Annotated in this window: 91 protein-coding genes, 3 pseudogenes, 2 riboswitches and 1 other annotated feature (2 of these 97 cut by a window edge); of the genes and pseudogenes, 77 read left to right on the top strand and 17 right to left on the bottom strand. The window is 52.6% G+C overall.

Annotated elements, in window-relative coordinates:
- The 8 genes from DQG23_RS07335 to DQG23_RS07300 form a co-directional block, all read left to right on the top strand.
- Positions 1-2,136, top strand: the 3' portion of a protein-coding gene (locus tag DQG23_RS07335) for an S-layer homology domain-containing protein (RefSeq protein ID WP_113030174.1). It extends 1,914 nt beyond the left edge of the window; only the last 2,136 of its 4,050 coding nucleotides appear in the window; its start codon lies beyond the left edge, outside the window; it ends in the stop codon at positions 2,134-2,136.
- Positions 2,137-2,530: 394 nt separating this feature from the next.
- Positions 2,531-3,307: an amidohydrolase family protein gene (locus tag DQG23_RS07330; protein WP_158560341.1), complete on the top strand. Its 777-nt coding sequence runs from the start codon at positions 2,531-2,533 to the stop codon at positions 3,305-3,307.
- Entirely contained in the window at positions 3,304-4,074 is a 771-nt protein-coding gene (locus tag DQG23_RS07325; RefSeq protein ID WP_113030172.1) for an amidohydrolase family protein, read from the top strand. The genes DQG23_RS07330 and DQG23_RS07325 overlap by 4 nt, the downstream gene beginning before the upstream one ends.
- A 127-nt stretch (positions 4,075-4,201) precedes the next feature.
- The gene (locus DQG23_RS07320) at positions 4,202-5,869 is read left to right on the top strand and encodes an extracellular solute-binding protein (protein ID WP_113030171.1); all 1,668 of its coding nucleotides are present in this window, start codon (positions 4,202-4,204) and stop codon (positions 5,867-5,869) included.
- 154 nt (positions 5,870-6,023) lie between these two features.
- Entirely contained in the window at positions 6,024-7,817 is a 1,794-nt protein-coding gene (locus tag DQG23_RS07315) for a hypothetical protein (RefSeq protein WP_113030170.1), read from the top strand.
- 18 nt (positions 7,818-7,835) lie between these two features.
- Positions 7,836-8,780 carry an ABC transporter permease gene (locus DQG23_RS07310; protein WP_113030169.1) on the top strand — a complete coding sequence of 315 codons (945 nt, stop codon included), beginning with the start codon at positions 7,836-7,838 and terminating at the stop codon, positions 8,778-8,780.
- Between the two features lie 18 nt (positions 8,781-8,798).
- On the top strand, positions 8,799-9,680 hold the full coding sequence (locus tag DQG23_RS07305; RefSeq protein WP_113030168.1) for a carbohydrate ABC transporter permease: 882 nt from the start codon (positions 8,799-8,801) through the stop codon (positions 9,678-9,680).
- A 128-nt stretch (positions 9,681-9,808) separates the two neighbouring features.
- Entirely contained in the window at positions 9,809-13,531 is a 3,723-nt protein-coding gene (locus tag DQG23_RS07300) for a carbohydrate binding domain-containing protein (protein WP_158560340.1), read from the top strand.
- Positions 13,532-13,629: 98 nt separating this feature from the next.
- On the opposite strand, the gene DQG23_RS07295 is transcribed toward DQG23_RS07300, so the two are convergent.
- Positions 13,630-14,514, bottom strand: coding sequence for an AraC family transcriptional regulator (locus DQG23_RS07295; RefSeq protein WP_113030166.1), 885 nt, complete (start codon positions 14,512-14,514; stop codon positions 13,630-13,632).
- 286 nt (positions 14,515-14,800) lie between these two features.
- Here DQG23_RS07295 and DQG23_RS07290 point away from each other — a divergent pair, with 286 nt between their 5' ends.
- From DQG23_RS07290 to DQG23_RS07235, 11 genes are all read left to right on the top strand, one after another.
- Entirely contained in the window at positions 14,801-15,916 is a 1,116-nt protein-coding gene (locus DQG23_RS07290; protein ID WP_113030165.1) for an aminotransferase class V-fold PLP-dependent enzyme, read from the top strand.
- A gap of 135 nt (positions 15,917-16,051) precedes the next feature.
- Positions 16,052-17,164 (top strand): hypothetical protein, encoded by a 1,113-nt coding sequence (locus DQG23_RS07285; RefSeq protein ID WP_113030164.1) that lies wholly within the window; start codon positions 16,052-16,054, stop codon positions 17,162-17,164.
- Positions 17,165-17,494: 330 nt separating this feature from the next.
- Positions 17,495-18,538, top strand: coding sequence for a copper amine oxidase N-terminal domain-containing protein (locus DQG23_RS07275; protein ID WP_113030162.1), 1,044 nt, complete (start codon positions 17,495-17,497; stop codon positions 18,536-18,538).
- Between the two features lie 208 nt (positions 18,539-18,746).
- Positions 18,747-19,037: a DUF3817 domain-containing protein gene (locus tag DQG23_RS07270; protein ID WP_113030161.1), complete on the top strand. Its 291-nt coding sequence runs from the start codon at positions 18,747-18,749 to the stop codon at positions 19,035-19,037.
- A gap of 323 nt (positions 19,038-19,360) precedes the next feature.
- A complete protein-coding gene (locus DQG23_RS07265) occupies positions 19,361-21,598 on the top strand; it encodes an LTA synthase family protein (protein WP_113030160.1) in 2,238 nt (745 codons plus the stop codon).
- A 328-nt stretch (positions 21,599-21,926) separates the two neighbouring features.
- The gene (gene rlmN / locus DQG23_RS07260; RefSeq protein ID WP_113030159.1) at positions 21,927-23,015 is read left to right on the top strand and encodes a dual-specificity RNA methyltransferase RlmN; all 1,089 of its coding nucleotides are present in this window, start codon (positions 21,927-21,929) and stop codon (positions 23,013-23,015) included.
- A gap of 139 nt (positions 23,016-23,154) precedes the next feature.
- Positions 23,155-23,625: a GyrI-like domain-containing protein gene (locus DQG23_RS07255; protein ID WP_113030158.1), complete on the top strand. Its 471-nt coding sequence runs from the start codon at positions 23,155-23,157 to the stop codon at positions 23,623-23,625.
- A 430-nt stretch (positions 23,626-24,055) separates the two neighbouring features.
- Positions 24,056-24,248: riboswitch (cyclic di-AMP (ydaO/yuaA leader) on the top strand.
- A gap of 7 nt (positions 24,249-24,255) precedes the next feature.
- Positions 24,256-25,083 carry a 3D domain-containing protein gene (locus DQG23_RS43395; protein ID WP_272949033.1) on the top strand — a complete coding sequence of 276 codons (828 nt, stop codon included), beginning with the start codon at positions 24,256-24,258 and terminating at the stop codon, positions 25,081-25,083.
- 270 nt (positions 25,084-25,353) lie between these two features.
- Positions 25,354-26,568 (top strand): GTP-binding protein, encoded by a 1,215-nt coding sequence (locus DQG23_RS07245; RefSeq protein ID WP_113030157.1) that lies wholly within the window; start codon positions 25,354-25,356, stop codon positions 26,566-26,568.
- A 26-nt stretch (positions 26,569-26,594) separates the two neighbouring features.
- Positions 26,595-26,744 (top strand): 50S ribosomal protein L33, encoded by a 150-nt coding sequence (rpmG, locus tag DQG23_RS07240; RefSeq protein WP_113030156.1) that lies wholly within the window; start codon positions 26,595-26,597, stop codon positions 26,742-26,744.
- A gap of 316 nt (positions 26,745-27,060) precedes the next feature.
- Positions 27,061-29,136 (top strand): N-6 DNA methylase, encoded by a 2,076-nt coding sequence (locus tag DQG23_RS07235; RefSeq protein ID WP_113030155.1) that lies wholly within the window; start codon positions 27,061-27,063, stop codon positions 29,134-29,136.
- 172 nt (positions 29,137-29,308) lie between these two features.
- Here DQG23_RS07235 and DQG23_RS07230 read toward each other — a convergent pair whose 3' ends face one another.
- Positions 29,309-30,577: a glucuronate isomerase gene (locus tag DQG23_RS07230; RefSeq protein WP_113030154.1), complete on the bottom strand. Its 1,269-nt coding sequence runs from the start codon at positions 30,575-30,577 to the stop codon at positions 29,309-29,311.
- A gap of 340 nt (positions 30,578-30,917) precedes the next feature.
- Positions 30,918-31,124, bottom strand: coding sequence for a DUF1657 domain-containing protein (locus tag DQG23_RS07225; RefSeq protein ID WP_113030153.1), 207 nt, complete (start codon positions 31,122-31,124; stop codon positions 30,918-30,920).
- Between the two features lie 371 nt (positions 31,125-31,495).
- On the opposite strand from DQG23_RS07225, the gene DQG23_RS07220 reads away from it, so the two are divergent.
- Genes DQG23_RS07220 through spoVAE form a run of 4 tightly spaced genes read left to right on the top strand, consistent with a single transcriptional unit; the run spans position 31,496 to position 34,273 of the window.
- Complete coding sequence (locus DQG23_RS07220) at positions 31,496-32,356, top strand: DUF421 domain-containing protein (protein ID WP_113030152.1); 861 nt, start codon at positions 31,496-31,498, stop codon at positions 32,354-32,356.
- A 51-nt stretch (positions 32,357-32,407) separates the two neighbouring features.
- A complete protein-coding gene (spoVAC, locus tag DQG23_RS07215; RefSeq protein WP_113030151.1) occupies positions 32,408-32,884 on the top strand; it encodes a stage V sporulation protein AC in 477 nt (158 codons plus the stop codon).
- A 1-nt stretch (position 32,885) separates the two neighbouring features.
- A complete protein-coding gene (spoVAD, locus tag DQG23_RS07210; protein ID WP_113030150.1) occupies positions 32,886-33,905 on the top strand; it encodes a stage V sporulation protein AD in 1,020 nt (339 codons plus the stop codon).
- A gap of 2 nt (positions 33,906-33,907) precedes the next feature.
- On the top strand, positions 33,908-34,273 hold the full coding sequence (spoVAE, locus tag DQG23_RS07205) for a stage V sporulation protein AE (protein ID WP_113030462.1): 366 nt from the start codon (positions 33,908-33,910) through the stop codon (positions 34,271-34,273).
- Between the two features lie 63 nt (positions 34,274-34,336).
- Here spoVAE and DQG23_RS07200 read toward each other — a convergent pair whose 3' ends face one another.
- Positions 34,337-35,245 carry a C40 family peptidase gene (locus DQG23_RS07200; protein ID WP_113030149.1) on the bottom strand — a complete coding sequence of 303 codons (909 nt, stop codon included), beginning with the start codon at positions 35,243-35,245 and terminating at the stop codon, positions 34,337-34,339.
- A gap of 3 nt (positions 35,246-35,248) precedes the next feature.
- Positions 35,249-35,457: riboswitch (cyclic di-AMP (ydaO/yuaA leader) on the bottom strand.
- 479 nt (positions 35,458-35,936) lie between these two features.
- Here DQG23_RS07200 and DQG23_RS07190 point away from each other — a divergent pair.
- Genes DQG23_RS07190 through DQG23_RS07180 form a run of 3 tightly spaced genes read left to right on the top strand, consistent with a single transcriptional unit; the run spans position 35,937 to position 40,421 of the window.
- Positions 35,937-36,896: an AAA family ATPase gene (locus DQG23_RS07190; protein ID WP_113030147.1), complete on the top strand. Its 960-nt coding sequence runs from the start codon at positions 35,937-35,939 to the stop codon at positions 36,894-36,896.
- A 4-nt stretch (positions 36,897-36,900) separates the two neighbouring features.
- Positions 36,901-38,145, top strand: a complete 1,245-nt coding sequence (locus tag DQG23_RS07185) for a DUF58 domain-containing protein (protein ID WP_113030146.1) — start codon at positions 36,901-36,903, stop codon at positions 38,143-38,145.
- Positions 38,145-40,421: a DUF4129 domain-containing transglutaminase family protein gene (locus tag DQG23_RS07180; RefSeq protein ID WP_113030145.1), complete on the top strand. Its 2,277-nt coding sequence runs from the start codon at positions 38,145-38,147 to the stop codon at positions 40,419-40,421. The genes DQG23_RS07185 and DQG23_RS07180 overlap by 1 nt, the downstream gene beginning before the upstream one ends.
- Before the next feature lie 1,187 nt (positions 40,422-41,608).
- Here the strand turns inward: DQG23_RS07180 and DQG23_RS42870 are convergent.
- Positions 41,609-42,997, bottom strand: a pseudogene (locus DQG23_RS42870) (FMN-binding glutamate synthase family protein); the annotation flags it as partial.
- A gap of 299 nt (positions 42,998-43,296) precedes the next feature.
- Between DQG23_RS42870 and DQG23_RS07170 the strand changes: the two are divergent.
- The 10 genes from DQG23_RS07170 to leuS all read left to right on the top strand — a co-directional run bounded on the left by DQG23_RS07170 (position 43,297) and on the right by leuS (position 52,611).
- A complete protein-coding gene (locus tag DQG23_RS07170) occupies positions 43,297-43,791 on the top strand; it encodes a YqeG family HAD IIIA-type phosphatase (RefSeq protein ID WP_192894557.1) in 495 nt (164 codons plus the stop codon).
- A 51-nt stretch (positions 43,792-43,842) separates the two neighbouring features.
- Complete coding sequence (gene yqeH / locus DQG23_RS07165; protein WP_113030144.1) at positions 43,843-44,964, top strand: ribosome biogenesis GTPase YqeH; 1,122 nt, start codon at positions 43,843-43,845, stop codon at positions 44,962-44,964.
- A 74-nt stretch (positions 44,965-45,038) separates the two neighbouring features.
- Positions 45,039-45,884 carry a shikimate dehydrogenase gene (gene aroE, locus DQG23_RS07160; protein WP_113030143.1) on the top strand — a complete coding sequence of 282 codons (846 nt, stop codon included), beginning with the start codon at positions 45,039-45,041 and terminating at the stop codon, positions 45,882-45,884.
- 28 nt (positions 45,885-45,912) lie between these two features.
- Complete coding sequence (gene yhbY / locus DQG23_RS07155; protein WP_113030142.1) at positions 45,913-46,203, top strand: ribosome assembly RNA-binding protein YhbY; 291 nt, start codon at positions 45,913-45,915, stop codon at positions 46,201-46,203.
- A 97-nt stretch (positions 46,204-46,300) separates the two neighbouring features.
- Entirely contained in the window at positions 46,301-46,888 is a 588-nt protein-coding gene (locus DQG23_RS07150; RefSeq protein ID WP_113030141.1) for a nicotinate-nucleotide adenylyltransferase, read from the top strand.
- Positions 46,878-47,447: a bis(5'-nucleosyl)-tetraphosphatase (symmetrical) YqeK gene (yqeK, locus tag DQG23_RS07145; protein WP_113030140.1), complete on the top strand. Its 570-nt coding sequence runs from the start codon at positions 46,878-46,880 to the stop codon at positions 47,445-47,447. Before DQG23_RS07150 ends, yqeK begins: the two co-directional genes overlap by 11 nt.
- Positions 47,448-47,601: 154 nt before the next feature.
- Positions 47,602-47,943: a ribosome silencing factor gene (gene rsfS / locus DQG23_RS07140; RefSeq protein WP_420330217.1), complete on the top strand. Its 342-nt coding sequence runs from the start codon at positions 47,602-47,604 to the stop codon at positions 47,941-47,943.
- Complete coding sequence (locus tag DQG23_RS07135) at positions 47,940-48,824, top strand: CvfB family protein (protein ID WP_113030138.1); 885 nt, start codon at positions 47,940-47,942, stop codon at positions 48,822-48,824. The genes rsfS and DQG23_RS07135 overlap by 4 nt, the downstream gene beginning before the upstream one ends.
- A gap of 38 nt (positions 48,825-48,862) precedes the next feature.
- Complete coding sequence (locus DQG23_RS07130) at positions 48,863-49,672, top strand: class I SAM-dependent DNA methyltransferase (protein ID WP_113030137.1); 810 nt, start codon at positions 48,863-48,865, stop codon at positions 49,670-49,672.
- Between the two features lie 113 nt (positions 49,673-49,785).
- Positions 49,786-50,029, top strand: a binding site (T-box leader).
- Between the two features lie 131 nt (positions 50,030-50,160).
- Entirely contained in the window at positions 50,161-52,611 is a 2,451-nt protein-coding gene (gene leuS, locus DQG23_RS07125) for a leucine--tRNA ligase (protein WP_113030136.1), read from the top strand.
- A gap of 182 nt (positions 52,612-52,793) precedes the next feature.
- On the opposite strand, the gene comER is transcribed toward leuS, so the two are convergent.
- Positions 52,794-53,612 (bottom strand): late competence protein ComER, encoded by an 819-nt coding sequence (comER, locus tag DQG23_RS07120; protein WP_113030135.1) that lies wholly within the window; start codon positions 53,610-53,612, stop codon positions 52,794-52,796.
- Positions 53,613-54,107: 495 nt separating this feature from the next.
- Here comER and DQG23_RS07115 point away from each other — a divergent pair, with 495 nt between their 5' ends.
- The 5 genes from DQG23_RS07115 to DQG23_RS07095 all read left to right on the top strand — a co-directional run bounded on the left by DQG23_RS07115 (position 54,108) and on the right by DQG23_RS07095 (position 60,080).
- The gene (locus DQG23_RS07115) at positions 54,108-54,713 is read left to right on the top strand and encodes a ComEA family DNA-binding protein (RefSeq protein ID WP_158560339.1); all 606 of its coding nucleotides are present in this window, start codon (positions 54,108-54,110) and stop codon (positions 54,711-54,713) included.
- A gap of 110 nt (positions 54,714-54,823) precedes the next feature.
- Positions 54,824-56,116 carry a homocysteine synthase gene (locus DQG23_RS07110; RefSeq protein ID WP_113030133.1) on the top strand — a complete coding sequence of 431 codons (1,293 nt, stop codon included), beginning with the start codon at positions 54,824-54,826 and terminating at the stop codon, positions 56,114-56,116.
- 12 nt (positions 56,117-56,128) lie between these two features.
- Positions 56,129-56,641, top strand: coding sequence for a deoxycytidylate deaminase (locus DQG23_RS07105; RefSeq protein WP_113030132.1), 513 nt, complete (start codon positions 56,129-56,131; stop codon positions 56,639-56,641).
- 194 nt (positions 56,642-56,835) lie between these two features.
- On the top strand, positions 56,836-59,388 hold the full coding sequence (locus tag DQG23_RS07100) for a DNA internalization-related competence protein ComEC/Rec2 (protein ID WP_113030131.1): 2,553 nt from the start codon (positions 56,836-56,838) through the stop codon (positions 59,386-59,388).
- A gap of 50 nt (positions 59,389-59,438) precedes the next feature.
- Complete coding sequence (locus DQG23_RS07095; RefSeq protein ID WP_113030130.1) at positions 59,439-60,080, top strand: RpnC/YadD family protein; 642 nt, start codon at positions 59,439-59,441, stop codon at positions 60,078-60,080.
- A 68-nt stretch (positions 60,081-60,148) separates the two neighbouring features.
- Here DQG23_RS07095 and DQG23_RS07090 read toward each other — a convergent pair whose 3' ends face one another.
- From DQG23_RS07090 to DQG23_RS07075, 4 genes are all read right to left on the bottom strand, one after another.
- Positions 60,149-62,107 carry a terpene cyclase/mutase family protein gene (locus DQG23_RS07090; protein WP_113030129.1) on the bottom strand — a complete coding sequence of 653 codons (1,959 nt, stop codon included), beginning with the start codon at positions 62,105-62,107 and terminating at the stop codon, positions 60,149-60,151.
- Positions 62,108-62,252: 145 nt separating this feature from the next.
- Positions 62,253-63,152, bottom strand: a complete 900-nt coding sequence (locus DQG23_RS07085) for a fumarylacetoacetate hydrolase family protein (RefSeq protein WP_113030128.1) — start codon at positions 63,150-63,152, stop codon at positions 62,253-62,255.
- Between the two features lie 174 nt (positions 63,153-63,326).
- Positions 63,327-64,100, bottom strand: coding sequence for an SDR family NAD(P)-dependent oxidoreductase (locus tag DQG23_RS07080; protein WP_113030460.1), 774 nt, complete (start codon positions 64,098-64,100; stop codon positions 63,327-63,329).
- A gap of 76 nt (positions 64,101-64,176) precedes the next feature.
- Complete coding sequence (locus tag DQG23_RS07075; RefSeq protein ID WP_113030127.1) at positions 64,177-64,938, bottom strand: IclR family transcriptional regulator; 762 nt, start codon at positions 64,936-64,938, stop codon at positions 64,177-64,179.
- A 344-nt stretch (positions 64,939-65,282) separates the two neighbouring features.
- On the opposite strand from DQG23_RS07075, the gene DQG23_RS07070 reads away from it, so the two are divergent.
- The 3 genes from DQG23_RS07070 (at position 65,283) to holA (ending at position 68,914) form a co-directional block, all read left to right on the top strand.
- Positions 65,283-65,831, top strand: a complete 549-nt coding sequence (locus tag DQG23_RS07070) for an RNA polymerase sigma factor (protein ID WP_113030126.1) — start codon at positions 65,283-65,285, stop codon at positions 65,829-65,831.
- Positions 65,828-67,162, top strand: a complete 1,335-nt coding sequence (locus DQG23_RS07065) for a zf-HC2 domain-containing protein (protein ID WP_113030125.1) — start codon at positions 65,828-65,830, stop codon at positions 67,160-67,162. The genes DQG23_RS07070 and DQG23_RS07065 overlap by 4 nt, the downstream gene beginning before the upstream one ends.
- A gap of 732 nt (positions 67,163-67,894) precedes the next feature.
- The gene (holA, locus tag DQG23_RS07060) at positions 67,895-68,914 is read left to right on the top strand and encodes a DNA polymerase III subunit delta (RefSeq protein WP_113030124.1); all 1,020 of its coding nucleotides are present in this window, start codon (positions 67,895-67,897) and stop codon (positions 68,912-68,914) included.
- Between the two features lie 176 nt (positions 68,915-69,090).
- Here the strand turns inward: holA and rpsT are convergent, their stop codons facing one another.
- Complete coding sequence (gene rpsT, locus DQG23_RS07055; RefSeq protein ID WP_113030123.1) at positions 69,091-69,357, bottom strand: 30S ribosomal protein S20; 267 nt, start codon at positions 69,355-69,357, stop codon at positions 69,091-69,093.
- 189 nt (positions 69,358-69,546) lie between these two features.
- Here rpsT and gpr point away from each other — a divergent pair, with 189 nt between their 5' ends.
- The 16 genes from gpr to DQG23_RS06970 all read left to right on the top strand — a co-directional run bounded on the left by gpr (position 69,547) and on the right by DQG23_RS06970 (position 88,079).
- A complete protein-coding gene (gpr, locus tag DQG23_RS07050) occupies positions 69,547-70,542 on the top strand; it encodes a GPR endopeptidase (RefSeq protein ID WP_113030122.1) in 996 nt (331 codons plus the stop codon).
- A 266-nt stretch (positions 70,543-70,808) separates the two neighbouring features.
- A complete protein-coding gene (locus DQG23_RS07040) occupies positions 70,809-71,546 on the top strand; it encodes an HAD family hydrolase (RefSeq protein ID WP_113030120.1) in 738 nt (245 codons plus the stop codon).
- A 762-nt stretch (positions 71,547-72,308) separates the two neighbouring features.
- A complete protein-coding gene (gene spoIIP / locus DQG23_RS07035) occupies positions 72,309-73,580 on the top strand; it encodes a stage II sporulation protein P (RefSeq protein ID WP_113030119.1) in 1,272 nt (423 codons plus the stop codon).
- 22 nt (positions 73,581-73,602) lie between these two features.
- A complete protein-coding gene (locus DQG23_RS07030; protein ID WP_113030118.1) occupies positions 73,603-73,998 on the top strand; it encodes a hypothetical protein in 396 nt (131 codons plus the stop codon).
- Between the two features lie 591 nt (positions 73,999-74,589).
- The gene (gene lepA / locus DQG23_RS07025; protein WP_113030117.1) at positions 74,590-76,404 is read left to right on the top strand and encodes a translation elongation factor 4; all 1,815 of its coding nucleotides are present in this window, start codon (positions 74,590-74,592) and stop codon (positions 76,402-76,404) included.
- Positions 76,405-76,553: 149 nt separating this feature from the next.
- Positions 76,554-77,720, top strand: coding sequence for a radical SAM family heme chaperone HemW (gene hemW / locus DQG23_RS07020; protein WP_113030116.1), 1,167 nt, complete (start codon positions 76,554-76,556; stop codon positions 77,718-77,720).
- Positions 77,721-77,930: 210 nt separating this feature from the next.
- Positions 77,931-78,437: an N-acetyltransferase gene (locus DQG23_RS07015; protein WP_113030115.1), complete on the top strand. Its 507-nt coding sequence runs from the start codon at positions 77,931-77,933 to the stop codon at positions 78,435-78,437.
- A 318-nt stretch (positions 78,438-78,755) separates the two neighbouring features.
- Positions 78,756-79,787, top strand: a complete 1,032-nt coding sequence (gene hrcA, locus DQG23_RS07010) for a heat-inducible transcriptional repressor HrcA (protein WP_113030114.1) — start codon at positions 78,756-78,758, stop codon at positions 79,785-79,787.
- Positions 79,788-79,883: 96 nt separating this feature from the next.
- Positions 79,884-81,419 (top strand): TCP-1/cpn60 chaperonin family protein, encoded by a 1,536-nt coding sequence (locus tag DQG23_RS07005; protein ID WP_113030113.1) that lies wholly within the window; start codon positions 79,884-79,886, stop codon positions 81,417-81,419.
- 27 nt (positions 81,420-81,446) lie between these two features.
- Positions 81,447-82,055: a nucleotide exchange factor GrpE gene (gene grpE / locus DQG23_RS07000; protein ID WP_420330213.1), complete on the top strand. Its 609-nt coding sequence runs from the start codon at positions 81,447-81,449 to the stop codon at positions 82,053-82,055.
- Between the two features lie 67 nt (positions 82,056-82,122).
- Positions 82,123-83,970: a molecular chaperone DnaK gene (gene dnaK, locus DQG23_RS06995; protein WP_113030111.1), complete on the top strand. Its 1,848-nt coding sequence runs from the start codon at positions 82,123-82,125 to the stop codon at positions 83,968-83,970.
- Positions 83,971-84,192: 222 nt separating this feature from the next.
- Positions 84,193-85,320, top strand: coding sequence for a molecular chaperone DnaJ (gene dnaJ, locus DQG23_RS06990; RefSeq protein WP_113030110.1), 1,128 nt, complete (start codon positions 84,193-84,195; stop codon positions 85,318-85,320).
- Between the two features lie 146 nt (positions 85,321-85,466).
- Positions 85,467-85,649, top strand: a complete 183-nt coding sequence (locus DQG23_RS06985) for a YfhD family protein (RefSeq protein WP_113030109.1) — start codon at positions 85,467-85,469, stop codon at positions 85,647-85,649.
- 99 nt (positions 85,650-85,748) lie between these two features.
- Complete coding sequence (locus DQG23_RS06980; protein WP_113030108.1) at positions 85,749-86,153, top strand: hypothetical protein; 405 nt, start codon at positions 85,749-85,751, stop codon at positions 86,151-86,153.
- 222 nt (positions 86,154-86,375) lie between these two features.
- On the top strand, positions 86,376-87,380 hold the full coding sequence (prmA, locus tag DQG23_RS06975) for a 50S ribosomal protein L11 methyltransferase (RefSeq protein ID WP_113030459.1): 1,005 nt from the start codon (positions 86,376-86,378) through the stop codon (positions 87,378-87,380).
- On the top strand, positions 87,381-88,079 hold the full coding sequence (locus DQG23_RS06970; protein WP_337589387.1) for a site-2 protease family protein: 699 nt from the start codon (positions 87,381-87,383) through the stop codon (positions 88,077-88,079).
- A 75-nt stretch (positions 88,080-88,154) separates the two neighbouring features.
- Here the strand turns inward: DQG23_RS06970 and DQG23_RS06965 are convergent, their stop codons facing one another.
- Positions 88,155-88,532, bottom strand: a complete 378-nt coding sequence (locus DQG23_RS06965) for a hypothetical protein (protein ID WP_146762259.1) — start codon at positions 88,530-88,532, stop codon at positions 88,155-88,157.
- A gap of 222 nt (positions 88,533-88,754) precedes the next feature.
- On the opposite strand from DQG23_RS06965, the gene DQG23_RS06960 reads away from it, so the two are divergent.
- The 4 genes from DQG23_RS06960 (at position 88,755) to deoC (ending at position 92,121) form a co-directional block, all read left to right on the top strand.
- Positions 88,755-89,522: a 16S rRNA (uracil(1498)-N(3))-methyltransferase gene (locus DQG23_RS06960; RefSeq protein WP_113030106.1), complete on the top strand. Its 768-nt coding sequence runs from the start codon at positions 88,755-88,757 to the stop codon at positions 89,520-89,522.
- 3 nt (positions 89,523-89,525) lie between these two features.
- Positions 89,526-90,878, top strand: a complete 1,353-nt coding sequence (gene mtaB, locus DQG23_RS06955) for a tRNA (N(6)-L-threonylcarbamoyladenosine(37)-C(2))-methylthiotransferase MtaB (RefSeq protein WP_113030105.1) — start codon at positions 89,526-89,528, stop codon at positions 90,876-90,878.
- 129 nt (positions 90,879-91,007) lie between these two features.
- On the top strand, positions 91,008-91,436 hold the full coding sequence (locus tag DQG23_RS06950) for an NUDIX hydrolase (RefSeq protein ID WP_113030104.1): 429 nt from the start codon (positions 91,008-91,010) through the stop codon (positions 91,434-91,436).
- Position 91,437: 1 nt separating this feature from the next.
- A complete protein-coding gene (gene deoC, locus DQG23_RS06945) occupies positions 91,438-92,121 on the top strand; it encodes a deoxyribose-phosphate aldolase (RefSeq protein WP_113030103.1) in 684 nt (227 codons plus the stop codon).
- A 21-nt stretch (positions 92,122-92,142) separates the two neighbouring features.
- Here deoC and DQG23_RS06940 read toward each other — a convergent pair whose 3' ends face one another.
- Entirely contained in the window at positions 92,143-93,111 is a 969-nt protein-coding gene (locus DQG23_RS06940) for a Na/Pi cotransporter family protein (RefSeq protein WP_113030102.1), read from the bottom strand.
- Positions 93,112-93,219: 108 nt separating this feature from the next.
- Between DQG23_RS06940 and DQG23_RS06935 the strand changes: the two genes are divergently transcribed.
- Both DQG23_RS06935 and DQG23_RS06930 read left to right on the top strand, forming a co-directional pair.
- The gene (locus DQG23_RS06935; protein WP_113030101.1) at positions 93,220-94,572 is read left to right on the top strand and encodes a class I SAM-dependent rRNA methyltransferase; all 1,353 of its coding nucleotides are present in this window, start codon (positions 93,220-93,222) and stop codon (positions 94,570-94,572) included.
- A gap of 139 nt (positions 94,573-94,711) precedes the next feature.
- Positions 94,712-95,200, top strand: a complete 489-nt coding sequence (locus DQG23_RS06930; RefSeq protein ID WP_113030457.1) for a CcdC family protein — start codon at positions 94,712-94,714, stop codon at positions 95,198-95,200.
- Between the two features lie 252 nt (positions 95,201-95,452).
- On the opposite strand, the gene DQG23_RS06925 is transcribed toward DQG23_RS06930, so the two are convergent.
- Complete coding sequence (locus DQG23_RS06925; protein ID WP_113030100.1) at positions 95,453-96,139, bottom strand: metal-dependent hydrolase; 687 nt, start codon at positions 96,137-96,139, stop codon at positions 95,453-95,455.
- A 244-nt stretch (positions 96,140-96,383) separates the two neighbouring features.
- Here DQG23_RS06925 and fni point away from each other — a divergent pair, with 244 nt between their 5' ends.
- The 6 genes and pseudogenes from fni to DQG23_RS06900 all read left to right on the top strand — a co-directional run bounded on the left by fni (position 96,384) and on the right by DQG23_RS06900 (position 106,681).
- Entirely contained in the window at positions 96,384-97,484 is a 1,101-nt protein-coding gene (gene fni, locus DQG23_RS06920; protein ID WP_113030099.1) for a type 2 isopentenyl-diphosphate Delta-isomerase, read from the top strand.
- Positions 97,485-97,731: 247 nt separating this feature from the next.
- Positions 97,732-97,980: a hypothetical protein gene (locus DQG23_RS06915; RefSeq protein ID WP_113030098.1), complete on the top strand. Its 249-nt coding sequence runs from the start codon at positions 97,732-97,734 to the stop codon at positions 97,978-97,980.
- 184 nt (positions 97,981-98,164) lie between these two features.
- A complete protein-coding gene (addB, locus tag DQG23_RS06910) occupies positions 98,165-101,923 on the top strand; it encodes a helicase-exonuclease AddAB subunit AddB (RefSeq protein ID WP_113030097.1) in 3,759 nt (1,252 codons plus the stop codon).
- Positions 101,923-105,828, top strand: a complete 3,906-nt coding sequence (gene addA, locus DQG23_RS06905; protein ID WP_113030096.1) for a helicase-exonuclease AddAB subunit AddA — start codon at positions 101,923-101,925, stop codon at positions 105,826-105,828. Before addB ends, addA begins: the two co-directional genes overlap by 1 nt.
- Positions 105,829-105,988: 160 nt before the next feature.
- Positions 105,989-106,051, top strand: a pseudogene (locus tag DQG23_RS43390) (SEC-C metal-binding domain-containing protein); the annotation flags it as partial.
- Between the two features lie 42 nt (positions 106,052-106,093).
- On the top strand, positions 106,094-106,681 hold the full coding sequence (locus DQG23_RS06900; protein WP_238177788.1) for a hypothetical protein: 588 nt from the start codon (positions 106,094-106,096) through the stop codon (positions 106,679-106,681).
- A gap of 93 nt (positions 106,682-106,774) precedes the next feature.
- Here DQG23_RS06900 and DQG23_RS06895 read toward each other — a convergent pair whose 3' ends face one another.
- Both DQG23_RS06895 and DQG23_RS42050 read right to left on the bottom strand, forming a co-directional pair.
- Positions 106,775-107,695 (bottom strand): polyprenyl synthetase family protein, encoded by a 921-nt coding sequence (locus DQG23_RS06895; protein ID WP_158560338.1) that lies wholly within the window; start codon positions 107,693-107,695, stop codon positions 106,775-106,777.
- Positions 107,696-107,717: 22 nt separating this feature from the next.
- Positions 107,718-108,995: a sensor histidine kinase gene (locus DQG23_RS42050; protein ID WP_158560337.1), complete on the bottom strand. Its 1,278-nt coding sequence runs from the start codon at positions 108,993-108,995 to the stop codon at positions 107,718-107,720.
- Between the two features lie 31 nt (positions 108,996-109,026).
- Here DQG23_RS42050 and DQG23_RS42045 point away from each other — a divergent pair, with 31 nt between their 5' ends.
- Both DQG23_RS42045 and DQG23_RS42040 read left to right on the top strand, forming a co-directional pair.
- Positions 109,027-109,173 carry a hypothetical protein gene (locus DQG23_RS42045; RefSeq protein ID WP_158560336.1) on the top strand — a complete coding sequence of 49 codons (147 nt, stop codon included), beginning with the start codon at positions 109,027-109,029 and terminating at the stop codon, positions 109,171-109,173.
- 980 nt (positions 109,174-110,153) lie between these two features.
- Positions 110,154-110,360 (top strand): hypothetical protein, encoded by a 207-nt coding sequence (locus tag DQG23_RS42040; RefSeq protein ID WP_158560335.1) that lies wholly within the window; start codon positions 110,154-110,156, stop codon positions 110,358-110,360.
- Positions 110,361-110,563: 203 nt separating this feature from the next.
- Here the strand turns inward: DQG23_RS42040 and DQG23_RS06885 are convergent, their stop codons facing one another.
- Positions 110,564-111,937, bottom strand: coding sequence for an extracellular solute-binding protein (locus DQG23_RS06885; protein ID WP_158560334.1), 1,374 nt, complete (start codon positions 111,935-111,937; stop codon positions 110,564-110,566).
- A gap of 294 nt (positions 111,938-112,231) precedes the next feature.
- Between DQG23_RS06885 and DQG23_RS06880 the strand changes: the two genes are divergently transcribed.
- The 3 genes and pseudogenes from DQG23_RS06880 to DQG23_RS43705 form a co-directional block, all read left to right on the top strand.
- On the top strand, positions 112,232-113,539 hold the full coding sequence (locus tag DQG23_RS06880; RefSeq protein WP_113030092.1) for a neutral/alkaline non-lysosomal ceramidase N-terminal domain-containing protein: 1,308 nt from the start codon (positions 112,232-112,234) through the stop codon (positions 113,537-113,539).
- A gap of 146 nt (positions 113,540-113,685) precedes the next feature.
- Positions 113,686-115,149 carry a sigma-54 interaction domain-containing protein gene (locus tag DQG23_RS06875; protein ID WP_113030091.1) on the top strand — a complete coding sequence of 488 codons (1,464 nt, stop codon included), beginning with the start codon at positions 113,686-113,688 and terminating at the stop codon, positions 115,147-115,149.
- 142 nt (positions 115,150-115,291) lie between these two features.
- Positions 115,292-115,343: pseudogene (locus tag DQG23_RS43705) on the top strand (hypothetical protein); its annotated part runs 44 nt beyond the window's last position; the annotation flags it as partial.

Genomic DNA, 115,343 nt, shown 5'->3' with positions numbered 1-115,343 from the left:
GATCTTGGCAATTTCTCAATTAACGAATCGACCAGGCTGCGCAGCGCTATTTTTACTATCGAAGAGGGCTTTATGTCCGGAGCCTTATATAATATAAGGATGGAATTTGCGGATTCCGGTAAGCAGTTGTTTGTCAGCGAAAAGTTGTTCGGCGGCCATAACGGAGTATATCCCTTCTTGCTTGAAAGAGCGAGGGTTATAACGAATACGAATATTGAACTTCTTTTTAATGATTCGATCGATCTTTCCACCGTTCAAAAAAGCTCTTTTCGTTTGATCAAAAAACAAACGGAACAATCCGTTCCGATTGCTGATATTGCCTTTAAAGGGAAAATAGTCAGCCTTACGGTCCCGCCATTAGAAGAGCTTGCATCGTATCTAATCGAAGTGAACGACGTTAAAAACAAGGCGGGCTATACGATATATTCCGTGAACGATCGGAACAAATCAGACGTTCAAGGAGTGCCGGAGGGTGAGCCGATTACAAGCGTAACGGCATTCGTCCATAGACTGAATGAGCTTACAGTTACATTTGACCAGCCTGTCGGGGCAAGTGCGACAGATTTGAGCCATTATACGATTACAGAGATTGGCAGGCCTTTGGAGGCGAGAAGGGGAGAAGATCCGAATCAGGTCGTGCTGACGCTCCCTCCATTAACATTAGGATTTATTTATATGCTTCAAGTTTCAGATCTTGAAACCGATCAGGGGCTCATGATGTCATTTGACGGCGTTAGAGCTACTTTTACAAGTTTTAGCGACCCTATGGATTCGAGACCTATGCTGAATAGCATTGTCACTTTGGATAATCAAACGCTCATGGTCCTGTTTGATCGTCCTGTCGGTTTCGGAGGGGGTTGGAGCTCGATTTGGAACGGAGATAGCGAAACGGGGATAGGGACTCTTCTTCCGGGCGTCTTCGGTTATTCCGACGCCGCAGGCGAGCATGATTTTGCCGGAGGAAAAGCAGGCATCGATTCTTCCAATAAATATGTGCTTAAAGTAAGAATGCCAGAGAAAGGCGCTTTCTCTGCAGGAAAAGCAAATAATGGATCCTTTGTCGGTACGGTGGACACCTCGGTGCTGCAATCGTCTTCTTCCGCGGGAATCGTTTTTCAGCCGTCCGATCGGCAACTGCTCGATATCGGGGTATCAAGCGTCCTAGCTCTCGATGCAAACACAATCCGAGTATTTTTTAATCAACCGGTGATCGCCCTGCCTTCGTTTGCGCACCTATCTACCGATTCGGACGGACAGCAAGGAAGAATCGAACTGGTTTCCGCATCCCGGGTCGCCGAGGGCACATACGATTTCAAGCTGGCTTCAAGGTTGGACGGATCGAAGCTGCTTTATTATCTTTATATCGATGGCGGACCCGATTCGGTTATATCGCCATTGGGGTTCGTTTCCCTTAATGCGGAAGGAACTAACCGGTATAAAAATTTCTCCGTTTCCCTCCTAAATACTAATATTACTGCCACTCCGATTGCTTTGGACCAGCGTTCGATCAAAGTTTTTTATTCCGAAGCGATGAAACCGGAGGAAGTAATTAGTGCGGATGCCTATACGTTTTTCGATTACAACGATAATCCTGTCAACTTGGATGTAAGAGATGTTGCGTATGACGAAAAGAAGTATACCGCCATCATTACGATCGGCAGCAGCCTGGAAGCAGGAAAAATATACAAATTAGGGATTGCCCGAATCCCTAACGCAGCGGGCAACAAATTCATCGAAGAAAACTACATGAGAATGTTTGCAGGCATAAGCATGCCCGCTCCTCGCTTATCGGTGACTGATGTCACTTATCAAAGGGATACCGGTATTTGGTCCCTATCGTTAAATATGAAGACAGATTCGGTTTTCTTTGCGGACTCGAATGCTCTGGCACGGAATCTTCAGCTCGACTTCGTATTGGCTGACGGTTCCGCTTATACGGCGTCATCTTCCGATGTGCAAGTTGTGCCGCCTGCGGCGACAGATTATACGCAAACCGTTCAATTTCGGTTAAATCCGAGTCTTATACTCAAACCGGGAGAATCGGCTGAAATTCGTTTCAAAGCCGGATCGCAAATAACCGGCATCAACGGAATGCCGGCCGATACAAACGCAAGTGTCCGGTTTGTTCAACCTTAAAGAAATCACAATGAAAAACAACAAACCAAAGAGCGAGAAGCAGGGGATAAGTTTCCTAGCTTCCCGCTCTTTTTTTCATTGCGTAAACCAGCGATTGCCAATATCCAAGTTCATCAACCCTAGCGATGAAGTAATAATTAGTAAAATTTTGACCGAAGCGAACGCATTTTTGTCGCGCTGCGTTTAAATCCAAAACCTATTATATATTCTATAGAAAACACGGAAGCGTTCTTCCTGTTTCTTAAGTAATGATCCAAAGGGAAGGGGATGGAGTAAAAGGTAAAAATAAATGAATGTACAGGGGGATGTATGTACGCGAGGCTATGTTTCACAGACGCAGCCCGAATACCGCTTCGAAAAAACGAGGGATTGACCCGAGATAGGAGTGAGCAGCTTGATCATCGACAGCCACCTGCACGTGTTTTTCTCTAAAAAACAGCCGTGGCGACCGCTTGTAGAAGAAACGCTGCACCATATGGATATGGCGGGCATTACGCAGACATGTCTCTTGCCCGATCCGCAGTGGACGGGTACTTTTTACCCGAGCAAGGACGAAATGATGTTTCAAGCGGAAACGCTTTCGGAAATTGCTTCCGCCTTTCCCGGCCGTTTTCTGCCTATGTTATTCATTTGTCCGCTTTTGCCGCATGACTTTACGCTTGATCTGATGGAGAGGTACATGATGAAAGGGCCTCTTGTCGGAGCAAAATTTCATGTTTCGCTGTATGCCGATGATGACAAATATGAGCCGATTTACAGCTTTTTGGAGAGACACGATCTGCCGCTGTTGTTTCACGCCTGGTATAAAACGGTTGAGCACTACGCTTATGAATCGAATCCTTCCCATATCGCTGTAGCGGCGCGGAAGCATCCGAATTTGCGAATTTTGATGGCGCATCTTACGGGAAGCAAACTTCGCGGAATTATGGATATTAAAAAATATCCGAACGTATCGATAGATACTTCGGGCTCGCAGCCGGAAGAAGGATATGTGCAGCGGGCGCTGGAAGAGCTTGGGCCGGATCGCGTGCTGTATGGCTCCGACTATCCGATTCGCGCTTTCTCCACACAACGCGCGCGTATCGAATCGGTTGAGATGAGTAAGGAAGCGCGCGAGAAAGTGCTCTACGGCAACGCGCAAAGATTTTTCCGAAAGGGGACGGAGCAATGAGAAACGCTGCTTCTCTGATCGATCTGTCCGTTTGGACGGGACATTGGCCGTTTACCAAGCAGCGGTTTACGAAACTGACCGAACTTAGGGTTCGGCTGCAAGCCTTACATGTTGCAAAAGCTTTCGTGGCGCCCACGGAAGCCATTCTGGAACAGGATCCGTTACGGGCAAACAAGGAGCTGCTGTCAGCCGTCAAGGACGATTTTTTCTCTCCCGTACCGATTATCGACCTGTCCTATGCGAATTGGGAAGAGAATGCGGCTATGGCAGTTGCCGATGAACGGGTAAAAATGGTGAAGCTGCTGCCCAATTATCACATGTATGAGGTTCACGAGAAGCAGCTCGAGAAGCTCGTCAAGCTTACCGAAAGGCATAAGCTGATTATTTCAATCCAGATGCGTGTGGAGGATATGCGCGGTCAGCACCCGCTGATGCTGGTGAAGGATAACGACATTGTTCAAGCGGTGAAAACCATGTCCTATTTTCCGGAGCAGCGTTTCGTCGTAAGCAATCTGTACATACATGAGGTTCCCGAAGCGCTTCAATCGCTTGACAACGTGTGGATTGATCTTTCGAGTCTGGAGGATCCCGATATCGTCAAGAAGTTGAAGGAAAATAAAAAGTTCGAGAAAGTGCTGTTTGCTACGCACAGCCCGTTTTACATCCCGGAGGCTTCTGTCGGTAAGCTGAAATTAACCGATGCCGCGCAGGAAGACGTCGATGCTGTCGCATTCGGGAATGCTGCAAAGCTTCTTGATTGGCGGTAGACACTCCATAAGTTGAGGAATGAAAACGATCGCCGATTTGATCGGATGATGCGTAATTTGTTATAGGTACAAACAATCTTATCATTGTTTGCTATTGATAATAACTATTTCGAAAGGGTGTTATGAAATGTCAGGAGGAAAAACGAAACGGTTCCGTTCCATGCCGTTGACTTTTACATTGCTTATGGGAACGGTCATTGCGGCTTGCTCGAACAGCGGGGGAGCCGACGATTCTAAGAAAAACACGGAAACGGTTGCGCCGGGGGCGACCCCGACAGCTGACGCTTCGGCGAAGGCCAATCAGCCGCGTACCAAGCTGAAGATGTTTATGGGCGATTCGGGCATTCCGCATCCGGATGGTACGGATCCAAGCGATAACCCGTTTATACGGATCGTCGAAGATTATGCGAACGTCGATCTCGATATGGATGTGCCCAGTTATCAGGATTTTCAGACCAAATTCAATCTGCTCCTCTCCTCGGGACAATTGCCCGACATTGTGCATACCTGGTTCATTGAGGAGACGGACCAACGAGCCAGAGAAGGCGCTTTTATCGACTTGAAGAAGTATTACGACAATTCGCCGCAGGTGCAGAAATACGTGACTCCGGAAATGATGGAGCTTGCGAAAGACAAGGTGTCGGGCAATTACTGGCGTATTCCGATGGCATCGCAAAACACGCCGCAAGGCGCAGGCATTGTCGCCCGCTACGATCTGGTTATGAAATACAACAACAACAAATGGCCTGAAACGATTGAGGAATGGGTCAATATGATGCGCACAATGAAAAAAGCCGAGCCCGACTCGATTATTTTGTCCAACCGCGTCAGCGGCGACTACACCCTCTCTTATGGCGGAACTCCGATTTTTAACATGTTCGGTGCGGCTCCCTATACGTACCGTGTAGACGGAGGCAAAGCGGTCAGCACATTTACATTGCCGGAGTACCGCGCCGCAGTCGAGCTGTATAAGCAGCTTTACGACGAAGGTATTGTGGATAAAGAGTTCGCCGTCAACGATAATGCCAAGTACTACGAGAAGGTCAAAAATAAAAACGTGCTGTGGGAATACAATTCGGCGGATCAATACGTCCCTAGCGGCGTAGCGAAAAAGCCGGAGGATCAAACGAAGGAATGGCTGTGGGCGCCGCCGCTTAAGACATATCCTTCCGTCGTAAAAGATGCGAAATATACGCGTCCATACCGCTGGATGCCGATCGCAGGCCACGGCGTTTATATTTCCGCAAAATCGAAAGATCCCGAACGTGCCTGGAAGGTGATAGAAGGCTTTGCCTCCGACGAGCTTCACGAAGCGATTTTTTGGGGCAAAGAAGGCGAGACGTACAACGTAAAGGACGGCAAAAGAGTACCGATCGCGGAGAAGCTTTCAGATAAAAGCAGGTCATGGTCGCTGCACCTCGCTTTCGTTTATGGATTCGCAGACGGTATGGAAGTGACGAAGGCGCAAGCCGAGATGGTAAGGGATCCGAAAGAGCTGGAGCGCATGTCCGGCGCCATGAAAATGCTGAACGATCAAGCCCTGGAAACGGGCATCGGGCTGGACAATTTCATCGTCCTTTCGGATGAAGCCGCCAAAAAGCGTCCTGACGAGGTAAAGTTTATATCCAAAGCGACGGTGGAAGCGATTATGGGCAAGATTACGATGCAGGAGTTCGACCAGCGGGTACAGGAGTTCCAGAAGAAATTCGGTTTTATTTATGACGAATACACCAAATATTTGACGGAGCATAAAAACGAGCTGCTGAAGGCCGGCGTGAAGGAAGCAGGCTGGTAGGAAACCGGCACGTATCGGAAAAAGCATGGCTAATCAGGAACCGATTACCGGCTGTGTTGATTTGAAGACAGCCGGTAAGGCTCCGATGCCGCTGTAAGCGGGCCGTTTGTTTGAACCGAAACATTTTTGTGCCAAGAAAGGGAGCGGATTAAGAATGGGTTCTTATGTTGAGCCTTATACAGCCATAGCGGAGCCATGCCGCAATTTCAATATTTTGGGGATGACCGCATTTTTCGATCCGAAAGACGGGCGTGAAAAGCTCGTATTATCCAATTACGTCGAAGGCTCGACCGGGAGTCTTATATTCATCGATACGGAAACCGGGAAGGGAGAGGCTCTCCAGTTCCCGGGAGATACCGGGGCATGGGCATTATTATTTATGCCCGAGTACGGGCGGCTGCTCGTCGGCACTTGCGAGAGCTTCGGTTATCTGCACAGCCTCGATCTGAAGACGCGAACGTGGGCAAAGCCGCTTCGGCATGAAAACGAGCTTTACATATGGAATTTGGAGCTCGGCTCGGACGGAATGGTGTACGGGGGCACTTATCCGGGATGTTTGCTGCTGCGTTACGATCCCGGGAGGCATGTGCTTGAATCTATTGGGCGCGTCTCGGACAATCCGCGTGATTTATATAGCAGAACCGTTTATGGCGGGGTTCCGGGACACATCATCATAGCGGGAGGGTACGACACTTCCTTTCTTCGCGCTTACGATATCGAAAAGCAAACGTTTTTTGATTTCGGCACGCCCGGGGCGGAAGTGAGAGAAATCAAGGACCGATTTATATGTACGGAATATAACGGCAGCTTCGAGTTTTTCGATCCGGTTACGTTTGCTCCGATATCAAGCGAAGGGTTGAACGAAGAATTGGAGATTCGTAAGCTGACTCTTCCGGACGGCAGCGATCGGCATGTGATCAGGCTCGCCAATGGAAAATGGGCAGGCATCTGCGGGCAAAGCTACTTTCTTGCCGAGGCGGATGGAGGAGCTCCGGAGCTGCGCAGCATACCCGTCCCTGCGCCTCCGACAGCCATTCACACGATCGTCGCGGACGATAACGGAACGATCTGGGGGGCGACGGAGTTCGGTCAGACGATATTCAGCTGCAATCCGCAAAACGGCACCTACTGGAATTCATCAAACGTTTGCAGCAGCGGCGGCGAAGTATACGGCATGCAGTTTGCGCAAGGCAAGCTGTTTTTGACCGCTTATGCCGGAGGCGATCATATCGTTTACGATCCTCGGCAGCCTTGGGATCAGCTGAATAACATCAATCCGAAGACGCTCCGCTCCGTCGCTCCGGACCTGATCAGACCTACCGGACGAACGGTTCTTGGGCCGGATAGCGGAATATGGACGGGATGGTCGGCAAAATACGGCACGTATGGAGGCGGTTTATCGCGCATCGATCCTAAAACGTTTGAGGTGCAATCGTGGTACGATCCGATCCCCGGCCAGCAGGTGTGCGGTCTTGCAGCGGATAATCGGCATATCTACTTTGCGACGAACGGCTATGCAAGCGGGCTGCCGTATAACGACGAGGTGAACTGCCATTTTGCCGTCTGGTCGCCGGCTGGCGAAATCGTCTTCAAGCATGCTTTCCCGCGAGGTGTGAAGCTTGGTTCCGTATTGGCGGTAGGCGGCAAAGTGCTTGTACCGGTTGGAAGCAGCATCCATGTGTTCGACACGTTGTCGATGGCTTTTGGCGGCAGCATCGATGTGTCGCAATCGAGCGGCGCGCTCGTCGCCTTGGACGTCGAACGCGCGGCCGTTTTCGGAAAAGAGCTGCTTGTGCTGAATGTCCGAACCGGTCAGCTTGAGCAATGCGGTGCGCTGCCCGGACCTGTCCATACGGCGGTATTAACGAAGAGCGGCGATCTGATCTTTGCCCATAAAACCGTACTCTATAAAATTAACCAAAACCGGCGTATTGTCGATTATCGGTAACTTGGGAGGCTGTATGGTATGAAAGTCGCGCTCGAACCTTCTGTCAAACCGACGAAGAAGAAGAGCAAGAGGGTTTACAGGAAGACATTGTTCTCCCTATATTTGCTGCTGGCACCTGTATTCGTGCTGACCTTTATTTTTAAATATATTCCCATTTACGGCATCATTATCGCCTTTGAAGATTACTCGCCCTTTAAAGGATTTTTCAACAGTCCCTGGGTCGGTTTGAAGCATGTGAAATACTTTTTGAGCGACGAGTCTTTTTGGACCGTTATGAATAACACGCTGATCTTGAACTTCTACGATATGATATTCGGCTTTTCGGCCCCGATTCTTTTCGCCATTCTGGCAAACGAAATCATGAACAAATCGTTCAAACGGGTTGCACAGACGATTTCCTATTTGCCGCATTTTCTGTCATGGGTTGTCGTATCCGGAATTTTCTATCAGATGCTTTCTCCGACAACCGGATTAGTAAATGAAATGATCGGGTGGTTCGGGGGCACGGAAATTTTTTTTATGACGGAAAAGGAATATTTTCGGGGCATTCTCGTTTCTGCAGGGATATGGAAGGAAATCGGCTGGTCGGCGATTCTGTATTTTGCCGTTATCGCCGGCATCGACTCCAGCTTATATGAAGCTGCGAGTATCGACGGCGCGAGCCGTTTGCGCCAAATTTGGCATATTACGCTGCCGGGTATGGTGCCGATGATCGTACTGCTGCTGCTTCTTCGTTTGGGAAGTATGTTTGACGTCGGCTTCGAACGGGTATTTACGATGCAAAACTCGCTCGTGCTTGACGAATCGGATGTTATTAGCACGTACATCTATCGGTTAGGTCTCGAAAGAGCCCAGTACAGCTTGACGACGGCCATCGGCTTCGTGCAAAGCATGTTAGGTTTTTTGATGCTGGTTACGGCTAACTGGCTGTCGAAGAAAACGACGGGGATGGGACTTTACTAGGAAGCGGGAGGAACGGCGATGATACACAGGTCAACGTCGAGAAAAATATTCGAAATTGTAAACTACTTGCTTTTTATACTTTTCTGCATTTCGATTATTTTTCCTTTTATTAATGCGATCGCCATATCGCTCAGCAGCTATGACGCACTCGAACAGGGGAAAGTAGGTTTGTGGCCCAAACAATTTACGCTGGAATCTTATAAAAACCTGGCTCTGAGCAAGCAATTTTTGCGCACGTTACTGAACACCGTTTTTTTGACTGTCGTCAACACGGCGCTCGTTATCGTTCTATCGCTGGCGGCAGGCTACGCCATGTCTCATAAACATTTGCTCGGACGCGGATACCTGTTCATCTATTTGATCATTCCGATGTATTTTAGCGGCGGTTTGATTCCGACTTATTTACTGATCAATGGGCTGGGCATGAACAACACCTATTGGGCGCTTATTTTGCCTGCGGTCGTCAACATTTTTTACATTATCGTGTTCCGCAACCAGATCAACCAGCTGCCCCGGGAGCTTATGGAATCGGCCGAGATCGACGGCGCCGGCGAAGCGCGTATTTTATTCCATATTATCGTCCCGCTTGTGCTGCCTATGGCTATGGCATTCGTTGTATTCAGCGCGGTTTCTTATTGGAACGAATGGTTCGGGGTGCTGATCTACATTCGCGATCGTTCGATGTGGACGCTTCAGTTCCAAGTGCGGGACATTTTAATTAACTCGGCGCTTGTCGATTCCACCACGCAGAAGGCGCTAGCCGGCCAGGAGCCGAAAGTGCACCCGGAAAATTTGAAAATGGCTGCGCTTTTACTGACGATTTTGCCGATTATTGCCGTTTACCCGTTCGTCCAAAAATATTTCATTCACGGTCAGCTGGTCGGCGCAGTGAAGGGATAGAAGCGGCGGATACGTGCGGAAAGGAGGCGATTCGCAAACTGCAGCATTCAGATCGGATGATTGCCGTCAAAGCATGGAAAACGCTCAGTTAGTTCCTGGTGCGTAACATGAAAGGAGAAGAGGCATCGATGAAAAAGAAGCTGATCAGCCAACTTTTGATAGTCGTGCTAATCTGCTATTCGCTCGTTTTCCCGGCCGGGTCCGCCAAAGTGCAGGCGGCTGCCGAGCTTCTGCCAAACGGAGATTTCGAGGAGATTGCGAGCGGCAAGCCTGCACAATGGGTGCAGGGAGCATCAGGTACCGTTACGTCCAATTCCAATAGCGCCTATGTGCATAACGGCGCGTACAGCGTCAAGCTGGAGGATCAAAGCGGTATCACCTCGACGGATCTGGAGAGCGTCCATATTCCGGTTACGCCGGGCATGACGTATCGGGCGAGCGCTTATGCCTACGATACGGCGGGGACGTCGCAATTTTATTTGCAGTTCTTTAACGGTTCGGGTGAACGCATAGGCGTACAATATGCAAGCAATCCGTCGCAAAACCAGTGGAATAAGCTCGAAGTCGTTCTGGAGGCGCCGGCCGGCACCGAGTATGCGACCGTTTTGCTATACTTGCATATGGCGAATATCGGGACTTCTTATTTTGACAGCGCTTCATTGCAGGCTGTTCCGTTGGAGGAGGCCGCCAATTTCGGCTTTGAGATAATATCCGGCGGAAAACCGGTTCATTGGAGCGATTTTGAAGGGAATGCGCTTCATGAATCCGTCACGGACATCGTTTATTCCGGTACGTACAGCGTTAAGCTGAATGATCCCTCCAATATTCATGCTACCGGTCTTCGCAGCGTTCCTTTGCCGGTCACGCCCGGGGAAACGTATCGCGCCACTGTCATGAACTATAATGTGTCCGGGGTTTCGCAGCTTTACCTCGAATATTGGAACAGCTCCGATGTGCGCATTGACGTGGTTGTCGGCACGAATTCGGCATCGGGCGGTTGGGAGAAGCTTGTCCTGAACCGGGCGGCGCCTCTCGATGCGGCGTATGCGACGGTTCTGGTGTATTTGAACGGCCCTAATATCGGAAGCGCTTATTTTGACGAAGTCGCGTTTGAGCCGGCTTTGAACGAGACGATTCGCGAGTTTCCGCTGGTCGTGAACAGCCATCCGCGGTTATTTTTCACGGGCAGCGATATTCCGGCCCTACGTGCAAAAGCGAACGATGACGTCAATAAGGCTTTCGGTCTGACGGGCAAACAAATATGGTCGTCGCTCGAAAGCAAAGCGCGGACTTTTTTGGAGGAAACGGACTTTACGATCTTGTATTACGACGATTTTAGCGTAACCTTCCCGCTGCCGCCGGAGCAGCCCGGTCCGATTCAGAATCCCCCGGGTTTCGAAACGATCGGTTACCCGTATTGGACGGCGATGAGCAAAGCGATCGAGGAGCGGCTGGAAACGCTTAGTTTGGCTTATGTGATTACGCAGGAGCAGGATTTTGCCGATCTGGCCAAGGAGTACCTGCTCGCCATGACTGCTTGGAATTCCTGGACGGACGTCGGCTCCCAGTGCGACGGCATAACTTGTCTCGATACGGCGCATATCACGCTGGGCGTCAGTACGGCTTATGATATTTTGTACGATTCGTTAACTGCGGCCGAGCGTACCCAAGTGGAAACCGCGCTTGAAAATAAGGGGTTAATTCCGCTTTATACCGATTCGACCAGCAGGGCGGACAACAATATTGAAGCTTTGCGCGCTATAGCGCTCGGTGTGGGGGCGACGGCCGTTCTCGGCAAGCTGCTGAATGCCAACAAATTTTTGACCAGAGCGACGAACTATTACACGTGGTATATGGATTCTCGCATGACTTCCGGCAATCAGGAAGGATTAATGTATTCGGCTTATACCATCGATAATATGATGAAAGCGATCGACAGCATTTCACGGGCGACAGGACTTTCGGAATTCATCAATCATCCGTATTTGAACGATTTTATCGTCCGTTGGCTGACTTATTTTCTGGCGCCGGGAGGCAACGACTGGGCGAAATTTTCCGATTCCGAATACGGCTACAATTCCGTTCCGGCGCTGAGCGTTATCAACAATAGGCTGCAGGATGGCCACGCCGGCTGGTATTTGGATAAGACGAGGCTGGAAACCGATATGTTTCAGCGCTTCCTGTATTTCAATTCGGAGCCGGCCATCACGGAGCCCGAAGATATGCCCGCTTCCGCAGTGCTCGATGAAATCGGGTGGGCGGCGCTTCGTTCAGGCTGGGATAAGGACGATACGCTGTTCGCATTCGTCAGCAACAATTCGCGGCTCGGTCACAATCACTACGATCAGAACAGCTTCCAGATCGGACTAAACCGTTCGTGGATTGCGACAGACCCAGGTTATCAGGATTACACGCCTGGACCTGTGAATGCATTTACCGTAAGAATGGGACATAGCACGATTCTTGTCGACGGCCAAGGGCAATCGGAATTAGGCGGAGGCAGCCTGACGAAGGGAATGCTGTCACCGACCTACGATTATATTAAAGGTTCGGCGGCGGGCGCTTATGGAAGTCCCAAGCTGGACAAATTCGACCGACATGTCGTTTATATGAAGCCCGGTTATTTCGTCATGTTCGACGATTTGAAAGCGGATATGCCGCGAACATTCGATTGGGTGTTGTACAGCGGCGATTTGTCCGAAATAGCCGTGGACGGCCAGAGCGTGCCTTTTGGCCAAACCGCGCAAGGGAACAATCTGTTTTTGAGCAACGGCCGAGCGGCTTTAACGGCAAAATTCCTGAGCTCCGGTACACTTCCGATTACGACTCAGCTTTATGCCGGCGCGGAAAGCTACGGCTATCACACGAAAGTTTCGAGCGGAACGGCGGCGGCGGATTACCGATACTTGACCGTACTGAAGACCGCGCCTATTAACTTGCAAGGGCAGTACCGCGCAGCGGACCTGCTGCCGCCGGCCGATACATCCGGCAAGCTCGTTAAACTCGTGAATGCTGCGAACACGGAGCTTGTGTTTTACCGTGCGGAAGCAGTCGGCGATTACATGACGTTAGCCTTTGATGTCGAGCAGGCGGGAACGTATTCGCTTGATACGTTGTTCATTCAATCGCCGTTGTACGGCAAAGTGCAGGCCTATTTGGACGGACAATCGATTGGCGGCGTGTACGACGGCTACGACGAAGACGTGAAGGCGGCGGAAGCCTTCCATCATGGCGATGTAACGCTCCAGGCGGGAACGCATACGATCCGTTATGAAATCGCCGGCAAAAATGCCGCTTCCGGCAATTATTTTATGGGCATCGACGCTGTCAAGCTGACGCCTGCCGGTTCCGGCGGCGCTCCCGAGCCGCAAATCGCTAAAGAAATAAGCGCCGAGCGGGTGCAGGCTTCAGGCGTTGTCGGGGCGAAAGTAGAACGGGAAGATGACGATTCCACGATAGATTACGTGTTGTTCAAGACAGGAAACTCCGCTTATTTAGTCGAGGATATTCAAAGCGATGCCGAGCAGTCTGTCGTTAGCCGCAATGGAAGCGGTCATGTTACCGGGTATAAAATGAGCGGCGGCAAGAGCCTTCAAAACGGCGGCGATGTGCTGCTGCAAGGTGCTGAGACGTTTCATGCCGCTTTCGATTTCATGACGGATACGGAGGATTGGAAAGGTACGGTAGAGCTTAAACAAGCGCAATCCGTTCAACTGTACGTTCCTTTCGCCGGTCAAGTCAGACTGGACGGGAATGCGCTTGGCGGAAGCGAATTTAGCTACGATGCGGTTAATCATATTTTAACGTTGAGTCTTACAGCCGGCGTTCATGAAATTATCGTATCCGAGTAAGCGCTAAACGAGACAGGAGCCGGCTCGATAGTTCTTTCCGGGCAAAATGAAAAAGTGACGGCTAACCTGCGCCGTCACTTTTTGCTGCTTCGCCTTCCTTATTTATCCCGATTTCTAAGCATCGTACTGCGGAAATCGCTCGGTGTAGCTCCCTTTACGCTTTGAAAAACGCGGGTAAACGTACGAACCGATTCGAAGCCGGACTGGGCGGCAATGTCGATGATCGACATTTGGGTCGAGGTCAGCAGATTGGCCGCAGATTCAATACGCAGCTGATGCAAATAATCGAGAAAGGTGATGCCCATGTGCTGTTTGAATAAACGGCTAATATATGAAACGCTTACATTGAAATGGCGAGACAACTCTTCAAGCGAAACGCTATCCCTGTAATGGGCGTGCAAATATTGCAGGACCCGCCAGATCGGCTGCTTCGAGGCAATCGTTGCAGGATGTGCCTCGGAAGTCTGCAAATTGCTGGCAGCGCGGATGAACCGCAGCATCCCTTCCAATAACATCGCGCAGATGATGCTGTCACGGCCGGGGCTGAGAGACGGGCTGCTTTCCAACATCAGCTTCTGGAAGATGTCGTAAAGCCATTTGGCCTCATCCGGCGAGAGCTCGACAGAAGAAGGAAGCCGGGACCCTATTTGATAAAGCGGCTCGCACCAGTCGGAAGCGTAGGCCGTGTTCAACAAAATGTTGATATCGAAGGTGCAGCAATATTTTAAAATGCGTCGGCCGCTATCGCTGCGAATGCAATGCATTTGATTAGGCAGCATGAAGGAGGCGACACCCGGCCGGAGCCGATGCGTTTTGCCGTTTACGGTCTCTGTCCCGCTTCCTTCGATAACCAGCGAAAACTCCACGTGATCATGAAAATGCAGAGGGGTCGAATCGAGCTCATACATCCCGACATACAAGGGAAGCGGGCCCTGCTTCGGGTTTTCCATGGATAAATCCATATGCTCGGGGATGAGAGTCATGGAATAAGCCTCCAATCAAGTAGTGGCTGTAAGAATCCCATTAAATATGTCATTTTACAACTTCAGTTTATCATATCGGACATGCATGATGGAGGAAATAATCGCGAATCGAGCGGGCTAAATGATGTCTCATAAATAAGAGGATTCATATACGTGAAAAAATATTCGTTTTTTCAATATTTTTAGTGTGACAAATATTCTATATAGTATATAATCGAGGTGAATACGAAGAAGTGAAAACGAAGCAGGGGGTTCCTGCAAAATATTGGCTGGGCGAGGTGCTGCCATGACGGATTTTTATGCGAAGCTTGGCGTGAAGACGGTCATTAACGCGGCCGATTCGTATACGATGATCGGCGGCTCGCGTATGCCGGCCGAGGTCGTAGAGGCGATGGCTCAAGCGAGCCGGCATTTCGTGCCGCTAGACGAGCTTCAGCTTCGCGTAAGCGCTCGCATTGCCGAGCTGACACGAAATGAAGCCGCTGTCGTGACGAACGGAGCGGCGGCAGGTTTGGCGGTAGCGACCGCGGCGTGCATGACCGGAACGGACGAGTCGCTTGTACGAAGCTTGCCGTTCCCGGGCTGCCTGAAGAACGAGGTCGTCATTCACCGATGTCAGCGAAACGGCTTCGATATGGCGATTACGCAAACAGGCGCCAAGCTTGTCGAAATCGGCGACGTCGAATCGACGTTCGCCTGGCAGCTGGAATCGGCGATCGGCGAGCGGACGGCATGCGTGATGTATTTCACGTCGACGCAATACAGCCGCGGCGCTTTGCCGCTGGAGGAAGTCATCCGCATCGCGGATGCGCGCGGCGTCCCGGTCGTCGTCGATGCGGCTGCACAGCTCCCGCCTGTTGACAATCTGTGGCGCCTCACGCAGGCAGGCGCAAGCCTCGTCATTTTCTCCGGCGGCAAAACGCTTTGCGGTCCGCAAAGCTCCGGTTTCATCGTCGGCCGGGAGGCGCTTATTGCGGCGTGCCGGCTTCATGTCGGCGCCCGAATCTCGATCGGGCGGCCGATGAAGGTCGGCAAGGAGGAAATGACCGGACTGCTGGCTGCCGTCGAGCGATATGTCGGCCTTGATCATGCTGCGGTGAAGAACCGCCATGAGGCGCTTGTAAGCTCGATCTGCAGCGGCTTGCAGTCGGCGGGCTACGACGCGGAACGGGCCTACCCGGGGCCGACCGGGCAAGACTATCCGCTCGTCAAGGTCGATTTGAGCCGCACGCGGTTCAGTCCCGAGAAGCTTGCGACTATTTTGCGTTCGGGGGATCCGAGCATCCTCGTTGCGCTGCCGTGGGATAAGCGATATGTCGTGATCAATCCGTTGCATTTGCGCGAAGACGAGGCGGCGATAGTGGTTAGCCGAATGCAGGAAATACTCGCAAGCGAAGCGTAGTGGCGAAAGCGAAAAATGCAGCTGCATCAGTCGATTCGTGAACGACATCGAAAGCTTGTGTTCGACCGCTGCATGTTCATCTGTTTGACCTGATCAGATCCTGCTGAACGATAATCGGAAGGGAGCATTTATCCTATGAAAAAAAGAGTAGCTGCCATTATTTCGGAGTATTGGGACATTTCGCACGCAGACGTTATTATTACGAAAATGCTGGAAGGATTCGGGCTGGACGGCCGCCAGTACAGCTCGACGCTCGATATCGTTTCGATGTATCTCGATCATTTCCCTGAAACCGACATGAGCCGCGACTTGTCTGCCAAGCACGGATTCCCGATATACGGTTCGATTCGCGAAGCGCTGCTGGAAGGCGGAGATACTTTTGCGCTGGACGGAATCATTCTGATCGGCGAACACGGCGTTTACCCGTTCAACGAAATCGGACAGGAGCTTTATCCGCGCCGCATCTTTTTCGAGGAATGCCTGAATGTGATGCTCGAATTCGACCGGATCGTTCCCGTATATACGGATAAAGGGTTTGCCGTCGTGCAAGAGGACATCGAATGGATGTACGAGCAAATCAAAAAGCATAATATCCCGTTCATGTCCAGCTCGGTCGTGCCTTTTGGCCGGAAGCAGCCGGTCGAGCGGCCGTTCCCGAATGGGGCGCCGCTGCACAAAATGTTCGGTTTTTCGTACGGCTCGCTGGAACGCTATGTGTACCATACGCTGGAAATGCTCCAATCGGTAGCCGAACAGCGCGCTTGCGGAGAAAGCGGCATTCGCTCGGTCCGCGTCTACAAGAACGAGGAAGCGATTACGCGCCTGTTCTCTGAAGACTGGGGATACATGTACCGCGCATGCGGCCTCTTCGTTAATCTTTGCAATGTAGAAACGTTCCCGTACGAGCTGAAGGAACCGGTGTTTATCGAGCTCGAGTATGTCGACGGCTTGCAATCCGGCATTCTTTACTGCGATTGGGCCAATAACAAAGAAATGCAAACGTTCGCTTCTTGCTACCAGGTACTGGAGAATGAGGAACCGATCTGCGTGGAGTTTTTCCTGCAAGGCGGAAAGCCGTACAGCCATTTCGGCAGGCTTAATCTCGAGATCGAAAAATTCATTCACACCGGCCGTCCGCCGTTTCCTGTCGAGCGCTCGCTGCTAACAACCGGAGGACTCGATGCGTTCATGCGTGCCTACCACAGCGGCGAGACGATTGAAACGCCGCATTTGCACGTGCGGTATTAAGCGGGAGCGGCGATATCCATAGTCATTAGGATTGGAATATTTTACTGGCAAGAAGGAGAGCCTATTCGTCGAGCTGTTTGCTCGCGGGCAGGCTCTTTTTTTACGTATCTCTCCGCTGTTTGTTCGATTTCCCGGTAAACGCGGCGGTCCTTTAACACATGCTTACGAAGTCGATTTCTTCGAAAGCGTAGACGGCGAAACCTATTATCTTTGCTGAACGCTAACCGGCGAGGAAAGATTTTTGCAACAAAAAAGGAACAAGCCTCGTCTAACTATTTGTAAGCGGCAATAAACAATACATCACGACAAGACATGAAAGGAAGGATTGCAATGAACAGCGGAATGAAAAAAAGCTTGGCGGTATTGGTAGCGACGATGACGATGACGAGCGGAGCGGCTTACGCTTCGACGGACAGTCCGCCGGCTAAGGATGGGTACGTGCAAACGACGGCCGCATCCGTCAAACAGAAGATGGAGATTAAGGTAAACGGCGTTCCGATTGCGGAGAGCGGCTATCAGAACGGGGACGAGAAGGAAATGATGCTTCCGCTCCGCGCCGTTACGGAAGCGCTCGGCTTTACGCTTACTTGGAAGCAAGAGGATTTGTCCGTCGAGCTGAACAAAGGCAATTTGTTTACAACGGTCAAAACCGGCGTAGACCGGTATGCTGTCAATAAAATGGAGAAATCGCTCGGCATCGCCCCGGTTTTGCTGGACAATAAAATGTATGTGCCCGTTTCCTTCATCGGAGAAGTGCTGCACGGTACGATTTTGACCGCAGGCAATTCGGTATCGATCACAATGTCGGAGCAGGTAAAAACGATGACGACCAAAGGTGTCGTTACTTCGGTTTACAGCTCGGACAAATTTAGCTCCGTACATATTAACGGCATCAATACGGACGGTCTTGTTCTTAATGTAGGCAAGGATACCGTCATCGAGACGGCCGACGGCAAGAAGCTGAAGTTGTCGGATTTGAAGCCGGGGATGGCTGTCCAAGCCGAGCATTCGCTGGCCATGACGATGAGCCTGCCGCCGCAAACGCCGACCTATAAAATTACGGTATTGGACGGCACGGATCAGAAAGAGCTGATCGGCACAGCCGGAGCAATCGAAGACGTTCGCACCGGAACGAACGGAGAAATCAGCCTTGTCATTAAAGGCGAAGGTTTAACCGAGACGTCGCCGGACGAAGTTGTGCTGCGCCTTGCAGACACCACTCTGATCACGCATGAGAACGGCGAGCCGGCAGATAAAAGCAAGCTCGTTAAAGGCGCGAAAGTGATCGGCTTTTATAATACTATGCTGACGAAGAGCCTGCCTCCGATCGGAACGGCATGGAAGATCGTCCTCGAAGACGTACCTGCCGAATAAAGTGGAATGAAGCCGCAAGCCCCCGCTATGCCTAAACGCAGAGCGGGGGCTTCGTCCGTTTGTTGTGTTTTCAGACAAACGGGGAAGGGGGCCGCACAACAAGAGAAATTACAAATTGGTGAACAGTGGCCGTCTCTCTATGATTCGCAGCGAATCTCGTTATAATAGAAATAGTTACGTATGACTATATAGCGAGGAGACAGCAGGCATGTTGAAATCGAGCGTAGGTTGGTTTCGCGGTATTGCATTTATTGAAGGTATATCTTTTTTGGTGCTTCTGTTTATCGCAATGCCTCTTAAATATTGGGCCGATATGCCTGTTTATGTCCAATTAGTCGGCATGGCGCACGGCGTTTTGTTCACGCTGTATATCGCGGCGCTCCTTGTCGTGTGGATAACGCGGCGCTGGTCTTTACTGAAAGTGCTGGTTGCGTTCGTAGCGGCATTTATCCCGTTTGCATCTTTCGTCCTGGAAGTAAGATTGCGCAGAGAGCAGTAGAGCTTCTCTGCTAAGCCGCATGGCCACTAACTAACGCGCGGAGTTTTCAGGTCACCAGCCGAATGAGGGCAATTACCTCGTTCGGCTTTTCTTTTTGCATACCGAACCCTCAGTTTGGAAGCCGCTTCAGGCATGAGGCATCACCGCTTTAAAAGAAGCCGTCAGACAATTGCTCTAGCTTTGGAATAAAGAATGTGAGTTTTACTAGAAAAAATGTAAATATATGTGTAAAAATGCCGTTTTCTAAGCTGAAATTAAGCTTTGCTTTTTATAATTTTATTAAATATTTGTAAATTGGTTGGATTGGAGGATGAAAAACAAATATGCTGAGTAGAAAAGCGATACAAGGCCGGTTGTCCGCTTTGCTCTCGAATAGCCGGCCCAGAACGTATTTGGCAGCATTCGGGATTTTGAGCGCAGCAGCGTTCGCTCTTGCAGTCGGCGTAGAGTTCATACAAAGAGGCTCGTTCACGAATGTGTTCAACTGGGCTTCGGCAAACCCGTCGTCTTTTTATTTGAATGTCATCTTGGATTTCTTTATTCTGCTCCTGATCTATTGTCTGCTGGGTTCCCTGATGATCAGCGTTTCCGTGGCCTCCTTGCTGCTGCTTGTCGCATCGCTGGTCAGTTATTATAAGATCAAGCTGATCGGCGAACCGTTTATGCCGTGGGACATCCTCCTCAAAAAAGAGGGGATGAACATCATACCGCTCGTCGCGCAAACGTCGGCTTACATGCGGCTTGGCGCAGTCGTTCTGGTCTCGTTAGCTTGTCTTGCCGCACGGCTCATTTTACCGAAGCTTTCGCTGCCGCTTTCGCATAGGGCGCTGATTGGATTATTCGCTTGTTTTATGCTGTTCTCGCTTTCCTATAAGCCGGCGTTGACCGGGAACCTGCAAGCGCGTATGGGTATTCAGGATATCAACTGGAACCAATCGCAAAATTACGAGCTGAACGGGGTTACGCTTGCATTCGCCATGAACGTCAAAAATGCGATCGTGCCGAAGCCGGAAGGCTATAGCCAAACCCGCATGGAAGAAATCGCGGCCGATTTGATCGCCAAGCCGGAAGTCGAAGCTTTGGCGGCAGTGACTTCTTATCCGAGCGGAGAGAAGCCGAACGTCATTTTCGTCATGAACGAGTCGTTCTGGGATCCTACTTTATTGCCCGGAGTCACGTTCAGCGAAGATCCATTGCCGACCGTACACGCGCTTCAGAAAACCGCCACGGCAGGTTACATGTTGTCGCCACAGTTCGGAGGAGGCACCAGCAATGTGGAATTCGAGGTGCTGACGGGAAACTCCATGAGCAATCTGCCTTCCGGCTCGATGCCGTACCAGCAATATATAAGCCGGCCGACGCCGAGCCTCGCGGGTTTTTTCGGTACGCAAGGCTATAAGAGCATGGCGATCCATTCCTATGAAGGATGGTTCTGGAACCGGAATACCGTGTACAAACAGCTCGGGTTCCAAAGCTTTATGAGCAAAGAGTTTTTCACGAGTCCGGAATACAAAGGCGGTTTTATTGCGGATGACGAGGTTTCTCGCGCGATCATCAGTCAGGTGCAGCAATCGGAGCAGCCGATGTTCATTTATGCCGTAACGATGCAAAACCACGGTCCTTACGAGACGTGGCGCTATAGCGGAAAGCCGATTAAAGTAGAGGGTAACTTGACGGATGCGGCCCGCGATGAATTGGAGACGTATGTCCAAGGCGCCCGCGACGCGGATGCGAGTCTGAAGATGCTGATCGATCACTATTCGGCTTCGGAGGAGCCGACGATGATCGTCTTTTACGGGGATCATCTGCCGATGCTTGGCTATGATTATGACGTATACCGGCAAGCGGGCTTCGTCAGCTCAGGGAATTCCGCGGAGTGGTCGCTTGAAGAAACCAAAAAGATGCACAGCACGCCGCTGGTCGTCTGGTCAAACTTCGGGCAGGAAAAGAAAAACGTTCCTCTTATAAGCAGCTCGTTCCTCGGCTCTTACGTTCTAAACGAGCTGAAGATGGAGATGCCGCCTATTTTCGCATTCGATTATCAGCTGTACGGGAAATTGCCCGGGCTGCTCAAAGGTTTGGTCGTGGATGCCGATCAGCAGCTGTCCGCTTCCCCGCCGGATTCCTTGCTGCAGGATCTGCAGCATTATCAGGAGCTGCAGTACGATACGCTGTTCGGCAAGCAATATGTCCAGCAGCTTACGGGGCTCGATTTGATCGCGGCGTACCCGCTCTCGGACTTCAACAGCGAGTTCACGGACGTTCGGATCGAGACTGTGGAAATGTACGAAGCCGATTCCGAACAGCTTGTGCTGAAAATCAAAGGCAAAAACTTTTTCGACGGCGTTTACGCGATCGTAAACGGAGTACAGCTTGCGCCGTCGAACATAAGCTCTGACACTTTGGAAATTCAAGTGCCCTTGGAGTTGACGAACAAGAAGTCCAGCTTGACCTTCCAGGTTCGTCAAATCAATACGAAAAATATACCGCTTTCGGAGTCCAACGTGCTCGAAATTCCGCTTGACGAGTTGACGGGACCGTCTTCGGAGGAACGATATTAGATGATTACGAAGCCTCGGGTTCGGTAATGACCGCGAGGCTTTTTCAAATTGTTCGATTTCCCGGTAAACGCGCCGGTCCTTTTGCGTATGATTACGAAGTCGTTTTCTTCATAAGCGTTTAGAACGGCGAAGCCGGTTAACCTTGAATCCCGGCAGCATGCATATTCGCAGCATCTTGATCGATTTCTCGTAACCGAGTCTCGTTCATGGCCGACATCGGAATGTGGCTGGCTTCTCCACTTGTATTCATAATAAATTTTTGCAACAATAGGAAGCAGTCGGAACAAGCGTTAAACAGAACAGGACAGTATCGAAATGAGGATAAAGCATGAATAAGGAATCCATCTACGGATTGACTTTTGAACAACTGACGGATTGGCTAATGGAACGCGGCCATAAAAAATTTCGCGCCTCCCAAGTGTGGGATTGGCTTTATCGAAAACGGGTAACGGCATTCTCGGAGATGATCGACGTTAATCCGGAGTGCGTGCAAGTATTGACGGATCATTTTGATATGGAGACGTTAAACGAGCATTTGAAGCAGGAATCCGCGGACGGGACGATCAAGTTTTTGTTCAGGCTGCATGACGGCAATCTGATTGAAACCGTTCTGATGAGACATAAATACGGTTTATCGGTTTGCGTCACGACGCAAGTAGGCTGCAACATCGGGTGCAGCTTCTGCGCGAGCGGTCTCTTGGCCAAGAGCCGCGATTTGTCCGCAAGCGAGATCGTGGAACAGATCATGAAGGTCCAGTTTCATTTGGACGGGGCGGGGAAAGAGGAACGCGTCAGTCACATTGTGGTGATGGGGATCGGCGAGCCTTTCGATAATTATGCGAATATGGCGAACTTTATACGGGTTGTAAAGGATCATAAAGGGCTTGCCATCGGCGCCAGGCATATTACCGTATCGACAAGCGGTCTCGCCAGCAAAATCGTCGATTTCGCCGATTCGGATCTCCAGGTAAATCTGGCGATTTCCTTGCATGCGCCGAACGACGAGCTGAGGACGCGCATCATGAAAATAAACAAGGCGATTCCGATCGCCAAACTGATGCAGGCCATCGATTATTATCTGGAACGGACGAACCGGAGAATTACGATCGAATATATTTTGCTGAAGGATGTAAACGACCGCAGGGAACATGCGCTGGAGCTTATCGAACTGCTCGGCGAACGGCGGCAGCTCGCAACCGTCAATTTGATCCCGTACAATCCGGTGGATGAACACAGCCAATATCAGAGAAGCGAGAAGGAGTCCGTTCTGGCCTTTTACGATACCCTCAAAAAGCATGGCTTCAACTGCAGCGTTCGCCTCGAGCATGGAACCGATATCGATGCCGCCTGCGGTCAGTTAAGAAGCAAGCAAATCAAAAAAGATGACGCCGGCCGCAGCAGTCTCGCACTCGGATAAAAAAATGGAAGAAGAAGCGCATCCCTTTACAGGGGGTGCGTTTTTTCTTTGGTTCTCACCGGCCAATATTATCTGTTTACAGAAGGGAATGTACTTTCTATAATGGGGTTGTCGATGTAAAATATTGGGAGGTGATTTCATGAATGATCGTGATAACGTGAATATTCGGGAAGTCTTGCAGGTTCGGAGTACATATATCGAAACTATCCGTCTCATCGGTTTTCTGGGGAAGAGATTGGAAGATCAGAACGAATTATTTCCTATGCTGAAGTCCAGAATGCACGAGATTCCCGAAAAACTTAGCGATAAGCCTTGCTTAACGATACTTCCTGCCGGTTTGGCCCCATTCGTAGGAGTTGAGGTTACGGAGAACGATGATGTTCCCGAAGGGATGACCAGCTGCACCATTCCGGCAGACGAATATATGGTTTTCAGGTTCGAAACGAAGCATATCGGAAGCTTCTGGGAACGTATTTGCAGCGAGGAAAATCAAGCGTATTACGGTATCGATCTGGCTAAGCCGAGATTTGAAATGTTTACTTCCGAGCTCGAAGCCGAAGGTGTAGTGGAATGGTATATTCCGCGGCGGGAGGATCGGAAATCTGTCTGACACCGAATTTTGCCTTTGGCAATAATCGTCGACGGCAAAATCGTGCATAAAATTTTTATAAAAACCGGGTTTCAATCGGCAGCGGCTGGAAAACAGCTATCGGGCTTAGCTCCTGCAAAGGTGTTTCATGCTGTGCTTTAGGCTGACGGAACGCTTTATGTTCGATGGATAAGCAATGAAAGACCGCATCCGGCGTGAGATTTATGCTGCGATTTTGACAACGGCGGGTGCATATCGACTTAGGGATGATACTTAATTATTGGAAATAGTCTTCCTGCCTATACCAATTTATTTTCCAGAAAAGTATAAAAAATATGTAAAATTGCGGGATTTTATGCAGGTTATGCGTTCGTGTTTCGCACCGCTTTTCCAGTGAATCTTGCAAAACTGTAAGAAAATGAGGGTTTTCGTATCGGGTAAACTTATGATAGTCTTACAGGAGCCGAAACTTCCTAGGAAGTGCGGGGGACGATATATTATGAACGCAAAATGTCCGGAGGTCAATCTTTTTTTTCAAGCCGGCCGTCTATCGTTCGTTTGGGGTGAATCTCGCAGCCGCGAGTAGGGACTAACCTTTGGTCCGAACCCGACAACTAACCTCGTAGGCAATAGACACCAAAGGAGACTCTCATGACGTTTAATCCTGTAAAGAAGACGCTGGTTGGGCTTGCAATCAGCCTGTCCATCGCCGCGTTTGCCATACCTGCTCATGCTATGGAAGTAGATGAGACGTATAACGTAGAGGAAAACGACACATTCTGGAGCGTTTCACAAAAGCTCCACATCCCGCTGCAAGATCTTTTGGCAGCCAATGAATCCATCGATCCGATGAATGTGTATAAAGGATTGGTATTCAAGCTTCCGCCAATGCTGGAAAAAACGGTTTTTGCTTATAAGGCGGAATCCGATAAAGAGATCGCAATGGAAGCGGCGCCGACACTTGCTGCAACTCCGGCACCTGCAGCGGCAGCGCCGGCAGCAGCGCCTGTGGAAGCGACGCCTGCAGCAACACCCGTGAAGGCGAAAGCGACGCCGAAGGCGACCGCCAAGCCTGCCCAGGCAACAACGAAGCCGGTTGCTGCAGTTGCAGCTGCAGCTGCAGCGGGTACGATTCAAACCGCAAACGGCAGCGAGACAGCCTACAGTAAAATGATTCCCGTCGTCGCTACGGCATATTCGGATGCGCCGGAAGAGAACGGCGGCTGGGGCGCCGTCGATTATTTCGGCAATCCGCTGAAGGTCGGAACGATCGCCGTCGATCCTAAAGTAATTCCAATGGGATCGAAGGTTTATGTTACCGGTATTTCGTATAACGGCTTGCCTTCCGGTATGATTGCAACGGCGACCGATCAAGGCGGCGCCATTAAAGGCAGCCGTATCGACATCTTTATTCCGAGATCGATGGGCGATGTTTCAAAATTCGGCATGCAAAATGTTAAAGTATACGTCTTGAAATAATCGTATCGTTATGGATTCTCCCTGAGACAAGCCGGCACCGTTCATATGACGGTGCCGGCTTGCTTTCTTTTTACACAAAGGAAGGTTGACATCAAAGAGCGATTGGCGTTATGATTAAATAGTAAAAATTACGTTTAAACACTTTGTTATTATTTAGCGTTAATCATGAAAGCAAGCTGCGGCCGATTTTGGGAACGATGCGATGCTTAAGTGAACGATGATTTGTTTTTGGGTTTTAATCGTAATAATTACATAAAAGGAGAGATGGACATGCAAGCAGCAAGAATACCCGTAACGGTCCTAAGCGGCTATTTGGGTGCCGGAAAGACGACGATCCTCAATCATGTGCTTAACAATAGGAACGGATTACGGGTTGCCGTAATCGTCAACGATCTTAGCGAGATCAATATCGATGCGGAGCTGATTAAGGACGGCGGCGGACTCTCGCGTACGAACGAAAAGCTTGTGGAAATGTCGAACGGCTGCATCTGCTGCACATTGCGCGACGATTTATTGAAGGAAGTCGAGAGGCTGGCGCTCGAAAACCGTTTCGATTACATCCTGATCGAATCTACCGGCGTAGGGGAGCCGGTTCCCGTAGCACAAACGTTTACTTATATCGACCAAGAGCATGGCATCGATTTATCGAAGTACTGCAGACTGGATTGCATGGTAACCGTAGTAGACGCGTACCGGTTTTGGCATGACTTTTCATCCGGCGATACGCTGCTGGAGCGAAGCCAAGCGGTGGGCGAAGGCGATACGCGCGAGGTTGTCGATCTTCTCATCGATCAAATCGAGTTTTGCGATGTGCTGGTCATCAATAAATGCGATATGGTTGACGAAGAACAGCTAACGGAGCTGGAGGGGGTACTCGGCAAACTTCAGCCTAGGGCGAAACGCATCCGGGCGGGCAACGGAATCGTGGATCCGGAGGCCATTTTGAATACGGGGCTGTTTAGCTTCGAGGAAGCAAGCGTGTCGGCGGGATGGATAAAAGAAATGGAGAAGCCGGTGCATGTGCCCGAAACGGAGGAATACGGGATTTCCTCTTTCGTGTACGAGCGGGTAAAGCCCTTCCATCCCGGCAGGCTGATGAGCTGGATGGAGAAATGGCCGCCTGAAATCGTACGCGCCAAAGGGATTGTATGGCTTTCGACGCGCAACCGTCTCGCACAAAACATAAGTCAGGCAGGTCCTTCGATCCAGTTCGGTCCTGCCGGCTATTGGGTAGCGGCGCTGCCCGAGCAAGAACGGTTGCCGATACTTGGGGAAGAGCCCGAGCTTGCCAAGAAATGGGATCCGTTATACGGGGATCGCGTGAACAAGGTCGTTTTCATCGGGATCGGAATGGATCGCGAGCATATGATATCGGAGCTGGATAGCTGTTTGTTGACGGAAGAGGAGATGAAGCAGGATTGGAACTCGTTTCCCGATTCGTTTCCGAACCTGCCCAAAGAGCAGTGGGAGACGGCGAAGCATTAGATAGTCGAACAGGGAGGTGATCGAACATGAGAGTGACCGTTACGCTTGCTTGTACGGAAACGGGCGACCGCAATTACACGACGACGAAGAACAAAAAAACGCAGCCGGGACGTATGGAACTTCGCAAATATTGTCCGCGGTTAAAACGGTATACGCTGCATCGTGAAACTAGATAAAGGCATATGGCTAATCGGAAGGGTTATTCGGGAATTGGAGCTGCTCTCTAATCCCGGGTAACCCTTTTCGCTTTACCATAACGGTTATAGGAAAACAATGATTTTGAAGAAAAAAACGCTTCGATACGTTATACTATTGGAATGATCAAAGATGCGTCTTGAACCTGCGCCGGCGACGTTCGAACACCGAATGTAAATACCCAAATGCGAGATAAGAGCCGGCGCGCTGGAGCGACGGAAGGAAAAAAGAGACGGGCGACGAAGCCTATATAGAAATTGCATCGATTGGACAGTCATAGGGGGTCGGGCTTAGGAAATGAAACAATTAATCCGAATTGAAGAAGCCGCGCAGCTGCTCGGCGTTTCGGGTGCAACGGTACGGAATTGGCTGAAAGCGGGAAGGCTGTCTGCCCAATATGAAGGAAGATCTCCGCTTCTCGACAAGCAGCTGGTCGCTGATCTTAGATCGGAGCTGTTTGCGGCGAATTCGCAAAGACTTAAACAACGAAGAAATAAAGCTGCGGCGGAAGGTAGACTGATACCGGCCGAGTACGTGAAGGCTATCGGGCTGGTAGAGCTCGCCAGAGCGGTTCTGCAGCTGGTTGGGGATTCTGCCGAGCCCATCCGTTCCGAGGCCGTACTGGTGGAAATCGCGCTGAGGCTTCTTGCAGACAGGGGCCATATCGCAGTCAAAGAGACGGACATGCGTGCCGGAGGTATGCTGGAAGCGGTACACGCTGGGAAAATAAAGCTTGGCGTTTATACCGAAGCTGTTACCGACTTATTCGATTTTCACAAGAACGGTCCAAGTGCGGCGGAGCAGTCCGTTATGCGCAGATTGTTGAAGTACCCGGTAAGGTTCATGGAAGGCGAGGATTTGCTCGGACTGTTATATATGTCGCTTTCCAATTTACGGACCCGGAAGCCGCAAGGAAGTTATTATACATCATCTTCTTTGGCGGAAGCTTTAGTGGAGTCAAGTCTGGAATTGCTTCAGGGACAACCTCGTCCGGCTGTAGTCGATCCTTGCTGCGGTTCGGGCAATTTCCTTATTCATATGTATGTAACGTTAAAGAGACGAATGATTCTCGCCGGTACGCCTTCCGATGAAGCGGAGCGGCTGCTGCTCGAGCGCTGCATCGCAGGCTACGATATCGACCCCGTAGCCGTCAGCTTGGCCAAGCTGAACCTTGCTTTGCTCGCCGGAAAAGCGGAAGCGGAGGATACGCTGAAATTCCGCGTCGCCGTGCGGAACTCGCTTGAGCTTGCAGATTCGCCTGCGCACAAGTTCGATCTCGTGATCGGCAATCCGCCTTGGGGTTATAAATTTTCGCAAGCGGAGAGAATCGCAGCCAGGCAGACGTTCCGATCGGCAGGAACGTCGGTGGAATCCTTCGCACTATTTATGGAAAGCGGCGTCAGCATGCTTGAGGAAGGCGGACTGCTTGCTTTTCTGCTACCGGAAGCGGTGCTGCATGTTCATATGCATAAGCCGATTCGCCGTTTGCTGCTGGAGCAGACGAAAATCGAGCGAATCGAGCTGCTGGGTACGCCGTTTAGCCGCGTATACGTGCCTACCGTCACGCTGACGGTTCGCAAAGGCGCCGCTGATGCCTCACATACGATTGCGGTCAAGACGGGCGGAGAAACCTATAAGGTCGATCAGCTTCGATTCTCGGAGAATGAGCAAAGCATTTTTAACGTGCAGGCGAATGACCGCGAGCATGATTTGCTGGAACGGATGCGGACGCTTCCAGGTGCAATGTTTCTGGGCGGCCACGCCGAGTTTGCGCTCGGGATCGTAACGGGCAACAACGGCAAATATGTCATGTCGGACAAGCCGGAGGGCGGAGAGGTCGTATTGAAGGGCAGTCGTCTCTTTAAATACAATTGTTTCCCGGATAACAGCTATCTCGTATTTGCCCCCGATAAATTTCAGCAGGTCGCGCCGGAGCAAACGTATCGCGCCAAAGAAAAGCTGTTGTACCGGTTCGTCAGCGAGCAGCTCGTCTTCGCGTATGATAATACCCAATTGCTGTCGCTGAACAGCGCGAATCTGCTCATTCCCGAGCTGCCCGGTTATTCGGTCAAATATGTAATGGCCGTACTCAATTCGCGGCCGATTCAATACTTTTATTCACATTCGTACCAGTCGGTCAAAGTGCTTCGCGGTTATATCGAATCGCTTCCGATTCCGGCATGCGATCCGGAACTGCAGGAGGAGATCGTCCGCATGACCGATGCGCTCATGCGGCAAAAGCGTCTCCCGGGCAGGCTGGGATTATATGAGAAGATCGATGAGATCATGATGGATTTGTTCGAACTGCTGCCGGAGCATAAAGCGCTTATTCGCGAAAAGCTGCCCGCCGTTAAATTTTTATGCGAAAGATAGGGGCTGTCTCAAAAGTCATTTTTGTCATTTTCCCGTCCCACTTCGAGCACTAAATTAACAGGAAAAGAAGCTTCCATTCCCACTTTATCAGTGGTTTTGGAAGCTTCTTTGTTTACAATTTGGGATTAGTTCATTTCCCGGTAAACGCCCTCGTCTAAGACGGTTAAGCCGTTTATCCTTGTGCGGGGTCCTGGCGCCCGATAAATGTCCAGAAAGCGCCGCCTAGCAAATCAGCCACGTCGCGGCGAATTTCCTCCTCCTCCAGCCGCCAGCCCGAGTCGAATAAATCGCCGTATTTATCGCATAACACTTTTGCAATGATGGAGCGAGAATGATCCCATTTGTAAATGAGCTGATCGAGAATCCGGCAGTCGGAATGCTGCGGAATAACGCTGCCGCCTAACAGCTCAAGACGCATACGCGTAATTTCTTCGATCAGACTCGGGTTGTTCAGAAACCACCAGCACCCGAATACGAGCAAATTCCGGTTTTTGCGTGCGGTTACCGCAAGCTCGTGCTGGTTTTCACGCGAAAGCATCGTAACCAGGAACTTGTTGTCCTGATAACGGCTCACAATGGTTTCGACTGCGCCGATATCGCTCTTGCCAACGCTGTCTCCGGCGGAGCGGAGCGAAGGATTCACTTGCCGTTTGACTCCGATCATCATGGCGAACGGGATGTCGGCTTCGCGGGTAACCGGTATGATGCACTCGTCGATAATACGTCCGCGGGCGGAGTTCTCCGGGTAGGCGAAATCGTTCGGCAGCGAGACGGCCAAGTACAGCGGGTTCATACGGGAAATCCAGGATTGCAGAAATCGGCGGATTTCGTCCATCGTACGTCCCGACATATCGGCTGACACGTCGAAGCCTTGCTCCTTTAAGCGAGGCCAAGTCGCGTCCCATGCATTGAGGAGCGGATCGATTCGCAGCGCAGCTTGAAAGCGCGGATCGTCAAGGCCGTGACCGGCTTCCCAGGTCGGCAATTCGGACGCATCAAAAGGATCGTTCGTCATGACGACCGTTTTGATTTTGGCGGTATCGAGCACCCGGTCGATATAATCGCCTGCGCTGACGCGGCTGAAATATTCGCGGTATTTGCCTAAATCGCGTTCGGATAGATCGAAGCCCAGCCGGTTCAATACGGTAACGACGCCGCGGCAAGCTTCGCTGTACGGCGAATGCTCGATAAACAGCGTCTGCCAGATCAGATCGGCCTGCTCCCGCTTCGTCATGCTCCAGAACGTATCGTAAGTCAAATCCGGCTTATACCGGAACATTTCCGCAATAAGGTAATGATAGGTAAGAAGCTCGTCGACTCCCCAAAGAAGAAGCTCGCCGAAGGACTCGGCAAACAGATGGGTATGAATGTCGGTTACGGGCGTTTCCCGCACCGTTCGCTCGACGAATTCCAGTAACGCTTGCTTTGATTGAAGGCTCATATTGGTGTTTATCCCCGTTTCTTTTCGAAAATGTTAACGTGAACATTTTTGATTATATCATTTTTCTTCTTATAGGCATATACCCAACCTAATCGGCTGCACGTGACATACGCTGAGTTATATGGATAAACGCCCTGCTCATGAGATGCTGCGATCGAAGAGACTTGAACGGAAGGAGCGTATGCGGATGCGGATGGGCGCGGCTGAAGGAATCGTCCTGCTCGTTTTGGTGTTGTTTCTGCTGCTTGTTTTTTTGCTGATGAGCTTGGTCGACCTTATAAAATGACAAAACAGCCTGAATGCATTTTGTGCATCAGGCTGTTTTACGTTCAACGGATGGTTAGAAGCCTTTATATTGCGGTTCTTCCTGTTCAAGCTGTTGTACGCGCGTGCTGACCTGATCGCAAATTGTTTGCGTCGATTGAGCCGCTTGCTCGAACATCTTTTTGGCTTCCTGGTTTTGCGTGTTCAGCGCAAACGATTCAAGGCTAGCTTGCGCGCTTTTTAAGGAAGCCAGGCATGTTTTTACTTGTGATGCTACCGTCATACGATCAACTCCTTTCTTTTGTCCCGAAAACTAATATGTCCATCAATGTAAATTATCATGTATGGCGAAATAACGCGGCGCAGCGATATTTTCTTCTTCGGCTGCTTCTTTTTGCTAACGCTCATAAGCGGGTGACATTTAGCGAATAATTTACATCGACAACCAGTTTTCTTTGTTTATCGAAAGATACCGCAGAAACGGCTGTAAACCTGCGCCAAACGCCGGCGTTAAAGACGCTGTGTAGACGTGTTTTACGAAAAATGTGCGCGATACTGCGCCGAGTTTTCATCATAGCCTGTGGCCCGAAGGGTCATGAACGTTTATCCTTGTGCGTTTTCTTGAAAAACACGCATATAGAAAGGGGTGTGAGAGTGGAAGGTTGGATGGTCATCGCCTTGCGCTCGATCGGCGCCGTCGCCATTTTGTTTACAATGACCCGTATTTTGGGGAAAAAACAAATATCCCAGCTTACGACTTTCGAGTATATTACGGGGATCGCACTCGGGGAATTGGCCGGTTTTTTATCCACGGATATAGAAGCCCACTACATGCACGGCATCGTCGCGATTGCGGTCTGGTTCACGATTCCGTTCGGTCTGGAGCTGCTGACGCTGAAGAGCAAGCGGCTGCGCGAATGGTTTGAAGGCAAGGCGACGGTGGTCGTCAAGGACGGCAAAATTCTTGAGGACAATTTGAAGAAGGAGCGATTTACGGGAGACGAGCTGATGGAATCGCTGCGGACCAAAAACGTTTTTCGCGTTGCCGACGTGGAATTTGCCATGCTGGAAACAAGCGGCGCTTTGAGCGTCCTGCTCAAGAATAACCACCAGCCGTTGACACCCGCCCATCTGGGCATAGACGTGTCGCCGGAGAAAGAGCCGCAAACGGTCATTATCGACGGGAACATCATGGACGAGCCGCTGTCGACGATCGGCTTCAGCCGCGAATGGCTAAGTACCGAGTTGGAGAAAATAGGCGTTACATATGAAAATGTGTTTATCGCGCAAGTCGATGCTTACGGACAGCTTTACGTCGATTTATTCGACGACCAGCTTCAAGTGCCCGCACCTCAGACCAGAGCCTTGTTATTGTCCACCCTCAAAAAATGCGAGGCGGATCTCGAGCTGTTCGGAATGGCCACGGATAATGTGACGGCTAAGCTTATGTATGAGGATTGCGCAACGAGGATGAAGCGAGTCATTGAAACCACTACGCCGCTCTTGAAAAGATAAGACCGCGCTAACGCCACAGTTTCGCCAAAAAGCAAATGGAGGGTATCGGAGATGGCCAACAACAAGAAAAAAAATATGACCCCGACGCAGCAGGAATACCAGGCTCTTGCCAAAGAGAAGGAACCTCCCAGGCCGATTGGCAAAAACTGCTTTCGCGCTTTTCTCGTAGGGGGCTTCATCTGTTTGATCGGACAAGGGCTGATGGAAATGTTCAAGGCCTGGTTCGACTTTAACGACAAAACGGCAGGCAACCCGACGGTCGCCGTGCTTATCCTTATTTCCGTCATCCTGACGACCTTCGGCGTTTATGACAAAATCGCCCAGTGGGCGGGAGCCGGTTCGTCGGTACCGGTCACGGGCTTCGCCAACTCGCTGTGCTCGGCTGCCCTGGAGCATAAGAGCGAAGGGCTTGTTCTAGGCGTAGGCGGCAATATGTTCAAGCTGGCGGGTTCCGTTATCGTATACGGGGTCGTTTCCGCCTTCGTTATCGGCATTTTGCACCTCATATTCGGAACGGGAGGGCAATAATATGCTGCAAGGGCATCAAAGCTGGCGTTTCAAAAATAACCCCGTTATTTTATCCGCTGCGACAATCGTCGGCCCGGATGAGGGGGAAGGGCCCCTTGTGAACGATTTCGATATCGTGCATGGCGACATGAGCCTTGAACAGAAAAGTTGGGAAAAAGCGGAGAAAATGCTGATGGAGGAGGCGGCCAAGCTAGCCGTCAAAAAAGCGGGCATTACGAAGGAGCAGGTTCAGTTTTACGTGGGCGGCGATTTGATGAATCAAATCATCAGCAACAGCTTCGCCGCACGTACGCTTTCGATCCCGTATCTCGGCGTATTCGGGGCATGCTCGACTTCGATGGAAAGCTTGGCGCTCGCATCGCTGATCGTCGATTCCGGCTCGGCCCGTTACGCGATGGCCGGCACCTGCAGCCATAACTGCACGGCCGAGAAGCAGTTCCGCTATCCGACCGAGTACGGCTCGCAGAAGCCGCCTACCGCCCAATATACGGTTACGGGAGCAGGTGCGGCTATCGTTGCTGCCAAGGGGGACGGACCGGTTATCACAAGGGCGACGATCGGGCGCATCGTCGATATGGGGATTAAGGATCCGTTCAATATGGGCGCGGCAATGGCTCCTGCAGCGGTGGATACGATACAAGCCCATTTCCGCGATTTCGGAACGAAGCCGAGCGAGTACGATCTGATCGTTACCGGCGATTTGGCAACGGTCGGCTACAACATCGCGAACGAATTGTTCGATAAACACGGCTTTCCGATAAACCAGACGACGTTCAAGGATTGCGGACTGATGGTATATGACGTGGACAAACAAAGCGTACAGTCAGGGGGCAGCGGCTGCGGCTGTTCGGCTGTCGTCACTTACGGGCATCTGCTGAAGCAGCTGGCCAAAGGCGAATACAATAAAATACTGGTCGTCGCGACCGGCGCGCTGCTCTCCCCGCTGTCGTTCCAGCAAGGAGAAAGCATCCCGTGCATCGCGCATGCGGTTGCCATCGAGAATAAGGGGGCATCAGCATGATTATGCACTTTGTTTGGGCGTTCGTGATCGGCGGGGCGATATGCATTTTCGGGCAGCTGCTCATGGATATCGGGAAGCTGACGCCTGCTCACACGATGAGTACGCTCGTCGTCCTCGGAGCGATCGTCGACGGCATTCAATTCGGCGATAAAAGCTTGTATGACCGGTTTATCGAATTTGCCGGCGCAGGAGCGACGGTCCCGATTACAAGCTTCGGCAATTCGCTTGTTCACGGCGCTTTGATGGAGCTGAGGCTTCACGGCTGGATCGGCGTCGTTTCGGGGATGTTCGAGGTAACGAGCGCGGGCATCTCGTCGGCGATCATTTTCTCGTTTCTGGCGGCGCTGTTCTTCAAGCCGAAAGGATGATTTATTTGGGAATCAAAAAAAGGCATCTTCCATCGATTAGGATGAAGATGCCTTTTTGGCGTTTTATAAAATGCGCTTTGCGCCGACGTAATATTTCTGGCTCCAGGTGCTGTATAAGCTTGTTACCGTTACGCCGCTCGTTTTGCCCGAGGAAGCGTTGAGGTACTCGCCGTCGCCCGTATACAAACCGACGTGGAACACTCTTCCGCGATCGGCGAAAAATACAAGATCGCCGGGCTGCGGTTCGGATACGCTCGTACCTGCATTCGCGTACATATCGGCGGAAGTGCGCGGAAGCTCGATGTTGAATTTATCGAACACGTATTTGACGAAACCGGAGCAGTCGAAGCCGCTTGGCGTCGATCCGCCCGTTACATAAGGAACGCCCATGAATTTGCCGGCTGAGGCAATGATATCGGCTGCCGGATTCGGCTGCGGTTTATACCAGGCAGGCGAGTGGAACTTCCCGTCTGCGCCGAGTATTGCGATCCAATTGTCGTTATCCCACTGCATAATGCTTCCGAACGAATCCGCAATCCAGCGGATCGGAACATAAATCGCACCGTTTACGAGCTGCGGAGCCTGCTCAAGCGTCCTTGGCGTTCCGTTGACCGTCGCGTTGACGTCGTTCGTCGTGATTACGGCCGAATGCGCGCCGCCTCCGATCGTGACTTGAATCGAAGTATCCGTGCCTTTCCATTCGAGCTTGTAGCCCATCGATTCCATAACGGTGCGAAGCGGTGCCATAAGTACGCCGGATTGGTCGATAAACGGCTGCGCCTCGGGGAAGTTTACGATCGCGTCGTTTACTTGAATTTTTACGCTGTAATCTGCCGCGCTTGCGTGCGTTTCATTGTCTGCCAGCATGACAGCTGCCAGCAGGCCGAATGAAAGCGCTGCCGCTTTCAAACCTGCATGTTTTCTTTTGCGGGGCAGGGTTACCCGGTCTTTGTCGGTATTCCAAAACTTCACTGCTGATTTCCTCCTTGTCGTCTCCGAGGTTAGTTGTCGGGTTCGGGAAAGAGGTTCTCCCTAGAATGCGGACAAGCCGCGAACATTCACCCCTGAACACATGATCGAAGCAGCCGCATGTTGAGACACGCCAAAAGCTGTTAAGACCGCGCTCTAATAAATCGTCCCCCGTACCGGCACTTTTGCTGAGCCGGATTCGACTTTCTTATTGTCAGAGCCGTTGCTTCAGATTGTTCCGTTTAGATACGCCTCGTGCGATCGCCAAAGACGGGAAGGCGCTGAAACGGAACGGCCTTCGGCATGGCGGTGTGTTGGCATACGCTTATTATGCGTAAGCTTCTTCCTTATGTACAAATAGCGATCACTAAAAAAGCCTACCATAATCAAGTAAAAAAGTGCAATACGCCGGAGGCGCACAATTTGTGGGAATTGCTGGAGGGGAATTCCAAGTGTCGGCCGGACCCGTTTCAATATTCTGAAATGTACGAATTTACAAACATTTTTATCGAGATTGCACGTATACTTCCAATTTGAAATTTTGTAGAATGAAGAAGAGCCTAGAAAAACAGTGTGAATTTACTTGATTTTGGGAATTGTTTCGATTGCCTTTTACAAGCGTGTTTTCAGGCTTTCCGCAAGCGTTTTCGCCAGGAAGGCATACCTATATAGCCCGTTGGAGGAGGAGCAGAAGATGGACGCAATTTGGAAAGAGCAGACGCAAGTCATCAAACAACTGAATGCGAACTTGGAAGCTTGTATTTTAGGGAAAAGCAAAGAAATCGAACTGCTGCTCACCGCCTTTCTAGCCGGCGGCCATGTTCTGCTGGAGGATGTCCCAGGCACAGGCAAGACTGTGCTGATCAAGGCTTTAGCCAAATCGATCGACGGCCAGTTCCGCCGTATTCAATGCAACCCCGATCTGCTTCCTACGGATATAACCGGCGTATCCATCTACCACCCGAAGAACGAAACGTTTCTGTTTCGGCCGGGCCCGATTATAACGAATATCCTGCTTATCGATGAAATAAATAGAGCGACGACCAAAACGCAATCCGCGCTCCTCGAGGCGATGGAGGAGGGGCATGTGACGGTAGACGGGGAATGCTACGAGCTTCCTGCGCCGTTCTTGCTGCTCGCAACGCAAAATCCGATCGATTTTGAAGGAACGTACATTTTACCGGAAGCCCAGCTCGACCGTTTTATGATGAAATTCAGCCTCGGCTATCCCGACGAACAGACGGAAAACCGGATGATCGTCGCGCAAAGCAGAAGCCATCCGCTCGATTCGCTCCAGCCGGTTATGACCGCACATGAAGTAACGCTGCTGCAGGCGAAGGCTAGAGACGTCCATATGGATGAAGCGGTCGGCCAATATGCCGTTGCGCTTGCCCGGACGACCCGGGAGCATCCATCCGTCTTCCTCGGTGCAAGCCCGCGAGCCACGCTTGCGCTTGTACAGGCGGCCAAAGCGTATGCCATGCTCCAAGAGAGGGAATATGTCATTCCGGATGATTTGAAGGCGCTGGCGCCTTACGTTTTCGGACATCGCCTCATCTTGAATGCGGAAGCGCGAATGGAGGGAGCGACTGCCGAGTCGGTGCTGGAGTCGGTGTTTCAACAGGTAAGAACGCCTGTTCGATTGGAGAAGTGATCCGATGAGCGAATTCACCGGATGGCTGGAACGGAAAGCATACGGGTTATCGCAGCGCTTTTGGCTGATTGTAGCCTGTTTTGCGGGCAGTTTGCTGTTTTTATTGTTTCAGGGCGGCAAGCTCGCCTCCATGCTGTTTGCCGTCGTATGCGTCATCAGCATTTATTTGCTGCTCGGCCGCTGGAGCGGAGTGGCGAAGGCACAGGGAACGCGTATGTTGTCGGCTGACGGCAATCAGCAGGAGATTGAGGCGGGCAGATCGCTGACTGTAAAGCTTAACGTGCATGTACCGGGCTTCTGGCCCGTGCCTTACGTGATGATCAAAGACAAGCTGCAGCGCAAAGGCGGACGAGAGCAATCGTTCGAAACGTCGCTGGTGCTCGACTGGCACCGTCGGGGCTGGGTTGAATATAATACGCCTCCGCTGCGCCGGGGCTTTTATAATTTCGTAAAGACGGAATGTTTGACGGAGGATATTTTCGGCATTTTCGAGCACAAGGGACAGATGCAGCTGCCGACAAATTTCCGCGTGCTGCCGCAGCGCGTGCCGATCAAGGAATGGAAGCAGCTGCACCAAATGCTGAGAGGTATGCATCATCATTCGCAAACGACAAGAGCCGTTAGAGAAACGACGCAAATTAACGGCGTGCGCGAATACATTTACGGGGATAAGCTGTCTCGTATTCACTGGAACGCAACGGCCAAGACGGGAACTTGGAAATCGAAGGAGTTCGAACGCGAATCGCTGCCGAAGACGATGATTATCCTTGACCGCAGAACGAAACATTACGCTTCGCCCGAGCAGTTCGAGAGGGCGGTTTCCGTTGCCGCTTCGCTGATCGAATACGGCATGAAACGGGATTTGGCGCTTGGTCTTTTATCTGTCGGAACGGATTCCACCTATATGGAGCCGCGCAACAGCAACGCCCATCTGAAGTCGATTCTGAATCATTTGACCGATGTGGAAGCGGACAGCAATTACAGCCTGGGGCGGGTATTGGCCGACAGATCCCGGCATTTCGTTCCGGGGACGTTCATGGTGATCGTTTCTCCTGCCAAAGGCGAAGAGCTTCTGCACACGCTCGGTTGGCTGGAGCAGCGGCAGTTAACCGCTTGTCACATGTGGATTAGCGGAGATCAGCCGGAAGGGCGGGACAATTGGGCGAAACAGCTGAAGGCGCTCGGTTATCTCGGCTACGCCATCCCGTCTTTGCAGGAGCTTTCGAATGTGCTGGGAGGTCGGGGCTGATGGGCGAAAAATCATGGTTATGGAGGGCCGTTTTCGGCAATTGGCAAGACAGGCTTACGAAGCTTTTTGCCGGCGTTTTGCTGCTTCAATACGTTTCTTGGATCGTCGAAGAGGATTATGTGTGGCTGCCTGAAACGGCAAGGCTCGTAACGGCGACGCTACTATTCGTTTTTGTCGTAGAGCTGTTTTACGGGATAAACCGCTGGATCAGGCTTCCGATACAGCTTGCGGGCGTGATCGTCGCAACGGGATTAACATCGGGTTATTCGCCCGTCTCGGGCAGTATGCGCACGCTGCCGAAAGCGGGTCAGCTTTTGGTTGATAATGCCGGTCAGCTGCACCCGTTTATTTGGTTCAGCTTGGGCGCGTGGCTGGTTTATTTGCTTACGATGTGGTGCGTCAAGGAAAAGAAGCGCATTTATTTCGTGATGCTGTTCAGCGTACTTGCTATGGGGATCCGCGATTCGTTCAGCCTGATTATTTTGTGGGACGAATTGGCGTTAGTTATCTGCAGCGGACTTTGTCTGCTTGTCATCCGTCATATCGTCCAGCTCAAAAGCAAAAGCCCGACGGGATGGTCCCATATTGCCGATTACCCGGCGACTTTCGCGGTTACGATCGTTCTCCTGCTTGTCTTGACAATGGGCTTTGGAGCGCTTGCGCCGGAAACGGGCAGCGTGCTTACCGATCCCTATACGCTTTATAAAAATTGGCAAGGGGAGGCCGTGCCGGTTTCCGGCAAAGGCAAAGTCAGTTCATCGACGCCGCTTTCCGCTCCGGGCAACGCCACTTCGGGCTACAGCCGCAATGATGAAAGCTTGGGCGGCGGCTTCGATTTCGATTATACGGTCGTCATGACCGTCGAATCGACGAACCGCAGCTATTGGCGCGGCGAGTCGCGGTCGTTGTACAACGGCAGCGGATGGGAGTCAAGCGAAGAGGAGAGACAGCCGGGCATGACCGGGATAGCGGCAGGAAATACGCTGGCTTCCGATCCGCTCATGCAAAACGTGAAATCGAAAACGATCGAGGTACGTCAAACGGTTACGATCGAGAAGGATGAGCAGTTCCCCGTACTGTTCGGCGCCTTTGCCGTATCGAAGGTGGAGAGCATTAACGGCGGGACCGGCGGCTTCGAAAGGCTGCAATGGTCCCCGACGCAAGCTTCCCTCAAGTGGCCCGAAGCGACCCGGACGAGCCGAATCCCTTACCCGAATACGTACACGCTCGTATCCGAGGTTCCGTATATCGATGAAGCGGGATTGCGGACGGCACAGCTCGAGCAGTCCGACCGGAGAGCGGTGGAACAATATCTGCAGCTGCCTCCTTCCTTGCCGCCCCGCGTGAGGCAGTTGGCCCAGGAAATCACGCAGGGAGCGGCCAATCCTTACGATAAGGCCAAAAAAATCGAACAGTACTTGCAAATGAACTACAAGTACAACAATAAACCGCCTGACACCGGCAAGAGCAAAGACTTCGTCGACAGATTTTTATTCGAGGTGAAGGAAGGTTATTGCGATTATTACTCAACCGCGATGGCGGTGTTAGGAAGATCCGTCGGACTTCCGACCCGATGGGTGAAAGGATATGCCCCCGGCGATACGGTCCTGCAAGATCTAGCATTGGACGGCGCGCTGCCGCAGGGGGTTATCGACCCTAACGGTGCCGCGGTTTATACGGTGCGCAATTCGAACGCCCATTCCTGGGTGGAAGTGTACTTTGCCGGCTGGGGATGGATACCGTTCGAGCCTACAAGCGGGTTCGCAATGCCTGTTTTGCAGCCTGCCGAGGAGCCTGCTGCGGTGCCCGAAACGGAACCCGTCATCGAGACGCCTGTCGCACCTGTTGAGGAGAACAGCGATTGGGGCAAGCCGGCATCGGTTGCGGTAACGGCCGGCAGTGTGGTTATTGCTGCTGCAGTCGTTTTGCTTGCTTGGTTATACCGGAGACCGATCTTAAGACTTCTCGAACGTATCGGCTGGATCGAGAAGCTGGGTCTAGGACGGAAACGGGAGCCGGCAACTTTGAATCAGCAGGTGATCGTCGCTTTCGGAAAGCTGCTGCGCCGCTCCAAGCGCAAGGGCTACGGGGCGTACGAGCATGAAACGGCACGCGAAACGATGCGGCGCTGGAGTCGCAAGGATGCTTGGCTTGCCAAAGATCTTGAAGCGCTGCTTGCCATTTTCGAGAAGGCCAAGTACAGCAACAATCCGATTACGCCGGAGGAATGGTCGAAGGCGTCGGCGATTACCAATAAACTGCGTAAGGAATTATAAACGAGCAATGCGCCGAACCGGGATGGTTGCGGCGCATTGCTGCGTTTATCGACATGATTTTGCTTGTTGAAACCGTAGCGTTTGTTTTATTGCTGGTTTTCCGGTTCATACAATTCATGCAGCTTAATAGGCTTGCGAAGCACGCGTTTCCGCCTCTTATGCGGTTCATGATCTCGCTCGGCATGACCTTCGCCGCTGCCGCTGTGCGAGCCACCGCCGCCCTGCGAGTCGCCGCCGCTGCGCTGCGAGTCGCCGCTGCTCTGCGAGTCGCTGCCGCTGTGCGATCCGCCGCCGCGCTGTGAGTCGCTGCCGTGCTGCGAGTCGCCGCCGCTCTGCGAGTTGCTGCCGCGCTGCGAGTCGCTGCCGCGCTGCGATCCGCCGCTGCCCTGCGAGTCGCCGCCGCTGTGCGAGTCGCTGCCGCGCTGCGATCCGCCGCCGCCCTGCGAGTCGCCGCTGCCCTGCGATCCGCCGCCGCGCTGCGAGTCGCCGCTGCTCTGCGATCCGTCGCTGCTCTGCGATCCGCCGCCGCTGTGCGAGTCGCTGCCGCTCTGCGATCCGCCGCCGCTCTGCGATCCACCGCCGCTGCTCTGTGAGTCGCCGCCGCTCTGCGATCCGCCGCTGCGCTGCGAGTCGCTGCCGCTATGCGAGTATCCGCTGCTCAGCGAGTCGCCGCCGCCCTGCGATCCGCCGCTGCTCTGCGAATCGCCGCCGCTGTGCGAGTCGCTGCCGCTCTGCGATCCGCCGCTGCCCTGCGAGTCGCCGCCGCTCTGCGAGTCGCTGCCGCTGTGCGATCCGCCGCCGCGCTGCGAGTCGCTGCCGCTCTGCGATCCGCCGCTGCTCTGCGATCCACCGCTGCCCTGCGAGTCGCCGCCGCTCTGTGATCCGTCGCCGCCGTGCTGCGATCCGCTGCTGCCTTGCGATCCGCCCCCGCGCTGCGAGTCGCTGCCGTGCTGCGATCCGCTGCTGCCTTGCGATCCGCCCCCGCGCTGCGAGTCGCTGCCGCTCTGCGATCCGTTTTCTTGGCCGGTACTATTCCCTTTATCTTTAGCCGCTTTACCGCTGGCAAACAGCAAATCTTTTCCGACGTTTTGTCCGGCTCCGGCATTTGCCGCTTCGGATTGGGGCGGGTTCCTCATACCGATCTTCGCTTCGGGGCAGCCGTCTTTGCCGGGCGTGTATGGCTCTGTAGCAAGCCTGACTTGCGTTACCTTTCCCGTCCACTCGTCCAGAGCGACAAGATCTCCCGAGTTTACCTGGGACAGCTTGTTTTTGCCCAACGCGCGAATCGCAAGCTTCATTTCTTCGACCATAGATATGAAGAAATTTTCCAAGTAAGTCGCCGCGTCGTCCTCATTGAACTGGTCCGTGCTTTTGCCGGGGTAAAAGGTCAGCTCCGTCGGCGGCTCCCATGGAATCGTTTTGGTCACCTGGTCATGCGTCATCGCCCAAAGCAGGGCCGTTCCCATAAATACCGCATCCGCGCCTAGGGCCAGAGCTTTCAGGCATTGGCCGGGCGTCGTATATCCGCCTCCGGTCAGGATCGAAATTTTATCCCTGACGCCTCGTTCCTTCAAATAACGAATCGCGCGCGACAAGGCAAAAACGGTAGGCAGTCCGAAGTCGTCCTCGAGAATGGGGGCGCCGCCTTTTGTTCCGGCTTGTCCGCCGTCGATGCTAATAAAGTCGACTCCTGCTTGAATGACGATTTCAAGGTCTTCCTCAAATTGTGCGCTGGCGCATACCTTGACGCCTATCGGAACTCCGCCGGTTACTTGACGCAAGCTGTCCACGAGCTTTCGCAAATCGTCGCCTTGATTGATTTCCTCATGCCTTGCGGGGATAACGACGAAATCTTCATTTTGCACGCCCAAAATCTCGCTTGCGCGGCCTTGAATAAACTCCGAAGGGATGATGCTAGCCGTTCCAGCCGTTGCGCCTTGACCCAAATGAATTTCGATCGCATCGGCCTGCTTGAGCACCTCGGGCTTCCGGGACCATGGTCCGGAGCTGTACTGCCATATGTAGTGCTTGGCGAGCGCCCGATCCTCAGGCAGGAAGCCGCCTTCGCCGGAATTGGTTGAGGTTCCTACCGCAGCGGTCGCGCGCGCTATCGCTTTTTTGACCGTTTCAGAAACGCCTATTCCGTAGCCCATAGCCCCGGCCATAAGCGGGATGTCCAGCTTTAGCGGTTTTTTGGCCATAGGACCGATCGTAATCGACATATCGATTTCCTCACCCTCATGCGTCGGCAGTGCAGCCAGCTGCGCGGCGGAAAAGATCAAGCCGTCGAAATTCAAAAACTTTCTAGGGCTGCCGAAAGGCCTTTCGATAATGCCGCCTGTCGCCGCACGCAAGCTGTTTTCCACGACGACGATCGGATTAATGCGCGTTATGGCGGTAACCATTTCCCATATATTTTCGGAATAGCGGTCCGACATCAATCTTTTGATGAATTTCCCGAGCACATACTGAAGCAAAGGCCTGGCGAACATCATGCCGATCAAACCGGCTATCATGACGGCGACGAACGCTGCGGTAAATGAGCCTATCAAAAACCAGATCCAATTATTTCCCATGCTAAGCTCCTCGAATCGTTTTATCTGCAGCCTTGCTGCTTGTGCCTGCAATTTGAGGACGTAAAAGGTCAACCGCTAGCCCCGGATCGTCCCTGTCCGATTGCAGGTTATTTTTCAAATCATTAGACTTATATCGATTCCATGCATGTGCAGCCGTTTATCCTTGCGTATCATTTCCTTATTGTGCCGCTTACGGCAATTGATATACGAAAACGCCCCCGCAGGTATTGCTTTGCAAGAAAAAGGATTTGTGTGGTATAGTTTGTCTAATATTATTGGCAAATGCCGGGGTGAAACGGTTGATCAATAAGCTAGTGCCGCGCATGCAGGCGAAAACGGTATATGATATAGATTTGAACGCGCTGCGGAAGGCGGGAATCCGGGGAGTCATTACCGATTTGGACAATACGCTAGTCGGAGCCAAAGAGCCCGTCGCCACGCCCGAGCTGATCAAATGGCTGAGCGGTGTGAGGGAAGCGGGATTTCAGGTTGTTATCGTATCGAACAACAGCAAGGAGCGCGTTAGCAAATTTGCCGAGCCGCTTACGATTCCGTTCATCTATAGCGCCAGAAAGCCGATGAATATCGCATTCCGCAAAGCGATGGGCATGATGGGGTTAGCGCCGAATCAGACGGCGGTGGTCGGAGACCAGATGCTGACGGATGTGCTCGGCGGCAACAGGATGGGGCTCTTTACGATTATGGTTCAGCCGATCGCTTTGAAGGACGAAGGTTTCTTTACGAAAATAAACCGTACGATCGAAAAAGCCGCACTAACGTTCATGAAAAAATGAACGCGCGGTTTTTCGACGTTGCATGTAAATGAAACGTAACTAGGAGGAGCTATGCCTTTACTCGAAGAAGAAATATTGCATTGCGAAGGCTGCGGCGTCAAGCTGCAAATGGAGGATCCGCTAAAGCTCGGCTATGTGCCGGAGCAAGCGCTGCAGAAAATTCCGGTTATTTGCCAGCGTTGTTTTCGCATCAAGCATTACAATGAAATGTCTAGCGCGACGCTTAATCAGGATGATTTTCTGCGTATGCTGGGCTCGATCGGCCATACGAAAAGCCTTGTGATCCATATCGTCGACCTGTTCGATTTCGAAGGGAGTCTGATCGGCGGCCTGCAGCGTTTTATCGGGAATAATCCGGTACTGCTCGTGGTCAATAAAATCGATTTGCTTCCGAAAGTAACGAATTGGAACAAGCTCCATAACTGGGTGCAGAAGCAGGCCAAGGAAAACGGCTTGAAAACGGAAGGCATCGTCCTCGTCAGCGCGAAAAAAAATATCGGCTTCGACAGGCTGCTCCGCATGGTCGAAGAACAGCGCAAAGGCCGCGACATCTACGTCGTAGGCGCGACGAATGTAGGCAAATCGACGCTCATCAACAATCTGATCCGCGATTTCAGCGATCTGGAGGGCGAGCTGACGACCTCGTCGTATCCCGGAACGACGCTGGATCTGATCAAAATTCCGCTCGACGACGGCAAATCGATCATCGATACGCCGGGCATCGTTTACAAGCATCGTCTAACCGAGCTGGTGGATAAGGCGGATTTGCGCTATGTGCTTCCGGATAAGCCACTAAAGCCGATGGTTTATCAATTGAACGAAAAACAAACGCTCTTCTTCGGAGCGCTGGCGCGTTTCGATTTTGTAAAGGGCGAGCGCCAGTCGTTCACCTGCTACATGTCGAATGCGATCGCGATTCATCGGACAAAGCTGGACAATGCGGACAAGCTGTACGAGGAACACCGAGGGGAGCTCCTGCAGCCTCCTTCATCGGATAAAATAGACGCGCTGCCGCCGTTTACGCGTTATCCGGTTCGCGTGGCCAAGGGAAGCCGCACCGACATTTTGATTTCGGGACTGGGCTGGATCAAAGTTAACGGGGAAGCGGGAGCCGACATTGAAGTGCATGTGCCCAAAGGCGTCAAAATTGCGGTGCGCACTTCATTGATCTAAAAATCATTTCCTGCACCCTGAAAAAAGAATAAATTTCACTACAAATTGAGGGCAATGTCATAGGGGGAAACGACATGCAAATAAACAGCCATACGATTTTGTACGGCGTTTTCGGCGATCCGGTACGCCATTCCAAATCGCCGCTCATGCTGAACCGGGCGTTTGCGGAAGCGGGGATAAATGCGGCATACGCGGCTTTTCACATTCAGCCGGGTACGCTCAAGGACGCGATAAACGGCATTCGCGCCCTGCAGTTTCGCGGCGTGAACGTAACGATTCCGCATAAAGAAGAAGTGATGTCTTATATGGACGAAATCGACGAAGGCGCGCGCAGCATCGGTGCGGTCAACACGGTAGTGAACGACGGAGGCAGACTGATCGGCTACAATACCGACGGAATCGGCTATATCCGTTCCTTGAAGGAAGAAACCGGCTTGTCTTTGTCCGGCAAAAAGGTGCTTATGCTGGGTGCGGGCGGAGCGTCCCGCGGCGTAGCGTATGCGCTGGCCAAGGACGGCGCTTCCATGATTTGGTTCGCGAATCGTACCGTCGAACGGGCGAAGGATTTGGCTTCCTACACGTCGGCTTATACGGAATCGGCAGGAATCGGTTTTGACGGCATCGAAGCGATCAAGGAGCAGGTCGATATCGTCGTCAACAATACGCCTGTCGGGATGCATCCGAACATAAACGAGGTGCCCATCGATACGTCATGGTTTCATGAAGGACTGGTCGTGAGCGATATTATTTATACGCCGATGGAAACGAGGCTGCTGCGGGAAGCGAAGCAAAAAGGCGCCGTTACGCACAGCGGGCTCGGGATGTTTATTTATCAGGGCGCTTACGCGTTCGAATATTGGACGGGAAAGTCCGCTCCCGTCGAAGCTATGAGGGAAGCCGTTTTGAATTCGATGGCCTAATCACAACACGAAGAATAGAGGAATGCTAATGCTTACAGGTAAACAAAAGCGGTATCTCCGCTCGCAAGCTCATCATTTGACGCCGATTTTTCAGGTAGGAAAAGGCGGGGTCAACGATCATTTGATCAAGCATATTGAAGATGCGATTGAAGTTCGCGAGCTTATTAAAATTTCGGTATTGAATAATAATGACGACGACCGCAACGAAATCGCAGAGGAGCTGGCGGACCGTTCCGGAGCGGAGCTCGTGCAAGTTATCGGAAAAACGATCGTGCTTTATAAAGAATCCAAGGACAATAAAAAAATAGAATTGCCCTAAAGCCGTTATAAGCGGCAATGTATGATATTTCCGGATGTTGTGAAGCTCCAGCCTTATTGCGGCGAGCTACCGTCGGAGTCGAAAGGGGAGGGTGCGTATGAAGGTCGGCATCATGGGCGGCACGTTCGATCCGATCCATCTTGGTCATTTGATAGCGGCGGAAGAAGCGCGTGCGGGGGCGGGACTGGATGAGGTTTGGTTTATGCCCTCGAATGTGCCGCCTCATAAAACGAATGCGCCTAAAGCGTCGCCATCCGATCGGCTCGCAATGGTTCGATTGGCAATTGAAGGGCATCCTTCTTTTCGGACGACCGATATCGAGCTGACGCTCGGCGGCACCTCGTATACGTCGGAGACGATGGCGGCGCTTGGCGGCATGCATCCCGACGTGTCCTTTTCTTATATTATCGGAGCGGACATGGTCATGTTTTTGCCGAATTGGCATCATATCGATGCGCTTGCCAGGCAAATCGGCTTTATCGGCCTGCAGCGGCCCGGTTACGATCTGCAGCCGGAGCTTCTGCCCGACAATTTGCGAAAGCGTGTAACGCTGGTGTCGATGACTCCGGTCGATATTTCGTCGACGGAAATCCGGAAGCGCAAGCGGGAAGGGCGGACGATCAGGTATTTGGTTCCCGAGCCGGTAAGGGCGTATATAGAGAGGAATGGGCTATATGGATCGTAAGGCGATGATGGAAGAAGTACGTTCACAAATGCCGGCAAAACGCTGGGAGCACACGGTAGGCGTGATGGAGAGCTCGGTTTTGCTTGCTCGGCAATACGGAGCGGATGCGGATAAGGCGGAGCTTGCCGCTTTGCTGCACGACTATTGCAAGTATTGGCCGGTCGACAAGCAAAAGGAAGTGTTGATCGAGCACGGCGAGCTCGGCGATCTGCTCGATTACGATAAAGCCCTGTTGCATGCGCCCGCGGCCGCCATACTCGTCCGTAAAAAATTCGGCATCGACGATGCCGAAATACTTGACGCGATCCGTTACCATACATCGGGGCGCGTAGGGATGACGCTGCTGGACAAAATCGTTTGCCTTGCCGATTATATCGAGCCCGGCAGAGATTTTCCGGAGGTCGGGCTGCTTCGCCGTCTGGCCGAAACGAGCATAGAGAAGGCGCTTGTCGCCGGATTCGATTCGACGATTTCATATTTGCTCGGAAAAGGGCAAAAAGTATATCCAATGACGTTACTGGCGCGAAACGCGCTGCTGGACGAGCTAAAAGGGAAATGAATGCGAAGACCCGCAAAGCGGCAGGACTAAGCTGCGAAGCTTCTCTTCGCGATGTGGGTAAAATTATTTGGGGCTCCCCGCAAATTACTCGGATTAAGCTTCGAAGGTTAACATCACTTTGTGGGGAAATAGAGGGAGGAAGCTGTTTTTGAATATGACACCTGAAAAATTGATGAAAATGGTTTTCGGCGCTGCCGAAGACAAAAAAGGCATGAACCCGGTCGCGCTTGATTTGCAAGGGATCTCACTGATCGCCGATTATTTCGTAATCGTACACGGTAATTCGGAAACGCAAGTGCAAGCGATCGCAACCGAAATCCGTAAAAAAGCGGAGGAACACGGCGTTCGCGTCCGCGGGCTGGAAGGGATGGACACGGCGCGCTGGGTGCTGGTCGATTTGGGCGACGTTATCGCTCACGTATTTCATCGCGACGAGCGTGAATATTACAACCTCGAACGGCTTTGGTCCGACGCGAAAGTGGTCGAAACCGTATGACGATGACGGCGGGAACGACCGTGTCGCTTGAGATCGCAAGAGAAGTTTCGCCCTACGGGTACTTTGTGACCGACGGCAGCCAGGATGTTCTGCTGCATTATACGGAAATCGTGGGCAGCGTGAAAGTGGGCGATAAGCCGAATGTTTTCCTGTATTACGATACGGAAGACAGACTTGCCGCAACGATGCGCAAGCCGCTTCTCGAGCTCGGTCAGACAGCGCTGCTGCGCGTCGCCGATCTTCATCCGCGTTTCGGCGCCTTTCTCGATATGGGTCTCGGGCGCGAGCTGCTTTTGCCCTACAAAGAACAGCCGGAGCTTAAACAATTGCGGCCCCAGGTCGGCGACTCCGTATACGCGGTAATGACGCATGACAAACAGGGCAGACTGATTGCGAGACTGGCGGGAGAGCCGGAGCTTGCTCCTCTGGTGTTTCATGCGCCGACAGCATGGCAGAACGAATGGCGCTCCGCCCGCGTTTACAAATCGCTTCAGGTCGGAACGTTTGTCGTGGTCGACGGGGGCGTGCTCGGTTTTGGCGCGCTTGGCATGGTTCATGCGACGGAGCGGGTCGGATTGCCGCGGGTAGGTGAGGAAATCAAGGTCCGTGTCGCTTTCGTACGCGAGGACGGAAGAGTCAATTTATCGATGCGCGCGCCTAAGCATGTCAGCCAGGGAGAAGATGCGGACGTCATCATGGCTTACTTGCGGGAAAGACCGAACGGCTCGATGCCGTATTCCGACGCAACTCCGTCCGATATCGTGACGGCCAAGTTCAATATGAGTAAAGGAGCCTTTAAAAGGGCGCTAGGGAAGCTCATGAAGGACGGCCTGATCGAGCAAAAAGAAAACTGGACGTATTTGAAGAAGCAAGATGAGTAGTCCGGCATGAATGCGACAAGGAAAGGACGCTGCGAACGATGGCTTACCGGCAATTTGCATCCATCTACGACAGGCTGATGGCGGATATGCCTTATGCCGAATGGCTTCGTTTTGCGGACGAATGCTGGCGGAGATTCGGCAAGCCTGTGACAATTGTCGATCTCGGCTGCGGGACGGGCACGATCGCCATCCCGCTGGCGAGGCAAGGCTATCAGGTAACCGGCATCGACATATCGGAAGATATGCTTTCCGTAGCCCGGCAAAAAAGCGAAGCCGAAAGCCTTACCGGCAAGAATGCTCCGGCTTGGCTCAAGCAGGATATGAGATACTGGAAGCTGCCGTCTCCTGTGGACGCTGTCGTCTCGTTCTGCGATTGCTTGAACTATTTGCTGGAAGAGCGCGATTTGATCCGTACCTTCCGTCAAACGTTCGAGTCGCTGAACCCGAAGGGCATATTTGTTTTTGATATGCATACGCCTTACCAGCTTCACGCTTACGCGGAATCCCAACCCTTTATTCTCGACGAAGAAGAGATCGCATACATATGGACAAGCGAATGGGATGATCTCAGATCTGAAATCGAGCATCAAATCACATTTTTCGTAAGCGAGACTTTGATGGAATCTGCAGGAGAGAAAGCGAACGCTTCACATCCGGATCGGGCTTCGGCGGGCCGTTTTCGCCGATTTGAGGAATGCCACATCCAACGGGCATACTCGGAGGAGTGGGTGAAGGGGAAGCTGCTTGAAGCGGGATTTACAGCCGTTTCCTGTTATGCCGATTTCGGCTGGGACGAGCCAAACGGGCAGACGCAGCGCATTTTTTTTGCAGCCGTCAAGGATGTTTAGAAGATCATAACCGGCAATAAAATGATAAAAATGCCCGAGTAAGGCATGGAACGCGCTGCCTGCTTGACAGCAAACGCTATTTTTCCCTATAATCAAAGGAAATGTTTGAATATTGAAAGGCAGTGACGAGGAGTAGTAGCTTCGAACTCATTTTGCAGAGAGCCGGTGCGGTCGGTGCAAGCCGGTAGATGAGCGTTGCGAACTCGCCTTCGAGCCAGACGGTGAACGGGAATCGCTTCTTGCGGCCGTAACCTGATCGTTATGCCTGCGTTAAGGGCGTACAAGTGGGCAAGAGCGTGGATTTTCGTTCCTGTCAACTAGGGTGGTACCACGGGAATTTAACCTCTCGTCCCTAGCCTTTGCGCTAGTGGACGGAGGTTTTTTTGATTAACTTAATTTTATTTTCAGCATTCCCCTTAAAGGCGTTTTGGTTTTGCAAGCCAAAGGAAGTAAAAGCAGCTTCGGGGGTCAATTTAGGAGGAAGTAATATGGCGCAGGAAAGCAAAGAGCAGCAAGGGTATCAACCGGCCGCGATCGAGCCCAAATGGCAGCGGCACTGGGACGAGAATAAATCGTTCAAGGTAAGAGAGGATGCCGGAAAACCGAAGTTTTACGCTTTGGATATGTTTCCGTATCCTTCGGGAGCAGGGCTTCACGTCGGTCATCCGGAGGGCTATACGGCGACGGACATCGTTTCGCGGTTCAAAAGGATGCGCGGCTTCAACGTGCTTCATCCGATGGGCTGGGATGCGTTCGGTCTGCCCGCCGAGCAGTACGCCTTGCAAACCGGTCGTCATCCGAGAGATATCACGGTTGAAAATATCGATAATTTCCGCCGTCAAATCAAATCGCTCGGCTTCTCGTACGATTGGGACCGCGAATTCAGCACGACCGACCCGGATTACTACAAATGGACGCAGTGGATTTTTATCCAGCTGTACAATAAAGGACTGGCTTATGTCGACGAAGTGCCGGTCAACTGGTGTCCGGCTCTGGGGACGGTACTTGCGAACGAGGAAGTCATTGACGGCTTGAGCGAGCGGGGCGGACATCCGGTCATCCGCAAGCCGATGCGGCAGTGGATGCTGAAGATTACGGCGTATGCGGAACGGCTGCTGGAAGATCTCGAAGAGCTGGACTGGTCGGAAAGCATTAAAGATATGCAGCGCAACTGGATCGGCAAATCCAAAGGCGCAGAGGTGAAGTTCGCGATCGACGGCCACGAGGACGCTTCGTTAACCGTATTTACAACGCGTCCGGACACGTTGTTCGGCGCGACCTACTGCGTTTTGGCGCCGGAGCATGATTTGGTGAAGGTGATTACGACTGCGGACCGGAAGGCTGCTGTCGACGACTATCAAGACAAAGCTGCACGAAAAAGCGATCTCGAGCGCACCGATCTCGCGAAGGATAAAACAGGCGTCTTTACGGGCGCTTATGCGATAAATCCGGTGAATGGCGCGAAGACGCCGATCTGGATTGCGGACTATGTTCTGGCCGGCTACGGCACCGGCGCCATTATGGCCGTTCCGGGTCATGACGAGCGCGATTATGCTTTCGCCAAGCAGTTCGATCTTCCGATCATCGAAGTCGTAAGCGGCGGAAATTTGGCGGAAGCCGCTTACGCAGGCGACGGGGAACACGTCAATTCGGATTTCTTGAACGGGCTTACCAATGAACAGGCGATTGCCGCGATGATCGAATGGCTGGAAAGCGGCGGCAAAGGTCAAGGCAAGGTGACGTATCGTCTCCGGGATTGGCTGTTCAGCCGTCAGCGCTACTGGGGCGAGCCGATTCCGATTCTCCATCTTGAGGACGGCACCATGAAAACCGTTCCGGAAAGCGAGCTCCCGCTGCTGCTTCCGGATGTGGAGCACATCACGCCTTCCGGCACCGGCGAATCGCCGCTGGCAACCGTTGAGGATTGGGTCAATACGATCGATCCGGAAACAGGGATGAAAGCCCGCCGCGAAACGAATACGATGCCGCAATGGGCTGGAAGCTGCTGGTACTATTTGCGCTTCATCGATCCGCACAACGACGAGCAGCTGTGTTCGCCGGAGAAGCAAAAGGAATGGCTGCCGGTCGATTTGTACATCGGGGGAGCCGAGCATGCGGTGCTTCACTTGCTGTATGCAAGGTTCTGGCATAAAGTGTTGTACGATTTGGGTGTCGTTGCGACGAAGGAGCCGTTCTACAAGCTCGTCAACCAAGGCATGATACTCGGCGAAAACAATGAGAAAATGAGCAAATCGCGCGGAAACGTCATTAACCCCGACGAAATCGTGAACGAGTACGGAGCCGATACGCTGCGCATGTACGAAATGTTCATGGGGCCGCTTGAAGCGACCAAGCCTTGGAATGTAAACGGCGTAGAAGGCGCATTCCGGTTTTTGAGCCGGGTGTGGCGGTTGTTCGTCAACGAAGACGGCGCTTTGAGCGCTAAAATTGTAGACGACGAATCGCAAACTAGCGACGCCTTCAAAAAAACTTTGCATAAAACGATCAAGAAAGTGACCGAGGACTACGAGGCGCTGCGTTTCAATACGGCGATCAGTCAGATGATGATTTTCGTCAACGAAGCGTACAAAACCGAGAAGCTGCCGCGTTCGGCCATGAAGCAATTCGTGCAGATGCTGTCGCCTACCGCTCCGCATATCGCGGAAGAGCTGTGGGAGCGTCTCGGCGAAACGGAAGGCGTAAGCTATGAGCCGTGGCCGTTGTTCGACGAAGCTTGGACGGTCGATAACGAAGTTGAAATCGTCGTACAGGTGAACGGAAAAATTATCGAACGGGTATCGATCCCGGCGGACATGGACGAAGCGTCCATGCAGGAGATGGCGCAATCGCTCGACAAGGTGAAGGATGCGATGGCGGGCAAATCGGTCCGCAAGGTGATCGCCGTCAAGGGCAAGCTCGTTAATTTAGTTGTCGGATAATCGGCATAAAAGAGAGCCGGCGGGAGTTCCCGCCGGCTTTAGCCTGTCCAAAGATTAAGCATCCGGCAACTTGCGTTGTTTCGACTTCACCCGATCGAAACGTTGCCAGGAAAATAAGGTGCCGATTCATCCGATGCCTCGATATAAATGTTTTCGGCCGGTCTGCAGCTGCTGCTCTGAAATCAGCTCAAGGATGAAGAGGCCTTGTCGACATCCTCCTCGTATTTGGCATGCGTAATGCGAAAAAGCCGGTTGAAAATGCCGTGAAGCTCTTCATCCATCAATTTCAAGCCCTCGGCCGTAATGCCTCCGGGGACGGCTACGCGCTGCTGGAGCGATTCCGGATTGAATCCGCCGGTAGTTAACAGCTTGCCCGTGCCAAGCAGCATTTCACATGCGAGAATCGTCGCCTGGTCCTCCGGTATACCGGTCTCCTGAACGGCTGCGGCAATGAAGCTTTGCAGAAGATTGGCAAAAAAAGCGGGTCCGCAGCTGGAGATGTCCGAGGTAATCCGCGTATATTGCTCGGAAACCCTGATCGGCCGGCTAAAGCGGGCCAGCAGCGATTCGAGCTGCTCGATTTCGTCATCGGAGAGTCTGCTGCCATACATGCAAATCGTAGGTCCGCACTTCACAAAGTTGGTGATGCTCGGGATGATCTTGGCGATTTTGCAAGGGAGCCGATCCTCCAAATGGCGGATCAGAACGGGACTAGTTATGGAGACGGCTATTTGGGAAGCGGTTGTGTGATCCTTGATTTCGTCGATAACGTTCTTAAATTCGGCCGGCTTGATGCATAAAAAAATGACGCTGCATTGCCGGGCAACATCTACGTTCGTGTTAGCGGCTTGAAGACCGGGATGGAGCTGCGCCAGCCGTTCCGCTTTGCTTGCCGTCCGGTTGCTCGCCACGATTTGCTGCGGAAGCAGCGCTCCCGAGCGAATCAGCGATTCTATGAGGATACTTCCCATACTGCCGGTACCTATAAACCCAAATTTCATGTGAATCCCTCCCCGAAATCGAACAAACAACCGGCCAAGGCGGCAGCGGCGTGCCTCGCTTCATAATGTATATTCGCTATGCTTCGCCTTCATGCGTTTTCATGCTAGAAGGGGCGGTGAATTGTGCACGGTTTGCAAATAATTTCATGATGCGGCTTGCAAGGTTCGTGCAGACAAGGTATAGTAGAAACCAGCCAATACAATATCGATAGCGGAAGCACCGCCTTTACTCGCGAATACTATCGCGGGTAAAGGCGTTTTTTTGTTTAGTATATCGGAATGCGTATTCTTGGAAACGGCGATAATCCTACGATAAATGCCATCGTTTCAGATGCCGGCTGGCAATTATCCTTGGTTTATCGGAAAGGATTTTCGTGAAAGCGGCTAGTAAGCTCGGGCAAACGCCAGCGTCAAAGATACCGGTATTTGTCCGGCTGCAAATGTAAACGTGTCGGAATTGCTTGCGAAATGTCTGGAATCGAAGGAGGCACCGGAATGATATCAGCAAAGGTAAAGTGGTTGGTCATCGGCTTAATCGGCATATTGGCAGGCGCGGGGGTCTTTTTTGCGCGGATGAGTGACGAGGATTCCGTTGCTGTCGGGATGCAGCGGGCGAATGGTCAGTTAGAGGCGGTGCTTAAGCTGCAGGAGCCGGTAAGCTCTCCCGCGAAGACGCCGGAGACGCAGGCTGCAGCGCCTCCAGGTGCAGCAGGCGGTTCGGAGCCGAAGGAAAAGCGGCCGGTAGACGAAACGGAGGGGAATGTTCCGGACGTGATGCAGGGCGGGGCGAATAGCGAGGAGGATGCAAGCAGGCAGAACGAAACGGCGGACATTCCTGCCGGCGGCGCTCCAGAAGCGTCATCATCGCCGACGTCGTCAAAAGGTGCACCAAACGGGAGCCGGCAAATCGATTTGAATTCGGCAACCATACAGCAACTTGTAAAGCTGCCCGGAATAGGGGAGAGTAAGGCGAAAGCAATTATCGCATACCGGGAACAAACGGGAGGGTTCCGGACGGCCAAAGAAATTACGAAGGTGAAAGGAATCGGCGATAAAACATATGAGGCGCTGAAGGATTTGATCGCCGTTTCGTCTCCATGACGGGGCTTGTCGAATCAGCACTTTTAATTCGAATGGAAATATGAGAAAATATACCCAGTCTGCGAAAACAAAGACGTTATGTTCATGAAAACTGAGGAGGCCTAATCTATATGTCCGAACAACGGAAACTATCCCTTGATACGCTTGCCGTACATGCCGGTCAAGAAATCGATCCAACGACGCTCTCGAGAGCCGTGCCGCTTTACCAAACGACTTCCTACGGGTTCCGCGATACGGAACACGCAGCCAATTTGTTTGCGCTTAAGGAATTCGGAAATATTTATACCCGTTTGATGAATCCGACTACGGACGTGTTCGAGAAGCGGGTTGCCGCACTCGAAGGCGGAGCGGCGGCTCTTGCGACAGCTTCGGGGCAAGCCGCCATTACATATTCGATTCTAAACATCGCAGGAGCAGGTGACGATATCGTTTCCGCTGCAAGCCTTTACGGCGGTACGTACAACCTGTTTTCGACGACGCTGCCGAAAATCGGCATCAACGTTCATTTCGTCGATCCGAGCGACCCGGAAAATTTCCGCAAAGCGATTACGCCCAACACCAAAGCCCTGTATGCAGAGTCGATCGGCAATCCGAGAGGCGATGTGCTCGACGTCGAAGCGGTTGCAAAGATCGCTCACGAGAACGGAATTCCGCTTATCGTCGACAATACGTTTCCTAGCCCTTACCTGCTCCGTCCGATCGAACACGGCGCGGATATCGTCGTACACTCGGCAACGAAATTTATCGGCGGACACGGAACGTCGATCGGCGGCGTCATTGTGGACGGCGGTACGTTCGACTGGAAGGGAAGCGGCAAATTCCCCGGCTTGACCGAGCCGGACCCTAGCTATCACGGCGTCGTATATGCCGATGCGGTAGGACCGATCGCTTACATTATTAAAGCTCGCGTTCAGCTTCTTCGCGATATGGGAGCGGCCATCTCGCCGTTTAACTCGTTCCAGCTTTTGCAAGGTCTGGAGACGCTGCACTTGCGGATGGAACGCCACAGCTCCAATGCGCTTAAGGTTGCGCAGTACCTTGAAGGCCATCAAGCCGTCGAATGGGTCAGCTACTGCGGATTGCCTAGCCATCCGTCGCATAAGCTGGCGCAGAAATATATGCCGAAAGGCCAAGGCGCGATTATGACGTTCGGCATTAAAGGCGGTATCGAAGCCGGCCGCAAGCTGATCGAAGCGGTGACTCTTTTCTCACACTTGGCTAACGTAGGCGACTCGAAGTCGCTGATCATCCACCCAGCAAGCACGACGCATCAACAGTTAAACGAGCAGGAGCAGGCGGCAGCCGGCGTATCGCCAGGCATGATCCGTTTGTCTATCGGCACGGAAGGCATCGAAGATATTATCGCGGATCTCGATCAAGCGATTGCGGCGAGCCAACAGTAAGCAGGTGCGAAAATGACGGGACGTAAAGATTGGGATACGTATTTCATGGACATCGCCTACATGGCTTCGACCCGTTCGCAATGCTCGCGAAGGCGCGTCGGAGCGGTTCTCGTGCAGGGCAAGAAGCTGCTTGGCACGGCCTACAACGGTGCGCCCATGGGCGTTCAGGATTGCTCCGAAGCCGGATGTATGCTGGTGGAGGAGTTCGAAGTGAAGCTTGTGGACGGAAACGAACAAATGGTTCGCAAGCAGCGCTGCATCCGAACCATTCATGCCGAGCAGAATCTGCTGCTGTTTACCGACCGCAGCGACCGCGAAGGCTCCTCGGTATACGTGACCGATCAGCCGTGCTGGACTTGCGCCAATATGCTGGCCAACAGCGGTATTAAAGAAATCGTTTATCATCGCGCTTACCCTAAGGACAGCGATAAAGTAAACGCGCTGATGACCGATTGCGGCATCGTGCTAAGAAGGCTTGAGGCGTACGTGCCTCCAGCCGGTATTTTGACCGACGTCATGAATTAACGACCGCACAGATTCGAGGAAGAACCTCTTCATTCCGAAAGGAAGGAAGAGGTTCTTTTTCGTTTTTACGGCAAGCATGTATTCGAAAAAGCGTTTCGCAAGACCAAATTTTCCTTAGAGTCTACGAGCTGAAGGGGAATGGATCTTTATCCTTGATTTCAGGAAAATCGGTTTAGTGTGCTAAAGGGGATGAGATGTTGATCGGATCGGAGCGTTTTATGCTGCTAAAGCCGATCGTCGTTTATTGCTGGGCTTGGGTATTCGGGTATGCGGTTGCAGTGCGACTGCCCCTCGAATCCGTCCAAACGGTGCGCGTATTTATTGCCGTTCTTGTGACGGCGGCGGTGTTCGTTATTTTTCGCCTGCCTTGGCGGCATGCCGCGTATGTCGTTCCGGTCGCGCTGGCGGCATTTTGCTACTATCAATGGACGGAGCAGCATAATGTTAGCGAGCTGTTATCCGGGCATGAGGCGCAAAGCGCAGCGGAAGGAACGGCGGTTCGCTTGAACGGACGAATAACTTCCGCCGTTTCCGTTGACGGCGACAAGGTGTCGTTTGTATTGAAGGTATCGAGCGCGCAATTCGACGGGGAGCAAAAGGAAAGGAACATCAATGAAAACGTCCAGGTTACCGTCAGACTGCTGGAACAAGACGAACAACTCATCGCAAACGGCTGGCAAAGAGGCGACGAGGTTTCGATGTCGGGGGAGCTGAAGCTGCCTTCTTCGGCGCGCAATTTCGGCGGCTTTGACTATCGCAAGTATTTGCATACTCAACGCATACACGCAGTCGTTTCAGCCAAAGGTACGGAGCAGATCGGCGTCTCGGAAAGAAAAGGCTGGGACTGGGTAACGCTTTTGCGGGAAAATGACCGGTTGCGGAATCGTTTAGGGAATACCGCGGACCGATTATTTCCGGGCGAGCAGGGCGGTTACATGAAAAGTTTGCTAATCGGCTTGCGGGTCGATATGGATCCATACGAATTTCAACAGTTTTCCAGACTCGGCTTGACGCATTTGCTGGCGATTTCCGGCCTTCATGTAGCGGTGTTCGTCTCCGTTATTCTTTGGATTGCCCGAACGGCGGGGGCGACGAAAGAAACCGGGCTGCTCGTCGCCCTATGGCTGATCCCGTTTTACGTGCTGATTACCGGAGGTTCGCCTTCCGTCATTCGGGCCGGGATAATGGCCATGCTGGCTTTGTATGCCGCCCGCAGGCAATGGCTCAAGGACGGACTTCATCTCGTCTGCATCGTCGGTTTAGGGATGCTGATTTTTAACCCTTACTATTTGGTGGATGTCGGTTTTCAACTATCCTTTCTCGTAACGCTTGGTTTGATCGTAGCCGTTCCGGTTGTCTCCGAATTGCTGCCGATCCGCAGCAGCATGCTGAAAAGCACCGTAGCTGTTACAATCGTTTCGCAGGCGGTATCGTTTCCGCTTTCGGTGTATTACTTCAATCAGTTCTCGCTGATTTCCTGGATTGCGAACATGGTGTTGGTGCCCGTTGTCAGCTTCGTCGTAACCCCGCTTGGCTCCGGCGCGCTTCTGGCAGGCGAGCTTTCGATCACTCTTGGCAAATGGCTGGCGTGGCCGGTCGTTTGGTTAAACCGTATAAATGCTTCGATGGTCGACATGCTTGACCGCCTGAGCCGCTTTCACCTAATTTGGCCGACTCCTTCGATATGGTGGATAATTGGCTGGTACTTGGCGATTTGGCTGCTTATTGCCGCGATTGTTCGCAGACGGCGCTCGCAAAAGCTTATTGAAGCGAAACTTATGCTGGAAAACAGCGGCGGCTGGCTTCCGAAGCTTGCCATTCCTCTTTATGGAATGACTGCAGCAGCCTTGCTTGTTTACGGCTATAGTCCGGACCGCTGGGACCGATCCGGTATCGTCAGCTTCATCGATGTCGGTCAAGGAGACGCGATATGGGTCCGCACGCCGGATGATCGCAACGTGCTGATAGACGGAGGAGGTACGGTATGGTTTCGCAAACAAGGCGACGAGTGGAAGGAGCGCGGCAATCCTTTTGAAGTGGGAGATAAGCTGCTGGTTCCGCTTCTAAAAAAGAGGGGCGTTCATCAAATCGATACGTTGATCATGACGCATCAGGATGCCGATCATATCGGCGGCTTGCAGGCGGTGCTCGAACAAATCCCCGTCAAGCAAATTGTGTTTAACGGCACTTATAAACGCAATGCCGGAACGGTCAAGCTGCTTCAAACCGCCATGAATAAACGGATTCCGCTGTTGGCCGCAAATCGCGGCGACAGGCTTCGACTGGGCGGAGATACGGAACTACAATTTCTGTATCCGACTGATGGCGGCGAGGAAGAGATAAGGGAACAAAGCAATCAAAACAATGCATCGCTTGTTTTTATGCTCTCGATGAGCGGCTTCCGCTTTTTAATGACCGGCGATATGGAGAAGCAGGAGGAGGAAGATCTTCTGACTTTAATGCGTGAAGACGATTCGGGGAATGCGCTTCAAGATGTGGACGTGCTAAAAGTGGCCCATCATGGCAGCAAAACGTCAACGACAGAGGAATGGCTGTCCGTTTGGCGTCCCAAGCTGGCCGTCATCTCCGTCGGGGTATCCAACATTTATCGCCACCCCGCAGCGGAGGTAGTCGACAGAATTATTGCGCAAAACTCGCAGCTGCTGAGAACGGACAAACACGGCGAGGTGCAAATGATTGTTAAGAACGATACCTTGCGCGTACTGACCAAGCTGAACGGCAATTAGAACGATGGCGAAGCATGAGGGATGCTTAGCGAAGGAAAGGAAAGTTCGTTATGCGGGAAAAGCGAGGCAGGAACAAATCGGCCGAAAAAACGGCAACGAATCATGACGAAGCATTTAAAAAGCTGCTGCAGACGTTTTTCAAAGAATTTATCTTTACATCGGACGATTTAAAAGAAGAAACGGATACGTTGACAATGGTTATTCCGGAACATGACATACTCCGCTTTCAATTTTTAACGGTCGAGCTTCGCTCGAAGCATTGGCGTGCGTTTATCGGCTCGGATAATCCGGTGGCTGCTGCGCTGCTCGTCAAAATGGACTATAATAAGAAGGAGAGACGAGAAGTTCGGATTGCTTACTTGCGCATGCTGTTACGTTTGCAGGCAACCTTGGATAATGCGCGAATGGCGCTCATCATGTCAGTAGCGGATTTGTATTTTAAGCCCAGTGAAGGGGAAGAAGAAGCCGTAATGAAGCTGCTTCGAGAACAATATCCTGAGGAGGGGGAGAGGTTAATGGAGCTTATGCCGGCTTGGCAGCGTTGGGGATATGAAAAAGGAATAGAAGAAGGAATAGAAAAAGGCAGGGAAGAGATTATCAGAAAGCTGCTTGATAAAGGATTTTCGCCTGAGGATGTGGCGAAGACGGTTGACATGCCGATCGTCGATGTCCGCAAGCTTGCCAATCCATAACCTACGGACAGGAAGAATCGTCATCGCGGCGATTCTTCCTGTTTTTCTTTCAACAGCCGTATCTCCGCTTATCGAACTTGATCTGCCCCGTACCGCTCCTTGTAATGGCTTAAAGCAAGTAAAGGCCAAATTAACCCGTAGCTATGGTAACGAATGTAATAGCCTCCGGGCAAAGCCGCTCCGGTCGGATACGTTTCGGCCCAATCCTTTCCATTTCCCTCCTGCGTTAAAAAATATGCAGCCTTATCGATTTCCGGTATGCGCTTCATGTTCAGGGCTACCAGCGCATCCAGCGCCCATGCCGTTTGCGACGGCGTGCCGGCATCAAGCGGGATGTAATGCCTGTGCAGATCGCTAGCGCAAGATTCGCCGAAGCCGCCATCCGGCCGCTGGATGCCGAGCAGCCACTTGGCAGCTTTTCGCATGGCGGGGTGGTCGGAAGGGAGGCCGGCCGCTGCCAGTCCCGTAACGGCAGCCCATGTGCCATATATATAGCAAACACCCCAGCGGCCGTACCACGAGCCGTCCTGCTCTTGATTGTCCAGGAGCCATTTTACGCCTTTGCGAACGAGCGATACGTTTTTCTTCAGGCCGGCCGTGTTTCCCAAAAACTCGAGCGTCCTCCCAGTTAAGTCCGCTGTAGAAGGCTCGACTAAGATTTCACGCGCATGCGGAACCGAAAGAAAAGCGAGCAGCTTGCTGTCGGTGTTTTTCTCGAATGCGGCCCAGCCCCCGTCGTCATTTTGCATGGAAAGAAGCCAATTCAGCCCTTTGTTCCATGCCTCCTTGTACTCGGTATGCCGCTGCATGCGCAAACGGGATATCGCCCGCAAAGCGGCGGTCGTATCATCGACGTCGGGTATACGGGTGTTGTTTTCGGAAAAACCCCATCCTCCCGGCTCAGTCGGGTTATGAATGCGCCAGTCGCCGTATCTTGTCTGCTGCTCTCTTAGCAAATATTGGCCGGTTGTCTGGACGGACGGATGCGAGGGAGTTAAGCCGGCTTCCTGCAAAGCGTGACTGGAAAGCGCCGTATCCCATATTTCGGATGTGAAGATTTGAGCGTGCGTACCGACCGCTGCGTCCGTAGCGTTGCACTCCATTCGCTTCATCGAAGATACCGCCTTAACGATGATCGGATGCCGCTTATCGTAGCCGAGCGCAAGCAGGGCAAAAATCATTAGGAAAGTTGATGAGGCGTAGCTGAATAGGGAGCCGTCCGGCTCGATCCGTTCCAGCATGAATCGTTCGGCTTGCTTCAAAGCTTCCGCTTTCAAGTTCGCCGGCCAATGGTAAATCTGTTTCAGCAGCCGAAATATGATGTCTTGTAATCCGCGATAATCGGTTCTGGCTGTATCATTCAACGAATAGGCCCAAATATCCGACCACGAAGTCGTCTCGCCGGGCGCCTTTCCTGCAGCCGGATCGGCGTATAGGTCGGACAAATCCGGCGTATAGGGAAGCTTATGCGTGTAACGGAGCGTTTGGGCGACAAGAATGGGGATCATATGCACGCGGGCCGCGGCGAAAAGGTCGAATAAATTAACCGGGAACGAAACGGGCAGCAGCACGATTTCCAGAGGGAGACCGATCAGATTCGTCCATGGTTTTTGACCGGTTAAGTAAAGCGTGACATTGGTAAACAAGTTGACCCTTTCCAGTCCGCCTGCCGATAAAATGAATCGTTTGGCAGCTTCCATGCGCGGATCCGTTTTCTCTATGCGCTTGGAAAATAACAGCCCGTTGTACGCCTCGACGGTAGAGGATAGGCTGCCCGCCGCTTTGCGTTCATCCTCATAGAGCCGCCAAGAGCCGTCGGGACGCTGGATAGCAAGCAGTCTGTCGGCTAGCCTTGCAATGAGCGCTTCCTCTTCAAGCTCTAACGAGCGAAGAAGAATAATAAGATTCGCATCGGTCATAGGCCCGCCTTCCAAACAAAAACGAAAAGCGCCGTCCGGCGATTGCGCCTCCAGCAGCTTTTCGGACAAATTCGCGATTGCGCGATCGACGTGAGGTAATGGATTCATCGCTTACATTCCCTTGCCATTTAGTAATGCCGCCTATCTATGTTGTATTCGTGAGCATGGGGAAAGGTTAATGCTGCGGATTTCAGGTACAAAAAAACAGCTGAGAAGGAGTTGACCTTCTCAGCCGTTTTTTGCAAGTATACGTTTACGCTTCGTTTACGAAACGGTTCGTGCAAGCACCAAGCTTTTCCACTTCTACGGTAACGATATCGCCGTCTTTCAAGTACACGCGCTGATCTTTCGGGTATCCGAGAATTACGCCGAAAGGTGTCCCCGTCAAAATGATATCGCCCGGCTCCAGCGTCATATGCTGCGAAATGTAGCTGACGATCTCGTCACAGTGGAAAATCATGTCCGATGTGTTCGAGTTTTGGCGTTCTTCGCCGTTCACGATACAAGTAAGCTGAAGATCGTTCGGGTTGCCGACTTCATCGGCGGAAACAAGATAAGGTCCGAGCGGGCTGAAGCTGTCGCAGCTTTTGCCGAGCAGCCATTGCTGCGTGCGCAGCTGCAGATCGCGTGCGGAAACGTCGTTTACCGTGCTGTAGCCGAAAACGTGCGAAAGCGCGTCTTCGCGCGATACGTATTTCGCTTTTTTGCCCATGACGATCGTCAGCTCGACTTCATAGTCGACTTGCTGGGAAGTCCGCGGCAGCGGGATATCGTGGCCGTGACCGGTCAGCGTGTTGCTGAATTTATTGAATAAAATCGGAGTCGTAGGGATCTCCGCTTTCGTTTCTTCGGCGTGCTTGCGGTAGTTCAAGCCGACGCAAATGATTTTGCTCGGCTTCGTAACGCTTGGTCCGAACGTAATGTTCGATTCGTCGAGAATCAGCTCTTGCTTGTCGGAAGCGATCGCTTGATCGACGGTCTGCTGCAAGGCGGCAACAGCGGATTGTCCTCCGCTGATAACGTCCATAACGTCAGTAGGCGTGCCTTGCGGTCCAAAACCCGCGGATACGGCTGCGGCGATGTCAACGACGCCTTGCTCGGTTTTGACGCCGAGAGCGTTCTGGCCGTCGCGAATAAAAGTTAAAAGTTTCATAGTAAGATTCCTCCCGATTAAGAATAAAATGATAGTTGAAGTTTTGGAGCTCTGAAAAGAGCAGGATCAACGCCGTTCGGTTCGGCAACGCCGGCGAGACCGCTTAATCCCTTATTCGATTGTTGCGAAAATGGATATCGATGTCAAGCCATACAACCTGCGGATTGAAGAAGTCTATGCGTTTTTACCGAACGTTACGCCGCCGTCGATATAAAGCGGCGAGCCCATCATGAATTTCGAATCGTCGGAAGCGAGGAACAGCGCAGCTTTCGCTACATCCTCCGGACGGCCGAGATCGCCGCTCAGCTGACGGGTTTTGATCGAAGCGATCGCTTTCTCGGGATCGTCGTAACCCGTACGCAAATAGTTCTCTACGAAAGGTGTCAAAATCGTTCCCGGCAGCAGCGCATTGACGCGGATGCCATATTCGGCGTAATCGACCTGCATCGATTTCGTCAACGACAAGACGGCGCCTTTCGTTGCAGCGTACAAGGCGCGGCGCGCCAAGCCGATTTCAGCGACGCATGACGACATATTGATGATCGAGCCTTGGCGGGCTTCCATCATATGCGGCAACACGTATTTGGAAGGCACATATACGCCGCGGATATTGACGTTTACGACTTTGTCCCACTGCTCGGGCTCAATCTCATGCAGAGCCCCGACGCCGCTGATTCCGGCATTGTTGAACAAGACGTCGATCCGTCCGTATTCGGCAATAATGCGGTCGACCATCGGTTTGACGGAGTCGGGCTTCGTAACGTCCGCCGGAAGGAACAGCGCTTTTCCTCCTGCGGAGCGAATTTCCTCGGCGGTTTCCTCGCCTTTATCCAGCTGCAAATCGTTGACGATAACGGTCGCGCCTTCTTTGGCGAACAGCAGCGCCGTGCTTTTGCCGATACCGGATCCGGAGCCGGTAATCAAAATCACTTTATCTTGAAGTCTCATGGGCGTTTCGCTCCTCTTGGCTTCCTTGCGGAAGCGTTTTTTTAAAAGCATGGATTACCTTTTCCCCAAACGATTTCTAGCTCCGGTTGTTCGATAAAGAAAGCTTGGCTGCGAGAGCGCAAATTTCCGTTCGCGCCGCATCTTTCTTAAATTCCCATAAATGCTGCGGCATCGAAAAGCTGACAGCCGCTTTCGCTTTGCCGTCGCTATCGAGGATAGGGGCGGCTACGCAGCAGAAACCGATGACCGATTCCTGCAAATCGTAAGCGTAGCCATTGCGGCGAACTTCATCGAGCTCCGTAAGCAGCGACGGATAGTCCGGCAGACTGTACGGAGTAATTTGCCGAAACGGCTCGTCTCCGCCGTAAAGGGCGTCAAGCTCGGCGTTACTCAAGCAAGCGAGAAGCGCTTTGCCGAGGCCTGTCGCATGGGCGGGAAAACGCATCCCCGGATCGGAGGCGATCCGAACGGGGGACGGAGCGTCCATCTTGGCCAAATAAAAGACGTCTCGTCCGTCAAGTCGGCCCATCTGAATCGTTTCGCCGATTTCGCGCATGGAAGAGGCTGCTTCCTTCTGGAAGTGTTCGACCAGGCTGTACTGCTGAAAATAAGAGCTGCCGAACCTGGCGAATACCGGGCCTAAGCTGTACGTATCCGCCTTGTCGCGCACGACCCAGTGCAGCGTTTCGAGCGTATGCAGCAAGCTGAACATCGTGCTTTTGTTTATGTTTAATTTTTTGGAAAGCTCGATCAATCTCAGCCGCGACGGTTCGTCGGCAATGGCCTGCAGCACCGCATCGGCTCGCTCCAGGGCGGGGACCCAGTATTTTCTATCCATGTAACCCTCCTTTCGCAATTGTTGGTTTATTATAATAAACTCGGTTTAATAAATGCTAAGCTTATGGTAGCATGAAAGAATCGTTTCGGTCAATAATGCGGCTTTGCAAAAAATATGCGTTGAAATATTACCCATTATAGATGCCTGATATGGTCGAAAGCCCCTTTTTTTGCTACCATAGGAGATGGTGGAATCGAATGAAACTATCTACATAAAGCCGCACATAAAGCATGTCCTTTCATTAGGCAAAAAAACATATGGTCCATAAATCGAATCCATTCGAATACACTGCAACATTTACGGAGCAAGCTCCGTCTAATAGGTTGCAAGAGAGGGGGTACCCCGTGGTAGCGCCAGAAATGATAAAGGCTGCCCAGGCTGGAGACCGCGAAGCTTTGGTATCTCTTTTGCGCGAAATAGAAACGCATGTATATCGCACCGCGTTTTATATGCTCGGCAACGAGCAGGATGCGATGGACGCATCGCAGGAGGCGCTGATCCGCATTTATACCAAAATCGGTTCATACGAAGAGAAAGCGCTGTTCAAAACGTGGGTGCAGCGGATCGTCACGAATATTTGTATCGATAAGTTTCGCCGAGCGAAGCCTGCGGTATCGATCGAGGAGCACGAAATGATATTTGCTTCCCGGGAAAATGTTGAAGAAGAAATCATGTTTCGGGATACCATTAATGAAGTGCATTTAGCGATCGAAAAGCTGCCCGAGCATCACCGAAGCGTCGTTGTTCTGCGTTACGTTCAGGACTTCTCTTACAATGAAATTGCAGAATCGCTGGGGCTGCCGATCAATACGGTCAAATCGTATTTATTTCGAGCGAGGCAGCAACTGCAAACTCTGCTTAAAGACTATCAGAAAGGTGGTGTTCGGGGATGAAATGTCCAGAGGTGATGGAATTAATGCAGCGATATGTCGACCGCGATCTGGATCAGGCGGAAGAAGCGCTTCTTCTCGCTCATGTGATGCAATGCCCCGAATGCGCCGATATGCTCGAGAAACTGCAGCTTCTTTCCGACGAGCTGGAAAGCTTGCCGGAAGTCATGCCGCCGTTCAGCATTGTCGATTCGATTTTGCCGCAGCTCGAACGGATGGCGGACGAACAAAGCGCCGCCAAATCGATCGAGCCGGAGAAGGAAACGATTTTAACGGCAGGCGAAAGGAATGCGCTGCTGGGAGCGCCTCCCGACCCAAAGGAGATTGCAGCTGAGAAAGCGATCGGCAACAATACGTATCCAGAGGCAATATCGCGCGAGAAGCGTGCGGAAAAGCTGCCCAAGGTACGCTGGTTTCCCTGGAAATGGGCCGGAGGCGCCGCTGCAGCGGCTGTCATCATAGGCGTGTTCCTGTTCCAGCAAAAACCATTGTCGCATCAAACCGCCGATTCCTTGGTCGAGAAGTCGGATAAGGTTCGGGCGATGGAATCAAGCGGCGGTGCAGCCAACAAAAGCGAAGCGGCGGATGCCGGTTCGATCAAGAGCAAAGAGCAAAGCACCGCGGGCGGAGCTCTTTCCAAAGAACTTGGAAGTGCCCAGCTCAAAGAAGTGACGGAGTCTCCGCGCACGCCGTCGGCCAGTCAGAAGCCTAGCGAAGAGGCCGCCGCAAGAAGCCAGGCGCCTGCTTCCGCAAAGCCAAGTGCGGGGGTTAAGACGTTGTCGCCTTCGCCGCCTACTACGGCGAAAGGCATTCAGCCGAATCCGACGCCAAAGCCGACTACCGGAACGGAAGCGCCGAAGCCTTCGGATTCGCAATCCGGTGCCGTGAGTACTGTACAGCCTTCCGGTAATCCGGATAAAAATGCCGAGCTGCCGGAAAAAAACGAGAATTCGAACAAGACGCCTTCGTTCGTCGCACAGCCGCCTCTTTCCGGCGCGGATCCGGAAACGGCGCCGACTACAAATGTCGATGCTGAGGATAACGAAAAGATGGACGTTTTGGGTGACAACCACAAGACGAACGGAATTACGGCCGGCTCGTCAGACGAGTTGGAGTCTCCCAACAAAACGTACAAGGCTAAAATCAACGGACAGCATGTGATTGTGCTGGATAAGGACGGCAATACGGTTGCCGAATCGCCGGAATGGATCGACGTGAAGTCCATTCGATTGACAGCCTGGGAAGGAACGGCTCTTAAGTATGTCGTAGTGATGCCGGATGGCTCTGAAAGATTACAGGTAATCGACTTCGGGGGAAGAAAGATCGTTCCGTAATCGCTTTGCGGTATGCACGTTTATAACGGTGTCGGCGTATAGTATAGCAAACGGCACTTAGCAACCGAGCCCAATAAGTGCGCGTTCAGAGAGTCTGCTTGCCGTAAGCGGCAGCTGTTGCGGCTGTTTGAATGCTTCTGATGGGTAATCATCCGGCGAAAGTTTCTAGAGCTTATCGTCCGGCTGTTTATATAAACGTGCGTGAACCGGTTCATCTTTCTTCGAAGGCGCGATTTTCGCTTAGCTCCTGTAGGAGCGGCGCCGCTCCGGATCCTTCCGGCAGGGCTGCCGTCTACGCTTATCTCGGGAAGAAGCTGAAAATCCGGTTTGCGTCAGTCGATGGCGAACGCTCCCGTTCCCATTGAGCTTGCTGTGCTGGGACAAAGCGATCACATTCGGAATCCGATTCCGGCGTGGTCGCTTTGTCTTTTTCAAAATATCAGATATATGTTTCAAAATTCATTAAGCCTGATATTTCACCGGTAAACGCGCCTGTCCTTAAAGGAAGGCGAAGCCGTTTATCCTTGAATAAGAGTAGCCGGAAGGACGAGGAAATTCCAGTAAGCGTGGTGCACGATTATATGCGATGGACGATGGGGATCCGGAAGACCGCCGTAGCAATGCACCGTCCTTGATTTCCGGATGTTTTTCTTGGTAGAGCCTTACGCGGGTAGCCGATTGTTCTCCCGTATGATATGATGAAATCAATTTTTGTAGGATGGCGGTGGCGGAATGGCAGAAATCGGCACGCGTAAAGGACAAGGGAATCGTTCGCCGCTTCCCGTTACGGTCTGCTATGGAGCTGAAACGTATTTATTGCAGCGCTGGGTTGCCGCATTGATCGAGAGAAACGTCGATGAGGAGCACCGCGAGCTCGCGGTTACCAAATATGATTTAGCGGAAACGCCGCTTGATGTCGTGCTGGACGATGCGGAGACGCTGCCGTTTTTTGTGCCGCGCAAAGTGATCGTGGCCAGCAGAGCAACCTTTTTCACTGCTGCCAAAGAGAGCGGCAAAATCGAGCATAGACTCGATCGGCTGCAAGAATATGCGAAAGCTCCCGCGGAGCATACGATTATCGTTTTTACCGTCGAAGCGGAAAAACTGGACGAACGTAAAAAGCTTGTCAAAACGTTCAAGGAGCTTGGAGCGGTACAGGCATTCGCTGCGCTTTCGGCGGAAGAATTAAACCGGTGGGCGGTACGTCAAGCGGAAGAGCTGGGCTTTTCGTTCGGTCCGGGCGCGGCGGAGCTCCTAGTGTTGTATACGGGCGGTCAACTGCAGCCTATGGCTTCGGAGATGGACAAGCTGTCTCTCTTTGCCGGCAGAGGCGGCACCGTTACTAAAGCGACGGTGGACGAGCTGGTGGCGAGAAGCACCGAACAGAACGTCTTTTTGCTTATTGAAGAAATCGTTCAGCGGCGAATCGAGAAAGCCTTTGCCATTTTGTACGAATTGTTGAAGCAGCGGGAGGAGCCGATTAAGATCGCCGTCTTGATGGCCCGGCAGTTTCGGCTTATTTGGCAAGTGAAGGATTTGGAGCGGCAAGGTTATTCCCAGCAGCAAATCGCCGGACATCTGGGCAGTCATCCTTTTCCGATCAAGCTCGCATCCGAGCAAGGCCGCAAATACGATAACGAACGGCTTCAGCGGATCATGACGCTGCTTGCCGAACTCGACTTCAATATTAAGAGCGGTCGGATCGAGAAGGTGCTCGGTTTGGAAATGTTTATTTTACATATAGCGGCATAAATGAAAGGCGGCCGCTTTATGCTGGCATGCAAAAATCCCGTGCCGCTCATGCGAGCTTCACGGGATTTCGTCACTTCGAAAGGAACGGTCGGAACGTCCGGCGGATAAACATGAAAACATGTTCGGCAGCTTAGAACGTCGGTACAACCAAATCCTTTAGTATGTTCGTATGTGTCTTACGCTTTAGCGGCGTTAAGAAGTTTCGCCAAGCGGGACTTTTTACGGTTAGCCGTATTTTTATGGATTAATCCTTTCGTCGCTGCTTTATCGAGCTTCTTGATTGCATTGACGAGAGCCGCTTTTGCAGTATCTTCGTTTTGCGAACCAACAGCAGTTTCGAACGATTTTACAGCCGTACGAAGTGCGGATTTTTGGGATGCGTTGCGAAGACGACGCTTATCGTTCGTTTTCGTGCGCTTGATGGCAGATTTAATGTTTGGCATTACAGTCACCTCCTACCTAAACCAGCTTAAAAGTGAAACATGTCTTTATTGACAACTCCTGATATTCTACCACGGTAATTTTCAAAAAGCAATAGCGTCTCCAAGCGGTTCCTTTCGCTTTTCAATTCTGCATAAGAAGCGGCTTTTCGTCGAACAATAACTCCGAAACACGGCCACAGGAGGGAACCTATGGACATTTATGATTTTTCGGCGCATACCGACTTGGCGGTAGAAGCGAATGAGCTTGCCTCCCGCAAGAACGGCTCCGCCATACCGGGCGTACATATGGACACGGAGGAAGAAGAAGGCGTCAAAGTAACCGTTATCGATGTGACATCCGAGCAAGCGGCCAGATCGATAGGCAAGCTGCCGGGACACTATATTACGATCGAGGTGCCGAGCCTCAGGCAGAAGGACTCCGATTTGCAAGACCGGGTCGCCACCAAATTCGCCCAGGTTTTCGAGGAGTTTCTAATTAAAGTGGGCGTAAACAAAAATTCCAAAGCGCTGATCATCGGACTCGGGAACTGGAACGTGACGCCTGACTCCCTCGGTCCGCTAGTCGTTGAGAATGTGATGGTAACGCGCCATTTTTTTGAGCTGATGCCGGATCAGGTCAGTCCCGGGTATAGACAAGTAAGCGCGATCGCCCCCGGCGTGCTGGGAACGACCGGTATTGAGAGCAGCGAGATCGTACAGGGGATTGTCGAAAAGTCGAAGCCGGATCTCGTCATCGCGATCGATGCGCTGGCATCGAAATCGCTGGAGCGGGTAAACACAACGATTCAGATCGCCGATACGGGTATTCATCCCGGCTCAGGCATCGGAAACAAACGCCGCGGATTGACGCAGGAAATTCTCGGCGTACCCGTGATCGCTATCGGCGTGCCGACCGTCGTTTATGCATCGACGATCGTTGACAGCAGCATCGACCTCATGATCAAGCATTTTAAGCAGGAAACCCAGAATACCGGGCAAATTATGGGGATGCTGGACGGCATGCCGGAAAATGAACGCCTGCAGCTCGTGAGGGAAGTGTTGAATCCCGTCGGACATGATTTGCTTGTAACGCCCAAGGAAATCGATCAGTTTATCGAAGATATCGCCAACATTATCGCCAGCGGTCTCAATGCGGCGCTGCATGATGCGGTAGACACGGATAATGTAGCGGCGTATACGCACTAACGAAGCTTCGGTAAGGAAGCCTGTCCCAGCCCCGCAAAACGGGATTGAGACAGGCTTTTCATGATTTGCTTGAATAGGAAGACCTCAAGCAGGAACATCGCGGTACGGAAGTCCGCAGCGAATTGGGCGATCGACAAATTGCTCGATCCGTCGAAATGCGATATAGTAAGCCTGCAGACAGGAATATGCTTCGATACTATCTTTTTCCGATTCGGATACAGTTGCAACATGATAGTTTTCGCGCAGGTGAATGGAGGTTGCTGCATATGCGGCCGCAAACGGTTTTATTTGATCTCGACGATACGCTCGTTCATTGCAATATCTATTTTGAAATGGTTATCGAGCAGTTCGCGGATGAACTCGTTACTTGGTTTGCATCGGACAAACTTACGGCAGACGAGGTGAAGAAAAAGCAGCTGGAAATCGATACGGCCCGGGTGGCTGTTCAAGGGTTTATGCCCGATCATTTTCCGCAGTCGCTCATCGATACGTACCATTATTTCTCCTCGCTGACGGGCAGGAAAACTTCCAAGCTTGAAGAGAAAAGTCTTCGGGAGCTGGGCAAATCGGTTTACGAAAAACAGGTGGAGCCTTATCCGCATATGGTGGAAACGCTCGATCTGCTGAAGGGCGAAGGACATTCCTTATTTCTATACACCGGCGGAGTGGCGACGGTCCAGGAGCGTAAAATAAAAGCGCTCGGCTTGGAATCGTATTTCGGGGACCGGGTGTTCATACGCCGGCATAAAACGACGGATGCCCTCGAGGATATTTTAAAATCGCACAGGTTTGAAAGAGAGCTTACATGGATGGTCGGCAATTCGATCCGTACGGATATCGTTCCTGCGCTCGAAACGGGCATTCATGCGATCCACGTTCCGGCCATACTGGAATGGCAGTACAATATCGTGGATATTCACGTGCAGCCGAAAGGCGCGTTCCTGAAGGTGCCGACTTTGCGCGAAGTGCCCAGCGCGATCGCAGGATACGGCGGAAGTTTTTAAATGGGTTATAAAAGAAACTTAGCGGTGTTTTTTGCCGCTAGGTTTTTTGGCGTTTATTAGCTGAAGCATCTCGTTATAAGCTGCTTTAAACCTAGGTAAATTTGTCGTTTCTTTAAGGACGGCGCAGCTGCTTGTCCCTACGTTGCCGATAACGCCGCTCGATATGCTGCAGTCCGAAAACGCCCGCTTGGAGCAAGGAATCGAGGTTCGCCTAACGCTGGAGTCCGATTTAGCCGGCTTGGAGAACGGATCCACCGGTGTGCCGAGCAAAATACCCGCAGTAAGCAGGCGTTTTCGGACTACAGGCGGGGAAAGGAAGCCGTACTCGATTTCAAGTGGTCAAAATCGGACTGCAGCGCATCAAGGGACGAATGAGGGGGGGGCAGGCATGAATACCGGTTGGGAGACCGGTAAATCTCAAAGACGTGACAGAAAGCACCGAAGGCGAACAAGATGTAATGGGTATGGGCGCCGGCGAAGGAGCTTAACTATGTGCCGCCTTTGAAATCGTGTTTCTCCCTTGTAATAAGTTCAAAGAAACACGATTTCAATAGCGCCTGAAAGCCATACCCACTGCCTCGCCAACGAACAAACGTATATCGAACACCCAAGCCGCCGCAAGGCGGTTTTCTCTGTTATTTGCCGCTTATATCTCGATTCTATGAAAGTTGCTCTTTCGAGGTGGTTCTAATTCTTCCAAACCGTTCATAGATTCTAGTAAACGGAAAGCCAAGCCAAACGCTTGAGGAGGAATCATAACCGATGAAATGGTCCGCTTTTACTATCGACGTTGGTAAAATCCGCAAAACGATCCGAACCGCCGGCTACGCAACCAAGCTGTTCGGCATCATATTTTTCACTACTTTTATGTTCTTCGTAGGGATCGGCATTATCGGATATGTGCAGGCGAAGGTGAACGCGTCGCCGATCTCGTCGATGAGAGGGGTTGCCGCTTCCGTTTCGAGCGATTTTTTCATGGATATGCTGAGCCTAGAGGTGCCGCACCTGCGCAATGAGCGATCGGAGACCGCCTTCTCCCAGCAAAATGTGATCGGATTCGTCTTTCGGATGCTGACGGACATCAATCTTCGCGATCCCAAGACGATGCTCGCTCGCGAGGTGCCCGGACTCGGCAGAGACAATGCCGTTTTACTTCGCAAAGGTCCTAATGGAAATTCGGCTTACTCGCCCGAAGATTATCCGCCTGCTAAAGCCGCGGAGGGCATGGGAGGAAAAGATCCGTCCGGCGGGGGGACGACCCCAGCGCCAGCCGTAGATTCGCCTGCTCCGAGTACGCCTCCTCCCTCGGCTTCGCCCCAGCCTTCGCCGTCCTCTACGCCGGATACGCAGGCTAAGCCGACAACCGGCAACAGGAAGGTCGTGCTTATCTATCATTCCCATAATCGGGAATCGTTCCTGCCGCATCTGAAGCCGGGGCTGGAGCCGAGCGAGGCTTACGATCCCGAAACGAACGTGACGCTTGTCGGCAAAAGGCTGCAGAAAAAGCTGAACGAGCTCGGGATCGGCTCAGTCAATTACAGTCCCGATTATGCCGCTACCGAAAAAGGATACAATTTTAACTACTCCTACAAATATTCGCAAAAAACGGTCAAGGAAGCTTTTGCCGCGAATCCCGACATTCAGTTCGTGTTCGATCTGCATCGGGACTCGGGCTCGCGCAAGGCGACCACCGTAACGATCGACGGCAAAGATTATGCAAGGACATTTTTCATCATCGGCCAGAAAAACCCGAACTGGAAGCAAAACGAGAAGTTTGCCGCAGCGATTCACGAGAAGTTGGAGCAGAAGCTTCCGGGCATATCCAACGGCATATGGGGAAAAACGCTGCATGACGGGCAAGCGGAATATAATCAGTCGCTGTCTCCGAACAGCGTGCTCATAGAAATAGGCGGCCCTTACAACACCTTGGAGGAATGTTACCGTACGGCGGATGAGCTGGGCCAGATCATTTCGGAATTGTATTGGGACGCTCAGAAGACGAATGCCGCGCCGCAAACGGCGATGGCAAAGTAATTGGCGGAAGGAGCCGATATCCGTGAGACATCGTTCAGTTAAGCCGGTTTCGATCAAATTGCTGCTTGCATTGTTCGCCGCAGGCTTCGGCATCTTCTTCGGCGTCGATGTTGCGACAAGAGGCATCGAGCGGATAAACGGTCCGATCGACGCGGCGGCGTCCGTGGCGCAAATGGAAGCCAAAACGGCGCAGCCCCTTCCGGCCTCCGGCGCTCAAGCCGGCCAGCCGAAGACCAAGCCTGACACGGCGGCGGTTAAGACGGCGCAGGGACAAGAACAGCCGGCGGGGAAGCAGCAGGCCGTTATCGAGGAATCGGCGGTGAATCGCGTCAGCAACGGAATCGGTGAAGTGCTGCGGCGGGCGGCGAACGTTTGTTTAAAGGTGATCGTGTCGGTTTTCGAGGCTATATTCGGCTGAAGCAAGCGGCTAATGACAAAACAAAGGACAACCGTTCTGATGAAAATCGGAGCGGTTGTCCTTTGCCGTGCGCCATATATGTTTGGGTTTATTATCCCGGAATCTCGTAAATGCGTACTCCTGAAAACTAAAACGACGGAAGCCCTACCTCTCAACCGTTCTTGCGGCTCCTAGACCGCGCCAGATGAATTAGCCGACATGCCTGAACTTGCGTTTGGAATGTAAATAAGGAATCGAGGGGATGAGAATCTTGCAACAACGAAAATGTGTCTTGCCGAGGGACAAAGAAGGGTCAAATCCTTTGATGCCGAGGGTGTTGTTTACACTATTCAATAAACCTAATATGCTATATTACATTACTCTTGTCCTTGTGTCAAGCGTATCGCGAAATTCAAAGCGAACAAGACTGCCGGGCGGCTTAAATTAGTCGCGATTTGCCTTTATTTTTGGGGAGGTAAAAGCGGTAAACGGTTGTCCATTGCTGCATCGATCGTCAACTGTTATAATTAAAGGTATTGCAAATTGTGAGAGATCGGTGAATCGTTCACCGGCTGAGCGTTCGACGCTTGAGAAACATTAGGGGGAACATTGATGGCGGACATGAGAGCCAGGCAAAAGAAAATACGAAATTTTTCGATTATCGCCCATATCGACCATGGCAAGTCGACGCTGGCGGATCGGATTTTGGAATATACGGGCGCGCTCTCCTCGCGTGAAATGCAGGATCAGGTGCTCGATAAAATGGATCTGGAACGGGAACGCGGCATTACGATCAAGCTGCAGGCCGTCCGTTTAGGCTATCGCGCGGAAGACGGCGAAGAATATATTTTCAACCTGATCGATACGCCGGGACACGTCGACTTTACGTACGAGGTATCGCGAAGCCTGGCTGCCTGCGAAGGCGCGCTGCTTGTCGTAGACGCCGCTCAAGGCATCGAGGCGCAAACGCTTGCCAACGTTTACTTGGCGCTGGACAATAATCTCGAAATATTACCGGTCATTAACAAAATCGACCTGCCGAGCGCGGAGCCGGATCGGGTGAAGCAGGAAATCGAGGACGTCATCGGACTCGACGCCAGCGAAGCCGTACATGCTTCCGCCAAAGCGGGAATCGGTATCAAGGAGATCCTGGAGCAGGTGGCAAGCAAGGTGCCGGCCCCTGAGGGCGATCCGGATCAGCCGCTTAAAGCGCTTATTTTCGACTCGCATTACGATCCGTACAGAGGGGTTATCGTATACGTTCGCGTCGTTGACGGCTCGATTCGTCCGGGGTCGAAAATTACGTTCATGGCGACGAACAAAACGTTCGAGGTCATCGAGGTCGGGGCGTTCATGCCGCGTATGACGATGGTTGACGAACTCGCCGTCGGAGACGTAGGCTTTGTGGTGGCGGGCATCAAAAACGTTAAGGATACGCGCGTCGGCGATACGATCACGGATGCGAAAAACCCCGCTTCGGAGCCGCTGCCCGGTTACCGCAAAATCAATCCGATGGTATACTGCGGGCTTTACCCGATCGAAACGCAGGACTATAACGATTTGCGCGATGCGCTGGAGAAGCTTGAATTAAACGACGCGTCGCTAAAATATGAGCCGGAAACGTCGACAGCGCTCGGCTTCGGTTTCCGCTGCGGGTTCCTTGGACTTCTGCATATGGAGATCATTCAGGAGCGCATTGAGCGGGAGTTCGACATTCCGCTTATAACGACGGCGCCTAGCGTTATTTATAAAGTAACGATGACGAACGGGGACGTGATTAGCATTGACAACCCGTCGAATTACCCCGATCCCCAAAAGATCGATTTTGTGGAAGAGCCGTACGTGAAAGCGGCCATAATCGTGCCTAACGACTATGTCGGGACGATTATGGAGCTGTGCCAAGGCAAACGCGGCGATTTTATCAATATGGAATATTTGGACACAAACCGCGTAACGTTGACGTATGACATGCCGTTGTCCGAAATCGTATACGACTTTTTCGATCAGCTGAAATCCAGCACCAAAGGCTATGCTTCTTTCGACTACGAGCTGTCCGGCTACAAACGTTCGACCCTGGTGAAGATGGACATTATGCTGAACGGCGAACAAGTCGACGCCTTATCCGTTATCGTGCACCGTGACCGCGCTTATCAACGCGGAAAAGTCGTTTGCGAGAAGATGAAGGATTTGATTCCGCGTCAAATGTTCGAGGTTCCGATACAAGCTTCGATCGGCCAGAAAATTATCGCGCGCGAAACCGTCAAAGCAATGCGGAAGAACGTTCTCGCCAAATGTTACGGCGGCGATATCAGCCGGAAGCGGAAGCTGCTTGAGAAGCAGAAGGAAGGCAAGAAGCGGATGAAGCAGGTCGGCAGCGTTGAGGTGCCGCAAGAAGCGTTCATGGCCGTGCTTAAAATTGACGAATAGCAGCCAAATGCAGCTTTGAAAGCAAAATGCCGCCACGGCTGATTGTTGGCGGCGGCGCATCGATTTGCCGAATCAGGAACCGGATAAGCGACCCTGTCAGCAATAAGGTCGCCTGTCCGGTTTTCTACAACTATGAAGGAGGGCATCCCATGTCCGAACGGCCGTGGTGGAAAAAGCCCCGCGCGGTATATATTCATATCCCGTTCTGTACCAACAAGTGCCACTATTGCGACTTTAACTCGTTCGTTCTGAAAGGCCAGCCCGTCATGGATTATTTGGATGCGCTGGAGCGGGAAATGGAGCAAACGGTAAAACGGCTTGAGCCTGAACGGGTAGACACGATATTCGTGGGCGGAGGCACGCCGACCGTTCTTACCCCGGAGCAGATGGACGTTTTTCTTCGTATGGTGCGAACATATTTCCCTCAACGCTCTGCGGGAGCGGAGATGACGATGGAAGCCAATCCGGGAACGACCGATATGGAGAAGCTCGCGGTAATGAAGGAAGGCGGCGTCAATCGGCTCAGCTTCGGCGTTCAGTCGTTCGATACGGAGCTGTTGGCGCGGATCGGTCGCATTCATAGCGTGGACGACGTTTATGCCAGCTTGGAGAACGCTCGCAAACTGGGCTTCGGCAACGTGTCGATCGATCTCATGTTCGGGCTGCCCAACCAGACGCTTGAGCAGCTCGACCGGTCGATCCAAGCGGCTTTGGCCCTGGATTTGCAGCATTACTCGATCTACGGGCTGAAGGTCGAAGAGAATACGTTATTCCATACGCTTTTTCAGCGAAACGAGCTGCCCCTTCCCGAAGAGGAAGTCGAGCTTGATATGTATAGGCTGATCATGGACCGTTTGAAGGCGGCGGGTTATGTCCAGTACGAAATCAGCAATTTTTCGAAGCCCGGCTTCGAAAGCCGGCATAACAGCGCTTATTGGCGGAATGAAAGCTATTATGGGCTCGGAGCGGGTGCTCACGGATATTTGGAAGGCGTCCGGCATGTAAATATAAAAGGCGTTCAACCGTACATTGACGCGACTCGTAAAGGTCTTCCGGTATTGGAGAAAACATCCGTTTCCCGCCAAGAAGCGATGGAGGATTTTATGATGGTCGGTTTGCGCTTGCTGGATGGCGTCAATCGGCAAGCTTTTCGGGAGCAGTTCGGTTTGGAGCTCGAGGAAGCGTTCGGTCCGCTGCTATCGCGGCTGACCCGGAAGGGATTGCTGGAAGAGACGTTGCAAGGATACCGGTTGTCCGAGGCGGCTATCATGTACGCGAATGATGTTTTCGGCGAATTCGTCGGATTTTTCTCTTGAAGATTTATACGTTTTGATGTATATTTATTCGTAATTACATTTATTCGAGTTCAAATAGGCCGCTTCCAGATCCGAGAAAGTTGGAGAAGCCGGGCAGCATCGATACGCAGTTGCCGGGCGAGCCAAAATTCAATGCGGAGTTTTCCGCTTGAAAGACATCGTTATCAAAAAGGGACATTTTGAACTACCTTTATGAAGGTGGGATGACAGATGGGTGTCACTTGCAGAAAAGCAACCGGCAGCGATATCGATTCGCTATACCATATTATACAAGGGTACGCCGAGAAAGGGATTATGCTGCCAAGATCGCGGGAGACGCTTGCGGCAATCATCGATACGTTTGTCGTAGCGGAGCTGGACGGACAATTGGTCGGCTGCGGCTCTTTATGCCAGCTAGGCAAAGACTTGGTGGAAATTCGCTCCCTCGGCATTACCGAAGGACACAAGGGGCAAGGAATCGGACGTAAAATCGTCGACAAGCTCATTGAGGAAGCCTACGAGCTAAACATTCCGAAAGTAATGGCGCTGACGTACGAGGTTACGTTTTTCGAGAAGAACGGATTCACCGTCGTGCCGAAGGAAATTTTTCCGGAGAAGGTGTGGAAAGACTGCGTCCATTGCAAAAAACAGCATTGCTGTGATGAAATCGCCGTGGTCCGTATGCTTGATTTGTCCGCCAAAGCGGAGACGGCGGCTGGGAAAGCGGCTGCTCTGTAAGAGCTTTGTCGAGATAAACGGAAGGGGGCTGTTCCTTTTCGCCTGACGGTGGAAGAGGAACGGTTCTCTTTTTTGCGGTTAAGCACAAATCCATAATGAAATCGCCTAAATTGCGCCAAATCATCGGCTTCGGCTTGACACAAACGCCGCAGTTTGGTATTTTTGAAATATCGATTAGCACTCATCGACAACGAGTGCTAACGACAAGCGGCTGTAAGACGAATCAGTGATGAAGAATGATCTTACCTTCAGCAATTATATAATAATACGATACGATGTCGAGTTGTGCTTTTACTAAAGGAAGAAGGGGTGAACCGCATGTTGACCGAACGCCAAAAAATGATCTTGCATGCCATCGTCGACGATTATATACGATCCGCCGAACCGGTCGGCTCGCGAAGCATTTCGAAGCGCGGCGACGTAGCGTTCAGTCCGGCGACGATCCGAAACGAGATGTCCGACCTCGAGGAGCTCGGCTTTCTCGAGCAGCCGCACACCTCGGCAGGGCGCATTCCCTCCAATAAAGGATATCGTTACTATGTAGATCACTTGGTCAACTATGCGGCGATGTCCGGTGCGGGGCCTGAACTAAACGTAATGAAGATGTTTTTTGCGGAGAAGCTCCAGCAGCTCGAGCAAGTTTTCCAGCAGGTTGCGCTGATGCTGTCCGGATTGACCAATTACACATCGATCGTACTGGGACCGGAAGTGTTCAGCACGACGTTGAAGCGCCTGCAGATCGTTCCTATTAATGAGAGCACGGCCGTCCTGATTATCGTGACGAGCACCGGACATGTCGAGAACAAGATGGTGACGATTCCCGAAGGCATTCCGATGTCGGAAATCGAGAAAGCCGTCAATCTGCTGAACGCCAAGCTGTTGAACGTACCGCTCGCTCATTTCCGTACGAAGCTTTATAATGAAATCGGCACGGAGCTGGGCAAGCACGTGAACGGTTATGAAGAATTGATGCGAATGATAGAAGGCGTGCTCGAAAGCGACCAAAGCGACCGTGTGTTTCTGAGCGGCGCTACGAATATGCTTACGCAGCCGGAGTTCAAAGATATCGAAAAGGTCAAGGACTTGTTCGATCTCCTGGATGAAACGCCTAAATTAATGAAGCTGATCGCATCGGCGCCGGAAGGCATACAGGTACGGATCGGAAGCGAGAACAGCCTTGCCGCCATCAATAATTGCAGCCTTATTACGGCAACCTACTCGTTAGACGGCCATCCGCTCGGAACGATAGGCATTTTAGGCCCGACTAGGATGGAATACGGGAAAGTGATTCATCTGCTTGACCGGTTATCGATCGACATGGCGACGATTTTGACGCGCTGGTATAAGTGATCTTGAGCGTTACGTTCAAGTGTCTGAAAGTCTGCAATTTCCGCGGCATAGGGATTGCATGACACGGAGGACCTTATTAGGAGAGGATGGCCGAGGATGAGTCAACCGAAGCAAACTTCCCAGGAAGGGGAGGAACGGTATGCTACGCTGCAGAACAATGCCGGCGCGGTGCGCGCCATTTGTTCCGCGGTAGAAGGCACGCTCGGGCCCAAGGGGCTCGATACCATGCTGGTCGGCAGCCAGGGCGAGGTGCTCATCACGAATGACGGCGTCACGATTTTGGATAAAATGGACGCAGCTCATCCCGCGGCGAGGCTTATGATTCAGGTTGCCCGAGCCCAGCAGGAGAGAGTGGGGGACGGCACGACGACCGCTACCGTTATCGCAGGAGCTCTCGTTCAGGAAGGCGTTTCGCAGGTTTTGCGAGGCGTGCCTCCGGCGAAAGTCGCCCACGGCATTCAAGAGGCGGTACGCATCGCTGCGGCAAGCTTGATCGAGCGAACCAGAAGCATTGAAAGCCTGGACGACCCGATGCTGCGGCGAATCGCTTATATAGCGGGCCGCGAGAACGACGATATCGCAAGCCTTGTTATGGACGCCGCTAAACGGATCGGCGACCAGCTTCGAAGCGAGACGTTCCGCTTTGCCGATACGTTCACTTCCGCATTGAATGGGACGAATGAGGTATGGCCGGGCATCTTGATCAATAAAAGATTATCGCCGCCTTATCAAGCTGCGGAGGATCGCTCCGGAGCGGTAATCGTGCTTGTCGACGCGCTTGAACCCGAGCGAATGGACGAGGAGGCGCTCGTTACCGAATCGGGTTTCAAAGCCTACATGGAACAAAAAAAGCAGTTTCTTTACCATTTGCAGAAGCTTGCATCGCTTAATGTCGCATTGATCGCTCTCGAGCGGGGCGCCGATCCCGAGGCCGAGCAATTTTGCGAGGACAACGGCATCATGCTGCTGCAGCGCGTTACCTCTAAAGAGCTGCAGCGTCTATGCGAAATGGCGAAAGCAAGACCGGTGCGCCGTTCTGCTCTAGCCAAGCCCGCTGTCGAGCTTTCGGCATCGCTCGGTCATATCGGTCATTTGCGATATGACGAAACGCTTGGACAAGTCCGGCTTGCCGGCGGATCCGGCACCGCATTCGTCACCGCGATCGTCACGGCGCGGACGAAGGATGTGGCAGGCGAAAAGCTGCGGATTGCCAAGGATGCTGCGGCAGCCGTACAGGCTGCTTATCAGAACGGTTATGTGCCTGGCGGCGGCTCGGTCGAGCTTGCGCTTGCACGCGTGCTGGACAGACGCAGGGAAGCCGTAACCGGCATGGAAGGCTTTGGCTTGGAGGCTGCCTCGCAAGCGCTGAGGAAGCCGTTATCGCAAATCGTGACGAATGCCGGCTTCAATCCTTTGGAGAAAGTCGAAGAAGCCCGTGCGGCGCAGGTCGCGGCAGGGAGCGATTCGATCGGCATCGATTGCGACTCCGGCAAATTGATCGATTGCATCGAGGAAGGCATCGTCGACCCGGCAATCGTCAAGCTGCATGCTCTGCAGGCGGCAGGCGAGGTGGCGGGAGCGGTTTTGCGCATTCATACCGTCGTGAAGATGAAAACGAATCATAACGAATAAGAGCCTTATTAAGGAGGTGAACATATCTTGAAAGAACAGGATAAAAATGAACAAACGATAACCGAGGAAGCTGTAGACACGGCTTCGAACGAATCGGCTGCCGGCGAATCGGGTAGCGTTACATACGAACCCGAAAGCACGGACGCCGCTTCCGAAGCGGGTACAGACAATGCCGCCCAGCAAGATCCCCTTGAGGAGCTTCGCAAAGAGGCCGATGAGCACTATCAGCGTTTTTTGCGCACGCAGGCCGATTTTGATAACTTCCGCCGCCGTTCCAGACTGGAGAAGGAAGACTTCGCGAAATACGCTTCGATGAAGCTGATTGAGCAGCTGCTTCCGGTCGTCGATAACTTTGAGCGGGCGATTTCGACCAGCAAAGAATCGCAAGATTTCGCATCGCTTGTCAAAGGGATCGAGATGACGTTCAGACAGCTCGACCAAGTGCTCAACCAAGAAGGGCTTGCGCCGATCGAAGCGGTCGGTCAGCCGTTTAATCCGGAGCTGCACCAAGCGGTCATGCAGGTGGAATCCGACGAGCACGAAGACGGCACTGTCGTTGAAGAGCTCCAGAAGGGCTACATGCTGAAGGAAAAAGTTCTTCGGCCGTCTATGGTTAAAGTAAGCACCAGAGGATAACGAACGACGAACATCAAAGCGCTGCAACATATAATTTTAGGCGAAATTAGGGAGGTTTCGAGCAGTTATGAGCAAAGTAATCGGTATTGACTTAGGAACGACCAACTCCTGCGTAGCGGTCATGGAGGGCGGGGAAGCCGTCGTTATTCCGAATCCGGAAGGAAACCGGACAACGCCATCCGTTGTCGGCTTCAAGAAAGACGGAGAGCGTATTACAGGCGAATCGGCCAAACGCCAAGCGATCACAAACCCTGATCGCACGATCATGTCGATCAAGCGGCATATGGGAACGAACCACAAAGAAACGATCGACGGCACGAATTATTCGCCGCAAGAAATTTCCGCGATGATTTTGCAGAAGCTGAAATCCGACGCAGAAGCATACCTTGGCTCCACCGTTACGCAAGCGGTCATTACGGTTCCCGCTTATTTTAACGACAGCCAGCGTCAAGCGACGAAGGATGCAGGCAAAATCGCAGGTCTTGAAGTACTGCGTATCGTCAACGAGCCGACTGCGGCCGCTCTTGCTTACGGACTTGACGATCAAAAAGAAGAAACGGTTCTCGTTTTCGACTTGGGCGGCGGAACGTTCGACGTTTCGATTCTCGACCTCGGCGACGGCACGTTCCAGGTTGTAGCAACAAGCGGCGACAATAACCTCGGGGGCGACGATTTCGACCAAGTCGTTATCGATTATTTGGCAGCCGAGTTCAAGAAAGACCATGGCATCGATCTGAGCAAAGATAAAGGCGCGGTTCAGCGTTTGAAGGATGCAGCGGAAAAAGCGAAGAAGGAATTGTCCGGCGTCCTGACGTCGACTATTTCGCTGCCGTTCATCACGATGGTTGACGGCGTTCCTCAGCACTTGGAAATGAACTTGACGCGCGCCAAATTCGAGGAGCTTTCCGCTAATCTCGTAGAACGTACGCTTACGCCGACTCGCCAAGCGTTATCCGATGCTGGACTTACGGCCAATGACATCGACAAAGTTATTCTTGTCGGCGGTTCGACTCGTATTCCAGCCGTTCAAGAGGCGATCAAAAAGCTGATCGGCAAAGAGCCGCACAAAGGCGTTAATCCGGACGAAGTCGTTGCACTCGGAGCAGCCGTTCAAGCCGGCGTACTGACAGGAGACGTTAAAGATGTCGTTCTGCTGGACGTTACTCCATTGTCGTTAGGTATCGAAACGGCAGGCGGCGTATTCACCAAAATGATCGACCGCAATACGACGATCCCGACAAGCAAGTCGCAAGTATACAGCACGTACGCTGACATGCAAACAAGCGTGGAAATCCACGTTCTGCAAGGCGAGCGTTCGATGGCTGGCGACAACAAAACGCTCGGACGGTTTATGCTGGGAGATATTCCGCCGGCGCCGCGCGGCGTTCCGCAAATCGAAGTGACGTTTAACATCGATGCCAACGGTATCGTAAATGTTACGGCGCTTGATAAAGGAACGGGCAAAAGCCAAAATATTACGATTACTTCCTCCAGCGGCTTGAGCGACGAAGAAGTCGAGCGCATGATGAAGGACGCCGAAGCACACGCTGAAGAAGACCGCAAGCGCAAAGAGCTTGTCGAGCTTCGCAATTCCGCTGACCAGCTCGTCTACACGACCGACAAGACGATTAAGGATCTTGGCGATAAGGTTGACCCGGCTGAAGTGGACAAAGCGAACGCAGCGAAAGAAAACGTCAAAAAAGCGCTGGAAGGCGACGATGCCGAAGCGATCCAAAAAGCGACCGACGAGCTGAGCGAAATCGTGCAGCAGCTTTCCGTGAAGATGTATGAGCAAATGGCTGCCCAGCAGCAAGCTCAGGAAGGGCAAGCCGAAGCGGGAGCGGAAGGTCCTGCCAAAGGGAAAGAGAATGTCGTTGACGCCGATTACGAAGTCGTTGACGAAAATAAAAAGTAAGGCGATTGCCGAAGGTTTCAGAAGAGTCAAAGCCGATGTTCGATCGGCTTTGACTTTTCGTTCGAACGTATCATTCCGCTGACATGTTTCAGTTTCATTCGGCAAACGGACGGCGTCGGATTTACGCTTCGTGTCGTTTTTCGTGAAAACGATTTGCCGTCAGAGACGGGTTAGCCTTGGAATCTTATTGCGTATATACGGTTGTTTTTTGGGGGTGGATAGGTGAGTAAGCGCGATTATTACGAAGTGCTTGGCGTTGGGAAGGATGCTTCCGGGGAAGATGTGAGGAAAGCTTATCGCAAGCTCGCCCGCCAGTATCATCCGGACGTCAACAAAGCCGCGGATGCGGAAGTGAAATTCAAAGAAGTGCAGGAAGCGTACGAAGTACTGAACGACGATCAGAAGAGAGCGACCTATGATCGCTTCGGCCATGTCGATCCGAATCAAGGAATGGGCGGCGGCGGTTTTAACGGCGGAGATTTCGGCGGCGGCTTCAACGATATTTTCGATATGTTTTTCGGCGGCGGTGGCGGTGGTCGGCGCAACCCGAACGCACCGCAGCGAGGCAATGATCTGCAATATTCAATGACGATCGAGTTCAAGGAAGCGGTGTTCGGCAAGGAGCTGGACATTACGATTCCTCGTACGGAATCTTGCGACCGTTGCCACGGATCCGGCGCCAAGCCGGGAACGAAGCCTGAAACGTGTACGGTTTGTAAGGGCTCCGGCCAGCAGGAAGTCATTCAAAACACGGCTTTCGGACGAATTGTCAATCGCCGGGTATGCAGCGCATGTAACGGGCAAGGCCAGACGATCAAAGACAAGTGCGGCGAATGCCACGGCAGCGGTAAAGTCAAAAAACAGCGCAAAATTCATATTAAAGTACCGGCCGGGGTGGACGACGGCGCTCAGCTGCGCGTTTCCGGAGAAGGCGAGCCGGGAACGAAAGGCGGTCCGGCCGGCGATCTCTACATTGTCATCCGCGTTAAATCGCATGAATTTTTCGAACGCGAAGGCGACGATATTTACTGCGAGGTACCGTTGACTTTTGCACAGGCGGCTTTGGGCGATGAGATTGAAATCCCGACGCTGACCGAGAAAGTAAAGCTTAAAATTCCTGCGGGTACGCAAACGGACACCTACTTCCGGCTGAAAGGAAAAGGGGTTCCGAAGCTGCGCGGATACGGTCAGGGAGATCAGCACGTCAAAGTCGTCATTGTGACGCCGACCAATCTGAATGATGAGCAGAAAGATTTGCTGCGCAAATTTGCCGGATTGGGCGGAGAGCATACGCATGAGCAAAACCAGTCGCTGTTCGAGCGGATGAAAAAAGCGTTTCTCGGCGACTAATTGGCAGCATTAAGTGAAGCAAGGGAGCGATTGACGCTCTCTTGCTTCTTTTTCTGTGCATACCTTCCGAATGTATAAAACGAAATGGAAACAGCATAATAAGACGGTGCTTTATTATGCGCCGAAGGCGGAAGGGAGGGTAATATATGGCTAATAACAATAACAACCGTGAACAGCAGCAGCAAGCTAACCGCAATCTGCCGGTTGCATCTGCGGAGGACGTCGAATTTTCCGAAGCGTTCGCCGATCAAGCGGATCGTGAAGCCGCTCAGCGCGCAGCTGCAGCCAACAACCGTCAAGCGGGGCAAAACGGTCAATCGGAGCAGTAAACATACAATGCAGCCTTCAATGGGAACATGAGTAAGCTGTACGCATCAACTTGCAGCTGAACGCATATCTCCGAAGGAAGCGTTAAGGAGGTCGGCCGTATGCCGGAGAAGGCGATTTTGGCGTATTTCCATAGCCCGGAGGAAGCGCTCGGAATACAAACTAAGCTTGCTGCGCTTCGTATCGCCGATGTAAAAGTCGGCCGTGTCGAAGGTTTTCCGGACGATCACGCCTTTGAGGGCATGAATCCGCTGACAGGTTTCGTTACCGGTTTGTCGGGTTTGACGATGGACGCTTCGCCATCCTCGCCGGATGCGGCCGTCTTAATGGCTGCGGATCCGAATGCGAGCGGCATGAGCGGAGGGACGGATATGCTAAGGCGCGACGGCGAAGCGGATGGAAATTCCGCTTATGCGATGAGAAACATATCGCTTACAGCGATCGTCGACGAAGCGATGTTCGAGAAGGCGTGCCGATTGATTGAACAAGGCGGCGGTCTCATTTGAAGACGGCGACGGCTTTTGTATTTACATAAGGAATGAAGAAAAAGCAAACCGGAACTCGGCAGATTCCGATTTGCTTTTATTTTTTCGCTTATCTTTCGATTGACGAATTATACGAAACATCTTCTTGGTTTTTTTTCGGCTTTTTGTATAGTACAATTAGATTTGGAGCGGCTGTTAAACTTTTGAAGCGGCTCAGTGGAGAATAGAATAGGAGTGTTTATTTTGCGTTGGCATGAATTGACGGTACATACGACCGAGGAAGCGGTCGAGATGATTTCGAATTTTATTCACGAGCTGGGCGCGGGCGGCGTTTCGATCGAGGAATCGGGTACGCTCAATAAACCCCGCGATACGACGTATGGAGAATGGTACGAGCTGCCGCTGAACGATATTCCCGAAGGACGAGTCGTGATCAAAGGTTATTTTGCCGAAGGTTCGGATATGGCGGGAACGACGGTGGAGCTGAAGAAACGAATCGACGAGCTCGCCGAATACGGGATCGATGCAGGAAATCCGGCAATCGATTGCATAGAGGTGGATGACGAAGAGTGGGCGCATGCTTGGAAGGCCTATTTTAAACCGATCAGAATTTCGGACCGCCTGACGATTAAACCGACTTGGGAAGAGTACGAGCCGCAGCCGGAGGAGCTCGTTATCGAGCTGGATCCCGGCATGGCATTCGGTACAGGCACGCATGCGACTACGGCGCTATGCCTCCAAACGATCGAGAGAGTCGTGCGTCCAGGTGATTACGTCATCGATGTGGGTACGGGCTCGGGCATATTGGCGATCGCTGCAGCAAAGCTGGGGGCGAAACACGTGCTTGCGCTGGATCTGGACCCTGTAGCGGTTTCGAGCGCCAAGGAGAATGCGATACTGAACGGCTTGGAGCCGCAAATTACCGTTGCGGAAAGCGATCTGCTGCAAGCTTTGCGCGCGGGCGGAATGGTGACGGAAGAAAGCGGACAAGCGCAAACGCAAGGGAATGAGGCGCTGGGCGTCGAGCTGCCTGTTCAGGTCGTCGTCGCCAACATTTTGGCGGAAGTAGTCGTCATGTTCGTCGACGATGTTTACAAGGCGCTTGCGCAAGGCGGGACGTACATCGCATCAGGCATTATTGAAGCCAAACGGCCGATGGTGGAGGAAGCGTTGACGGCTGCCGGGCTTACGGTGGAAGAGCGTTATTATGAATTAGATTGGGTGGCAATCGTCGCCAGAAAGCGGTAGGTGGACCAGTTGAACGGATTGCTTTTTTATAGTTGGGAAGAGTTGCCTTTCGTATTCTTAGCGCTGGTCGTAGGCTTCACCGTCCACGAATTTGCGCATGCTTATACGGCTTATAAATTTGGCGATCCGACGCCCAAGAACATGGGACGGGTGACGCTGAATCCCCGCTATCATCTTAGTCTTTTTGGAACGATCATGATCTTTCTGATAGGCTTCGGCTGGCCGAAAGGGGTCTTGATCGACCGCCGCAACTTCAAAAACCCGCGGCTCATGGACATTATCGTGACTGCGGCAGGACCTGTCAGCAATTTAATCATTGCGTTTATCGGTCTATTGCTGGTTTTTCTGTTCCAGGCATTCGATCTGAAGGACTCGATCTCCGGCGGCAGCGCGCAAGCGATCCTGCTATTCCTCGGACTTTTGATACAGCTTAATATGATGCTGTTTATATTCAACCTGATTCCGCTGCCGCCGCTTGACGGATATGGCATCGTCAAAAACTTTTTGCCGCTGCGCACGCAGCTGAAAATCAGCCAATACGAGCAGTGGGGCATATACGTATTTCTGCTTATCGTGTTCCTCCCGCCGCTTAAGAAGGTGACGATTTACCCGCTATATTCGCTGTCCAATTCGATTCTTAAAGGGATGAACGATCTGCTTGCCGTCTTTTTCGGATTTTCGATCCTTCCATCCTATTGATTCAAGCCCTTCGGTAAAAGCTGCCGTAATCGTACGGCGGCTTTTGGCCGTTCCCGGAAGGGTTACGCCGCTCGGTCAATTGACTCGCTTCAGCCGATCGATTTCCAATTCGTGCACACCCAGCTTGGATGCCAAATAATGAATATCGCGCTTCGTGGCAAAGCGCTCCGCCAAAGCTGCCGAATGAAGCGCCGTCGCATCCGTATCGCTCAGGGTGTCCGATTCCGTACCGGCTTCCTCTTTGGCCGGCTCCGGATTACGGAAGCTTTCGCTCCACAATTTCCACTCGCTGCGCATATCGTAGAGTTCATTGTGAAGGTTGTCGACGCGTATATGAATTTGCTCGAGCCGCCCGTTCAACATCGTAAAACGGTCCATCAGTTCATTGCGCAGCAGCCCGGTTTCCGCCTTTACGACGGCGCGGAGCGCTTCAAGCAGCTCTTGGTGCATCATAACCCCTCCGATATTCGATTTATAAATATGATTATATCGGAAGAAACGAGAATAATCGAGTGGTTTTGATATTTAACGAATATTATTTTGATGTGCAATCGAAAGGGAGAACGGGTATGGCGATTTCCATCGCCACGCGCAGGTATTTCGTGTCAAGAGTGGCATTCCGGCCGCAAAAGTTGTAAGATGAAGGTTGGAACTTTTGTAAAGGTTGGATGCGAGATGCAGCGGTATTTTATTCCTCCGGACCGGTTCGAAGCCGATCGGATTACGGTTACGGGAGACGACGCCCATCATTTGACCCGTGTTATGCGGGCGGAGATCGGCGATACATTTATTTGCAGCGACGGACGCGAGCGTGAAGCGCTCGTGGAAATAACGCAGCTTGGCAAGGATACGGTCGAGGCGGCGATCGTCGAATCGCTGTCCATGACCAGCGAGCCCGATGTCAACGTCTGGGTGGCGCAAAGCTTGCCGAAGGGCGACAAAATGGAAACGGTCATTCAAAAGGGAACGGAAATCGGAGCTTCCCGTTTTATCCCGTTCATATCGGAGCGGACGATCGTTCAATACGACGAGCGCAAGGAATCGAAGCGGCTCGAGCGCTGGCATAAAATCGCCAAGGAAGCGGCAGAGCAAGCGCATCGGAACCGGATTCCCGGCATCGAGTCGATGCACAGCTGGAAGCAGCTGCTCGCGCGGGCGGGCGATTTCGCGCTTGCGCTTATTTGCTACGAGAAGGAAGGGCAGCTGCAGCTTCGCGAGCTGCTTCGCGGTACGGTCGGCGAACAGGGCGAAAAATCCGGGTTACCGAAGCAAGTGTTGTTGATTATCGGTCCGGAAGGCGGCTTTACCGAGAAGGAAATAGCCGAAGCCGAACGGGCGGGCTGCAAGCCGGTCAGCCTTGGCAAACGCATTTTGCGCACGGAAACGGCTGCATTGGTCGGAGTAACGTGCATTCTATATGAATCAGGAGAGATGGGAGGTTGACTTATGTCGACGGTTGCATTTCACACGCTAGGCTGCAAAGTTAACTTTTACGAAACCGAAGGCATCTGGCAGCTGTTCAAAAATGAAGGCTACGAGCAAGTCGATTTCGAGCGGACCGCAGACGTTTATTTAATCAATACGTGTACGGTAACGAATACGGGGGATAAAAAGAGCCGTCAGGTCATCCGCCGCGCGATTCGCCGCAATCCCGAAGCGATCATCGCCGTCACGGGCTGTTATGCGCAAACGTCGCCGGCCGAAGTAGCGGCCATTCCGGGCGTCGATATCGTTGTCGGCACGCAGGACCGTGACAAAATCATTCCGCTTATCAAGCAATTCCAAGCGGAGCGTACGCCGATCAACGCGGTTCGGAACATTATGAAAACCCGCGAATTCGAAGAGCTGGACGTTCCCGAGTTTTCGGACCGGACGCGCGCATTTTTGAAAATTCAAGAGGGCTGCAACAATTTCTGCACGTTCTGCATCATTCCTTGGTCGCGCGGGCTTCTTCGTAGCCGCAAGCCGGAAAGCGTACTGCAGCAGGCGAAGCAGCTTGTAGACGCCGGCTACAAGGAAATCGTCCTTACCGGTATTCACACCGGCGGTTATGGCGAAGACTTGGAAGGCTACAGCTTGGCTAAGCTGTTGTGGGATTTGGATAAGGTTGACGGAATCAGCCGGCTGCGCGTCAGCTCGATCGAAGCGAGCCAAATTACCGAAGAAGTGCTTGAAGTGCTCAAGGGCTCGGATAAAATGTGCCGGCACTTCCATATTCCGCTGCAAGCGGGCGATGACGACGTGCTGAAGCGGATGCGCCGCAAATATACGACCGCCGAGTTCGGACGCAAAATCGAGCTGATTCACAAAATTATGCCCGATGCGGCCATTACGACGGACGTTATTGTCGGATTCCCGGGGGAAACCGAAGAAATGTTCCGGAACGGCTACCGTTTCATGGAACAAATGCAGTTTGCCGAAATGCACGTATTCCCTTATTCGAAGCGGACCGGCACGCCGGCGGCGAGGATGGAGGATCAGATCGACGAGGAAGTGAAAAACGCCCGCGTTCACGAGCTGATCGATTTGTCCGAGCGGATGCAGCTGCAATACGCACAGCCTTTTGTCGGGCAGGTGCTTGAGGTCATACCGGAGCGGGTTTACAAGGAAGCGCCGGGAAGCGGCTTGATTATGGGGTATACGGACAATTATTTGCAGGTCGTATTCGAAGGACCGGAATCGATGATCGGCGAGCTCGTCAAAGTGAAAATTACGGAGGCGGGCGTCAACGAGTGCAAAGGTTCGTTCGTCCGTTCGTTAGCGCCTGCCGCGGGAATGAATGCCGCGGTTATCGTTTAAAGATTTGGCAGCAGTTCATGGGGGAAGGATTTCGTTCCGGCTATTACGGGAATGAAGTCCTTCTGTTTTCCCAAGCATACATAATAGGCGGATTGGAAAATCAGGCTTACGTACAGGGAGGATGAAAGCGTGAAGGAAATTTCAGCTGGCGGTGTCGTGTATCGGCACAAGGATAAAACGCTGCAAATACAGATGATTCAGGATCGGTACGGTAAAATAACGCTTCCGAAAGGGAAAATGGAGCCGGGCGAAACGGTCGAGCAAACGGCGCTGCGCGAAATTTTGGAGGAGACCGGTATCGAAGGACGAATCGTCGAGCCGTTAGAAACGATCGCTTATCAGTTTTCGCTCCCGGAGAAGGGGATCGTAGACAAAGAAGTGCATTATTATTTAGTGGAAGCGACCGGCGGGGAGCTGCAGGCGCAAATCGAAGAGATTCGCGGCGTGGAGTGGCTGCATCCGTTAGACGCATGGCTGAAGCAAAAGCATTCCGGATACGGAAACAATGAGTCGGTGCTCGGCAAAGCGCTGCAGCGGCTCGGTTACGAGGTGAATTGAGATGACGGGAATGGAAGGCGAACCGCTTGCATCCTACATCGATCATACGCTGCTCAAGCCGGATGCCCGTGCCGAGGCGATCGAGAAGCTTTGCAACGAAGCGATGCAATACGGTTTTTTTAGCGTTTGCGTGAACGGCGGCTGGACGCGTTTCTGCCAAGAACGATTGAACGGCTCTGGCGTTCGGATCAGCGTCGTTGCGGGATTTCCGCTCGGAGCGATGAGCAGCCGGACGAAAGCGTTCGAAGCGGCGGATGCCGTGGAGAACGGGGCTTCCGAGATCGATATGGTGCTGAATGTCGGCCGGCTTCTGGACGGCGATTACGCGGCCGTAGAACGCGATATACGCGGCGTTGTCGAGGCGGTGAACGGATCGGCGCTCGTCAAGGTCATATTCGAGACAGGTTATTTGAACGAGGAGCAGAAGCGGATCGCATGCCGGCTCAGCGAGCAGGCGGGTGCGCTTTACGTCAAAACGTCGACGGGCTTCGGACCGGGCGGTGCGACGGTTGACGACATCCGATTGATGCGGGCCTCCGTAGCGCCGGCGACCGGGGTAAAAGCGTCGGGTGGCGTTCGCGACAAACAAACCGCGCTGGCGATGATCGAAGCGGGAGCGACGCGTATCGGCACGAGCTCGGGGATTGCGATCGTATCCGGAACGGCGGGACAAGCCGCTTACTGAAACGAGGCGCGCCGGCGGCGTTCAAGTCGACTTCAGTCTGCTCCATATCGGCAAATAGCAGAAGGGCAAGGCAATCAGCGACCCGATAAGGTTGAACAGCGTCTGCGCATGCGCGACTTGCTCCCCGGGACTTGAGGCGAATAAAGCCGTAAACGCGGCGAGAACCGAGATGAACGGATAAAACAAGACCGCGCCCGCTACGTTTAACGTGACATGGCTCCATGCGACCCACGTGCCCGCGCGGCTGCCGCCGATGCTGGCGACGAGCGCCGTTGCGCATGTGCCGACATTGGCGCCGATCGTGATCGCGATGCCAAGCTCGGGCGAAATCGTTTGCGATGCGGCGAGGCCCATCGCCATCACGATGATGACCGCGCTCGAGTGTATGAGAGCGGCGATTGCGGCTCCTGCCGCAATGCCCCACAAGGCGTTGTGCTGCGCTTGTTGGACGAGCCATGTAAAGACCCCCCGTTCGCGAAGCTCGGGAATAACCGCCTGCATGGTCTCCATGCCAAGGAGGACGCAAGCGAAGCCGCTTAGCGCAATGGCTCCATGACGGAACGAGCGGGCGGCGTTTACCGTTCGCTCGTTTGTTTTGGCGATCGCTGCGGTAAGCGCCGAGAGTACCCACACGGCCGCCGAGCCCGCAAACAGCGGTACCGCATATCGGGCGATATCGAGGCTGAGCAGCTCGGTCGTCAGCGTCGTGCCGATATTCGTGCCAAGAATAATGCCGAGCGACTGCGGGAAGCTCATGAAACCGGCATTGACAAGGCCGATCGCGATGACCGTGACGGCCGAGCTGCTTTGCAGCGCCGCTGTCAGCGCCGTCGAGGTCAGCATGCCGCGTGCGGGGGTGCGGGTAAATCGCTCCAGCAGCCGCTGCAGACGGTTGCCTGCAAGCGCGTGAAGCGAAAGCTCCATCACCTTCATGCCGGCGATAAAGACGGCCAATCCTATAAGCAGCGGAATAATGACGGATCTGAACATAACCGCTTGTCTCCTTTCCCGAAACATCATCCCATTATATGCTTGGCCATCTCTAGGAATGACGAAAGCAATTCAGCGAACGAACGGAACGGAGAGGAAAACCGACCTATGATCGTATTGAACAAACAACGCAAAAAAAGATTGGAGCAGGGCCATCCCTGGATTTTCCGCAGCGAGGTCGACCGTATCGAAGGCGAACCGGCACCGGGCTCCCTTGTGCCGATTCATAACCATAAAGGCGCGTATTTGGCGACCGGATACTATAACCCGCAGTCACAGATCGTCAGCCGCGTCATCTCGCATACGCACATCGCCGACATGGATACGGCTTTTTTCGCCGATCGGCTCGCGCGATGCTTGGAGCTTCGCCGCCGTTTCGTAACGAATACCGATTCCTTCCGGCTCGTTCACGGCGAAGCCGATATGCTGCCGGGACTTGTCGTCGATAAATTCGCCGATGTTCTCGTGGTTCAGCTGCTTACGCTAGGAATGGACCTGCGGCGCGATGCGATCGTTCAAGCGCTCGTTGACGTTATGCAGCCATCCGGCATATACGAGCGAAGCGATGTGCCGGTTCGCGAGCTGGAAGGGCTCCCGCAAACGAAGGGGCTTATTTACGGACAATGCCCGCGGCATGTCCGCATTGTGGAGAACGGCCTCCAGCTCGAAGTCGACATTGAAGAGGGGCAAAAAACCGGCTATTTCTTCGATCAGCGTGAGAACCGCGCATCAATAGCATCGCTTATGACAGGATGGGGGCGCCGCAGCGGCATCGAGCTGAAGGAGAATCCGGATAACGGCGAAATGGTGCCGGTTAACGCCAACGGCAAAGTCGTCACTTTTCCGTATTGGGACGGCGCGACCGTTCTGGAATGCTTCTCCCACACCGGAAGCTTTACGCTCCATGCTTGCAAATACGGAGCCAAGAAGGTGACCTGCCTCGATATTTCCGAGCATGCCATCGATAGCGCCCGGCGCAATGTCGCGCTGAACGGCTTCGAGGACCGCGTCGAATTCGTCGTCGCGGACGCCTTCGATTATTTGCGGGAGCAGGTGCGCGGTGCGGATGAGCGAAGCTTGCGCGGGCAGGCCGCCGGGAAGAAGGTGGACACGTCGAAGCCGCTGGAGAAGAGCGGACGCACGTGGGACGTCGTCATTTTGGATCCGCCGGCCTTCGCCAAATCGCGGAGCGCCGTGGAAGGGGCGTGCCGCGGCTACAAGGATATTAATCTTCACGGTATGAAGCTTGTTAACGAAGGCGGCTTTCTTGTTACCGCAAGCTGCTCGTACCATATGAAGCCGGAGCTGTTCCTGCAAACGATCCACGAAGCGGCGACCGATGCCGGGAAAACGCTGCGGCTGATCGAGTGGCGCGCGGCCGGCAAAGACCATCCTCATGTGCTGGGCGTGGATGAAGGAAATTACTTGAAGTTCGCCGTTTTCGAAGTGACGAGCAAATAGCGGATACTGCGGTCTTGGCTGGCGAAGCCAAGGCCGTTGTTACTATGGTCAGGATGAAAAGGTGCAAATAGTCAGTTGCTGCGGCATTCCGCAAAAAGGTACAATACTTGCATAACTCTTGCATATACAGGTGATCGAAATGACTGGGAATTCTACATTATTCATGATTGTAGCCGTATTCGGGCTTATCCTCTGGCGCAGAACGAGAGCCATGCGGGTGCCGATGAAAGGCTCGGGACTTCGTCTCGTCTTGCCTCCTATCTTTATGTCTATCGGATTTGTTCAGTTGTCAAGTCCGGACATTCACGTGACATTAGAGGAGGCGCTTGTAACGATCGCCCTCGGTCTGCTGTTGTCCATACCGATGATCGTCACGACGAATTACGAAATACGCGAGGACGGGAACATCTATGCGAAGCGAAGCAAAGCGTTCATCGCCGCGCTCGCAGGGCTGCTGGTTATTCGGCTGGCGCTGCGCAACTATATCGGAGGAATCGATCAGGCGACAATGCTTTTTCTTTTCTTCCTGCTTGCGGTCTGCTACATCGTGCCTTGGCGGATCGTCAGCTTCGTCAAATACCGCAGCGTGCTTCGTATGAAAACCGCGAACGATTCGGGGGCGGAGTAAAAAGCCGAAGACTTCGCGCCGCAAACCTGGCGAAAGAATTGCATTTCGCACAAGGAGGCAGTTGCCGTGCCGATGCTCAGAGAGTGATTCGGAGACGGCAAGGAATATAAGCTCGGTTACATGCCAAAAAGCCTGAAGCGGATGAACGAACATCCTCTTCAGGCTTTTTTTGCAATATGCTCGTCAAATTCGTCCGTTCATACACATGCGGCAAACAACTCGCTTGCAGAACATGCCGCTGCTTCCGACGGGCTAAACCTCCGTCGATTGCCCGGGCTGGAGCGCGATTCCGCGCAGCCCTATGCTTTCCAGGCGTTCGACCCATGCCAACGCATCCTGCTTGATTCCCGGGAACGTACTGTGATGGATCGGGATGGAAAGCTTGGCGTGAACCCATTCGGCCGCTTGCAGCGCATCGTCGGGACCCATCGTATAAAAATCGCCGATCGGCAAGGCGCAAACGTCGATCGCATGGCGATCGCCAATCATTTTCAAATCGCTGAATAAGGCGGTGTCGCCTGTATGGTAAAACGTGCGGCCGCCCATCGTTAACAGCAGCCCGGACGGTTGTCCTCCGTAAATCAGGGTACCGTCCTCCGTTTGTATGCTGGAGCTATGGAACGCTTGCGTCCATTTGATCGAGCCCCATTCGAACGCGCAGCTTCCGCCCGTGTTCATGCCGACCGTCTCCGCGCCTTTGGCCGAGAAATAAGCGGCAATCTCAAAATTCGATATGATCGGGCAGCCGTTAGCGAGTGCGATCGGCAGCGCGTCTCCGATATGGTCGGAATGGCCGTGAGTGAGCAGAACGGCATCCGCCTTGACGTCTTCCGCCTTCACGGCAGCAAGCGGATTTCCCGTCAGGAAAGGGTCGATGACCACGCGGTGCCCGTCCGCTTCAACAACAAAACCAGAATGACCGATATACGTAATTTTCATCGATAGACTCCTCTCAAAGTTCGGAAATGGAAAGTCTTCTCCATTATACCTTATTTTCGTAAAGTTTAAGATATGTGCTGACGGCAATACTTCACGGGGGTTATACCGAGCCCCGAAAATGAAGCGAACCTTGGGAAAAATATCGCATTGTGTTATGCTAGAGTAAAGCGAAGCCCGATACGAGAGGCTTTACGTGAACGGCTGTGAAGAACAGGCCATGAGGATGGACCGAGAGGGGAAGCGCATGAAAGCGTACGAACATGTAAACGGCCAAGCAAGCGCGACGGAAGGAAGCGGAACGATCGCGGACTCCGCCGCCGTTACCGAATCGAGAAAGGCCGAGCATATCGAGATTTGTCTAAACCGCGACGTGGGCGGAGAAAGGATTCGAACCGGCTTCGAGCGCTACCGGTTCCGGCATAATGCTTTGCCGGAGCGACGATTGGCCGACATTTCGTTATCGACCGTTTTTCTGAATAAAACGCTGCGCGCGCCTTTACTCGTCAGCTCGATGACCGGCGGGACGAAGGAAGCGGCCGTCATCAACATGCGGCTGGCTGCAGCTGCGGAGCGGCGGGGATGGGCGATGGGGCTCGGCTCCATGCGGGCTGCAATTGAAAAAGAGGAACTGGCAGATACGTTTCGTATCCGGAAGGTCGCGTCTACGATACCGGTCATTGCAAACCTTGGCGCCGTTCAGCTGAATTACGGCTACGGCGCCGATCAATGCAGGCATGCCGTCGAGCTTGCGGAAGCGGATGCGCTCGTTCTGCATTTGAACAGTTTGCAGGAGGCGTTTCAACCGGAAGGCGATACCGATTTCAGCGGGCTGCTGAATCGAATCGAACAAGTTTGCAAATCGCTTCACGTGCCCGTCGGGATTAAAGAAGTGGGATGGGGTATAGACGGCGAATCGGCGCGAAAGCTTGCCGAGGCGGGGATATCGTTCATCGATGTTGCCGGCGCGGGAGGCACGTCTTGGAGCCAGGTGGAGAAGCACCGTTCGCGGGATGCCGTCCGCAAAGCGGCTGCCGAAGCGTTCGCCGATTGGGGAATTCCGACCGCCGAATGCATTCGCGACGTTCGAACGGCCGTGCCGGATGCGGTTGTGATCGGCAGCGGCGGAGTGCAAAGCGGCGTCGATGCCGCCAAGGCGATAGCGCTCGGTGCGGATTTGGCCGGCTTCGGCCGTTCTTTGCTGGCAGCCGCGGTCGATTCGGAGGAGCTTATCGAAGCGCTTTTTGGCAAGCTGGAGCTGGAGCTGCGCATTGCCATGTTCGGCATTGGAGCCGGGACCATTCGCGAGCTGAAGGAGACGAATAGGCTGGAAATGTCCGGCTTATGACGGAAGCGACCCCGGTTCTGTCAGGAACCGATGCTCGCGGAATCATGTTTTGCCCGAAGGTTTAGGGTACCCGTACTTGCATTGTGCTCCGTACGGATACGAAACAGCCGCTAGGCCGCCCGACGGCCGATGCGGCTGTTGTTGTTCGACGAGCAACTATTATTGGTTGGTATGCCGTCTCTGGTATAATAGGAGTGTTGTACCGATTAAGCAGTCTTGACGAAAAGACAGTAAAGGAATGATAAGGTTGAAAGGGAAAGCCAAACATAAAGGCATATACGCTGCTGGAATCGGCGCAGTCGCATTTTTTGCGATGTATACGGTTTTCATAGGCTCTGCCGTTCAAGCTTGCGCTTGCGAGGGAGAGGAATCGACCGGCAGCTGGATGCAAAATTTGGCGAGCTGGGGCTTTGCCGTATTTTTGATCGGCATTTTCGCGCTCTCCATGATTTTATTTACGATCGTCATGCTTCGCAACAGCAAACGAAAGGGATAGACGAGATCCGGAGAATGCCAACATATGCTATCTTGCTCTATGGATATAAACGATCCTAGATTGTCTTCAAATATGATAGAATACTACGATACGCCGCTTTCTACGGCCGGATTCGGAGCTTAAAGGCTATGGATTGCCGGAAAGTGGGCATTTCACGAGAGGTAGTTTAGGAGGTTATCCCGCCATGACCATTCGATTTGTGCTGGGGCGCTCGGGCAGCGGCAAAAGCATGCGATGCCTCGACGACATTCGGCAGCGCTTGCTTGCCGGGCCGGACGGCCATCCGCTTATCCTGCTCGTACCCGAGCAGGCGACTTTCCAGGCGGAGCACGCGCTGGTCTCGACGCCGGGCTTGAACGGCCTGATCCGCGCCCAGGTGCTGAGCTTTCGCCGTTTGGCCTGGCGCGTCATGCAGGAGACGGGGGATACGGCGCGCATACCGATCGGCGACACCGGTAAAATGATGCTGCTTCAGCGTATTTTACATAAGCGTCAGGAAGAGTTGAAATTGTTTCAGACTTCGGCTGAGCAAATCGGTTTTATCGAGAAGCTCCACGCGTTGTACAGCGAGCTGAAACGTTACGGCGTTTCGGCAGATAGCTTGGATAAACATCTGCAGCAGTTTTTTGGCGAGGGAGAACGGGATTTAAGCCCGCAGAGTGGCAAGCGCGGCATTTCCTCACTGCTGTCGGATAAGCTCCACGATATGTCGATCGTATTGCGTGATTACGAGGAAGAGCTTGCCCGTCACTATTTGGACGGCGAAGATTATTTGGCCCATTTGGCGGCGCGTCTCGGCAGCAGCTCGGCGGTGAGGGAGGCGGAGGTTTGGGTAGACGGCTTTTTCGGCTTTACGCCGCAGGAGCAAGCCGTTGTCGCCGCTTGTATGAAGCATTGCCGCAGCGTAACCGTAACGCTTTGCCTAGATAAGCCCTACGGTGCGGGCGAGAAGCCTCATGAGCTGAATTTATTCCATCCTACGGCGATGACGATGGTACGATTGCAGGAACAAATCGTTACAATGGGACGCGGAGCTGCCGAGGTCGTTATGCTTGACGGCGACGTGCCGCCGCGTTTCATAGCTAGTCCGATGCTGGCGCATCTGGAGCGAAATTACGACCTGCGGCTATCGCGCCGCAAGACGCTTTACCCGATCGATGCGGAGTTGGAAATGGAATCGGGCATTCCGGCCGGCGGCAAGTTGTCTCCTGCAGCCTTGGGATCCGCTGTGTCGGGAATCGGCATTTATGCTGCCGTCCATCGGCGTGCTGAGGTAGAGGGCGCCGCCAGGCGAATCGTCGGACTCGTTCGCGACGGCGGATTGCGCTGGCGCGACATGGCGGTTCGCGTTCGAAATATAGAAGATTACGGCGAACTGCTCGCCACCGTGTTTGCCGATTACGGGATTCCCTGCTTTTTTGATCAAAAACGTACGGTCATGCATCACCCGTTAATCGAGCTGATCCGCTCGGCGCTTGAGGTTGTGCGCGGCAGCTGGCGTTATGACGCTGTTTTTCGCTGCGTGAAAACGGATTTTTTGCTGCCTCTTGAAACGGGAGTCTCCGGGGAAGAAGCAATCGATCGGCATGCGATGGATGAGCTGGAAAATTACGTGCTTGCTTACGGCATACAAGGCTACCGCTGGACGGACGATCGTTATTGGCGTTCCAAAACGAGCTTTTCTCTGGAAGAGGCGGAGGACGAAGCCGCAAGCGGCGAACAAAGCGGCGAAGGCTTGAAGCCGGAGCGTTCGGGAGCTACGGCCGGCGGTCGGGAGGAGCGGGCGTTCCGCAGGCTGCTGATATGCCGGGATGCGGTCGTATCGCCGCTGGCGGGCTTCGAGAAACGGCTGCGGAAGGCTGCCGACGCCCGCCAAATGACGGAGGCGTTATTTACGCTGCTCACGGAAGTGAACGCGCCGGAGAAGCTAGAACGGTGGAGCGAAAACTGCATCGCCGCCGGCCAGCCGGAAAAAGCGCGCGAGCATGCTCAAGTGTGGGATAGCGTCATCGATATATTTGACGAGCTTGACGAACTGATGGGCTCGGACGAGCTGTCCGTCGACTGGTTTGCCGAGCTTGTGGAGACGGGACTTGAGAACATTCGACTCGGCTTGGTGCCGCCTTCGCTCGATCAGGTGCTGATCGGCAGCATCGACCGGACCCGCTCCGCTCAAGTCAAAGCGTCTTTCGTCCTTGGCGTAAGCGACGGCGTGTTGCCGAAAGCGATAAACGAGGACGGCGTATTAAGCGAGAATGAGCGGGAAACGCTGCTTGCGTCCGGCTTGCCGCTTGCGGAAAGCAGCAGGCGCAAGCTGCTGGACGAACAGTTTTTGATTTATACGGTGTTGTGCGCGCCGTCTCATTATTTATGGCTGAGCTATCCGATGGCGGATGAGGAAGGCAAAATGCTGCTACCATCGGAAGCGATAAAGCAAATCAAATCGCTGTTTCCCGGCAGCAAGGACCGGCTGCTGCTAGGCGAACCGGCTGCAGGGATGACGGAAGAAGAGCAGCTTGACTTCGTCGTTCACCCGGAACGTACGCTTTCGCATTTGATCGTGCAGCTGAAGCAAGCGATGCGGGGCGTTTCGATCGACGGGCTTTGGTGGAGCCTGTACAATTGGTTCGCGCTGCAGCCGGAATGGCGCAATAAACTGACGGGACTCATCGGCGCGCTTTATTATACAAACGAAGAAAAATCGCTTTCTCTGGATACAACCCGGATGCTGTACGGGAGTCATCTTCGCGCGAGCGTCTCCCGAATGGAGCGTTTCGTCGCCTGCCCGTTCTCGCAATTCGCCTCTTACGGTCTGAAGCTGCGGGAACGGCGCATTTACAGATTGGAGGCGCCGGATATCGGACAGCTGTTCCATGCTGCGCTGAGCCTTCTGGCAAAGCAGCTGAAGCAGGAAAACCTGGCATGGGGACTGCTGTCGGCCGAGCAGCTGGCGCAGCGAGTGGACGATATTGTCGATATCCTGGCGCCGCGCCTTCAGGGACAAATACTGTTAAGCTCCTCGCGTTACCGGTACATGACCCGCAAGCTGAAAGATGTCGTGGGTCGCGCATCCGTCGTGCTGGCCGAGCATGCGCGCCGGGGTGCTTTCGAGCCGGCTGCGCTTGAGCTCGGCTTCGGACCAGGCGAACAATTGCCTTCGTACCGGATCGAATTGGACAACGGCTTCACGATGGAGCTTGTGGGCCGGATCGATAGAGTGGACAAGGCGCTAGGCGAAAGCGATACGTATGTCCGCATTATCGACTACAAATCAAGTCCGACGACGCTTCGCATGTCGGAGGTTTATTACGGGCTTTCGCTGCAAATGCTTACGTATTTGGACGTCGTGCTGACGAACGCCGTATCGTGGCTGGGAACGGAAGCGTTGCCCGGCGGCGTGCTCTATTTCCATGTGCATAATCCGATCATATCGAGCAGCAACGCGCTTCCGCCCGATGCCGTCGAAGCGGAAATGCGCAAACGGTTCAAAATGCGCGGACTCGTGATGGCCGATCTCGAGGCGGTAAGGCTTATGGACGGCAGTTTGGCCGAGAAGAACGGCCATTCCGATCTTCTGCCGGTCGCCGTGAAGGCGGACGGAGGCTTCTACAAAAGCGCCTCGGTAGCGACAGGCGAGCAGTGGGAGCAGCTGCGCGGACACGTACGGCACGTTATCGGCCGCATCGGAACGGAAATTACGAACGGCCAGTGCGCCGTCGAGCCTTTTCGCATGGGGAAGAAGCTGGCTTGCACGTTCTGTTCCTTCAAGCCCGTATGCCAATTCGATGCGGCGTTCGAAGGGAACGGGTTCGAGCTGCTGGAGGAAAGAAGCAAGGAAGACGTATGGCAAGCGGTCGGAGACGAGTTCGCAGGCAAAACCGGCGGCGGCTCTGCACCGGTTCCTGTTTTCGTTCTTCCGAAACGAAACGGAGGTGAGACCTAATGACGAAGCTTATGCAAAAGCCGGCCGGAAGCACCTGGACGGACGACCAGTGGAGCGCCATCGTAAGCCGCGGGGAGCATTTGCTCGTAGCGGCTGCGGCAGGCTCCGGCAAAACGGCTGTGCTTGTCGAAAGGATCATTAGGCGCATCTCCGATCCGGATGACCCGGTCGATGTAGACCGGCTGCTTGTGGCGACGTTTACGAAAGCGGCGGCGTCGGAAATGCGTGAGCGTATTCGCGATGCGCTGGAGAAGGCGCTGCTCGAGCAGCCGGATTCCGATCATTTGCGCCGGCAGCTTGCGCTGATCGGCCGGGCTTCGATTACGACGCTCCATTCCTTCTGTAAGGATGTCATCAGCCGGTATTTCCAATTAATCGATCTCGACCCGGGATTCCGGATTGCGAATGAAACCGAAGCGGATCTAATGCGGCAAGATTTGCTGGAGGAGCTGATGGAATCGTTTTATTCGGATTCGGAGCCGGACAGCCCGTTTTTCCGATTGATCGATTCATTCGGCGGGGAACGCAGCGATGTGCCGCTTATGTTTTTGATCCAGCGGCTTTACGACGAATCGCGGAGCCATCCCGATCCGGAAAGCTGGCTGCGGGGCATGGCGGCTGGCTTCGGGAAAGCGGATGCGGACGGGCCGAACCCGTGGCTGTCAAGCTTGCTTTCGGACGTTAGGCTTGAGCTGGAAGGCATGGTCGGTCTGCTCCGCGAAGCGGTACGTTTTTGCCGGGAGCCAGGCGGACCGGAGCCGTATTTGGCGGGGATCGAAGAAGAGCTCGTTCAGTTGGAGCGTCTCCTTGAGGCATGCGGGGAATCGTGGGAGCGTCTGTATGAAGGGATGCAGACGGCCTCGTTCGGCCGGCTCAAGCCGTGTAAGGGCGATCATTACGATAAAGCGCTGCAGGAGCGGGTGAAATCGCTTCGCGACGGTGCGAAGGAGCAGCTGGGCAAGCTGCGGAAGGAATTATTCACGAGAACGCCGGAGCAATACGAGCGGGAGCTGCGCGACATGGCGCCGCTGATCGAAATGCTGGTCGGCCTTGTGCTTCGTTTCGGGGAGCTGTACCAGCAGGAGAAGGCGGATAAGGGATTGCTCGATTTCGCGGATTTGGAGCATTTTTGCCTGCGAATTTTGACAGGCTCCAAATCGGCGGCGGACGAGCTGCTGCCTTCCCAAGCGGCGCTCGATTACCGCGAACAATTCGTCGAAGTGCTGCTTGATGAATATCAGGACACGAATAGGGTGCAGGACGCGATCGTCGGGCTGATTGCCAAGGATACGCCAGGCAACCGGTTTATGGTCGGCGACGTCAAGCAGAGCATCTATCGGTTCCGGCTGGCGGAGCCCGGTTTGTTTCTGGAAAAGTACCGCAATTACGCTAAAGAAGGCGGCGGAGCGGGCAAAAGAATCGATCTCGCCTGCAATTTCCGCAGCCGGAGGCAAGTTGTCGATGCCGTCAATTTCGTGTTTAAGCAGACGATGAACGAAGCGGTTGGTGAGGTGGCTTACGACCGCAGCGCAGAGCTTGTTTACGGAGCAAATTATCCGGAGGCGTTCCATCAATCGGACGATATGGCCGTCGAGTTGATTTTGCTGGACAAATCATCGGGCGATAGCGGCTTGAACGGAAGCGGTGCGGCAGCCGAGCGCCGGGAAGACGGCGCGGACGACGAGGACAGCCAAGAGCAAGGCGAGGCGCCGGACGAAACGCTGGAGTTGGAAACCGCTCAGCTGGAAGCCAGAACGATTGCGCTGCAAGTGCGCAAGCGGCTTGGCCTGGACGGCGATAAGCCGATGCTCGTCTTCGACAAGAAAGCGGGCGGCATGAGGCCGGCCACCTTCCGTGACGTCGTTATCCTGCTGAGGGCGACGCAAAGCTGGGCGCCGCTTTTGATCGAAGAGCTGAAGCTGTTCGGCGTTCCGGCTTATGCGGAGCTGAGCACCGGATATTTTGCCGCTACGGAAGTGGAGTCGGTGTTGTCGCTGTTGAAAGTGATCGACAATCCGTTTCAGGACATTCCGCTTGCCGCGGTGCTTCGTTCGCCGCTTGTCGGCTTGAACGGCGAAGAGCTTGCGCTTGTCCGGCTGGCGCGCAAAGGAGACGGGTATTTCGCCGCGCTGCTTGCTTATGCCGAATCGGATACGGATGGCGAAGATGCGGGGATCGAATCGCAAGCCACTCTCCGATTACGGCTCAAGCGATTTCTGGAGCGGCTCGAGCTTTGGAGGCAGGAAGCGAGGCAAGGCGCGCTTGCCGATTTGATTTGGCGTATTTACAGGGAAACGGGGTACTACGATTTCGTCGGCGGGCTTGCGGGAGGCGTGCAGCGGCAGGCGAATCTGCGCGCTTTGTACGATCGTGCCAGGCAGTATGAGGCGACGAGCTTCCGCGGGCTGTTCCGGTTCCTTCGCTTCGTCGAACGGATGAGAGACGGCGGAGGCGACCTTGGCACGGCCCGGGCGCTTGGCGAGCAGGAGGACGTCGTCAGAATCATGTCCATCCATAAAAGCAAGGGGCTCGAATTCCCGATCGTTTTCGTAGCCGGCTTGGGGAAAATGTTTAACCAGCAGGATTTGAACGGCAGCTTTCTTCTTCATAAGGATCTCGGCTTCGGCCCGAAGTTCGTCGATATTTCGCAGCGCGTCAGCTACCCGACGCTGCCGATGCTGGCGATTCGCCGCAGAATGCGGCTGGAGACGCTGGCGGAGGAGATGCGGGTGCTTTATGTGGCGCTTACCCGTGCGCGCGAAAAGCTTATTTTGCTGGGAACGGTGCAATCGCTGCAAAAGCAGCTGGAACGCTGGGGACGGCAGCTAACGTGCGAATCGGTCGAGCTGCCGGATCATGAGCTGGCCAAGGCGCGCTGTTATCTGGATTGGCTTGGTCCCGCATTGATTCGCCATCCGCACGCAAAGCCGCTTCGGGAGCTTGGCGGACTGGAGCCGCCAAAAGCGCAGCTGTGGCTCGGCGAGGAGCCGTCCATATGGCGTTTCTCGCAAACGCCGCCTTCGATTGCCGCAGCTGAAGCTGCCGCGTCGGTAGAACGGCATCTAGAGCTGGAAGAAAAGCTTGCCGAATTGCGGGAGCTGCGGCCGGTTCGCGGATCTGCCGAGACGGCGGATATCGAAGTGAACAGAAGACTCGCCTGGCGGTATCCGAACGAGCAAGCGTCACAATTATTTTCAAAAACGAGCGTTACCGAAATGAAACGGCTGCATGAACGTAGAACGGCCAAGATCGACAGTCAATCGGACGAAGCGGGCTGGACGGCGGCCCCATTGGAGCGGGTGCGAGCGGATGGCGGGCTTCCCCGTACCGCAGCGGCCGGCTCCGCCTTCCGCAGGCCGCGGTTTATGGAGCGTAAAGAGCTGACTAGCGCGGAACGCGGAACGGCGTTTCATGCCGTCATGCAGCATATTCCGCTCCGCGGGAAAGTTGATGCGGACACCGTTCGGGCGACGCTTGACGAGATGATGGCCAAGCGGCTAATGACGGAGGAGCAAGCGGATGCGGTCGATCCGAATGTTATCGCGGGATTTTTCGCGGGAGCGTTTGGCAAACGGCTGCTTGCGGCGGAGCGCGTGCTGCGGGAGACGCCTTTCAGCTATGGGCTGAAGGCCGGAGAAGCGTACCCCGATGCCGACGAGTCCGCGGCTGAGGAGACCGTTCTGATTCAGGGGGTTATCGACTGTTTGTTCGAGGACGATCGAGGGATCGTTCTGCTCGATTATAAGACGGATCGAACGGAAGGGTATGAAACAAAGCAGCTGGAAGAGCGGTATCGCGTGCAGCTGGAGCTGTATGCGCGGGCTGTCGAGCACATCTGGAAGAAGCCGGTCAGCGAAAAGGTTTTGTTCTTTTTTGACGGCGGGTATGTAATTGATGTAAAGTGACTAGTAGAGCATTAATAGCGGCAATGGCGAATACCCGAGAAAATTGTTGCGTTTTGTCAAAAAAAGCGCGGGAAACAAGCAACACGTTTTTCCCTTTTGGCAAATTTCTGGTATAATCTTGCTGACCCCACCTTTAACTATACATGAAAGGCTTGATATTATGTCGATCGGAAGAAATGAACCATGCTTTTGCGGAAGCGGCCTTAAATACAAAAAATGCTGCATCAACAAATCTACTGAAGAACAAAGCGCCTTATACGAGGCTATGGATACGCCTAGACTATCCCAGCATTTTTTCGATTTGCAGCCGTTTAAGAAAGTATCGCAGCCTGCGCTCGTCTGGGGAATGCTGACGCTCCCGGCAACGATGGAGAAGGTAAATCAGCTCTCCAAGCAAATGAACCGCGGCAAGGATGAAGCGGATTTCATCTCCGGGTTGAGCGATGCCGCCGCTTTGGTAGAACGAATGAACGAGCAGACGGATAAAGTGAACCATAAGCTTTTGCTGGATCAATTGGTGAAGCATAAAGAAGCGGTAACGCCGATCGTTCTCGACAAACTGGCTACCGACGACGAGCCTGTATTCGTCGAGCTTGCCGTTCGTTATTTGCACGAAGCCGGCATCGAGGACTGGGAGCCGATTGCGAAGCTTGCGGCTGAGGCGGAAAGTGCGTACAAGCGTTCGCTGCTTTCCTTGCTGCTTGGGGTCAAAGGTCCGGAGGACAAGCTGCCGCTCGTCTGGAAGCAATATTTGGATTTGAAAAAGCAAAAAGGCCTACAGAAGGACGAAGAGCAAGGTCCATTGTACGGCTTGATGGAGTACGGCTATCGTCTTGGATTTTTGGATTCTTAATCCGCCAACGATTGCAAAAAAAAGCTTCGTTTGTCGCAGCTGCGGCAATCGGAGCTTTTTTGTTCGCATCTAAGATAAAAGGGGACTTGACGACTACGTAAAGGCTTCATACGTAATTTCCCGCAGCTTTTCCTTCCACGGGGACAGCGCTTCGATGGCGCCGAAAATTTCATCGGCTTTCTGGACGCATAACGTTTGGACGACCTTGGCATATTCGATACACCCGGAATCCTGAATATATTGCAAGCAAGCTTGTTTCTTCAGGAGGAACTCGTCAAGGCCGAGCGAGCCCTCGTAGTAGCGCTTCAATTCGACGAATGATTCGTCATTGTCCTCCAGCATGAACAGAATGGGGACGGTCCGTTTTTTCGCAAACAGATCGTTTTTGACATCGTACCGGAGCAGGTCGTTAATATCGTTCTGGATTTGATGGATAAGTCCGATACAGTCGGCCAACTCGTTCAACTGCCCGATCGTTTCCTCAGAACACCGAAGCGGCGCATATCCCATATAAAAAGCAAGTCTCATCAGCGAACCGGATTTTTCCTGAATCATGGACAAACAGTCATCGACGTTCCCGATCCGGTTGTTCAAATCCCGCTGCTGCCCGTTAATGGACCTCGCTATGATTTGGCTGGCCTCTGCAGGCGGCCTGAACGACTCGTTTCCAGGCAAATGACCCAACTGTCCGACAAAACCCATAAGGAGCGCCAAGACGCCGTTAAGCGCGTTCTCCGGAGGGCATTTCATCCAAGCTTTGCTTTCGTTATCCCGATCCTGAAGATCGTCTATAATATCAAGCGCCAAAACGACTAATTCCGTACCGGCGGCAAGTTGAACAATATGGGGCGACGAGCCTCCCAGCATGTAGTGCGTATAGAGGGTCATTGCCCCCCAGCTGCTTTTTTCCTCCTTCTTCTCGATGATGAACGATTTAAGCAATTCCCGTAAATTCGGCTCCCATATGTAAGTATCGATAATACGATTTGTCTCTGCAAATATTTCATTGTTCATTTGTTTGTACCAGCCCTTCCTGTCAGTGAGAGAATGCATGCTTCGCAGCTCTAACGTTCGCTTGGAAACGGGAGCCTGCCGTATTCAACGGTATGGCGATATGAAATGTAGAGCCGTTACCGGGCGATGACGTTATTTCAATAGTGCCTCCCAAGTGCAGAATTCTGCCTCTCAGCTGCTCCAAGCCGATACCGGAGCCTCCGATTTCTCTTGAAGCGGCAGCTTTTTGATCAAAACCTACGCCGTCGTCTTTATACACCAGATGAAAGAAGTGGCCGGCGATATACAGGCGAAACTCGATATTGGCTGCCTGCGAATGTTTCTTGGCGTTGTTGAGCAGTTCCTGGACCATACGGAAAATGTGTTTTTTCTCGGGCAAGTCTTTGTTCTCGATAGCAGATGCGTTGTCCGCTGCAAGCTCGATTTTGAAGGGGACGAGGTAGGATTCTTTCTCAATCAGCTTGCCGACCGTCCGGATCAGACCGATTTCCTGCAGCAGGAAAGGATGAAGCTCGAAACAGCTTTGACGCAAATTCGTATTGATCAGCTCGACAAAATTAATAAGATTGTCCAACTGCTCTTTGTCCTCATTGTTCATGACATATTTATTCAGCAGCGATACGAACCTTCGTTTCAGGAAAAATAGATCCTGCATGGTCGTATCATGAAGATCGGTTGCGATACGCGTCCGCTCCTCTTCCTGCAGCTCGAACATGATCTTGCGAAACCATTGAATATCCCGGGCTTCTTGCTCCTCCGGGAGCTGTGAGGCCAGCTGCTGCAGCTTCAGCGTCATTTTACGAATCAGATGAACGTTTTCCAAGCAAACTGCGAGATAGGAGGTGATCAAATTGAGCCATTGGATCTCTTCTTTCCCCAGCAGCGTGTTGGTTTTCTTCCGTGTCATGAGCAAGCAGCTCGAATATTCTTCATTGCGGTTAATCTCGATGCAAGAATATGACGAATGGTGATAAGGAAAAGGCGATTGAACAAGCCGTTCGACTTCATCTGCATCGATTTGTCCCGCATGTATGATTTCCAGCTGGTCGTTGCTCTTGAAAGCGATCGCGCCGCCCGCCACTTGAAGCGTATCGACGATATCCACAAGTATGATATCCTTCAGCTCCCGGAAATTCGAGATCGTGCCGAGGTTTTTGGATATTTTCTTCAGGGCGTTATTGAGCGCGGCTTTCTTCGGGAACAGAAGCGGCTCGAGTTTGCCGGTGAAGTATTCCATTCCGTATAGGACGAATGTGAATAGGACTAACAGAATGACGAATTGAAATAGAAGATGTTTCATACTTGCATCGGGTTGAAACATTAGAGCGTTTATGACTGTGAAAACACCGCTCGGTACGATCGAGATCATACCGGCAAGCATAAAGCGCCGCAGGACGAGTCCGATGTCATACAACTGGTTGGAAGCGATCAAATATGCAAAAGAAGCGGGAAAAAGCAAGATGAACCAGCTTGTGTAATTAGCATGTATGTAGTAACTTCCGTTTACTAGCAAGGGTACGAAAGATAAACAGATTACAGGTAAAAAGGAAAGCAATATACAAATCCATACGGTTTTGATCATTGTCGAAAGGTGCGGTTTTTGTTTATGATATTTGAAAAATACGTAAGATAAAATAAATATATTGATTAAAAATCCGGGTATGAAAAAAAACAGCGGTACGTTATTGATGTAGCGGTAAACAATCGGTGCGAGTGTTGGTGAGAAATACGAGAATCTAATAAAAATGTCTAAAATAACTATGGCATAAAGATATTTGAATACGTTAATAGGAAGATGGATGTCGCCTTTCTCTTTGAAAAAAATGACGAGAAATTGAAGGAAGAAGATATGAAGGCACATCATTAAACTGCCAATAAATATTTTCCCTATTTCATCCCCTCTAACGGAAGCGCCGAAGCTGATCCAGATGGTTCCGATAGCTAAAAAAACGAATGACAGCAATCTTGCTGACTTGGAATGCCGAATAGTCATATATAGTATTCCGCCAAGCAGTAAACTTAATATACCTTCTAAAACCGGAAATATATCATACGTAAGTTTATTATTAGTCTGAATAAAAATATCGCGATCACTGCCATCTCTTGTAATGAATAAATGATTAGCTTTTTCGACGATTCCCCATTTTTTTACCGTTGAATATTCGCCTGGACTTTTGCCGTTGATTTTTCGAACGATATCCCCGACTTGTAGATCATATTTTTCACTAAAACTATCATTATTCAATTTATTGATAACCCAATGACCTAGCGTCGCTTGTTCTAAGCTGATTCCTAAATAAGGGAATCGCAAGGTTATTGATAGACACCATACTAATATGCCGACAAAAATAACCAATACTATCTGTTTTAGTATGTTTTTATTCATATAACCACTCCCCAAATATAACCTTATTTGATATAATGATGTAGTATAAATAAAAAAAGGAGGAAATACCAAATGACAACAATTCAACTGTCGCCTAATCTTCATTCTGCTGTAAAGTCGATGAAATCTTCCGAAACACTTAAAAATGAAAGCACTTTCAGTGTGGGTCAAGAGGTAGATTCGTCCGAACTATCCGGGGCGGAATCCAAAGCTCTGTTTCTAACGTTCAGCCGTTCGGTAAGTGATAGATCGAAACAAATTCAAGGTGATTGGTCCTAATAATGTAATTATTAACCAAGTATTATTTTACCAAATAAAAAAGAGATTGTATATTAGCGCAGCTAATTTACAATCTCTTTTTTGTGCGTATTGTAATTTAATGTAGTTTTCGATCTTGAGGTACTTGAGAATTTTCGACTCAGTATCCCATAAACTCGATGGTAGTGGAACAAAACTTCTTAAAAATTAGGTTTTTCGGATTATTATTTATCGACAAGTCTTGCCGAAACATCCTTTGCGGATTCCAAGCCCGACCAGAAAAGATGCATCTCATTATCGATCTCGACAATCGATTGCGTGTCGTCGAACAGCTCGTGAAGGAAAAGACCGTACGCTTGCTCGCCCCTCGCGATTTCCAGCGATTCAAGGTGCCGGCGATCCCATACCTTTGCGTTTACCGATTTCAAGACGGACAAAAATCCGGTATCGCGGCTTATTTTTTCCTGAATATCTGGAGCGAGCGCCGTTTGGATAAACTGTGCAGCCAGCTCCATATCGCTGCAGCTTGGCAGGATCGAGAGCATGTTGGCGATAAGCATCGTCGACTGCTCCGGACCGAAAGGCAGCTGTGCGACGCGCGGCTCGAAAGGCATATTTCCGCTTTTCAGATGCGCAATTTCGATCGCGGTCGTCAGCATCATAGCCGCTTTCTGCCTCATAAAGGCGGTGTATTGCTGGAAGCGCCCGGGAAGATGAAGCGTGGCGCTCCGCTGTCTGTACAGCATATCGTGAATGAAAGCGAACGACGTATATAAAGCATCGCCGTTGTTTTTCAAGTCGGAGAAGTCGACGCCGTTCTGAAGCGCAATTACGGGCCACCGGCTCATGGACGAAGGCAACGAAAAGCCGTATTGGTCCACGATGCCGTCCCCGTCCGTGTCGACGGTCAGCTGCTTGGCCGTGCGCATAAAATCTTCGCGGGTCCAGTTGGCGAAAGGGTGGATCACTCCGTATTGATCGAACATATCCGGATTGTAGGCCATGTAAATGGGCGAGAAGGTAACGGGAACGGCCAGAAGCTTGTCCTCCAAGGTAAAAGCCTCGAGAAGCCGCGGGTATATATCATCGGCCGAGTTGTCGAGCATCCGGTTCAGCTCTACGCAGTCGCGCTCGGGATCGGCTTCTTTGTAGTGCCGGTCCGCCACAAGAACGAGATCGGCTTCGATCCCCATCTCCAGGCTTTCGCGTATCGTCGGCCACAGCTGTTCGGAAGGCATGCGAAGCAGCTTAACGTCGACGGTCGGATATTTGCGCTCGAACGCTTCGATAACCGTTGTCAACGCCATATCGCAATAATGCGAAGGGGTCACGGCCAATATGCGCAGCGTCCGGCGTTTTTCGGCTTGCGCCTCGACGTCCGGCGAGACGATCGTGCCTTGTCCCACTTTTTTGACGATAAGCCCCTCCTTCAGAAGCTGGTCCAGCGACTTTCGGACGGACGTCCGGCTCATGCCGTAATATTTGCATAGTTCATTTTCGGATAGCAGAAATTGTCCGGGCTTGATGTACCCTGATAAAATTTGCTCGCGAAGAATATCCGCAAGCCTTAAGTATCGGTATTCATGTTCTCTTTTCACGCAATCGATCATCCTGTCCTGTAATATCGGTAATTCCTGCGTTCGGCCTATCGGCTTTGTTTAATATATGATGAAGAATGAAACCGTGAAAGTCAAGGAAAGCTGCCGGGCTGCCTTTCGTTTCACCGTTCCGGCGCTCGTTAAAAAAGAGCGATTTTGTGCGAATATCGGCATGAATACTGTGTAAGCCGCCCGATTCTAAGGGAAACGACGGCTAAAAAACAATTGAACAATAATGGCGATACAACTATAATACAGGTATTCTCGAAGGAATGAAAGGAAGATGATCATACGATGGATTTGCTGCTCGGCACGGCTAAAATCGATATCACTCCGGAGCATCCCGTACCGCTAGCGGGCTACGGACACCGAAAAGGCGTCATGGATGGCGTAAGCCACCCTATATATCTTCGCGTCGCTTTATTTGAACAAATTGACGAAACGGCTCGGCATAAACAACTGGTTGCATCCGCCGACATGATTTGGTGGGGCACGGAACGAATGGAGAAGCTGATCGGAAAGCTCACGGAGCGTTTCGGTTTGAGGAGATCCGACGTCATACTGACTGCGTCGCACAGCCATTCGGGCCCGCAAACGTCGGCGTTAATGCCGCACATCGGTCTTATCGACGAGTCCTATGTACAATCCCTGGAAAACAAGCTGGTCGCCTGCGTTGAGGAAGCGCAGAGCAATTTGGAGCCGGTTACGGTAGAACGGGGATCAAGCACCTGCGATGTCGGCGTTAACCGCCGTAAGTACATGAACGGTGTCGTTCATTTCGAACCGAACCCGGAAGGGCCGAACGATAATGCGGTTACCGTAATCCGCTTTAGAAACGAATCCGGTGAAACGAAAGCATTATTCGTTCATTATACATGCCATCCGACGGTGACGAATGCCAATCTAATTTCCGCAGAATACAGCGGTATTGCGATGGAAGAGGTCGAGCGCGAGCTTGGCGGCCGGTCGGTCGCTCTGTTTTTGCAAGGCTGCTGCGGCAATATAAGGCCTGCTCTGGTTCGCGACGGAAAATTTTACAACGGAGGCGATGCGGAGGTCCGCGAGATGGGAGCACGCCTCAAAGGAGCGGTACTTCGTGCGCTGGACGGTTCCCTGCAGAAGCTAACACTGCGAAAACTGAATGGAGATTACGCTTCCTGCGAGCTGCCCTATCAGCTTGTACCGTCCCGAGAGATGCTTGAAGAGGCGCTTGAAAAAGGCGAGGAAAGGGAGCGGAATTGGGCCGATCAATTATTGCATGATTCAACGCTGATTCGGGAATCGGTCCCTCTCGAGCTGGTGCGGCTCGACATTGCCGAGGGTTTGACGCTGCTCTCCATGAATGCCGAGATGGTCGTGGAATATGGCTTGTATGTAAAGGCAGTGTCAGCTGGAGACGTTCTTCCTGTCGCATACAGCAACGGCATGATCGGTTACGTGTCGACCGCCGAGCAGTTGAATGAGGGCGGGTACGAAGCGACGGGATCTTACTATTATTTCGGGCTGTGCTCACCGTTCTCGCAAGCTTCGGAAGGCATCATCAAGGAAACGGTCGATTATTTGCTGGCAGGCGGCCAAGCCGGGAAGTCGCAGAATTCATAGCTGTTCATAAAAAGAGAGCTTCGTTTCCGAGGGTTGGGAACGGGCTCTTTTTTTTGTTGATGTCGGTCGGTAAGCCAAGTCCTCGTAAGATGTGATACTATATTCATAACCTTATGCGGAATTTTTGGAACGTAGGTGAAGAGAACATGCGTATTACGAAAAACGGCTGGGTGCATCGTCTGCTCCGCAGCTTGTCCGAACAGGCGGCAAACGCGGAAAATGCTTCGCGGCTCTACAAGTTCGCGCTGGAGGATGCGAATGAGGGCGTCGTGATCGCCGATGCGGAGGGCCGTATTTTGACGGCAAATGAAACGTATGCTTCATACATTGGGCAGACGGTGAGCAGTATGTCCGGCCGCCACGTAACCGAAATCATCGATAACACCCGGCTTCATATCGTCGCCAAAACGGGAAGGGCGGAATTCGGCGATTTGCAGCTGATCAACGGACATTGGATGATAGCGAGCCGGATCCCGATCGTCAGCGACGGCGAAGTGGTGGCGGTTGTCGGAAAAATCATGTTCGACGATATCGACCGGTTGTTTGCCATGAACGAAAAATATAAAGAAATCAACAAATATTTGCACTCGGATATGCGCGACAAAAAGACGTCCCCGACAAGAGCCAAATACAGCTTCTCGCATATCGTCGGCAAAAGCAGCGCACTCGAGGAGGTTAAGCTGACGGCAGCGCGGGCGGCAAAATCGGGCAGCACGATTCTGATCGGCGGGGAAAGCGGAACGGGCAAGGAACTGTTCGCACATGCCATTCATCGGGAAAGCGTGCGGTTTTACGGTCCATTTATAGCAGTGAATTGCGCGTCGATACCGGAGCAGCTGTTTGAATCCGAGCTGTTCGGCTACAAGGAAGGTTCGTTTACGGGCGCCAGCCGCCAAGGCAAAAAAGGAAAGTTTGCGCTTGCGGATAAAGGGACGATTTTTCTTGACGAAATCGGCGAGCTGCCGCTGCATTTGCAGGCGAAGCTGCTGCGAGTTTTGCAGGAAAAGGAGATTGAGCCGGTCGGCTCGATCAAGCCCGAACCTGTGGACGTGCGCATTATCGCGGCGACGAATCGGAATCTGCAAGAGCTTGTGGAGGAAGGGAAATTCCGAAGGGATTTATTTTACAGACTTCACGTAATCGTGTTGAACGTTCCTCCGCTTCGCGAGCGCCGGGAGGATGTGCCCCTGCTGATCCGCGAGCTTTTGGTTCAATTGCAAAATGAGCTGGGTACGGAGCCTGTAACCGTCACGCCGGAGGCGGAAGCGCTGCTTATGGCTTATGACTGGCCGGGAAACGTCCGCGAGCTGCGCAATGTTCTGGAGCGGGCGTTATTCGTCAGACTGGGGGATGCGATCGAAGCGGGGGATTTGTCGCCTGAGGTGCTGGCGGGGGTTGGCGTTGGCAGCCGGTCAAGCAAGGAGGTATCGCAGGCGGTTTCCGAAGCGCCGCGGCATTCATGGAAATCCGCGATGGAATTCCACGAGCGGCAGCTGCTGCGGCAAGCGCTAGCCGAAGCGGGAGGAGACAAGCAAAAAGCGGCGAAGCAGCTTGGGATGAGCAAGTCCGCTTTTTACGATAAGTTGGATAAGTATGGCGATACGTTGTAATTAATGTCCGGTTATGACGGCCCTGAGCACTCTCTTTATTGAGAGTGTTTTTTTGTTGCGGCACTATGCTAAGGCGAGAGGAAATTTGACAAGCTTCGCGAATGATTAGCGTGGAAAGATTTGTTAGAAATATAACCGAAGAAACAGCGCAGATAGCAGGAGCTTAGGGGCAGTTTCCAAGGAGGATATTTTAG

The sequence above is a fragment of the Paenibacillus contaminans genome, from assembly GCF_003285015.1.
Lineage (GTDB): Bacteria > Bacillota > Bacilli > Paenibacillales > NBRC-103111 > Paenibacillus_V > Paenibacillus_V contaminans.
This window is presented reverse-complemented; position numbering and strand designations above follow the sequence as displayed.

Coding starts and splice junctions, on each gene's coding strand:
- lepA (WP_113030117.1), top strand. CDS start 74,590: ATGGCGGACATGAGAGCCAGGCAAAAGAAAATACGAAATTTTTCGATT.
- hrcA (WP_113030114.1), top strand. CDS start 78,756: ATGTTGACCGAACGCCAAAAAATGATCTTGCATGCCATCGTCGACGAT.
- DQG23_RS07150 (WP_113030141.1), top strand. CDS start 46,301: ATGAAGGTCGGCATCATGGGCGGCACGTTCGATCCGATCCATCTTGGT.
- DQG23_RS07285 (WP_113030164.1), top strand. CDS start 16,052: ATGAAAAAAAGAGTAGCTGCCATTATTTCGGAGTATTGGGACATTTCG.
- DQG23_RS07270 (WP_113030161.1), top strand. CDS start 18,747: ATGTTGAAATCGAGCGTAGGTTGGTTTCGCGGTATTGCATTTATTGAA.
- fni (WP_113030099.1), top strand. CDS start 96,384: ATGAAAGCGTACGAACATGTAAACGGCCAAGCAAGCGCGACGGAAGGA.
- DQG23_RS07105 (WP_113030132.1), top strand. CDS start 56,129: ATGACGGGACGTAAAGATTGGGATACGTATTTCATGGACATCGCCTAC.
- DQG23_RS07085 (WP_113030128.1), bottom strand. CDS start 63,152: ATGAAACTTTTAACTTTTATTCGCGACGGCCAGAACGCTCTCGGCGTC.
- DQG23_RS07075 (WP_113030127.1), bottom strand. CDS start 64,938: ATGGATAGAAAATACTGGGTCCCCGCCCTGGAGCGAGCCGATGCGGTG.
- DQG23_RS07100 (WP_113030131.1), top strand. CDS start 56,836: ATGTTGATCGGATCGGAGCGTTTTATGCTGCTAAAGCCGATCGTCGTT.
- DQG23_RS07080 (WP_113030460.1), bottom strand. CDS start 64,100: ATGAGACTTCAAGATAAAGTGATTTTGATTACCGGCTCCGGATCCGGT.
- DQG23_RS07275 (WP_113030162.1), top strand. CDS start 17,495: ATGAACAGCGGAATGAAAAAAAGCTTGGCGGTATTGGTAGCGACGATG.
- DQG23_RS07015 (WP_113030115.1), top strand. CDS start 77,931: ATGGGTGTCACTTGCAGAAAAGCAACCGGCAGCGATATCGATTCGCTA.
- holA (WP_113030124.1), top strand. CDS start 67,895: ATGGCAGAAATCGGCACGCGTAAAGGACAAGGGAATCGTTCGCCGCTT.
- DQG23_RS07225 (WP_113030153.1), bottom strand. CDS start 31,124: ATGACGGTAGCATCACAAGTAAAAACATGCCTGGCTTCCTTAAAAAGC.
- DQG23_RS06985 (WP_113030109.1), top strand. CDS start 85,467: ATGGCTAATAACAATAACAACCGTGAACAGCAGCAGCAAGCTAACCGC.
- DQG23_RS06935 (WP_113030101.1), top strand. CDS start 93,220: ATGATCGTATTGAACAAACAACGCAAAAAAAGATTGGAGCAGGGCCAT.
- DQG23_RS07135 (WP_113030138.1), top strand. CDS start 47,940: ATGACGATGACGGCGGGAACGACCGTGTCGCTTGAGATCGCAAGAGAA.
- hemW (WP_113030116.1), top strand. CDS start 76,554: ATGTCCGAACGGCCGTGGTGGAAAAAGCCCCGCGCGGTATATATTCAT.
- DQG23_RS07180 (WP_113030145.1), top strand. CDS start 38,145: ATGGGCGAAAAATCATGGTTATGGAGGGCCGTTTTCGGCAATTGGCAA.
- DQG23_RS06925 (WP_113030100.1), bottom strand. CDS start 96,139: ATGAAAATTACGTATATCGGTCATTCTGGTTTTGTTGTTGAAGCGGAC.
- rlmN (WP_113030159.1), top strand. CDS start 21,927: ATGAATAAGGAATCCATCTACGGATTGACTTTTGAACAACTGACGGAT.
- DQG23_RS06875 (WP_113030091.1), top strand. CDS start 113,686: ATGCGTATTACGAAAAACGGCTGGGTGCATCGTCTGCTCCGCAGCTTG.
- comER (WP_113030135.1), bottom strand. CDS start 53,612: ATGAAATTTGGGTTTATAGGTACCGGCAGTATGGGAAGTATCCTCATA.
- aroE (WP_113030143.1), top strand. CDS start 45,039: ATGCAAATAAACAGCCATACGATTTTGTACGGCGTTTTCGGCGATCCG.
- DQG23_RS06980 (WP_113030108.1), top strand. CDS start 85,749: ATGCCGGAGAAGGCGATTTTGGCGTATTTCCATAGCCCGGAGGAAGCG.
- DQG23_RS07230 (WP_113030154.1), bottom strand. CDS start 30,577: ATGAGCCTTCAATCAAAGCAAGCGTTACTGGAATTCGTCGAGCGAACG.
- DQG23_RS07295 (WP_113030166.1), bottom strand. CDS start 14,514: ATGACTCTCATCCCCGAGCATATGGATTTATCCATGGAAAACCCGAAG.
- DQG23_RS06895 (WP_158560338.1), bottom strand. CDS start 107,695: ATGAACAATGAAATATTTGCAGAGACAAATCGTATTATCGATACTTAC.
- addB (WP_113030097.1), top strand. CDS start 98,165: ATGACCATTCGATTTGTGCTGGGGCGCTCGGGCAGCGGCAAAAGCATG.
- DQG23_RS07315 (WP_113030170.1), top strand. CDS start 6,024: ATGGGTTCTTATGTTGAGCCTTATACAGCCATAGCGGAGCCATGCCGC.
- addA (WP_113030096.1), top strand. CDS start 101,923: ATGACGAAGCTTATGCAAAAGCCGGCCGGAAGCACCTGGACGGACGAC.
- DQG23_RS07325 (WP_113030172.1), top strand. CDS start 3,304: ATGAGAAACGCTGCTTCTCTGATCGATCTGTCCGTTTGGACGGGACAT.
- DQG23_RS06880 (WP_113030092.1), top strand. CDS start 112,232: ATGGATTTGCTGCTCGGCACGGCTAAAATCGATATCACTCCGGAGCAT.
- spoVAE (WP_113030462.1), top strand. CDS start 33,908: ATGCACTTTGTTTGGGCGTTCGTGATCGGCGGGGCGATATGCATTTTC.
- gpr (WP_113030122.1), top strand. CDS start 69,547: ATGGACATTTATGATTTTTCGGCGCATACCGACTTGGCGGTAGAAGCG.
- DQG23_RS42050 (WP_158560337.1), bottom strand. CDS start 108,995: ATGAAACATCTTCTATTTCAATTCGTCATTCTGTTAGTCCTATTCACA.
- DQG23_RS07110 (WP_113030133.1), top strand. CDS start 54,824: ATGTCCGAACAACGGAAACTATCCCTTGATACGCTTGCCGTACATGCC.
- DQG23_RS07310 (WP_113030169.1), top strand. CDS start 7,836: ATGAAAGTCGCGCTCGAACCTTCTGTCAAACCGACGAAGAAGAAGAGC.
- DQG23_RS07190 (WP_113030147.1), top strand. CDS start 35,937: ATGGACGCAATTTGGAAAGAGCAGACGCAAGTCATCAAACAACTGAAT.
- DQG23_RS07130 (WP_113030137.1), top strand. CDS start 48,863: ATGGCTTACCGGCAATTTGCATCCATCTACGACAGGCTGATGGCGGAT.
- DQG23_RS07005 (WP_113030113.1), top strand. CDS start 79,884: ATGAGTCAACCGAAGCAAACTTCCCAGGAAGGGGAGGAACGGTATGCT.
- DQG23_RS06930 (WP_113030457.1), top strand. CDS start 94,712: ATGACTGGGAATTCTACATTATTCATGATTGTAGCCGTATTCGGGCTT.
- DQG23_RS07040 (WP_113030120.1), top strand. CDS start 70,809: ATGCGGCCGCAAACGGTTTTATTTGATCTCGACGATACGCTCGTTCAT.
- DQG23_RS07090 (WP_113030129.1), bottom strand. CDS start 62,107: ATGAATCCATTACCTCACGTCGATCGCGCAATCGCGAATTTGTCCGAA.
- DQG23_RS07265 (WP_113030160.1), top strand. CDS start 19,361: ATGCTGAGTAGAAAAGCGATACAAGGCCGGTTGTCCGCTTTGCTCTCG.
- DQG23_RS07065 (WP_113030125.1), top strand. CDS start 65,828: ATGAAATGTCCAGAGGTGATGGAATTAATGCAGCGATATGTCGACCGC.
- DQG23_RS07305 (WP_113030168.1), top strand. CDS start 8,799: ATGATACACAGGTCAACGTCGAGAAAAATATTCGAAATTGTAAACTAC.
- DQG23_RS07290 (WP_113030165.1), top strand. CDS start 14,801: ATGACGGATTTTTATGCGAAGCTTGGCGTGAAGACGGTCATTAACGCG.
- spoVAD (WP_113030150.1), top strand. CDS start 32,886: ATGCTGCAAGGGCATCAAAGCTGGCGTTTCAAAAATAACCCCGTTATT.
- deoC (WP_113030103.1), top strand. CDS start 91,438: ATGACGGGAATGGAAGGCGAACCGCTTGCATCCTACATCGATCATACG.
- yqeK (WP_113030140.1), top strand. CDS start 46,878: ATGGATCGTAAGGCGATGATGGAAGAAGTACGTTCACAAATGCCGGCA.
- DQG23_RS06960 (WP_113030106.1), top strand. CDS start 88,755: ATGCAGCGGTATTTTATTCCTCCGGACCGGTTCGAAGCCGATCGGATT.
- DQG23_RS07245 (WP_113030157.1), top strand. CDS start 25,354: ATGCAAGCAGCAAGAATACCCGTAACGGTCCTAAGCGGCTATTTGGGT.
- DQG23_RS43395 (WP_272949033.1), top strand. CDS start 24,256: ATGACGTTTAATCCTGTAAAGAAGACGCTGGTTGGGCTTGCAATCAGC.
- rpmG (WP_113030156.1), top strand. CDS start 26,595: ATGAGAGTGACCGTTACGCTTGCTTGTACGGAAACGGGCGACCGCAAT.
- yhbY (WP_113030142.1), top strand. CDS start 45,913: ATGCTTACAGGTAAACAAAAGCGGTATCTCCGCTCGCAAGCTCATCAT.
- dnaK (WP_113030111.1), top strand. CDS start 82,123: ATGAGCAAAGTAATCGGTATTGACTTAGGAACGACCAACTCCTGCGTA.
- DQG23_RS07185 (WP_113030146.1), top strand. CDS start 36,901: ATGAGCGAATTCACCGGATGGCTGGAACGGAAAGCATACGGGTTATCG.
- rpsT (WP_113030123.1), bottom strand. CDS start 69,357: ATGCCAAACATTAAATCTGCCATCAAGCGCACGAAAACGAACGATAAG.
- DQG23_RS07115 (WP_158560339.1), top strand. CDS start 54,108: ATGATATCAGCAAAGGTAAAGTGGTTGGTCATCGGCTTAATCGGCATA.
- leuS (WP_113030136.1), top strand. CDS start 50,161: ATGGCGCAGGAAAGCAAAGAGCAGCAAGGGTATCAACCGGCCGCGATC.
- rsfS (WP_420330217.1), top strand. CDS start 47,602: ATGACACCTGAAAAATTGATGAAAATGGTTTTCGGCGCTGCCGAAGAC.
- DQG23_RS06900 (WP_238177788.1), top strand. CDS start 106,094: ATGGATACGCCTAGACTATCCCAGCATTTTTTCGATTTGCAGCCGTTT.
- DQG23_RS07235 (WP_113030155.1), top strand. CDS start 27,061: ATGAAACAATTAATCCGAATTGAAGAAGCCGCGCAGCTGCTCGGCGTT.
- DQG23_RS07300 (WP_158560340.1), top strand. CDS start 9,809: ATGAAAAAGAAGCTGATCAGCCAACTTTTGATAGTCGTGCTAATCTGC.
- DQG23_RS07095 (WP_113030130.1), top strand. CDS start 59,439: ATGCGGGAAAAGCGAGGCAGGAACAAATCGGCCGAAAAAACGGCAACG.
- yqeH (WP_113030144.1), top strand. CDS start 43,843: ATGCCTTTACTCGAAGAAGAAATATTGCATTGCGAAGGCTGCGGCGTC.
- spoIIP (WP_113030119.1), top strand. CDS start 72,309: ATGAAATGGTCCGCTTTTACTATCGACGTTGGTAAAATCCGCAAAACG.
- DQG23_RS06965 (WP_146762259.1), bottom strand. CDS start 88,532: ATGATGCACCAAGAGCTGCTTGAAGCGCTCCGCGCCGTCGTAAAGGCG.
- DQG23_RS42045 (WP_158560336.1), top strand. CDS start 109,027: ATGACTGTGAAAACACCGCTCGGTACGATCGAGATCATACCGGCAAGC.
- mtaB (WP_113030105.1), top strand. CDS start 89,526: ATGTCGACGGTTGCATTTCACACGCTAGGCTGCAAAGTTAACTTTTAC.
- DQG23_RS42040 (WP_158560335.1), top strand. CDS start 110,154: ATGACAACAATTCAACTGTCGCCTAATCTTCATTCTGCTGTAAAGTCG.
- DQG23_RS07255 (WP_113030158.1), top strand. CDS start 23,155: ATGAATGATCGTGATAACGTGAATATTCGGGAAGTCTTGCAGGTTCGG.
- spoVAC (WP_113030151.1), top strand. CDS start 32,408: ATGGCCAACAACAAGAAAAAAAATATGACCCCGACGCAGCAGGAATAC.
- DQG23_RS07320 (WP_113030171.1), top strand. CDS start 4,202: ATGTCAGGAGGAAAAACGAAACGGTTCCGTTCCATGCCGTTGACTTTT.
- DQG23_RS06940 (WP_113030102.1), bottom strand. CDS start 93,111: ATGTTCAGATCCGTCATTATTCCGCTGCTTATAGGATTGGCCGTCTTT.